Source organism: Ruegeria sp. CDSC081, assembly GCF_059610485.1.
In genome coordinates, this window is sequence record NZ_JBXWNS010000005.1 from 1 (window position 1) to 113,712 (window position 113,712).

Consider the following 113,712-nt stretch of genomic DNA (forward strand, 5'->3'; position numbering starts at 1 on the left):
GCGTCCGGCCGTCTCTCCAACCCGTCCCACCGTCTCTCCAGTGTGTCACAAGCGCCTCAGCAGCGCCGGTGAAGGGGGTTCTAAGCATTACAAACATACACCGCAAGCAGAAAATCACGCCCTGAGAAACTTTTTTGCACTTTCTTATTTTACTCAATAAATTCTGATAATTAAGGTGATAAATTCGACCGATGCACCCAGGAAAGCCCATTATCACGGCTAAGGTATCCACACTGCTTTCCGTACGAGCTATGCCCGATATCAACATATTGTTGAGCTCCCCACGTCTACTACAAGACTCGTGTGAGTTGCCGGGTATGAAACACACCCGCACCGAGTCGGAATTTGCCTGCACGCGGTCTGAAACAGGGATGCACCGGCAAATACTTTGCACCCTCTCTTGCGAAACGCTCTGGATTGCGTTCAGGTCACCTGACTAGTTACATACTGGCACGCAGCGAGATGACACGAACACACGCCGCCATCTTCCCACGCATATGCACCGTCGGCTTTGACGGTCTGCTGGTCTCTTTCGCCGAAACCATGGCCGAGCCATCGAACAGGGCAGCATTGGCGTTTCGAGCTGCGGTGGATTCTGAACGGTGGGAAGGTGTCATTGAAACCTCAGCGACGCTGGCGTCGACTTATATCCGATTTGAACCATCCCAGTTTGCCCACGCAAACCTTCGCGACCGGGTCGAGCAGCTGCTGCGGCGGCAGGATTGGTACAAAGCGCCCCTCCCCCAGGGGCGCAGGTTATGGAGTGTCCCCACGGTTTATGGCGGCGCGCTTGCCCCTCAATTAGATGAGGCAGCGGCTGCGGCCAGGCTGTCCCCCGATGAAGCCGTTCATCGATTGAGCGCCACAACCGTCCGCGTCCTGACGATCGGATTTGCTCCCGGTCAGCCATATCTTGGCCCGCTCGGCCCCGAGTTCAACATACCGCGCCTCAATAAGTTGACCCCGATGGTGCCCGAGGGCGCTTTGGTATTGGCGATTTCGCAATTTGTCCTTTTCTCGGGGCCCTCACCAACCGGGTGGCGACATATCGGCCAAACCGCTTTTCGCTGTTTTCGTCCTGAAGCACATAACAGCTTTGCCCTGAAACCCGGCGACGAAATGCAGTTCATGTCAGTCACGCGTGAGGAACTAGAGGCGATTCGCGCCAATGACGTTGATGGATCAGGCGGCGCAACCTGTCAGGAGATCGCGGTTTGAGCCTGTCTGTCCTGCGCATAGGGCCTGCTTGTACAATACAGGATCAAGGCCGCCACGGGTATCTGGATCAAGGGCTTTCCCGATCTGGCGCAGCAGATTTACTGGCCCTGCACGAAGGCGCCGCATTGCTGGGACAAAGCCCAAAACTTGCCGCGCTTGAAATGGCCGGAATGGGCGGTGAATTTGAGGCCACTCATCCCATACAGATTGCACTGACGGGCGCGCCGATGCGGGCCAGTATTGATGGCACTGCCATTTCGTGGAATGCCTCTTACCGCCTTGAAACCGGACAGCGGGTGATGATCGGGGCCGCCACACGGGGAACCTATGGATATTTGCACCTGGGCGGCGGTATTGAGATGCAGGAGTTTCTGGGATCCCGCTCAACTCACCTTACTGCCAAAATCGGGCGCGCCCTACAGGCCGGAGACAGCTTATCCGCCGGGGCAGCGTCACAGCTGGCAGGACAGAAGTTGCGGGCTGAAGATCGGTTCTCGGGCGGTTCGCTGCGGGTTGTGGCCAGCTTTCAGACCGAGCTGTTCGACCGGCAAACGCTGGACCGCTTTTTGCGCACCACGTTCACACGCGGGGCCCGCGCAAATCGCATGGGAATGCAGCTGGAAAGCGACGGAGAGGGTTTCGCCGCGAAGGGCCAGCTGAACATATTGTCCGAGGTCATCACCCCCGGCGACATTCAGATGACCGGCACTGGAAATCCCTTCATTCTGCTGCCCGAGTGTCAGACAACCGGCGGATACCCCAGGATTGCAACCGTCCTTCCCTGTGACATGCCACAGGCAGCGCAGACCCCGGCAGGCGCGCAGCTTCAGTTCAGGCTGGTCGAATCGGACGAGGCCATTACCCTGCAGGCGGCCTTTGAAAAGGAACTCGCCAACCTGCCATCCAAGGTCGAGCCCCTGATCCGTGATCCTCATGACATTGCGGACCTGCTATCTTATCAACTGATCAGCGGAATGATCTATGCCAAAGACTAAGGAGAATGCCGATGCCCAGCGTCGATCTTAATGCCGATATGGGGGAAAGCTTTGGGCCTTGGAGCATGGGCGATGACGAAAGCCTGCTGCGGATTATCACCTCGGCCAACATAGCCTGCGGCTTTCACGCTGGCGATCCGGACGTCATGGCGCATACGATGAGTCTGGCGGCGGAAAACGGGGTCGGCATTGGCGCGCATCCGGGCTTTCCTGACCTGCAGGGCTTTGGCCGTCGCAATATGAAAATACCCCATGACAGCCTGCGCAACCTTGTTCGGTATCAGTTGGGATCAGCGATCGGCATGGCAACCGCTGTTGGAACGCAAGTCCGGCACCTGAAACTGCACGGAGCGCTGGCCAACATGTGCTCGGTCGATATCGATATGGCGCGGGCCTGTTATCAGGGCGCGCTGGACGTGAACCCGGACATCATCATAATGGTGCTGGCCGTCACCAAACAGGAAGAGGCCGTGCGGGATCTGGGCTGCAAGTGGGTCGGTGAGATCTTTGCCGACCGCGCCTATAACGACGATGGCACTCTGGTCGACCGGAGCCTGCCCGGCGCCGTCATCCACGACCCCGAAATCGCCGGGCCTCGGATGCTGGAAATGGTCCGCGAGGGGGCCATCATTACCGAAACCGGCAAAAGGCTTGAAACGGCGATCGACACGATCTGTCTGCATGGGGATGGACCAACCGCCGTTCAGATTGCGCATTCGGTCCGCGAAAACCTGATCGCGGGCGGGGTCGAGGTGACAAAGTTCCTGCGGTAATCCCGCGGGTGCAATGCGTCCGCCCGTACTCAGACTGTTGCCGAGGTTGAATTCCCTCCCTAGCATGTCAGCAAGCATATGTTCTGAATACCACAATCCCGGCAACGAACCGCACCTGGTTTGCCTAGTCTGGGCAAGGAGTAACTTTATGTCTTTTGATTTAGCGTCTTACGAACCACGCGGCGACAAGAAGAATTCGGACTTCTTCAACGAGTATTTGCCAAAAATTTACGAACGCCGTGCCAGCTCTGGTGTCGCCCAGCAGGTTGGGTCCATGCGCGCTGTCGTGCTTCAGGTCGAAACTGACGTTCTTTTCGACACTCTGGTCGAGCTATATGTGATGTCGCCATACCGTCACACGGCCAGCTATCTTGGACGGACGCATAAATACTCGGTCCTGCATTCACACCTGGACTACCCGGCGCTCATCGTGATGGCTCCGCTTAGCCCGACATTCGAAGACTTCATCCCGCGCATCAACCGCATGTACCCGTTGGCACGAAACACGCCGCAAACGCGCTATGTTGGCGAAGTGTTTGCCGCCACCGACCTGAACACGCTGACCAAAACGCTGGAGGATCAGAATATCCGGTTCGAATATTCCGGCGACACCGAGAACCCGTTTTACACGCTAAAGGGCCTTCGGTTCACCACCCCTTCTGATTTCACCTGCAACCGGGTCGGTTATTCAACGCTGGATTTCAACGATACCGACAGTTTGGGTCTGGGCGACAGGGTATTGCTCAGCAGCGCAGAACAAGCGCGACTGGATGAGGCAGCTGCCTTTGGTGCCGATAGCAATATCTCTTCACTGATGTTGGGCATCGACCATCTGGCGACACGCGTTCTGGCTGGTGAGCGCGAGGATGCGATCCTCGAATTTCTGACGATGGTGCCCTACTATTTCTGGGGGGCGTACAACATTTTCGACATGAATTCGTCGACCAATGTGAACCGCAATGCCGGTGTGGATGATGACAAGAAATCCCCGGCCAAGGTATTTACAGCCAATAATACGCCTTCGTTTGTAAACTCTTTTGCCAAACGGCCCATGCCAACCGAGGATTTCGTCCGCAATTTCGGACGTCGGCTGCATCACATGGCGATCGAGATTCTGGACGGCGATCACGGTGCGGGCGAAAAGAATGTGGATTTCGTTGTGAACACTCTGAAAGACCAAGGGGTGCCATTCCTGGCCCATGTGGTTGGAGAGTGCAAAGACGATCCGAACCTCAAGCAGATCTTCTCAAAACACTCGAAGAACACTCTGCTGATCACCGAGTATATCGAGCGCTGTCATAAGTATGATGGGTTCTTTACCAAAGATAACGTCGCGGCCCTGACTGCGGCCGCCGGTCAGGATGAGCAATATCAGCACGGCCACGTATTCGACTGACCTGATCCCTGCCGCCTACTACGGCACGCTCGCTCAGCAAAAAAAGGCCACGGAATTCCGTGGCCAGACCCATCCAGGAGAGTATATGTCGGGTCTTATGACGGCCCGATCATGAAACAGGTGACATTGCGGGCCTGAAGTCTGCGGCAGGCCAGATCGGCTTGCTCTCGGGTCATGCCCTGGAACGTCGCATCGAACCCGCGTGAGTTTTGATTGACCTTGCGCAGCGTGCCTTCCAATGTGGTCATTTCCGACAGGGCCGTTTTCAGTAGAACCTTTTCAGCCTCGTACCGGGTCGTATAGCGCCCCACATTCACGCCCCACAAATGACCGCCAGAGGTCGACAAGCGTGTGACGATTTCCTGCTCTGGCTCGGGCTGTTCTGCCGAGGCCAGCACCAGATCATCCGTGCGGACCGTCGGGCGCGTCGTTCCTTCGGTCGGCGTCTCTACACCGGCCGAGGCGATGGCTGCGGCGATACCGTCCTGAATCCGCGCGTCGTTCTTGGCTGCGGTTGCGGCGACATTGTTCGCCACTAGAACGGTACTCCCCCGCTGGGGTCGAAGAACAGGTCGCAGGCTTCTGGTGGGCGCGCCGCTTACGCTGGCGACTTTCGCATTCAAACCTGCATTACCGGCATAGGCCGGCCGGGCTAGTTTGCGGATCGGCGCGCGCGACGGGGCGCGGCGGAAACCCATGTCCAACAGCTCGGCTACTTTGGCATTGCGCGATGCGCCGGATTTGCCACCAAAGACAGTCGCGATGATCCGTTCGTCCTTGCGCTTGGCCGAGGCAACCAGATTGAACCCAGCTGCACGGGTATAGCCCGTCTTGATCCCATCCGCACCGCGATAGGCCGCTAGCAGGCGACGGTTCGTATTGGGAACGGTTTTGATCCCCGCATTCGTGGATTGGCGCGAAAACAGGTTGTAATATTGCGGGTAATCATACAGCAAATGCCGCCCCAGCGTGGTCATGTCCCGTGCGGTCGACAGATGTCCGGCCTCGGTCAGACCATGTGCGTTCTTAAAGGTTGTACGGCTCATTCCCATCGCCTTGGCGGTACGTGTCATGCGGCGCGCAAATGCGGCCTCGGACCCGCTGAGGGCAACACCAATGGCAGTGGCAGCGTCATTGGCCGACTTCACCGCCGCCGCACGGATCAGATAGCGGAACGCAATCTTTTGCCCAGAACGCAAACCCAGCTTTGAAGGCGGTTCAGAGGAAGCCTTTTTGGTGATGGTCACCTGCGTATCGAGAGTGATCTCACCGTTCCGAACCGCTTCAAATGCGATGTACAGTGTCATCATTTTGGTTAACGAGGCCGGATGGAGGCGTGTATCGGCGTTTCGGGAATGCAGCACTTCGCCTGTTCGCGCGTCGATCACCATCGCCGCATATGGGGCAGCGATGCCCTGCGCCGGAGCGAAGGAAAACAACAACAGGAATGCTGCAAGGAATACGCCCATAGGGGCCGGAACTGTCCGCCGTACCTGCACGATTTTTGCCTCTGTCTACCTCAGGCCGCCGGGTTTTCCCGGTCAGCTACTATTTATTTTATTACCAATCAGCGTAGCACAGCACCCCCGCGAAAGAAACCGAAAGCTCATATCTTTAACGCTTTCAGCGTATGTCAAAGTCCCACTAGATGTGGCGGTGCAAACGGCGGCGCACCGCTAAACCTGCCATTTCGTCAAGACTGTGTCGTCGGCCGGCCCCTATTTTCGGAAACTGCGACCAAATGGCAACATCAACTCAAAGAGCGAACCAGCGCCGTCAATCCACTAAGATCGGGCAATTCGTGGTATCTGGAACTGTCGGCCGGCACGTCGGCCTGCTCGATCTCCCAGACCAGCCCATGCGGCACGTATACGCCCCAGCATCCGGCCTGAATCGGTGCAACGACATCGGACCGCATCGAGTTTCCGACCATCATGGCCGCTGCGGGCCCCTCGCCGTGCTGCGCGAAGATCTGGCGATAGATTTCCGGTGTCTTCTCGGACACGATTTCTACCCCGTAGAACAGATCGCCTAAACCGGACTGCGCAAGTTTGCGTTCCTGGTCTATCAGATCGCCCTTGGTGATAAGAATTACGCGGTGGGTGTCGGCAGCGCTTTCGATGGCCTGCCGGGCATAGGGCAACAGCTCGATCGGATGGGCCAACATCTCTTGCCCCGCTTCGATCAGTTGGCGAATGACCCCTGCAGGAACACGGTCTTCGGTCACTTCGATCGCCGTTTCGATCATGGAGAGGGTGAAGCCTTTGATTCCATACCCATAATGCCGGATATTGCGTTTTTCGGCAGCCAGCAATCGGTCCATCAAGTGAACCGATTCGGCATGATCTGATAGCAGGTCGACAAAATGTGCCTGCGTCAGCCGGAAGAACCGTTCGTTGTGCCACAGCGTGTCATCGGCATCGAACCCGATTGTGGTTAGTTTTTCGCCCATTTGGATAACGTCCTGCTGGCTCTTTTATCTGACGCATTGGACGTTATATAAGCGCACAGATAAACCGAAGCCTGAATCGGACGTTTGCGCCTAATGTTTGAGAACCAATGGATGATGTCTGACAAACCGGACGACGATGCAGATTCGTCGATCCTGGTACAGACGCGCCCCAAGACCAAACGCCCGCCGCTGTACAAAGTGCTGCTTTTGAATGACGACTACACCCCGATGGAGTTTGTCGTTCACGTATTGGAACGATTTTTCGGCATGACCCACGCAGAGGCGTTCGAGATCATGCTAACCGTCCACAAGAAGGGCGTCGCCGTTGTTGGTGTCTTCAGTCATGAGATTGCCGAGACCAAGGTCGGGCAAGTCATGGATTTTGCTCGCCGCCATCAACACCCCCTGCAGTGCACTATGGAACGCGAAGAGTAAGGCGACGCCTGACCTCTTTTCGGAATTGCCAATGTCCCCTCGCCTAGATCTTGCCTTGCAAAGCGGCCTTGAAATCGCGCGACCCCTGTCCGTGATTGGGCCAACGCCCGAGGAAGACCTCGCTGGGCTAGCTTCAGATACGCAGGTAGTCCAGCCATTCAAGCCGTTTCACGACCATTTTGCGGATCACGGGTTCAGGGCCACGCCCGAGGCCGATGACCTGTGCCAGGACGCCATCGTTTTCCTGCCGCGTGCCAAGGCTTTGGCCCGCAGCCTCGTGTATCAGGCTTGCAAGCGTTCGGCCGGATTGGTTGTGGTCGACGGCGCTAAGACAAATGGCGTCGACAGCCTGTTGAAGGATATTCGCAAACGCGTAACCGTGCAGGGGCCCATCGCAAAAGCACATGGCAAGATCTTTTGGTTCCAGTCCGACGTAAACGCGTTCGAGGACTGGGCCGCACCCGCCACCCAATCCGCCAACGGATTTCAGACAGCGCCCGGAGTATTTTCTGCAGACGGGGTCGACCCGGCCTCAGTAATGCTGCTTGCTGCCCTGCCTGAAAAACTGGGCGATCGGGTCGCCGATCTGGGGGCCGGCTGGGGATACCTGTCCGCAGGGCTAATGGGTGCAAGGGGGCTGCAGGAATTGCATCTGGTCGAGGCCGATCACATCGCCCTGCAATGTGCTCGTGCAAATGTAAAAGACGACCGTGCACAGTTCCACTGGGCCGACGCGGTCACCTGGCGCGCGCCTGAGCCGCTGGATACGGTCATTATGAACCCGCCGTTTCACACATCGCGCAGTGCTGATCCCACGTTGGGTCAGGGATTTATCAAATCTGCTGCGCGCAGTCTGACACGGGGCGGTTCCCTTTGGATGGTCGCCAATCGACACCTACCCTATGAAATTACGCTGAACGAGGCCTTCGCCCAGGTGAAGGAAGTGACCGGGGACAATCGTTTCAAGGTCTTCCACGCCTCTCGCCCTCGGCGGTGATACCCGCTAACCTGCACCGCACATCAGGAGAACACGCATGTCCTTTTCCATAGCCGGCAAGACCGCGATCGTCACAGGTGGTGCAAATGGTGTCGGATTGGCCATCGGACGTCACTTCGCGGATGCCGGGGCCAATGTCATGTTCGCCGACATGGATGAAAAACGACTGGCCAATGAACTGGGCGAGCAGGCAGATGACAGCAACATCCGTTTCTTCGCCGGGGATCTGCGTGAAAAGCTGACGATTGCGAACCTGCTTTCGGCCACGATTGACGCTTTCGAACAGGTCGACATCCTGATAAATGGCTCGCGACAGGTTATTCCGTCTGATCCATTGGACATGGAAGACGACTCGGTCCGCACCTTGTTGAACCAGAACCTGATGCCTGCCTTGCGACTGAGCCAACTTGTTGCCAAACGGATGATCAAGCAATCCGGTGATGATGAAAACGAAAACCCTGCGGGATCCATCATCAATTTATCTTCGATTGCTGCCCGTCGCACCCATCCCGATCTGATGGCCTATTCGGTGTCTACAGCAGCGCTTGATCAGTTGACCCGGTCCCTGGCCGTTGCCCTTGCCCCAAACCGCATCCGCGTGAACTCGATCGCGCTGGGATCGGTGATGAGCGCTTCGCTGCAATCCACGCTCAAGGAAAATCGCACATTTCGGGATGATATCGAAAAGCACACACCCCTTTCCCGGATTGCCGCGCCAAACGAACTGGCCGAAACCGCACAGTACCTTGCCTCGGACGCCGCAGGTTTCATCACTGGACAAATCCTAACCATTGACGGTGGACGCACTTTGCTGGACCCCGTCGCAGCCCCGGCCCATTAAACAGATGTTCGATACTGAAAAAGCCACCGCCGCAGCCTGGTTTCGTGACTTGCGCAATGAAATCGTAAACGCTTTTGAGCAGCTTGAGGATTCCCACGACACCGGACCTTTTTCCGATGCTCAACCCGGTCGTTTCGAAGTCAAAGAGACCAAACGGCATTCCGATGACGGGGCGGACGCCGGTGGCGGTTTGATGTCCGTGATGCGCGGCGGCCGCGTGTTCGAGAAAGTCGGCGTCAATGTCTCGACCGTATTCGGCCAGCTCGGGGAACGGGCGCAACAGGCAATGGCTGCCCGAAAAGGCATTCCCGGAATGACCGAGGACCCGCGGTTCTGGGCCTCGGGTATCAGCCTGGTTGCCCATATGCAGAACCCGCACGCTCCTGCTGTTCACATGAATACGCGCATGTTCTGGACACCTCACGCCTGGTGGTTCGGCGGCGGATCAGACCTGAATCCCTGTATCGAATATGACGAAGACACTGCCCATTTCCACGCAACCCAGAAGGCCCATCTGGACCCCCACGGACCGGGCCACTATCCGCGTTTGAAAGAGTGGGCCGACGAGTATTTCTTTATCCCGCACCGCAAGCGCGCCCGCGGTGTCGGCGGTATCTTTCTGGATGACTATTGCACCGGAGACTGGTCATCGGACTTTGCCCTGACACAGGATATCGGGCGGGCCTTCTTGCCAGCCTTTCTGCCTTTGGTTGAAAAGCGCAGGCAACAGAGCTTTGACGCCGCCGATAAGGATACCCAACTGATTCATCGCGGGCTCTATGCCGAATACAACCTTGTCTATGACCGCGGAACCAAATTCGGGCTAGAGACCGGGCACGACCCGGACGCAGTGCTTATGAGCCTGCCGCCCTTGGCCAAATGGGTCTAACGCCTGACCTGCCTCTGCGGTGCTTTCTACTTCCGGGGTTTCAGAACCCGAAATCCATGAAATTGTCAGAGCAATAGCGCTGCGCCGATGCCGCTGACATGTTCTCGCCAACGCGTTTGACAGTAACCGAATAGCCCGGCGTCGTATCAACCCCTTCGGGCGCAGTCAGCGAGAATTGCACCGTCCGTGTCTGTTTGTCATAGGCCCGGGTTATGTAAATACGCTGGTTCGATTTGGTTCTAAGCGTGCGTATCGCAAAATCCCCGATCCCGCACCAATAGGCCACAGGCGCAGAGCTGCCGCTGGTTGCGACCTCGTAAACGCCATTGTCACGTGGTGTCACTGTCGTTCGGAATGCGGGGTTTATACCGACCCCGAACCCAACAGCCTGGGCCATGGCAGGCACCATCATCAGCGTTAGAGCACATGTTGATATTAAGTATTTCATGATGCTTGACCCCGGGCAAAAAAGATTTCCTTGGGAAATCATAGAACAGATACTCTTTCCGTAAAGCGCAGTTTCAATTCTCAAAGTGCAGCCGCCCACCGACATCCTGCGGCGCAAGCGCCACGGTTTTTATCACCGCAAAGCAAGGTTTACCCGCAGCAAGCCCAAGGGCTTCAACCGAACGTCGGGTGATCCGAGCCAGAATAGTCCCTGCAGGTGTAATGACAGAGACGATCGCACCGGGGCCTTCCCCGGCTCGGATCGTATCAACCCTGCCCTCCAGTACATTCAGCGCTGACAGGCCCTCGGGCCGCTTACTGGCAAGGATCACCTCTTGTGCGGGGATGCGAATACGCAGGCTTTCACCGACCCTATGGGGAATACGCGGCAGAAATAGGCGCGCCTCTTCGGCTGCCAACTCGGTCAACCCATCTGCATGGTGAGCTGATACCTGCACCTGAAGCACCGCACCAACGGCTCTGACACCGAGCGGGGCCACAGAAGGATCAGCCATCACTTCGGAAGCCGGGCCTTGCCGAACCACCTTGCCGTCCTGCAGGGCAACGACAGAAGTTGCCAGCCGGGCAACTTCGGCTGCCGAGTGGGTCACATAAAGGATCGGCACCGAAATCTCATCCCGAAGCCGTTCGAAATAGGGCAGTATCTCGGCCTTCCGTGCATCATCCAATGCGGCCAGAGGCTCATCCGCGAGGATCAGACGCGGGCTGGCCAATAAGGCGCGGCCTATGGCAACACGCTGCTTCTCGCCACCTGACAAGCTCAGTGGACGACGGTCCAGAAGATGCCCGATCCCCAACATCTCAATTACCTTATCGGGGTCTTCGCGCGGCACGCTTTTGGGCGCAAACCAGCGCCCATAGGACAGGTTCTGGCGCACTGTCAGATGCGGGAACAGCCGTCCTTCCTGAAAAATATACCCCAAGCGGCGTTTATGCGGAGGCAGCCAAAGGCGCTTTTCCGTATCGAACAACGTCCACCCGTCCACGGATACGCGACCAGCTTTGGGCTCCAGCAATCCCGCAACAGCGTTAACGATTGTCGTCTTACCGGCGCCGGACCTTCCATACAGAACCGTCACCCCGGCAGGCGCATCAAATTTGGCATCCAACTGAATACCTGGCAGATCATGTTGCAGATTGACGGAAAGGCTCATGTCCCCGACACTCTTGCCGCGGCGCGACGACCGACAAACTCTGACAACAGAAGCGCCCCCATCGCGATGATGACCGATATCACCACTAGCCGCATCGCCGCCGCCTCACCACCCGGAACCTGCAGAAACGCATAAACGGCCGATGGCAACGTCTGTGTCTGTCCAGGTATGTTCGAAACAAAGGTGATCGTCGCGCCAAACTCACCCATGGCTTTTGCAAAAGCAAGGATGGTTCCGGCGATCACCCCGGGCAGAATCATTGGCAAGGTTACGGTGACAAAAACCCAAAGACGCGAGGCACCCAGCGTGGCTCCGGCCTGTTCGAGCTTAGGGTCGACGGCTTCGATCGAAAGGCGAATAGCACGGACCATCAGCGGAAACGCCATGATCCCAGCGGCCAGCGCCGCGCCGGTCCAGCGAAACGCAAAGACAATTCCAAGCCCCGCCAGAGGTCCACCAATCGGGCCCTGAATACCAAAGGTCAATAGCAGCAGATATCCCGTAACAACGGGCGGCAGGATCAATGGCAAATGCACCAACCCATTCAACACTTGTCGCCCGGGAAAGCGCCAGCGTGCCAGTGCATAGGCAACGAATACACCAAAGGGCAAAGTAACCAGCGTTGCCCAGAAAGAGACACGCAGCGACAATTTCAGCGCCTCAAGTTCTTCCGGTCCCAGCCAACCCATCGGCTAGTCGCCCGGCAGGGCAAATCCCTGCTCTGCAAAGACTGCCATCGCTGCGTCGGTCTGTAGGTAGCTTAGGAAAGCATATGCCTCGGCTGAGGCTTGCGTTGTTACAGCGGCCGGGTAGACAATTTCCGGGTGAAGATTTGCAGGGAAAGAGGCCACAACCCGCACCCGATCCTCGGCCTGGGCATCCGATCGGTAGACAACACCCAAGGGGGCAGCCCCCGCGGCAACCAAAGCCAGAGCCGCGCGTACATTGTCGGTCTGCGCCACCTGCTGCTGAACACTATCCCAAAGACCTAGGTTTTGCAGCGCCGCTTTGCCGTAAATTCCCGCAGGCACGGCATCGACCAGGGCCATCGCAAGATGCCCACCTGACAAAGCGGCTGAGATGTCCGTCTGCGGGGAAAGCCCCTCAATTTCAACGGCCGTCGGCCCACCGATCAGGACAAGCCCATTTCCCAAAAGGTTAACCCGCGATCCAGCATCAATCAGCCGATTCTCCTGAAGGACATCCATCCAGTCACTGTTGGCTGAAATATACACATCCGCCGGGGCGCCCTGTTGAATTTGACGTGCCAGTATAGAAGACGCCGCATACGATATGACAACCTCCTGACCGCTTTGCCGTTCAAAACCCGGTACAAGTGAATCCAGAGCATTTTTCAGACTGGCAGCAGCAAAAACCAAAACATCGTCGGCCTCTGCACGCTGCGGAGTCGATATCAAACTACCCAAAACAATAGCAGCAGCCAGAAAACGGCTTGCGGATGACAGGGTCATATTGTTCCCGTCTCGTAGGTTAAGGTTCCATCAGGGGATATCTGAGGCGGCGGGGGGCGCGCAAGCATCGATAGGACGCATCGTGAATAAGAACCTTTGAAACGGGCAATTCATAGCCGCTACAACACCCAAGATATTTTGAAGGTGCCTGGTCCGAAACGACCGGTTCAGATTTCGTGATCCCTCAGAAAGTCTGATAAATCAGAGCCCGGTTGGCGGAGATATCACCCCAGATGCCCGCCTTGTCTAAATTCAGTGAAAGAAATTGTGCCAGACCCTCTTGCGCCCGCGCGCCGGCTTGGCTAAATGCAGCCTCACGGGTGATTAGCTCAGTTGGTAGAGCGCTTCGTTTACACCGAAGATGTCGGGAGTTCGAGTCTCTCATCACCCACCATTTCCCGCTAGTTTCTAATATCCTTTCTGTGGCCAAATCGACACTGAATGCCCAGTGTTTTGGATGTTTGTATGCTCTGTTTTACGAAACCGATGCTGTTGTAAGCCGGCCCTTGGGAAAACGAATTCAGGCAGGATTCCGGCAGTTACATCTTCATTTCCTCTGGCTCTGAGATGCGCCAAAAATCTAGCGCTCTTTGAATGCCCCCTCGATAGTCTGTTGAACCGGCTTCAATAGGTATGACAAAAGAGTCTGCTCTCCGGTTGTCATTTCGGCCACCACGGTCATGCCTGCACTCAAAGGACGTTGGAACGATCCCGATCCGACTTTGTCTTGGGACAGGGCAAAGGCTGCGCGGAAATAGGTCTCTCCGGTCTGCTCATCTGTCAACGGCAACGGATAGACCGATTGCAGACGCGCCGGGACTTTCCCAAATCGACGCACATCAAAAGTATCAATGCTGACGGCGACCGGCTGATCAGTGCTTACATGCCCAACTTCGGAATTGGGTATCCTCGCCTCGACAACCAGTTCCTGTCGTGTCGGCAATAGTTCAAATATCGCCTCTCCGGGGGCGATGACCTCGCCGGGGCTAGGGTGTGTGACCGCCTGGATGATGCCACGAGCCGGAGCAGAAATGCGCAGGGCGTCCAGCTTGGAGGTTACCACGCCAACCGATACACGCAGGCGCGCATCTTCCTGTTCCAATTCGGAAAGCCGAATAAGCGTTTCTTCGCGTAACGAAAGGGTTTCCCGGGCCAGAGATGCCTTTGCCAAAGTCAGGGCGTTCCTGAGTTCCGCAACCCGGACCCGCGCGTCAGAGACGGCAGCGCGCAATGCATCAACCTCGTCCTCTTCCTCCAGAAAATCGCTTAGGGATTTGAGGCCTTGTGACTGCAGCTGCGCGTATCGCTGCAAGGCAATCTCTTTCTTGTCCACCCGTTCCTGAGCGACCGTGGCCGCCTTGGCTAGGATAGAAAGTGTCCCCTCCTGCTGGGCGATGGACAGGCGCTGGATACGCTGACTTTCGGCATACAGCTCCAGCGCCGCCGAAGCGCTTGTTAAACCGCTCAGGGCAAGAACCTCGATTTCCGACTGGGCCAACGGTTCTGAACTGCCCAGTTTTGTCAGCACGGCGCGCGCGTTTGCCAATTCCTGTCCGACCGCTGACATCTGCCCCGCAAGTACATCGCGCTCATGAAACAGGTCTGGGTGTTGAAGCTGAATCAGGACATCGCCCTCTTCGACAATCTGACCGTCATGGACATGCACAGACTGAACGACACCGCCCTGCAATGTCTCGATCTGTAAATAGTCTCCGAAAGGGATGATTGTACCCGGTGCGCGCGTGATTTGCGGGATCGCCGTTTGCGCTGACAGAGCAATCAGGCCAGCGATCATCCCCAAAGAGGTCAATGCCAAAAAGGCTGCCAGGCGCGGTTTCTGCCAGCTGCGATTTCGGCTGTTCACTTCCGACGCCTCTTGCGGGATTGGGCTATTCAAGAATATGGCCATGGCTATCCTCCGAGCGCTTTCAACACAGCTTGCAGCTTCTTCCGGCCAGCCTCTCCGGTGGCATTCACAGCAACCTTGTCGCCATTGAGAAATATGAAACGGTCGGCGATCTGCATGAATGAGCGGTCGGCGGTTGCGATGACTACAGTGCATTTCCCCCGCTTGTCACCAACCCAGTGCTTAAACAGGTGACGCCGACGATCCGAAAGACCATTGGTCGGTTCGGAAAACAGAAAGAGCGAAGAAGGCCGCGCCATACAGCGAGCCAGAGTCAGCGCTTTGACCGCCTCTTCAGGCAACTGCGACAGCACTGTGTCGGTCAGTCGCGTTTCCTGGCCTTCTGGTAAAAGTTCGAGATCATGCAGCAGGTCCATCCTGTCCAGAGCCTCGGCAACCTGGTCCGGAGAAAGGCTGGGCACCGCCAGGCGGAAATTTTGCGCGACCGTGCCGTAAAACAAGGATTTCTCATAGGTTGCGTATGTGACAGATTTCCGTAATTCGTCACGGGCGATCTGGCGAATATCTATCCCATCATGCTCGATGGTGCCGCTCAGGGGGCTATACAGCCCGTCTATCAGGTCGAGAATGGCAGTGCGACTTGCCGTATCACTCCCCATGACCAGCACGACCTCACCCGGATTGCACTGGAAACTGACCTGCGAAAGGATCGGAGGATTCAACGGATCGGGACGGTACGTCACCCCCGAAAAACAGACCCAACCGCTAAGCGTCTTCTGATGCGATTGCTTGAGCCCCATTTCCAACTCTTCGGGCAGTCCAAGAACTCGATCGGCTTGTGTGCTGCTGGACCGAAACGACAGAATTTGAGGGAAGCTGGTGTACAGAGATTGAATCGGAGCCAGCACTTTGGACACCAACGCGATGGAGGCGATCATTGCGCCAAAGCTCAATGAGCCATTCAGGGCCCCAAGTGCGCTTAAAACGACTGCCCCGACCGTCGCCAATCCACAGATTGACTGTACAAGCGACTGGGTAAATGACTGAAACAAACGCGCACGTGCTGTCGCGCGTTCGCCGGCTTCAGCAAGGGGCAGACTGCGTGCCAGCCATTGTTTCTGCATTCCCAGATTGACCATCACCTGTTGATGCAGCACCGCGTCATGAATGGCGGCTTGACTGGCCGCATTAGCCTCGGCAACCGACTTGTCCAATCGTTTTTGAAAGGCAGTGGTAAAGATACCAAGGCCGACAAGGAACAGGATCGAACCCAATGTCAAAAGACCGACAGATGGCGCCAGATAACACAAAACCGCAAAGAAAATCAGAACGAAGGGCAGGTCAAGAAAAGCTCCCATTACCGGACCGGTAAACATGTCGCGCAGGGATTCGAATTGTCTGAACCGGGACAGTTGCTGATTTATGTCAGACTTCTGAAGCTGGCTCAGTGGAAGGGACATCAACTTGCGAAACAATGCCTCCATCATCTGTCGTTCGCCATTCCAGCCAATGTAAGCAAGCGCTCGGGTACGAGCGTGACGAAAACACAGGTCGGAGAGGCCGATTATGGCCACGCCGAAAGCCAATGAAATTAAAAGATCGACTGATCCAGACGGGATCACGCGATCGTAAATGGCCATGACCAACAGGGGCGCGGTCAGCCCCAGCAGGTTAGTTAGAAACGACGAAATGATCAGCCATGGCATCATCGCCCGCAGGCCACCAAATGCTGCTCCTACAGTTATCGGGCGGTCGTCTTCGTGTTGATGATCAAACCGGTCGATCCTGATAACCCTGCAAGAACGATGTGTTGGCTGTAATAGACGCAGATCGGGATTGAGGTTGTCGCTGACCTGGATGCCGCCCCCTGCTCGTCCTATCGCAAGATAGCAGCCTCCCTGATCTGGAAAGACCATGGCCGGGCATTGCCAATCAGATATCTCGTTTTCGCGGCACCTCAACTGCGTATGGGGAATACCAAGGTTGCGGAGCGTCTGAAGAATATCCTCTACCCGAAACCATTCGGACATGTGTGGCCTAGCTTCGATGATCGCATCCGGACGGTTTCGCCATCCGCCCTGAACCAGAAGCTGCTGTAACAACTGCCCTGCAATTTGCGCGTTCAAAGCAATCATGCCGCCCCCCTTCTGATCAGCTTTGCCGCTGTTTGCTCTAAAGTCGTGTCGAGTTCCCATTCCGCATACACACCCTCGGCAGAGGACCTGAGGCGAACTGTCTCTTGTGTGAGATTCTTCATTCGGGGATCGGGGCTGGCAATAATCAGGGTCAGTCGCGGCGAAACAGACATCAGATAGTCAGCCAGCGCTTGCCTTTCGGCGGTGTCCAAAACTGCCGTTGGCTCATTCATAAGCAGGATGCGCGGCTGCAAGGCCAGAGCCCGTGTCAGGGCGATCATCTGCCTGTTCACCGGGTCTTTTTCAAATGCTGTCCCGGTGTTCAGCGGAGTGTTATAGCCCAGAGGAAGACGATGAATGCGTTTCTCCAGCCCTAATGTTGCAGCTACTGTTTTTGCTCGCTCGACCATCGCGGCATCACCAAAAGCACTGAGGTTTTGCAACAGCGTGCCGGACAGGATCGCTGGCTGAGCCTCGAGCATGACCATGGCGTTCTGCCCACGCTGTGCCGCACGTTGGACTGCGGGCCGTTCGTCGATCCAAACTTCTCCTTGATCGGGCATTCGTTGCCCGGACAGGGCGTCGAAAAGCTCGTCCACCATCCAGCTTTTCTCGGCTTCGATCAAAATCCCAGCAGAAGGCGCGCCGTGAAAGCTGATGGGGCCGAAACTGTGGCCACAGCCATTCAACCGTTTCATCAAGACTTCATTGACCTCGATTCTGCCGGTCAAGGCTGGCTGATCAGAGACCGCATTGGGAACCGTCTGCAGACTGTCCATTTCGCCAAGCCTGCTGCGCGAGATCGCCACATTCTCGGATTGCACCCAAAGCGCCATCAGTTTGGTCAACGGCTGCACAATTCGGCCGTTCAGCAACATGCAGGCGGCCATTTCGGCGATGCCAATCAGGTTGTTAATCACCAGATAGGCCCCAAGCAGACCCATCGCCGCCACGGTCATTTGCGAAAAGATAGCGCCGAAGTTCTGTGCGAACCCGGAAAACTGGATCAACTTCCGGCTCATATCCACCGTCTGGCTTTCGAGCATCTCGAACCGACGGGTCATTTGCGGCTCCATCCGGTTGACCTTGACCGTCTGCATGTTGGTCAAAATCTCGGACAAAAACGCATAGCGGCGCGTATCGACCGTTTTGCGGCGGCGGAACAAATGCCATTGCGCGCGCTTCATGATTGCCGCGAAAATGGTAACCGTGCAAAATGCCCCAATCGGGACCAGCACCAGCCACCCTCCGATCAACCCGATCAGCACCGCAAACAAAAGGGTGAATGGCAAATCAATCAACAGAGTTTGCCCCTGCCCGGCCTGATGATCCCTGAGATGGCCGATCGCCCCGTAACGCTCGGCATAGGTGCTTGGCGGAACCTTGGAAAAGCTCAGCGTATTCGCGGTGACGACCGTGGCCATAAACTTTTGAAAATTCGAGACTGCGGAATCTTCGGCAGCGGCGGACAGCAAAATCGCGCGGCATTGACGCAAAATCAGCTCAACAACCGCGCTGACCAAAAGCACAACTGTCAGAACACGCAGCGTGTCAATCGACTGAAACGGAATGATCCGATCAAAGATCAGCAGGATCGAAATCGGCATCAGCAGTGAGAGCACATTCAGCGAAATGGATGCGGCCCAAACTGGGATATTGCTTTGTCCTGCCGTCATTCGCCCGGCAAACCTACGCGGTTTCATCGTTCTCTTCACCCAGTTGGTTGGCCTTCAGATTTGGGGGCCTAAAATTGAAGAACGGTAAATCCGTGCACCTTGAGAATGAAAATTTTCGCTTAAAATTTAACGGTTTAATTGACCTTCGCTGAACACCTGCATGGTAAAAGATGACGTGAATCAACACGTTTCCTGAGGTGTCATGCGATGGGCGATATGAAAGACAATCCGGAGTTTCGGGCGAAAACACTGCAGGCCGAACACGATGAAACGCATGAAATCGCCGCTCATCTATCGCGCAACACCGTCAACACCTCTGACGACCCCAGCCGCAGCACATTGCATACTGGCGAACAACAATCCGGCACTCTGGAAGACCGCGCGCATTTTGAAGAGTCGATTGAAACGCTGAACGTCACCGCGCCAACCGCGGTTGAAAGTTTCGAGGCACCAACCGACCAGAGCCTATCCAATTTCAGCACAACTGGATTCTCAGGTGCCGCGCAGCCTTTGCAGTCTGAGGACACAGCGGACACACCCGCGGTGCATACCCCGCCTCTCGAAGGGAACATGCCCGCCCAAACTCCTTTCAAGCTGCAACAGGCCATTGAAATTGACCCACTGGCTCTGCAAACGGCGGAAGGAAGTAAGCCGATTTCATTCCAGAAAACTGCCGGACAGTCTCCAGATTTTTCGGAGCCGGACGTGAACGACGCCCCCGAAGAAATCTTGTTGGACGGCACGACTATAGCCGAAAATGCAGTGGGCGGCGTGGTCGGTACCCTTTCGGTTGTGGGCCCGGATGACGGGGACACACATACATTCGAAGTCTCGGATGCCCGCTTCGAAGTTGTCGACTGTCAGCTACAGCTAAAACCCGGCCTCTCGCTGGATCATGAGGAGGCGGCGCAGGTCGAGGTGGATGTCACAGTCACCGATGCCGGCGGGTTGAGCCTGACGGAAAGATTCACGGTTGATGTTCTCGACGTGAATGAAGGACCAGTAGGTATCGCGCTGGACGATACCACAATATCGGAAAACGTCGCCGGTGCGATTGTTGGCCGAATCGAGGCGATCGACCCGGACGCGGAAGATGCCCACGTATTCGAAGTGTCAGATGACCGGTTCGAGCTCTTCAATGGAGAGCTTCGCGTGAAACCCGGGATGCAGTTTGATCACGAAGAGACCGCTCAGATCGACCTGCAGGTCACCGCCACCGATTCTGAAGGGCTGAGCGTGACCGAGTCTTTTGTCATCAACATCAAAGACATCAACGAAGGACCCACAGATCTTAGCCTTGGCCATGACACTGAAAACCTGATCCGCAACGGTAGTTTCGAAGAGTTTGACCTTGATGAAGGTCGCTGGCGGGGATTTGACGGCGACGATAGCGGCGCCTGGACCGACGCAAATGGAATCGAAATCTGGGACCGTCTTGGCGGCACTCAGGCCTCTGAAGGGGACCAACTGATGGAAATGGACCATGCGCGCGGCGTAGACAGCATCTCTCAGGTCGTCGAAACCGAGGCAGGCCAGCTTTATGATCTTGGCATCGACCTGCGCGAACGCCTTGCAGGTGGAACGGACACGGTTGAGGTCTACTGGAATGGCAATTTGGTCGCGGAGCTTGATCCTCAATCCGCCGAATGGCAAACATTCGACCTTCAGGTGGTTGGAACCGGTCAGGACAACCTGGAGCTGAGGGAAGCTGAAAACCAAAATGACAGCTATGGCGCGCTTGTCGACAACATTACTCTGACTGCGGCCGAGCTAACGGTGGCCGAGAATGTTGAAGGTGCCGTTGTTGGAAAAATCTCTATTGACGACCCTGACCTTGGCGACTCGCATCGGTTTGAAGTCTCTGATGACCGGTTCGAGGTTGTCGACAACCAGTTGCGGCTAAAACCTGATGTGGCGCTTGATCACGAAGAGGCCTCATCTGTAACGGTGGATGTAACTGTCATTGACGAGGGCGGTCTTACTCTGACCGAAAGCTTTATCGTCAATGTCGCGGACATGGTCGATCCCCGCATTTCCGCCGGCACAGATGGGGACCAGCCCCAAGTCACCGAGAGCGAGCCTGACGAGCCTGAACCAGATGCAAAACTCTCTGATGGGAATGATGCCCAAGACCCCATTTCGGAAAAGGCAGAGTTTCAGCCAGATGGTCTCGGTCCGGTTCGGCCTGAATCGCCTGCTGATCCAAACCAACCTTCGGCACCATATGAGAGCGGAGAACAGCCCCCTGCCCCAAGCGCCGAGATGCAAACTGGTTTTCGTGCAAGTTACTACGATGTGGACCACAGACTGACCCGATTGGATCAAATCGACTGGAACTCAGCCCCGACTCATCAGGAAGTTGTTTCCGAAATCGACTACAAACTTGGAAAAGACTCATTCTGGGAAGGCGGATCCTCGGACACATTCGGTACCAGGTTGGAAGGGTCATTCACTGTCGAGGAAGGGGGCAACTATACTTTCTTTGCCGGGGCAGATGATGGGATTGCTGTTTTCATCGATGGAACAAAGATCATCGAGTACGATAAGCCACATGGGTTTCGCACGTATTCAGAAGAGGTCAACCTTGAGCCCGGGACTTATGGCATCGAAGTCCGATATGTCGAGAACCACGGCCATGCGGGGCTGAAGCTGGAATGGGACGGTCCGGATACCGATGGCCGTGAGGTGATGCAGGCCGATCCCGGTTTGTCGGTTCCCAAGGACGACGCGATCCAAGTTGGCATCCAAGTTTCGCATGCGTCTGATCAGGCGAAGGTTACACTGGAGGGGTTGCCGGCAAATACCCTGATAATCAGTGGTGAGCATTCGGTGATCACCAATGGTGATCCGGTGGATTTGTCGGGTTGTAATCTGAACCACCTGGAGCTTTCCCCGCCAGTAGGTTTCGAGGGCGTAATTCATGGTCAGATCGTTGTATCAGACATAGACAGCGCCGGCACTCTCATCACTTCGGAAAACCCATTTGCCCTGACCGTCGGTGACGACCCTGTCAGCGCAGGGAATTCTTTGGACGAAGAACTGGCTTACGAAGCGCTGTACTCGAGCACTCCTGGAACCCTGCCTTGGGATGCTATCCATCCGACCGACAATGCCCCAGAGGTGGAAGTTCTGGACGAGCCGATCTCAACCTTCGGAGATGCAAATATTACTTGTATTGAAACAGATACTTATGAGAGATTTGATTGGTAGTGAATGCAATGCTCAGTGGAGCCGACCTGCATTCTGTTCTGGGATGCAATCTTTGCCACAGGCTTCTTGCCGAGACACTAGAATTTTGATTTTGCAGACGGTCCAACACCTATATTTTCTTTGGTTGTGCCCAAGGCACAGTCTGGCCAAAATTTCAGCAAATTTATGACAGAAATCACACCTAGCTGCGGCGTTCGAAACGAATCTGCTCTAGGTGAGATCAAATGAAAAAGTTGGCCATTCTTCTTATATTTATGCCCTTCACGGCGCTTGCAGAAGAGCGGGTGTTTGAATGTCAGTCACCAGACGAACAGCATCCCGAAATGGCTGCGAAACTGATCAAATACGAAGATCAAAACAAAGGTCGTATCAAGATCGGTGACATCGACAAAGAGGTCGATGTTTTCCCGGGGCTCGATACCTTGACCTACCTGTATATCGGCGAGGATCACACGTTGAGTTATAACGTCCACCCCCAGAAAGGCACGTTCGATTTCTCTGCCTCTGGTAGTAGAACCGGTTGGGGCAAAGGAACTTGCACGGAAATCACAGGGCAATAACCCGCATCTCCTCCTAACAATGCACCGGCCTGTTCCATGGGCGTGTGCTTGCGGCAAACAGTTGCTGCACCCGCAGTAGCGCCACATATCTATCGGCGGACCAACCAGCACTGTGCCTTTTTCAAGTATACGCATCGCGCCGCTTCCGTCCCGAAACGGCGCGATGACATTTCAGTTAATGCGCGCCACTGCGCTTGGCGTTGACGACCGTCTGCTCCAGGGGGTTATAGCCTTCGGGAACAGGCACAAGATTTACCCTTTTTGCATAGTCCTCAAAATAGGCCTGCATCGCCGCGACACGCTCGGGCATCTGGTCCGCCAGATTGTGTAATTCCGACGGATCAGCTTCGATATCAAACAGCTCCCATTCGCCTGTGCCTTTAGGGGCCAGATTCTGCATCAGTTTAAATTTTCCCTGGAATACTGCCGAAGACCCTGCAAGCTCATATCCGACCGGGTTGTTATCGTCGCGCACGGTTTCCGTCTCACCCTTCAGGACCGGCATCATACTGATACCGTCTGGCGTATAAATTTCGCGACCGTCATAGACCGGTCCGGGAACGTCTACGCCGGCAACGTCAAGAAGTGTTGGAACGATATCGCGAACAAAGGCAAATTTATCGACTTGCGATCCGGGCTCAACAACGCCCGGGAATTTCACGATCAAAGGGACACGCAAACCACCCTCGGTCGAGAATGTCTTAAAGTAGCTGCCCGGAACCGCTGCGGCTGCCGCCCAGCCAGGGCCGTAATCAGCATAGACACCCTGCTGCCCCATATCCGAATAATCGCCGTCAAAATCCTCGATATAGACCTTGTCGTAATGGGCTTTGTACCAATCACGATAGGCTTCAGACAGCGGCAACTGGTTCGGATCCGGGCCGTTATCCGCAAGGAAAATGACGATGGTGTTGTCCGCAATACCTTTTTCATCCAGATAGCTCAGAATCCTGCCGATATTGACATCCATATTGTCCAGCATTCCGGCATAGGTCTGCATCCGTCGCGCGTTGAATGCTTTTTCTTCGTCGTTAAGCTTTTCCCAATCCGGCATCTGCCACGGTTCATAAGAGGTTTTCGCAAACTCCGGGTCCAATTCCACATCCGGAGAGATCAGCCCAAGTTCCTTCTGCTTTTCCAGACGCGAAACCCGCAGGGCCTCGAACCCTTCGTCATAAACGCCGTCATATTTGTCGATGAATTCTTTTGGCGCCTGATGAGGGTAATGGACGGCCTGATACCCGACCCAGGCCAAAAATGGTTTACCGTCATCCAGGTTGCTGTCGATGTAATCGATCATCGTTTGGGTATAAAAATCGGATGAGAAGTAGTCGTCCGTTGGCAGGCTGACAAGCTTGTCGTCCTCGTAATAGTGCACCCGCGTATAGAACGGGGCATAGGGCTGCTCGACCCAGTTATCCGCACCGCTTTCGCCCAGCATAAAGGATTTCTCAAATCCGCGGTCATAAGCGATCGTGCCAGGCTCATGACCCAGGTGCCATTTGCCGGTCATATAGGTGTGGTATCCTGCGTCGCGCAACAAACGCGGCAACGCAACAACCTTGTCGTTCAAATGACCTTCATAGCCAGGCTTGCCGAATTGGTTATCGGCCTGAATCTCTAACATATTGCCGAGGCCTGCGAGATGGTTGTCGACACCGCTGATCAGCATAGTCCGAGTGGGCGAGCAAGACGCTCCGACGTGGAAATTGGTGAACAGCATACCGTCATCTGCCAGCTGGTCGATCGAGGGCGTTTCGATTTCACTGCCAAATGCACCAACATCGGAAAACCCCATGTCATCTGCGATTAGAATAAGAACGTTTGGGCGTGTATCCTCAGAATCGGCAAGTGCTGCAGTCGTTGATAACGCCGAAGCGCCAAGCACAGCTAATATATTCCTTAAAGGAACCATTGAATCCTCCGTTATGTGGGAAGTCCGGGGCGTCGTGCCACGGTCGACAATAATGTCGCAGGAAACGACAATTCCGGCTACAGAAAGAGACGACCATTCCATCATTTGGTATGAGCGTTCTGAATATTGGAACGAGGGTGTAAATGATTGATTCCAAAGCCATAGATGCGGTGCGCTCATTGGCCAGACACGGCAACTTTCGCGTGGCAGCGGATGCAATCGGAACCTCTCCGGCAAGTTTCTCACGCTATATCGGCCAGGCAGAAACTTATGCCGGTCAGGCGCTATTTGAACGGACAGGCCGCGGCGCAACCATCAGACCGGCGGGGAAACGCTTTCTGCAACTTCTGGACGCGCTGCACAATGCGACCAGCCAATTTGAAGCAGGAGTCAAACGGCTGCGTTCGGTCGGTCCCGAGGTGCTGAATATCGGCTGCGGACCCCTGACGACCCGGACGATCATCACGCCGCTTCTGGCAGAGCTGCTTGATAACTGGCCAGATCTTCGCGTCCGCGTTGATGTGCGGGCCACCATGGAACCCCTCGAAGCATTGCGGATAGGGCGTCTGGACGTGGCGGTTTGCGATCTGACACACACGCCCAACCTAAGCGATCTGGACATTCAGGTCGTTCGAAAGGAACCCGTTTTCTTCTGCGCTCGCCCCGACCATCCCATTCATCAGGCTACTCCGGTCTTAATCGCTGAGGTGTTTCGGCATCCGTTTATAACCGCGCATATGCATCGCCACTGGCGCTCTGCCATTGCCGCCACTTTGGGGAATGACGAGAAAGCCTGGCATATTGTTGACCGATTGCCCCAGATCGAAAGTGACGATTTCTCTTTGGTTGCCGATATGGCCTGCAGTGCAGACCTGATTGCCGGAGGAATGAAGGAGGATTTTGATCAGCACCTGAAATTGGGGATGTTGAAAGAGATACGAACCACGCAACCTCTGACCTGGAACATATGCGCTGCCCGTCGCAGGGGCGTCAAATTTGCCGCGCTTGATATGTTCTGGAATCGATTGTGCCACCGGTACGGGGCGGAATAAGCCCGCCGCATGACCGGAATACCCGGCGGTTAGTCTACATCGCGGACAACGCGAAATCCGACATGATTGCTGCCCAACGACATCTCAACCGGCTGCCGCGCTGCAGGTCGGTAACGCAGACAGAAATTCGGCGCGCAAAGCCATGAGCCCCCTTTGACCAACCGCATTGCACCCATCGATGCGCTACCGAACTGGGCGGCAAAGGCCTTTTCCGGGCCGGTAGGATCAATTTGGTCGCCAGGAATGTGCCCCGGCACCCACCAGTCGGCCACGTGCTCCCAGACATTGCCCGCCATGTCATACAGGCCGTAGCCATTGGCCACATATGAAGCTACGGGTGCGGTTCCGACATGGCCATCGTCAGCGAGGTTTTTGCTTGGGAACTGTCCTTGCCAGGTGTTTGCCTTCCACCCATTGCTGGGATCATAGCTGTCACCCCAGGTGTAGTCGGCGCCTTCGATCCCGCCGCGAGCTGCAAATTCCCATTCGGCCTCGGTCGGCAGACGACCTCCGATCCACTCTGCAAATTCTGCGGCATCCTCGGGTGACACATGCACCACCGGATGGTCGCCCAGTTCCGCAATCGAACTGCCCGGTCCTGCCGGGTGTTGCCAGCTTGCACCTTTGACATAGCGCCACCATGCGTTGGGATTATTCAGCGACACCGCTTCCTTAGGCTGGGCGAAGACCATCGACCCAGGCTCAAGCAAATCTGCAGGCAGACCCGGGAAATCCTCCGCCGACAAGCCACGCTCTGCCGTTGTCTGATACCCGGTTTCTTCGACAAATTTCGCAAATTGGTCGTTGGTAATTTCTGTCCGCGTAATGTCAAAGGACCCGACATTCACTGGATGGACCGGAGTCTCTTCCGCTTGAAAGTTTTGCGAACCCATCAGGAATTCTCCACCATCCAGCCGGACAAACTCAGGACCTGGTTTGGAACTGATACTGGTATACCAAACGGCAAAGCATACAATCGCAACCACGGGAACCGAGCCATAGGATAGCAATCTTCTTGAAAGGGGCATGTAGCATTAACCTGTTGGATCTATCAGGGGTGAATGTAGTGATTTGGTACGGTTTTCAATCCCCTACTGTGAATGGGCAGCATTTCCCCCCTTCGACCTGAGCTTCAACGAAAGGCGCACCTGCCTGCTGCGAGGCAAATTCACCGACACTTGTAAACTCATGTCGAATTGGGACCGCTGTTCAATTCAAACGATCCACAGCCGCCAAAGCACCTGACAGAGCGACCTTGATCTCTGAGGGCATGCTTCTGCCCTGTTTATATTGATTGGCCGCGATCCAACCTGCCTTGTGCCCCCGTGCGCCGATCGCCTTCATCCGTGCATCAGCCGCAGAATCCGGCATTTTTTCAACCAGGTTTCTCGAATACTCGATCTCATCGCGGGACAAAATCATACCAACCGCACTGTAAACATCCATGCCTACTTGCATCGTCAAATGATCCAGCCGATGCGTTGCCCCAGACAACATGCGCGTGCAAAAGGCCGCCAGAAAATACCAGCGAAAGATCGCAAGTATGCGCTTCTGAGTATCAGTGACTGTATCCACCTCAAATAATGCCGTGGCGGATATCTTTTCAAATGCTGCACTGGCCGCCTGTGAGGCCTGAATAATCTGATCCTCGCGCACGTCTACGGGTATGACTGGCGGGACAGGTGTCACGACCGGCTGGTAAGTTTCGAAATTCATGCATGGCCTCCGGCTTTGGTTGCTGAAGGGAACATGGGGGTTCGAAAATGCATCCCGATGTGAATCTCTGCCATAGTTTGTAAGTATACCCGGTATTTTGGCTAAACTTAAAAGCCATTTTTCATATGTAACGCAAACTCAAGGACAAACTTGGCTATTTGAGCTATTAATTGTGTGGGATTTGGGCCGCATTTTTTGCAGAAATCTGGGCCTTTATATCGCCCTAAACCCCCTTACATCTGACACGATCTTGCAGAATTTGTGCCCTTTTTACCAAATACAAACAGTCAATCCTGCTGATCAGTTTACGAGTTTGAATTTAACGAGGGGGTACAAGCGGGACTAGGGGGTGAGCGCCTGCCGGGCCGGGCTCGCCCTAGGGCAGAGCAGCTCCCCCCGCCGCCTTCCGTCAGTCGATTTTGCTTTTTTGCGAATGCGGTGTGACACCAAAACTGGATCGATAAACCCGCGAGAAATGGCCGGGATTTTCAAAGCCACAAGCCAACGCGACCTCGGTGACGGATGCTTCGGTCTGAAGCAAAAGCTTTTGCGCGCGTTCCAGGCGCAATTCCATAAAGTATTTTTTGGGCGAAGTGTTGAGATACTTACCAAATAACCGCTCTAACTGGCGCGTGGATATGCCAAGATCATCCGCGATCTTTGACGGAGAAACCGGTGCTTCAAGGCATTCGCGCATGGTATGGATGGCCCGAGCCAGATGTGCGTTACGCATCCCGTTGCGCGATTGCAATGATACCCTTTGTTTGGCCGTTGCGTTGCGGGCAGCATTATACACCATCTGGTCTGCAACCGCGATCGCCAGCTCCTCGCCGTGGTCGCGTCCGATCAGATGCAGCATAAGATCGGCAGTTGCCGTCCCACCCGATGCCGTGATGTGTTTCGCGTCTGCCACGAAGACACTGCGCACAAGGTTCACCTCTGGGAACGCTTCCATAAACGCATCGTGATATTCCCAGTGGATCGCAGCCTGAGAGCCATCCAGAAATCCGGCCTCTGCTAGAAGCCAAGCACCAGAACACAATGCCCCGATCGGCGTGCCCTGCGCACGTTCGCGTCGCAACGTAGCCAGAAGGTCACGTGAGACATGGTTGCGCATGTGGATGCCCGACAAGACAAACAGCTGATCAGTCTTTGGAATATCGCCCAACCCGCCATGCACAAGTGTCACCACCTTATTGGAACATACTGCACGCTCTGCGTCCTCCGATATCAGCGTCCAATCATATAGCGTTTCCTCACTGACCAGATTGGCGATCCGCAGTGGTTCGACGGCGCAGGAAAAGGCGAGATGCGAGAACTCCTCGATCAGAACAATGGTGATGTGCCGCATCTGAGGCATAGGGCTTTCCACTTTGTTCGGCCGGATTGGCTGAGTCTTTGTCGTTGGATTATGCTGCACGAAATTTCTATGTATACAATATGTATTTTATTCGGATACAAAAAGGAGGCAATCGAACCCAATCGATTCTTGCTGGCTGGGCTGGAGGATCCGGATGAAGGACGTCGCAAAAACCCGCAAAACGCAGCTGGCCGAGCACTTGAAGGTCTCGATCCTGACTTTGCGCCTGCAACCCGGCACCGATCTGGACGAGGTGCATCTGTCCGATGCGTTTGGCCTGTCGAGAACGCCTTTACGCGAAGTGTTCCGACAACTCGCCGGAGAAGGATATCTGGACCTGCGCACAAACCGCAGCGCGCGCGTGTCCGAAATGTCGTATACCACCTTGCGCGATTTCTTTCTGGCCGCGCCGATGATCTATGGTGCAATCCTGCGACTGGCAGCGGCGAACGCAAAGCCTGTGCAGATTGAAGCCCTGAAAACCGCTCAGCAGGCATTCAAGGCCGCGCTGCGGGATGGGGCAGCCGAAGAGCGCGCCCTGGCCAATAACCGCTTTCACGAAGTGACCGGCGAAATGTCGGGCAATGTCTATCTATTGCCCTCTTTCAACCGTTTGCTGATTGACCATGCCCGTATCGGCATGACCTTCTACCGGCCACAGTCGGGCAGGATGGTCGAAAACCTGTCCGAGGCAAGCCAGCAACACGACGCCATCATCGACGCCATCGAGGCACGCGATGAAACGGCTGCTGCGCAGCTGGCCGAAGATCACTGGAACCTGTCACGCGATCAGATCGAACTGTTCGTGATGCCCGATGCGCTGGATGTCCCAATGGGCCTCCCACCGCTTTCGAAACCAGCATGAGGACGGAATGAACCCAATTTTCCGATTTGAGGGGGTCTTTACCCCGGTGGTTACGCCCTACCAGGCCGATGACAGCGTGAACTGGGACGCGCTGGCGCAGGTGATCGAGCTTCTGATCAAGAATGGCGTGCATGGTCTGATCTCGGGCGGGTCGACCGGAGAGAATTATGCGCAGACCGTGGAGGAACGGCTGGAATTGGCGCGGTTCACCCATGTGCGTCTGAAAGGCCGTTTGCCTCTGGTTGTTGGCACGGGCGCGATGTTGACGTCGGACTCGGTTGCGCTGGCGTCGGGTGCAAAGGAAATCGGGGCGGATGCGATCCTGTTAGCCAGCCCGCCCTATTCGGTGCCCACCGACCGCGAAAATGCGCTGAATGCGCTGGCCATCGACAAGGCCGCCGACCTGCCGGTAATGCTGTACAATTATCCTCACCGCACAGGCACGATGATGGGCGAAGAATTCCTGGACCGCGTCGGACGCAGCAGGAATTTCTGCGGCATCAAGGAAAGCTCGGGCGATATCAACCGGGTGCATCTTCTGGCGCGGGACTATCCGCATATCCAACTGGGATGCGGTATGGACGATCAGGCGCTGGAATTCTTTGCCTGGGGCGCGCCGTTCTGGGTCTGTGGCGGCTCGAACTTTCTGCCTGCCGAGCATGTGGCGCTATACCAGGCCTGTGTAATCGAGGGCGATTATGCCAAGGGCCGCCGGATCATGTCGGCGCTGATGCCCTTGATGCGGGTATTAGAACAGGGTGGCAAATTCATCCAGACCATCAAGCATGGTGTCACAATGAATGGGATTGACGCGGGCACCGTTCGACCGCCGCTGAAATCTTTGAACAAAGATGACAAACGCGCGCTAGAGCAAGTGACGCGCGTGCTGAAACAGAAAATCGCTGACATCATGGCAGAGGGGTAAGGTATGACATTGCTGACGCAGGACGAATACGACTCCATCGCCGCGGGTCTGACCTTGCCAACCGGCGCCTTTATTGATGGCGCGTACCGCCCGGCGATTTCCGGGCAGTCCTTCACAACGGTTAACCCGGCGACCAACAAGAAATTGGCCAACATTGCCGCCTGCGGTGTAGCGGACGTGGATTTTGCCGTCGAGAAGGCGCGCGAAGCGTTCGAAGATGGCCGCTGGTCGAGGCTGCACCCATCCGAGCGCAAAAATGTGCTGATCCGGTTGACCAAACTGATCACACGCAATTCACGTGAACTGGCGGTGATGGAAAGTATCGACAGTGGCAAGACCATCTTTGACTGTGAGACCGTCGACCTGCCCGAGACCATTCATTGCCTGAAATGGCACGCTGAGGCGATCGACAAGATCTATGATCAGGTCTCGCCCGCCAGTGACGACCACATCGCTTTGGTTGTGCGCGAGCCGATTGGCGTTGTCGGGCTAGTCCTGCCCTGGAATTTCCCATTGCTGATGCTGGCATGGAAGATCGGGCCCGCTCTGGCTGCGGGCTGCTCGGTGGTGGTGAAACCGGCCGAGGAGACTTCACTGACGGCATTGCGGCTGGCCGAACTGGCGATGGAAGCCGGTCTGCCACGCGGCGTGCTAAACATCGTCCCCGGCGCAGGTGCCGAGGTGGGCGAACCTATCGGACGGCACATGGATATCGATATGGTGTCCTTCACCGGTTCAACCGTGACTGGCAAACGGTTTCTGAGCTATTCGGCGGAAAGCAACGCCAAAGAGGTGGTGCTTGAAATGGGCGGCAAGAATCCGGCCATTGTGATGGAAGATGCGGAAAATCTGGACCGCGTGGCGGCACATATCGTCAACGGTGCGTTCTGGAATATGGGTGAGAACTGCTCGGCCACGTCCCGCCTGATTGTCCACAAGGACATAAAGGCCGAGTTGCTCGACCGCATCGCCCATCATGTAAAGCAATGGAATGTCGGCGAGCCTCTGAACCCGGAAACACGATTGGGCGCAATGGTCAGCGAAGCTCATTTCGATAAGGTCTGCGGATACCTGGATCAGGCCGAAAACGTGGTGATCGGAGGCAAAGCGGACAATGGCTTTGTCGAGGCCACCGTAGTCGAACTCCCTGGCAATGACGCCATCCTGGCACGTGACGAAATCTTTGGTCCTATTCTTTCGGTGATCACGGTTTCCAGCTTCGATGAGGCCATCAAGATCGCCAACGATACCGAGTATGGTTTGTGTGCATCGATCTTCACAGCCAATGCGAAACGCGCCATCCGCGGGGCGCGGATGATCCGGGCGGGAACGGTGACTGTAAACAGTTTTGGAGAGGGCGATATCACCACGCCCTTTGGCGGTTATAAACAGTCTGGCTTTGGTGGGCGCGACAACTCGATCCATGCGCATGACCAGTATACTCAGCTAAAAACCATCTGGGTCGACCTGTCCGACGATGCGGATGAGGCCGTGGATTGAGCAGCTATGCCGCCCGAACCCTGCCAGTCCATCGCGGACCTGCGGCCTGGTGCGTCATATTAGGCGATCCACCCCCAGCCCAAGAACTGGATGGTGATCTGACGGCGGATGTCGTGATTGTTGGTGCCGGTTTCGCAGGCCTGTCAGCGGCACAGCGTTTGAGGCAGCTGCAAAGCGACGCAAAGATCATCGTGCTTGAGGCTGGCCGCGTGGCTGAAGGGGCTGCGGGGCGCAATACGGGTTTTATGATCGATCTGCCACATGACCTGGCCTCGGACAATTATTCCGGGCCGGGGGATGATCGCACCATGATCACACTAAACCGACTTGCAATTGATTTTGCCCGATCGGCGGTCGAGCAATATCAGATCGACCCGAATTTCTTTGATCCGGCTGGCAAGGTTAACGGAGCGGTGAGCGCGGCGGGACATGCACATAATATCAGCTATGCGCATCATCTCAGCACTTTGGGTGAGACCAGTGAAATGCTCGACCAACAGCAGATGCACGCCCTGACAGGGTCGCGCCACTATCGGTCGGGGCTATACACACCCGGCACGGTTATGTTGCAACCAGCAGGCTATATTCGCGGTCTGGCTGCGGGACTGATCAAGGATGGCATTGCATTGTACGAGAGCTCTGGCGTGTCCGGATTTGAGAAGCAAGGCGGTGCGTGGCTGGTAAAAACCGCGCGCGGTACCGTCAGCTCTGGTGCAGTCATCCTGACGGTGAACGGGCATCTGGAAAGCTTTGGGATCGAGCGCGACCGACTGATGCAACTGTTCCTTTTTGCGGCAATGACCCCGGAGCTGGACGCCGAAGTGCTGTCGCGGCTTGGGGGGCAACCCCGCTGGAGTGTCACACCATCTGATCCGTTGGGTACAACGATGCGGCGCATTGATACGGCGCAGGGCGGCAATCGGATCATAACCCGTACCTGCGCGGCCCTGCGCCCGGGCATGACCTCAACTGCTGGTGATCTGGCGCGCGCCTCGCGGGTGATGCAGCGCAAATTCGACCAGCGATTTCCGCAGTTGGCGGGGCTGGACATGCAATATCACTGGGCCGGTCATCTCTGCCTCAGCCTGAACGGCGTTTCCGTCGCGCGAGAGGTCGAACAGGGCGTGATTTCCGGCTGCGTCCAGAATGGGCTAGGCACGGCGCGCGGCACCCTGACCGGTATCGCGGCAGCAGAACGCACCTGCGGCCACAGCTCGAATATCACCCGGTATTTCGACGCCCAGGATCAACCCAAACGCCTGCCCCCAAAGCCATTTCGAGAGATCGGTGCCAATGCAGTGCTGCGCTGGAAAGAATGGCGCGCGCGGGACGAGTGATCAGGGCAGGCTCAGCTTGGCCATGCGGCCTCCGTCGACTGTGTAGACCTGCCCGGTGATAAAGCTGGCATCATCCGACGCCAGGAAGGCGACCAGCGCCGCAACCTCTTGCGGGCTTCCGGTTCGGGCAACGGGGTGTATGCGCTTGATATCCTCGTGAAATGTCTCCGGGTCCGGCATTGAGGCGATGAAATCCAAGTTCAACTCGGTGTCGATCCAGCCAGGGGCCACGGCGTTGCAACGAATGCCCTCTGCCCCATGATCCACGGCCACCGCTCGTGTCAGGCCATGCAACCCGGCTTTGGATGCGCAATAGGCAGCATGGCCGGGATTGCTGCCCAGCCCCTCAATCGAGCCGATATTGACAATCGCCCCGCCCGCCCGCCGTAGATGGGGCAGCGCCGCCTTGATCAGCAGGAACGGGGCCGTGAGGTTGACTGTCAGCGTGCGCTGCCAGTCTGCAAGGCTCATCTGCTCGACGCCGGCTTCCTGCATCATGCCTGCATTATTGACCAGAATGTCCAATCGCCCGGACAGATCAACGACCTGATTGACCACCGTTTGCGGGCTGTGGGGATCTCTGAAATCGGCCTCGAACCCTTCGAATTCCGGATCGCTCCCACGTTGCGCGGTAAAGACCCGTGCACCTTCGTGTTGCAAACGTTCCGCGATGGCGCATCCGATACCGCTGCGCCCGCCCGTAACCAGTGCGGTTTTGCCGGTAAATCGCGTCATGAAACCGGTTTTCCTCCGTTCACTTCCAGCAATGCCCCGCACACATAGCGCGCGGCGTCCGAGGCAAGAAACATCACCACATCAGCAATATCTTCGGGCTCGGCGATACGCCCCAAGGGCACCGTCCGGCCCAGCTCTGCCACGGCAGTATCCGGATCGAAGCCGCGTTTTTCAAACCCCGACCGCAGCATCGGCGTGTTTACTTCATTCGGGCAGACGGCGTTAATGCGGATGCCCTGATGCGCGTGGTCCATACCCATGCATTGTGTCAACGACGCAATAGCTGCCTTGGTCATGCAATAGACCGCGTGGTTCGGCCCAGGGCGCAGCCCCCAGCATGACGCGGTGTTCACGATCGCGCCACCACCACGCGCCGCCATGATCGGGATTGCGGCGCGACAGATGCGAAAGGGCGCCTCGACATTTACGCCCAGCGACAATGCCCAGTCGGTATCCAAAGTCTCGGTCACCGCTCCGCGGGTGATGACCCCCGCATTGTTGACGACGATATCCAGCCCGCCCAGCGCATCCGCCGCATGTTGCGGCAATGCATCTGCATAAGCGCTCTCGCGCAAATCGCCGGGCAAATGGGCGTCGGCCTCGATACCCTCAACCGAAATGTCCGCAACCGCAACCCGTGCCCCTGCCTGCCGCATCCGCTGTGCAATAGCAGATCCGATGCCGCCCGCAGCCCCTGTGATGAGCGCTGTTTTGCCCGTCAGCTCCATTTTCCCTCCGAGTGCTAAATGGAAACCCACCCGACAATGCAGTCGGGATAGGTCCAAGGCGAAATCTTTAATAGGTTTGGTTCAGCTCGTCAGCGGCGGGAATTTCCCGTTCTCGCCGGGCAATATAGTCCAGCAGGGCCTCGTTTTTGGCCACGTCCAGTGTCGGTTCCTGGTATTCGGCCAGCAGCTTGCGCGCGTGCTTCAACGCGCGCTCAGTGATCTCAACCCCGCCTTCTGCCACCCACTGCTCAATCGAGTTATTGTCGAACATCTCGGGCATGAAAAACGCCGTTTGAAAATTGTCCTGCGTGTGCGGATGACCCAGATAGTGCCCGCCTGGACCGACCTCTGGAATGGCGGCAAGAGCTTGGTCAAAATCATCCCATTGCGGGCCTTCTGCCATGCGATAAGCCATCGCACATTGCTCAGCATCGACAATGAACTTGGCGGTGGAACAATGCATCCCAGCCTCATTCCAGCCAGCCGAATGCCAAATATAGTTCGCACCGGAATGAAGAACCGCCTGCAGCGTCGTGGCGGATTCGTACCCGGCCTGCGCATCAAATGTCTTGGCCCCACCCAGCGTGTTCGAGGTGCGCCATGGAACGTCGTAGAACCGGGCCATCTGCCCGATCATAAAGTTCATCAGGCTGATCTCGGGCGTGCCGGCCATCGGGGCACCTGATTTCATCGACACCGTCGACAGGTAGTGCCCGTAAATCGCCGGAGCACCTTTGCGAATGACTTGGGTATAGGCCAGCGCGCTCAGTGCTTCGGCGTTCAATTGCGCCACGGTGGCGGGAACCGATGCGGGCGTATTGGCCCCGCCCAAAACAAAGGGCGAGCACAACACAGGCTGATTGCGGCGAGAAAAGGCCCGCATCGCGCCCAGCATCGTTTCGTCCCAGACCAGCGGAGAGTTTCCGTTGCAGTTGCCCGTGGTGACCGGATGATCTTCAATGAAATCTTCCCCGAACAGGATCGCACACATCTCAATGACGTCTTCGGCGTTTCTGGGCGAGGTGGTCATACCCATGAACGTCTTGTCCGAATGTTTCATCGACGAATAGGTAATCCGCAGATGTCGCTGACTGATCGGGTGGTCGTAAGGTTCGACAATGTGATGCGCCGAGGAATGCATCGCCGGCAGCATGTGGCTTAGTTTGTGGAACATTGCTAGATCATCGAGCGTCGGATTGCGCCTCACGTCATCGAGATCGCGCAGAAAGGGCGCGCCGGTCATCGGCACAAAGATCGAGTGCCGTCCGCCCAGTCGCACGTTCTTGTTCGGATCGCGAGCATGATAAGTGAAGGTGCTGGGAATGGTGGCGATCAGCTCTCGGACCAGGCCCCGGTCCAGATAGACCAGTTCGCCCTCGACCTTTGCACCAGCTTTTTTCCAATCCTCCAGTGCGATTGCATCGCGAAACTGAACACCGACATTCTCGAGAATATCCATTGAGGCGCTGTCGATCCGGTCGATCTGGCTGCCATCCATCACCTCGCATAGGGGGATGCCTCGGGTCAGGCCGGGCAACATCTCGAAATTCGGAGCAGAGCGCAGCGCGCGCCGGGCCGCACGGCCACCGGTTCGGGTCATGGTACGCATATTCACAGGGCGATCCTCCAATCCTCCCCAAAAGATTGCGGTATTTGGTCAAAGCAAGCCTCACTAATTGCGATACATGTTTGCAGGAAGCGACCCGCACCCGAAACCGCCGAAATGATCTACAGACCCATGATGACGACCAGACCTGCTATCAGTTCTGCCATGCTTAGCGCGGGATCATCTCCGCCCATATCCATGATCCACTCCATGTCGGTGATGGCATAAGAACCGTCAATGAACTGGCTGACACCAAACCCGGTCGTCACAGAAACATTGCCTGATCTTTACCGCACGTATCGGAAACACGGCACTCAACATCATCGTTTTGGAAAATTTCTTCTGGCGCACAATCTTAAAAAGTCCAATATTTGAGTGAGAAGAATTAACCTGAAGACCACCAACGGCTACACCTGTCATGTCCAGACGCCACTATAATCTGCCGCCACTCACCACGCTGTCGGCCTTCGAAGCCGCTGCGCGCCATCTAAGCTTTAAGAATGCGGCTGAAGAACTGTCGGTAACGCCGGGCGCGGTCAGTCATCAGATCAAAGCGTTGGAAGGTGATCTTGGCACCGCCTTGTTCCAGCGCAAACACCGAGGGGTCGAACTGACGGAAGACGGCAAAGCGCTGTATGACGCGCTGGCTTCTTCGTTTACCCGCATCTCAAAAACACTGGCAACAATCCGCGACCGTGCCACCGTCGAAAAGGTAACCGTAGGATCAACCACTGCAGTGGCTGCTCTTTGGTTGTCGCCATCGGTAATCCGGTTCTGGCGCGAAATGCCTGAAGTAAATGTTGACCAGCTTTCACAGGATCGACCATTTCGGGATCGGCCGGATATCGATTTCTTTATTCGCTACGGCCGGGACGGCAACGGTGACCTTTCGCACACTCCTCTGTTTCGGGATTGTCTGGTCCCCGTCGCCTGCCCAGAGGTGGCGGATCGGTTGGCCGGTGCAAGCCTTGAAGATCTCGCCGCTGAACGACTGATACATCTAGACTCTGAAGACCGCAGCTGGACCACTTGGCCCGAATGGTTTCAACAACTCGGGTACACGGGGACCATTCCGATTGATTCTCGTGTGAACAGCTATTCGGTAGCCCTCCAGCGGGCGCGTAAGGGGGCCGGGCTGGTTCTTGGATGGCAACGCTTGATCCAACCCATGCTGCAATCGGGAAAGCTGGTGGCAATCGGGCCCCACCTCCAGATCGCTCCAAACCAGTTTTATCTGGTTGGCCGCTCGGATGAAGACTTGTCCGAAAGTGCCCGGGCGCTGAAAGATTGGATCATTCAAGAGGTTCAGGACGGTTCGGTTTAGGTGAAATCACCCTGTGATGAGGTTTTCTGATATTGAGTGGATGCCAGCGTATCCGCCAATAGAGACCAAGCAACACCTGCAGGAGAGCCCGATGAACAAGCATACTGCGCTGTCTTCCGTTCTGGTCGATGTGAATGTCGCAAACGGCCTGCCAAACGAACACTATATCGACCCGGCACTTTTCGCCGAAGAGCGTAGATCGGTTTTGTACGCCAACTGGTCCGGGATCGGCTTTGGCAAAGACGTGCCCGAGGAAGGCGATGCCATGCCGGTCGATTTCCTAGGCATGCCTTTACTAATCGTGCGGGATCGGGATGGTGAGGTTGGCGTATTTCAAAATACCTGCCGTCACCGCGGGATGATCCTTGTCGATACCCCTCGCAAGATAAGTGGCGCGATCCGTTGCCCCTATCACAGCTGGTGCTACAGCCTGAAGGGAGAGCTGCGTGCGACGCCACATGTTGGCGGCGCCGGTCACAACACCCATGAGGACGTGGATCGCAAATCTCTGGGCCTTATCCGTATTCGCTCTTATGTCTGGCGGGACGTGGTCTTTGTTAATGTGGACGGCAATGCACCCGAATTCGAAGAGGCGCACGCCGCCTTATTGGAACGCTGGAAAGAGTTTGATCAACCAGTACATCACGGCGGTGAGGCCTCTTCGTTCAAGTTGGAGGTCAAGACCAACTGGAAGCTGGCGGTTGAGAACTATTGCGAAAGCTATCACCTGCCCTGGGTGCATCCCGGCCTGAACAGCTATTCGCGACTTGAGGATCACTATAACATCGAAGTGCGCGGGCACTATTCCGGTCAAGGCACGCTGGTCTATCGACAACTCACTGACCATGACGGCACCACATTCGCCGATTTCGACGGGCTCAGCGATCAATGGAATGAGGGCGCAGAGTATGTGGCCGTGTATCCGAATGTTCTTTTGGGTGTGCAGCGTGACCATGCCTTTGCCATTGTCCTGGAACCGGTTGATCACGAAAATACCGTTGAGCATATCGAGCTTTATTATGCCAAAAGCATCGAAGACACACCTGAACATGATGGCCTGAGGGCGGCAAACGCCCAGCAATGGAAAACTGTGTTTGAAGAGGATGTGTTCGTTGTTGAAGGGATGCAAAAGGGTCGGCACGGAATGTTGTTTGACGGCGGTCGGTTCTCTCCGGTGATGGATGGTCCGACGCATAATTTCCATCACTGGGTTGCGACACAGATTGAAAGCGGTCGCGCCGACTGAACCAGCTGTCTGGCCACGCTCGACTGGCCAGACGCGACGGAGACCCGATGGACAGAACAGAACTGGATCGCTTGCTACTTGAGGCGCATGATCATGATGATCCTGCCGCGTTGGTCCGCTATTACACTATTGCAGCAGATGAATGCGAAGCGGTGCAAGATATCGACGCGGCCTGTTTTTACCTGACCCACGCCTTTATATTCGCCCTGGAAGCCGGGGCCTCTGAAACAGATGAATTGAACCACAGACTGGTCGAGTATGGACGTGCATAGTGGTGGGCATCGGAGACTAACCTTGGTTTATATCTGTTCAATCCCACGTGAAATTTAAACCCGTTGTCTTGGGTTCAGTACTGGTAACACATGACGACAAGACCAAAATTTTGGATGACAGACTCATGAAGACAAATGCACAGGCAGTGGTAATCGGCGGGGGTGTGATTGGGTGCTCGATCCTGTATCACCTGACCAAATCGGGGTGGTCAGACGTGGTGCTGTTGGAACGGGATGAACTGACATCCGGCTCGACCTGGCACGCGGCGGCGAACATCCACGGACTGCATGACAGCACCAATATCAGCCGCATCCAACACTATACGATGACGCTGTACAAAGAACTTGAGGCTGAAACCGGCCAAAGCTGCGGCGTGTTCCAGCCCGGCTCGTTATATCTGGCCCAAACCGAAGAGCGCGAACACCAGCTGAGGATACAGGCCGCCAAGGCCAAGCTGTACGGGATGAATTTCTATGAGATCAGCATCGAAGAGGCGCAGCGTCTGAACCCGCTGGTCAATTACGATGGCATCCGATGTGTCATGTACGAACCTGATGGCGGTAATGTTGATCCCTCGGGGGTCACCAACGCCTACGCTGTCGGCGCGCGCCAGCGTGGGGCCGAAATCCACCGCTTTACGCCGGTCACTGCGACAGATCAGCAAGAAGACGGCACCTGGATCGTACGCACCCCTAAGGGGGACATCCAAACGCCGTGGGTTGTGAATGCCGCCGGTCTGTGGGGCCGCGAAGTTGCCATGTTGGCCGGGATCGAGCTACCCCTGCAACCGACCGAGCATCAGTATTTTGTCACCGAAACCATGGCTGACGTCGCGGCGCATGATACCCGCCTGCCCTCGGTCAGTGACCGCGATGGCGAGTACTATTTGCGGCAGGAAGGTCAGGGCCTTTTGGTGGGGGCCTATGAAAAGGATATGAAATTCTGGGCCGAGGACGGCACACCCCTGGATTTTGCCCATGATCTGTTTCCCGACGATCTGGAGCGGATCGAAGAGAATATGATGAACGCCATCGAACGCGTACCTGCCGTGGGCGACACCGGGATCAAACGGGTCATCAACGGACCGATGATCTGGTCACCCGATGCCAACGTTCTGATGGGACCAGTGCCCGAGGTCGACGGCTATTTCTGCTGCAACGGCATCATCCCGGGATTCTCGCAATCGGGTGGCATGGGCCTGATGGCGGCGCAGTGGATCATCGAAGGCGAAACCCAATACGACATGTTCGCCTGGGACGTGGCGCGGTTCGACACATGGGCTACGAAAGATTTCACCAAGGCCCGCGTGCAGGATCAGTACGCACACCGCTTTGCCATCCACTTCCCAAATGAAGAACGCAGCGCAGGACGCCCTGCCCGGACCCGCCCGATTTATGACAGGCAAAAGGACATGGGTGCCGTCTTTGGCCTGAATGTCGGATGGGAACACCCGCTGTGGTTCGCAGAGGCGCCCGGCGCCACGGACACCAACGGATTCACCCGCCAGAACTGGTGGGAACCGGTGGGCGCGGAATGCCGGATGCTGCGCGATCGGGCCGGGATCATCGACATCTCAAACTTTGCCAAATATGTTTGCAATGGTCCGGGAGCCGAGGGTTGGCTTAATGCCGTATTCGCAAATTCCATGCCGAGATCGGTTGGTCGATCCTGCCTGACCCCGCTGATCTCAAAACGGGGAGGTATTGCCGGCGATTTCACCGTGACCCGCGTGGCCGACGACGAATTCTGGATCATCGGCTCGGGCATGGCCGAGCGCTATCACAAACGGTTCTTCAAACAGGTTCCTCTGCCCGATGGCACCCGTTTCGAAAGCCGCACCGAAGAGACTTGCGGCTTTAACGTGGCTGGCCCGAAATCGCGCGAAATCCTGCAACGGCTTACGAATACCTCGCTCAGCCCCGAGGATTTCCCCTTCATGCGCTCGCAACAGATCGAAATCGCCGGAATTGCGGTCCTGGCGCTGCGTGTCTCCTTCACCGGCGATCTGGGCTGGGAGGTGCATTGCGCCACGAAAGATCAGCTCCGCCTGTATGAGGCGCTGATCGAGACCGGAAAAGAGTACGGCGCAGGTCCAGTTGGCAGCCGTGCACTGATGTCGCTGAGGATCGAAAAGGGCTATGGGTCTTGGGGGCGCGAATACAGCCCCGAATACTGGCCACACGAGGTCGGGTTGGACCGGTTGTGCAAATTCGACAAATCGTTCCTGAACAAAGATGCCGCCAATACTGCCACGACCTCTCCAGCCAGAGAGCAGCTTGTCCTGCTGCATCTGGACGAAGCCGACACCGCAGCTTCGAACGCTGACGCGACCGGAGGCGAACCCATTTTCATGGACGGGCGCGGAATTGGTCGGGTGACATCGGGTGCTTATGGCTATTCCGTGGGTATGTCGCTGGCCTTGGGCTATGTTTCGGGTGCCGAGGCAGGCGATAGGGTCGAGGTCATGGTATTAGGGCGCCCGCATAGGGCAACGATCCTGAAAGAACCGCCCTTTGATCCAACTGGGACGATCTTGCGCGGCTAACCCAGTCCGCATTAGATCCTTAAAGCGAGCTGTGGACATTGCCTTCGGGTTGTGGCGCTATCCGGCCAGTAATCTGATCTGCTCCATCCAGAGGATAGGCTGATGACAATCTTACTGACTATTGCGCTGTTCATTGCACTGTTTCTTGTTGCGATGAACCTTTGGACACGCAAGCTGACCCGTGACGGCCGGATGCGTGTTCCGCAACCGGGGGAGATCATTCCCGTGCGTGGCGGCGATATTCACTATGTGGAAAAGGGCGACCCTTCCAATCAGACGGTTGTGCTCATTCATGGGCTGGCCGGGCAATTGCAACATTTCACCTACGCCTTGATGGATAAACTGGCCGAGGATTTTCACGTCATTGCCGTGGATCGCCCCGGTTGCGGATACTCAACTCGTGAGACGGCAGAGCTTGGGCGGTTGCCCGAACAGGGCCGCATGATACATGAATTTCTAGAGGCAAAGGGGGTCAGCAACCCAATTCTGGTCGGCCATTCGCTGGGTGGCGCGGTTTCTCTGGCGATGGCGCTGGATTACCCGGACAAGATCAAGGCCCTGGCCCTGCTGGCTCCGCTCACACAGGCGATGCCCGGGCCGCCCGCCGTGTTCAAACCGCTTGAAATCCGGACAGAATGGCTGCGCAGTCTGATCGGCAACACGATTGCCGTCCCGCTGGCTGCAAAAACCGCACCACACACCCTTAGCGCGGTTTTTGCGCCAGAACCCGCGCCCCAAGACTTTCTGGACCGCGCCGGCGGCGCTTTGGGGATGCGTCCATCCGCGTTTATCAGCGCCTCGCAGGATGTGATCGGGATTGAACAGAGCATGCCGACGCAGGTCGCCCGTTATGGCGACCTGAAAGTGCCTGGCGCCATATTGTTTGGAGCACAGGATGCGCTCCTGTCAGCCAAGCAACACGGTGAATCAATGCAGGCGTTTGGTCTGAGTTTTGAACAGATCGACGGGCAGGGCCATATGATCCCCCTGACAGTCCCGGACATCTGCAACAACTTCATTCGCGGCGTGGTACAAAATACAGAACTCAGGGCGACGGTTGTGCCAAATTCGGATTAGTCCCAGCTAAAATATTCCCAACAAAGGCGCCATTTCCCTCTTGACCCTCCCCAACCCCTCCCTTAAATCGCCATTCACTCATGGCGGAGTAGCTCAGTTGGTTAGAGCAGCGGAATCATAATCCGCGTGTCGGGGGTTCAAGTCCCTCCTCCGCTACCAAATTCCCATAACATATCAGTTAGAAACGTGAACTCAGCGTTGCTCTCTCGTACCGCAAACATGGTTTGGGTGGCATTTTGGGTAACAGCAGACGAATTTTGTGTTCAAAAAGAACTGGGAATCGTCACGAAAAAGCGGGAAACGCCACACGCCGAAACCAGTCCCATTTCGCTCCAAGAGTTGAGATGCAGGCTCTCAGGGGCACCGGTGTAATCGCTGACTTACCCGCCGGTACCGAAGAAGTTGAGTAGACTTCTTAGTGATCAAGACGAAAGCAACTTTGCACACACAGCCTTTCTTTCTCCATTTACAAATAATAACATTCATTTTATTGATTGTGTATGGATGGAAATGCATTTTCTCGCCGCACTTTCTTGTACAGCGCCGCTTGCCTTGGGATGCTTGGTACTCAATCCAGGATCGTGAGGGCCGAGTTGCAACTCGGCTCTTCAGCTCGGATTTCAACCGTATCAGACGGGTACCTGTCGTTGCCACCGGAAATGGTCTTTGGGTCCATGCCGAAAGAAGAACTCGAGCAGCTTCTGAATCGCAATCGAGTGGACGCGACCAAGTACGAGCCAGAGTGCAACGTGGCGCTCTATCGTGATGGTAAAAACACTGTGCTATTCGATGTCGGTGCTGGGCCGGATTTCATGCCCACGTCTGGCAAACTTATGGAAACTGTTGAAACAATCGGCCTGTCGCCCGAAGACGTTTCGCACGTGATTTTCACCCATGCGCACCCGGATCACATCTGGGGCATTTTGGATGACTTCGACGACCTGCTTTTCCCCAACGCGACGCATCACTTTGGCCGTAAAGAGTGGGATTATTGGTGGAACCCTTCAACGGTAGATTCAATAGGAGAAGATCGCGCTGCGTTCGCTGTAGGCGCGAAGCGCCGGATGGCAGAAATTGAGGATCAGGTGGCGTTCTTTGACGACGGACAAGAGATCCTTCCAGGCATTGCCGCCCGTGCAAGCTTTGGGCACACACCCGGCCACATGGCGTTTGAAATCCGCAGCGGCAGTGAATCCGTGATGATTGTCGGCGACGCGTTGGGAAATCCACACGTGGCTTTTGAACGGCCTGATTGGCACAGTGGCACGGATCAGGATCCACAGACAGCTGCAGCAACTCGTAGTTTGCTGCTAGATCAGATTTCTCGCGAGCAAATGAAGATAATTGGCTTCCACCTGCCGAATGGTGGAATCGGCCGGGTCGAAAAAACTGGCTCTGCGTATAAGTTCATCGGAGAACCAACATGATACGAACGCTTGCGATTGCCTTGGCCCTAGCCGCACCAGCTTGGGCAAGCGAGGAAATTGCAGACCAATATCCGCAAAGCGTGCTGTATTCCAAACCGGTCGAGTATTTCCCTGGCGTCTATTCCGCCATTGGCGCAACCGCCCCACCGACCTATGAAAACTCTGGTCACAACAACAATCTCAGTTTCATTGTAACCGGTGAAGGTGTGGTCGTCATAAACGGCGGTGCAGCCTATGTCCTTGCCGAAGCGCTTCACAAGGAAATTCAGGCCATCACGGATCAGCCGGTCAGACTTGTCTTCAACGAGAATGGCCAGGGGCACGCGATGCTCGGCAACGCTTACTGGTCAGAACTCGGCATTCCGATCATCGCACATTCAGAAGCAGCGGCTGAATTCGAGGAATATGGCCCGCAAATTCTGCAGGGAATGCAGCGATACAATCAGGACAAGGCAGACGGAACATTCCTGGCTGGCCCAACCGAGACTTTCGATGATGAGTACGTGGTTGAGATGGGTGAATTCCGGATTGAGGCAAAGTATCTCGGCCCTGCCCATAGTCCCGGCGATATCTCGATCTGGTTGCCGAACCAAAGCCTTGTCATTGCGGGCGACATGGCGTTTCACGAACGCATGCTGCCAATCTTTCAAGACACCTATACAGCGGATTGGCTTGAAACTTGGGACACCGAATTCGAGGCTTTAGATGCCACTTATGTTATACCGGGACACGGCCATCCTACGAACATGGGTCAGGTGCGCCGCTATACACGCGACTATCTGGTATATCTGCGTGGCAAAATTCAAGAGCATATGGATGCAGGAGGTGATCTGGCTGAGGCTTACTACGTCGATCAGTCACCTTATGCCAACCTGGACACGTTTGAAGAACTGGCCACGAAAAATGCAGGGCGCGTTTTCGAACAGATGGAATTCGAGTAGCTCAGGAATGTTGCGGAACAGGGATTAGCATCAATAGTCTATGCGTGCTGACCGCCCCGACCCACATGAAAAATACGGCAACCCATGCGGTCAATGACAGAGCGGACCCTCCTGAAAGCCCGGCACCCACCGCGCAACCTCCCGCCAGCATGGCCCCAAACCCCATGAGAACAGCCCCTACGAGGTAGCGCTCCATCGGAGTATCCGAGCCAAATCGTTCGATCCTCCACTCCCCTGCAGTCAAGGCTGAGCCTGCCGCGCCAATTACTACGCCTGGGACAAGGCCGATACCGAAGGACAACACAACGTTTCGACTTGCAACCAACGCCATTAGTGTGTCCGTGGCCGGTCCGGTAAACGTGACTGAAGACACAGGCACGACTTCAAAAGATGTTTGTGCGATGGCAAATGTTATCAACCAGCCGAGCGCCACAGCCAGACCAACTCCTGCGGCCGCTATGATCCTTATAGGCGCGACTTTCCGGTGGGACGCAAAGACAATGGCCGACACCAATCCCAATGCTGCAACGGCTGTATAAACCGTTGGCGAGAACCCAAGTATTTCTGAAAGATCACGCGGCGCGCCTCCTGGGACAGCCCAGATACCAGACAGCAACTCGCGGGCGGGACTAAGAACACCGGTATAGGCGGCTTGAGCCACTAAGGTCAAAACCAATCCCGTAACCAGGGCGCGCAGATTACCGCAGGAGGCTAATACCAAAAGGCGAGATGCACATCCACGCGCCAGAACCATGCCTGCGCCGAACATCGCTCCACCGATTACCGCGCCGCTCAGGCTACCTGTCGACGCGATTGCACGGGTCTCGGAAAGGTCTAGCCACTCAAACGCGATAAGCGCCTGTACCAGGGCTAGCGCAGCGGTGAAGGCGATCAGCCAAACCGCCAAGCGGGGACCTAGCTCGCCTTCGGCGACTTCGACTGCCGACGCTCTTAAACAAAAGTGAGACTTCTGAGCCGTCACGCCGAACAAGATACCGACGAGCACTCCGGCAAATGCCAAGGCACCAGAGTCTCCCAACAGATCGATGAGTCTCTCCATCAGCAGAAACTCTCACTTCGTAGCGTGTGCATCCTTGTCTTCGGTCAAGTTGTCATTGTGCGACCATTGGCCTGCGCGCCAACTGGCATTGCGTCCACAACTCACCCAATGCAGATACCAGTCGATCCACGTCTTCAGTAGAATGCACCGGCGACGGTGTAATCCGTAGACGCTCCGTTCCCTTGGGAACGGTTGGATAGTTGATCGGCTGGATGTAAATTCCATAGTCACGCATCAGTACATCAGAGATGAAGCGACACTTAACCGGATCGCCGACCATGACCGGAATGATGTGACTTGGGTTCGGAGTATGGGGAATACTCAGTTCGTCCAGCCTGTCTCGAACTTCGCGCACTCGCTGCTGGTGCAGATATCGTTCCGCATTGCTTTGCTTCAGGTGCCGAACCGAGGCTGCCGCACCTGCGGCTACGGCCGGAGGCAATGCAGTGGTAAAGATAAACCCGCTGGCAAAGGACCGGACGAAATCCACAAGCTCTTTCGACGCCGCGATGTATCCACCGACGACACCGAAGGCTTTGCCTAATGTCCCCTCGATAACGGTTAGGCGATCCATCAGGCCTTCACGTTCGGCGATGCCACCGCCGCGCGGTCCATAAAGCCCTACGGCGTGAACCTCATCCAAATAGGTCATCGCGCCATAGCGATCCGCCAGATCACAGATCTCGGCAACTGGCGCTATATCACCATCCATGGAATAGACGCTTTCGAACGCGATGAGCTTTGGTGCGTTGGCTGGTATGTCAGCAAGCTGCCTTTCAAGGTCTGCAATATCATTGTGCTTCCAGATCCGCTTTTGACAACGGCTGTGGCGAATTCCCTCAATCATCGAGGCATGGTTCAACTCGTCTGACAGTACGGTGATACCAGGAATGCGGGAGGCCAAAGTTCCCAAAGCCGCCCAGTTTGAAACGTAGCCGGACGTAAATAGCAATGCCGCCTCTTTGCAGTGCAAGTCGGCTAGTTCCTGTTCCAGCGAAACGTGCTCGTGAGTGGTTCCAGAGATATTCCGCGTACCACCCGCCCCGGCACCACACTCATCAATCGCTTGGTGCATTGCTGCAAGAATGCAGGGGTGTTGACCCATGCCAAGATAATCATTTGAGCACCAGACAGTGATTTTTTCGGGACCGTCTTCTGCGTAATTGCGCGCGGTCGGGAATGCACCGCACTGCCTTCCGAGATCCGCAAAGACCCTATAGTTCCCTTCCTCTCGAAGCTGGTCCAGTTGATCACGAAAAAACTGCTGATAGTTCATTTCAATTCCCTACGGCCTCTTCGACGATCTCGGATAACAGGGTCTGAACCTTTTGCATTGGCCCGTCAGGGTAGCCTCGATATCCCACCATCACGCCACTGTCGTCCTCGGCTACAAAAATCCCGTAGGGGCAGAATCCGATATTCATAGGGTCGGCTTCCATCACCTCGCGCGATATTTTTGCCGAGCAGAAAATGAAGATGTCTGCGGCCGCAAATATCTGCTTGTCACTGCCGACATCAGCTCCCGTGCGATTCAACATGTCGCCTACGTGGCTTACATGGTCGATGACCAGTCCCTGTCCGACAATCGCGGACTCGACGGCGAAGGTTGCATCATCAAAACTGCCGTCAAATGGCGCAGTGATGATCTCTTCCGCAAACGCATGGCTCGCCAGAACAGTGGAAAACGCGGCTACTGCGATAAAGTGTTTCATGATTTTAATCCTCCTCTTGAGCCGCATCTTCTCAGATTGCTCATCAAGGTCTTTGACACCAGTCAAAGCCCCTGAATGCCTTAACCGAACATGTCTGAAGTGATACCAGCGTACCAACCCAGCGACTCTTCATAAGTTGCTCTTCTCAAGTCCGCATCTTCGCCGGTCTGGCTGATAAAGCCGTCCACTTTGGCAATCTTTTCGGGAGTCGCTTCGTAAGTTGCGCCAACCTTGACACCATCATCGGTGTCGATGAGCGACCAGCACGTGTTGGAGAACTTGGCCGGAAAAACTTTGGACCCGGTCAACGCACCTCGCACGGCATTCGCACAGACTTTCGCCTGACTGTTGGCCGAGAAGCCGGATTTGGGCATGTCACCCTGTTGGCTGGCGTCACCAAGAACGTAGATATCCAGGTCGGCTTTGGAGGACATATCCGCGGCGTTCACGGGTGCCCAGTTGCCATCGGTCACCCCTGCCATTTCCGCAATGCGTCCGGCTTTCATCGCTGGGATCACGTTGCAGACATCGACCTTGGTTTCTTCGCCGTCGATAGTAACGGTCATTGCATCCGGGTTTACGGCGACATTGCCGCCGCCGAAATCTTCGCCGATCCAGTCAACCATTCCTTCGTAGTGGTTGGCCCAACCCTCTTGGAACAATGACATCTTGGAAAACTTCGGTTTCGGGTCAGCAACGATGATCTTTGCTGTCGGGTTGTTCGCCTTCAGAACATGCGCAACCATTGAAACCCGCTCATACGGTCCGGGTGGGCAACGGTACGGATTCGGTGGCGCGACCATTGCAAATGTACCGCCTTCGGGCATTGCCATGATCTGCGCCTTGAGAAGCTCGGTCTGAGATCCAGCCTTGTACGCATGCGGCATTTTATTTTGCGCCGAGACGTCCCAGCCCTCGACCGCACCATCAACAAAGTCGATACCCGGGCTCAGGATCAGCTTGTCATATGGAACAGACCCGCCACCTGCCAAGGACACCGTCTTGGCATCGCGATCCACCCCTGTGGCCCAATCATGCACCACGTTGATGCCGTAGTTCGCGGCAAGCGTGCCATAGCTGTGGGCAATGTCCGAAAGCTCCTGAAACCCTCCCAGATACAGGTTTGAGAAGAAACAGGTGTAATAGGTCCGCGACGGCTCGATCAACGTTACGTCGATCTCACCCCTGCTGTCTTTTGCGATGTAGCGCGCAGCAGTTGCACCGCCTGCACCGCCGCCGACAATTACCACACGTGGTTTGCCTTGCGCCAACACCATCGGTGCCGATAAACCGGCTGCTACCACCCCGGCGGCTCCAAGAAATACTCGTCTATTTAGCGTCATCGCGTTTCCTCCTCTTGGACACAGTCACTATGGATTATTGAAGTAGGCAGCCAATGCCGCGATCTCGTCATTGCTCAGCCGTCCGGCAATCATTCGCATGACCGGGTGTGGCCGCTGTTTGTCTTTATATGCGTGCATGGCGACCACGAAGTCTTCGTCAGGCCAGTACACGATCGAGGGAATGCCCTCATCGCCTCCGTCGATCTGATGGCACGTTGTACATTCGCTGCTGAGATATGCGCCGTACTCCGGATCTCCTTGAATCGCCAAGATCGCGGGGTCGATAGAATGATCCGTGCCCTTCGCCGTCGGGTCCGCTTCTGGGATGTCCTGAGGATTGTCGGAAAAATCCCGCAAATAGGCGATCACGTTGGCGCGGTCTTCCGGGTCTTTCAGGCCACCAAAACTCATCCTGGTGCCTGACGCGAATGCACGTGGGTTTTCGATGTACGCAGACAGTGTGTCAGCGTGCCACTCCAGACCCGAGCTACCTGCGCGCGCAAGGCTTTTGGAATAGCTAAAGCCGTCCAGACCAGCTGCCCTGCGCCCAAAAATCCCATTCAGATGCGGACCGATTTTGTTTTCGGCCCCCTTTCCAACCTGATGACAGCCTTTGCATTTGGCGAACACGGCTTTCCCTGCCTCAGCATCGCCAAGGTCTTCTGCAGCGTAGGTCGATGAAGCAGTAGCCCCAAAGAACGCGGCACAGACAAGCGCGTTCGACCAACGCATCGTCAACTTCCAAACGTCTTAAGATAGATGATCAAAGCTTCGATATCGTCCTGTTTTCTAAGACCTGCAAAAGACATCCTTGTGCCTTTCATGTATTCCTTTGGCTTCGTAAGAAAGGCAGTCATTTCTTCATCGGTCCAGACTAGTCCTGCCTCCGCAGACGCCTGCATCGCTTTGGAGTATTTGAAGCCCTCGACCGATCCAGCATTAGCTCCGATTACCCCGTTCAGAGCAGGCCCAGTGCTGTGCTTTGCACCTTCACCAATTTGATGGCAGGATTTACACTTCTTAAAGACTTTCTCTCCGGCAGCAGCCAGTTCTGTAACCTCGTCTGTCACTTCGGTTTCTTGAGCGGCCGGTATGGCTGCGGCCTCTTCATCAGGCTTTGGCGCTGCAGTTGGAATGAACGAGGGGCCTTCTGCCGAAAACGTCGGCAACTCATCCGGGCTGGCATTATTCATGACCGAGTTCGAACCACCCTCCGCGGGAGTCTCAACCAGAAAAACAGAACGCATCGTGACGGCGGTCTCTGCCTTGCAGTTCTCCATGCAAGGCTCTTCGCGCCATTCAGTGTATTCGGTCTCGGGTCGTACATCGACTACGAAACCGTCCATATTGTACATTTTGAACTCGGCGAAGTTTTCGTTGTTTAGCTCGAAATCGTCATCCACCAAATCATTGGAGTAGAGGATGTATGCGACAATTGCGTAGGTCTCATCCGCTGTCAGCGTGCCCGCTTCACCAAAGGGCATTGAGCGGGAAATGTAATCCCAGGCAGTCGACAAATGTGGCCAATATGACCCAACGGTTTTTACAGGATCTTCGTCTGCAAGCGTGTCAAACCCACCGGCCAGAACAGGCCAGTTATCTGCACCTTCGGCAAATTCACCGTGGCACGACGCACATCGGGCCACATACACCTCTTCTCCGGTCCAGACGTCGCCTGAACCTACGGGTAGGCCACGCCCATCAGGCAAGACATCAACGTCCCAGGCCGCGATCTCTTCCTTCAGTGCCGACCGCCCAAGCCCAAGGCTACTCTCACGGATGGGCGCGGATGCGGTCAAGTTCGCACCATTGGCGACCCGTTCTGCCGCCGCTGCCTGGATTTCTTCGACTTTGATCTCCAGTTCGGCTGCTCGTTTGGATTCTGCTTCCGCATTCTCCTGGGCAACTGCTGCATGCGCCTCAACCTGCCCTATCCGGGTCTCCAATGTCTCAATCTTCGAGTGGCCGTAGTTCCGGTTCGCGAAAGACACAGCTACCGCAAGCACCAACGCCGTACCGCCAAATACGGGCAGGAAAACATGACTAAGAGACTTCAACATTCTCGGCGATCCCTTCTGCGCTCACGTACCAAGTCTGGATACAGTTGTTGTGGTAGACCGAGTTTTCTCCGCGCTTTTCACGCAACTGGTCTTTGGTTGGTTGCACATAACCGGTCTCGTCTATTGCCCGGGCCTGCAAGAGCATTGGCGCCCCGTCCCAGTTCGTATCGAGATAGAAACGTGTAAGAGCCTTGGTGTCGCCCTGCTTACCAAGACGCGCTGTCTCCCATGTGATCCCACCGTCCTTTGACACATCGACCCGTGTAATTTGTCCGTGGCCTGACCAGGCAAGCCCGGAAATGACCAGCGGACCCGGTCCGTGTTTGATCGGCATTTGCGGGCTGGGTGAGGTGATGACAGATTTTGCATCCATCACCCAAGTCCATTTCTGGGCCGTGCCATCGACGTAAACATCGGTGTATTTTGATGTTTCTTCGCGGCTTTCGACTGCCATATCGACAACCTCGATCCGGCGCAGCCACTTGACCCACATGTTACCTTCCCAACCCGGCACCACGAGACGCACAGGGTACCCATGCTCCATCCGCAGCGCTTCGCCATTCGCCTTGAATGCAACCAACACGTCATCCAGCGCTTTTTCCATCGGGATAGAGCGGCCATTGGACGACGCATCTGCGCCCTCAACATAGACCCATTTGTCAGGTGAGATGTCGGCACCTGCTTCCTGCAACAGCGCGCGCAGCGGAACACCGGTGTATTCCATGTTGTGAATCATGCCATGAGTAAATTGGACGCCGTTGAGTTGCGCACCAGCCCACTCCATACCCGTGTTCGCCGCACATTCGCAGAAATACACGTGGTTTTCGCGCGGGAACCGCTCAATGTCTTCGTATGTAAAGACAAGCGGGCGATCAACCAGCCCGTTGATCATCAGGCGGTAGTCCTCCTTGCGCAGCTCGATCGCACCTGAATGGTGACGCTCAAAGGCGCATCCCTGCGGAGTGATCGTGCCATCGAGCGCGTGGATCGGCGTGAAGTTGATCGACGAAATCGGAGAGGCGGTCAGCCATTCCACATTGCGGCGCACGACATGGGATTCAAAGCTGATCGGCATGCCATAAGGCGTCTCATCAACACCTGCCCCCGTATAAGATGCCCAATCCTGAAGCTCTGTTATCAGTGGGTCGGGTGTTTCTGCCGCTGCCGCACCTGCAACGGATCCTGCGGCAACCGCGGCACTGCCTTTCAGGAAGGCCCGGCGGGACGGTTTGAACGCGTCATCCATATCTCTTAGGTCTCCATCGGTTTCTTAAGCGCCGATTACTTCGACACTGGTGTTCTCTTGCACCGTTACGGTGCCAAGGTTGCGAACATGGTTTTCGACGACATCCCAAATCGGCGGACCCTCGGTGCCTTCGTTGACGCTGGCCCAACCGGCCACGACATAGGACTTGGCCGGGTCGATCGCCTCACCGGTTTTCAACAGCGTCATGTCGCTGATCCTCTGCCCCTGCGGCTTGGTTACGTCGATCCGATAGCCCAGCCCGCCAACGCGGACCATGTCGCCACCCTGCTGGTAATAGGGGTCGGGATTGAACAGATTGTCGCCGACATCTTCCAGGATGACATGGATGAACTCCCCGGTCATTTCTGTGCGATAGGCGTTCGGATAGGACATCGAGGTGACGTTCCAAATATCCTCGCGCGTTATTTCCTGTCCCGGCAGGATTGACGGCCCCCAACGGACGCCGGGCGACATTGCGATATCTGCCTCACGCTCATTGATCAGAGCATCGCAGATCAGGTCATCCCAAGTGCCGTTGAAGTTGCCGCGGCGGTACAGCAACGAGTCCGTTTTGCCGATCACCTCACTCAGCGCCGCCTCATAAGGCGCGCGCTGATCATTTATCAGAGCAGTGATCGCAGGATCTGGTGCAATAACATCAGAGAAAATCGGGATAAGCTTGTGCTTTAGCCCCATCATCTGCCCATCGCGCACGTCGAGATCCACACGGCTGACGAATTTGCCGTTCGATCCAGAGGCGATGATATGCGTTTTACCCACCAGAACCGGCTCGGGCAGCGCGTCATGGGTGTGGCCACTGAGGATAACGTCTATCCCCTGAACACGACCCGCCATCTTCTTATCCACATCAAAGCCGTTATGGCTTAGGACAACAACGACATCGGCGCCGGCATCGCGAACTTCGTCCACCATTGCCTGCATGTTCTCATCCCGGATCCCAAACGAGTATTCGGGGAACATCCATCCCGGATTTGCAATCGGCATGTAAGGGAAGGCCTGTCCGATCACCGCAATCTTGGAACCGCCCCGATCAAAGAACTTGTAGGGTTTGAACATCTCTGCGGGTTCATCCCATTCCGCATCAAAAATGTTCTGCCCCAAGGCGGCAAAAGGCAAACCTTCGACAATCTCATTGACCCGATCACTGCCCAACGTGAACTCCCAATGGAAAGTCATCGCATCGGGTTTCAGCGCATTCATGACGTTAACCATGTCCTGACCGGCCGTCTGATAGCAGGTGTAAGAACCGTGCCAAGTATCACCCCCGTCAAGAAGCAACGCATCAGGACGGTCCGCTCGAATGGCGTTGATGACAGTTGAGACCCGATCCAAGCCACCCACCCGACCATAGGTCTTGGCCAGTGACGCAAAATCAGTATAGGTCAGCGCATAGGCCGACGGGCTTCCATCTTCTATCCCGTATGCCTTGCGGAACGCGGCGCCAGTAACATGCGGCATCTGTCCTCTTGCATTGCCAATACCAAGATTGACTTCGGGTTCACGGAAATAAATTGGTTTGAGTTGCGCGTGAATGTCGGTGACATGAATCAGGCTGATATTGCCAAAGGTCTCGAACTCTAGCAGTTGATCCTGCGTTAGACTTTGCTGCGCAGCAAGCCTGGCCCAGTTGCCAAACCCGGACGCCCCGAACAGAGCCGAGGCCGCCATTGAAACCTGCAAGAAGTCACGTCGAGAAATCATCTATCAGCTTTCCTATTACACATATAAATGTGTGAATGTTATATAGGTGAAAAACCCGCTCCGGGCATTGCCCAGGCGGGTCATTCGTTATTGACGTACTGCAGGGGTTTCGACTGAAAGCCCGTTGCCACGCGAAGCGACATAGAGCTCCAGTGCCCGGAACTCGTCCGACCCTTCGGCAAAGGTTTCCGCACGCGTATCGCGAATACAACCGCGGAACCGATTGTGGCGCGAGATCAGTTTAGCCTGCTTCAAACGATAGGTAGGGAATCCATTTATCATACCCTGGCTCAGGTGATCCGCTCGGATCATATTGCCCCAGTTTTCTTCATGACAGTTGGCACAGCTCAGTTCCAACTGACCGTAGCGGGTATAATAGATTTCCTTGCCCTCTTCCCAGAATGGCGCGGCATCACCATCAATAGCAACGTTCATGGGCATCCCGCGTGACTGCAGACCGATCAATGCGACCATACCCTGCATGTCACCACCAGACCATTTCCAGGCATCGGCCTCCATGCGATCGGTACGGCACTTGTTGATCAGATCTTCCATAACCACCAGCTCGCCGCTTTCAGCATCGACCTTGGGCATGGACGCCTGCAATCCTTTGAAGCTTTCCACTCCATCATGGCACGAGGCACAACTTTCACCTGCAGCACCATCAACTGCCTCATAGAGGTCGGCTGCCTGATCGACGAAGATCATTGCCGGATTGTCAAAATCATCAATCTGCAGTGCCTGAGTTTCATCTGTGCGGAAATGCCAACCCGAATAGATCGTGTCCAAATTCTCCAGATGCGCCGAGGCCTCGGTGACCGAGGTCATATTCAGCTCGTCATTGATCACAAGATTATCTTCGTCCGGTCCAGCCATTGCTGCCATTGGGAAAGCCAGAACAGCCGCGATCGCCGTAAGTGCCTTGGTATTCATTACGTTCCTCCCTTGGTGGGCCAGCGCCAGAAATCACAACCAGCGCTAACCTTCCTTAGTGGTCGAGCCGTCAGGCGATCTCGATCGTTTTCTTCTCGTCGTAAACTGAGCCATCATCATCGTACCAGGTGAAGACAAACTCACCGGCCTCGGGCACGGTTGCTTCGAACTGGAAGTACGGATTTGTCGAAATCGCAGGCTCCATAGTCACATCAATCACCATTTCTCCGTTAAACTCGCAGGTGAAACGGTTGATGATCGAGCGCGGGATGACGTTGCCTTCTTTATCCTTGCGCTGGCCGCTTTCCATCTTGTGGCTGATCAGTGTCTTGATCGTAACAGCTTCGCCAGCAGCGGCTGTCTTTGGAACCTTGACGCGGGGCTTTACACCGGATGCCATTGGTTAATCTCCTGTTCTTCAGGGCGCGTGGCGATTAACCGCCGCAACCGCCGATTGTCACTTTTACGGTCGCGGACGCTTTGGCAAAACTGCCATCTGCCATCTTCGCCACGGCAATGACATCCTGCGTTCCGGCAAGACGGATGCGGGTTGAAGCGGCTTGTTCAGCAGCCAGTGGGCCGAAATTGAACGTTGCCACGCCCGGTTCGGGGTTGCCTGCGGCCACGATCAGAATTGCAGCTGCGCCCGGAGCACTGACTTCGATTGGTACGGTGTTTCCGTTTTCCGCGATTTCTGGTGCCGTCAGTGTAACACCGCCATTAGCCACATCTGCCCCGCCTGAAAATGCGGTGATCGCATCTTCAGCAGCTGCATTCGCTCGTAGCGGCATAATTGTCAGGAACGCGGCGCCCAGCCCAAGGGCCAGAGTCTCGCGGCGAGAGAGTTCCATTTTCAATCTCCTTTGAATCTTCGAAAAGTCACGCCAGAAGGCGAGATTATTCCTCTTTCAGTGTCGCTAGAAACGCGACCACGTCCTCGATTTCCTGTGCAGTCAGGATCGTCGTTAAAGGCGCCGTTGGCGCTTTGCCCGTATAGGCATCGCCTGGCCGGATATAACCGTCATCCTTGTAGAACGCCGGCATTACCGTGCCTTCGAACGTCATTTTTGCGTTTGCGACTAAACCGCGAAGCTCTGCTTCGGTCCAACGATCACCGGCGCCATCCAGCATCGGGCCAACCTCACCATGAAACGGAATGTCCGCCAAAGCTGAGACCGCGTGGCATGCCACGCAATTACCTTTGGACTTGTCGCCAACGATGAGTGCACCGTTTGCCGCGTCCCCATTTACATCGGTCAGAGAGACCTCGATTGCACCATAGTCGTCATAGGGTACGTCTTTCGGACTTGTCTCTTCGGCAAATGCGGCAACGCCCATCATAGCGGATGCCAGTGTTAAGAGTCTCAGCTTCATGATCCCTCCCATTTGCTACCGCGCCTGTGGCGCTTTGCGACCCAAAGACTTTGTGCACCGTAGTCGACGAACATGGTTTATCGCAACATCAAATTCATCATAATGAATTTTTTTATCTGTAACGCCCAATCTCACTCCTGCGAAATATTGTTTCGCTCCTGAATGCGCCGCGCGTGATACCTTTGGAAATCTTCGCCATTATCAAGTTCATATCGCTTCTGATCGACCCAGATGAAAAGGTCTAAGGTTGTTCCCTTGGAGAATGCTCCCGGCATTACAGCAACGGCAGCATCGATGGCTGAGGCATCCTCGGGCACCTCTTCCGGCAGAAAAAGAAGCGTTGGGGTAAACAGAATCCCCCATTTGCGCATCAGCGCTCTTTGCTCACTCTCTTCTCCGTCAAAATCAGTGGCAGTGGTGCTTCCATGCAAATCTAGCTGGACGACAAAAAAGTTCTCTTCGATAAACGCCGCCATGTCGGGCTGTGGGAAAACCTCTTCGTGCATCTTTTTACAGTAAATGCAGCCCCGTTGTTCAATGAACAAAACCAACCGCTTACCTTCACCTGACGCTTCTTCAAGATCCTCGCGAAGATCTTTGAACGTGTCACGCATCCACGGTGTTTTATGCAATCCATCGTCGCCCAAATCAGCAGCAGAGACTGCAGCCCCTATCATGCATGCGATCAAAACTGACAAAGTGCGTTTCATGTCTTCCTCCTGGATTAACCAATGGCCGCAAGCCAGGGCATATAGTCCAGCATCCATTGTGCGATGTGATTGATCGAGTTGGTTGCGATCAGGACCCCGAACAGGATCAATAGCCCCCCCATTGCCATTTCGATCTGCGGCAAGTGCTTCCTGAACCGCACCATCCATTGCATGAAGGGGCGAACCAAAAAGGCTGCCAGAACAAACGGTGCTGTCATTCCAACCCCGTAAACGAACAGAAGCCCCGCGCCCCGCCAAGCCGTTTCAGTTCCGGCCGCTGTAAACAGAATTGCAGCGAGCACTGGCCCAACACAGGGCGTCCAGCCGAAAGCAAATGCCAATCCAAGTACATATGCCCCAGTGAGGCTCACGTTTGATGTCTCGCCAATATCTGCACGAAACTGCCGATACAGGAACCCGATGCGAATTAACCCCAGGAAATGCAGGCCCATCGCTATGATGATGGCTGCAGCAATCCAACGCAGAATATCGAAGTATTCTCGTACCAGCTGACCAAATATCGAAGCCGTGGCCCCGAGAGCCATAAAGATGGTTATGATTCCAGCCGCAAATGCGATTGCAGCAAGCGTTGCCCGGCGGCGAACCTCGCCGGAAATGGCGGATGTCGCAGAAATCTGCTCCATCCCGACACCCGCCAGATAACTGAGGTAGAACGGCACAATTGGCAGGATGCAAGGCGACAGAAAGGACAAAAGTCCGGCGACCAAAGCTCCTGCAAATGTAATGTCGAGCATGGTCAAACCTGTCCTGGCGCGCTATCATTCACACATTCAAAATTATAAAGATATGTCACTGCGGTCAATCGGAGCTTTGGATGCGCCACCTAATCCTACGTTTGTTTGCGATCACGTTGCTTGTTTTTCCCGTGGCTTTACGGGCCGAAATGACGCTTCTGATGGCAGAAGAAGATGGGTGCATGTGGTGCGCCCGCTGGGACTCCGAAATTTCAGAAATCTACCCTAAGACACCTGAAGGAAATGCCGCACCGCTTCGGCGTGTCGATATCCGCGCAGCCATGCCTGACGACATCACATTGGAACGGCCTCTCTACTACACACCAACCTTTGTTCTGTTGGACAACGGCCGAGAGGTCGGACGAATCGAAGGCTATCCAGGAGAAGATTTTTTCTGGGGCGTGTTGGGCGTTTTACTGCGCGACGCTGGGATACTAATTGAGACCTCTGGATAAACTGCGGTATATTACATAAACTGTTTTGAATGCGTGAAGCCATGAAAGCGAGGCGATCTTGTTGGACAAATCTTCGAACCTGCCTGTGTTCTCCAAGGACATGTGCGCCGAAGACATGGACAGAATGATGGAGAATGCTCAGACCGCGTCAAATTTCCTCAAGGCAATCAGCCATGAGGGGCGCCTGATGATTTTGTGTTATCTGTCGTCAGGGGAAAAATCGGTCACGCAGATGGAGGAAATGCTCTCAGCGCGTCAAGCCGCGGTATCTCAACAACTCTCCCGCTTACGCTTCGAGGGCTTGGTGAAGACACGACGCGAGGGGAAAACGATCTACTACAGATTGGCTGATGATCGTTCGACCCAAATCCTGGAAGTCGTTTACGACCTTTTCTGCAGGGAGAAGTAGAAGCCGGTCAGAAAGCCGCCAGCTTTGGGAGGAGACTGGCAATGCTCGAAGCATTGGGAGACACAAATACCGTTGCTCTGATCGGTTTGATTGGTGGCATCGTATTGGGATTGGCCGCACGCATCGGCCGTTTTTGCACGTTGGGTGCAATCGAAGACTACCTTTACGCGGATGATGACCGGCGGCTTCGCATGTGGGCAATGGCAATCGGTGTTGCGATTGTCGGCAGCCACACAGCTATGGCATTGGGGGGACTTGACCCTGTCGGAACAAGGTATCTTGCGCAGACCTGGAACCCACTCGGTTCGATCGTGGGGGGCCTCATGTTCGGGTACGGAATGGCCATCTGCGGTAACTGCGGCTATGGCGCGCTGGCAAGGCTGGGAGGTGGTGACCTTCGATCATTCGTTATTGTTTTGATCATGGGTCTTTCCGCTTACGTCGTAATGTCCGGACCCCTCGCCTATCTGCGGGTATGGATATTTCCAGAGGAAATGGATCTCAATGGCCCCCAGAGCATTAGCTTTCTTGCCGAACGGTTGACCTCTATTCCAGCTTGGCTCATTGGCTCTGTTATCGGTGTTACTTTGGTGTTTTTTGCTTTGGCAAGCCATCGCTTCCGCCGCACTCCGGCACAGGTGTTTTGGGGGTCTGTAGTTGGACTGGCAATCGTTTCGGGCTGGCTTGGCACGAATTGGGTTGCGACACATGGTTTCGATGGTGAGCCGGTGCAAACCCATACCTTCGCGGCACCCCTGGGTGACACTATATTCTACCTTATGACTGCGTCCGGAAACACTTTGTCCTTTGCGGTCGGATCAGTCTCCGGTGTTCTCATTGGCGCGTTTCTGGGGTCGTGGTCTAAGGGCCATTTCCGATGGGAAGCATGCGAAGATCCACGTGAACTCAAGCGGCAAATGCTGGGCGCTGCGATTATGGGTCCAGGTGCGATCATCGCGGTTGGTTGCAGCGTCGGGCAAGGCATATCTGCATTCTCAATTTTGGCCTACAGCGCGCCCGTAACATTCGCTGCAATCTTTGCAGGTGCCGCAATTGGATTGAGACAGCTCGTGTCTGGATTGTCCTTCATAACTGAGCGTTGAGTTCACAGTTCAAATCAGCGGGAATCCGGGTTTGCACCGGTGCAGCTGATACGCTGTACCAAGACCTAAAGAAACCCAGTTAATTTGTGATGGTGCTGGCGACTCTGCCATCACAAAAGCAAGCCAAAACGCTCTCTTTCCGACTTCGTCCTCGATCTAGCTTCTAAGGACATACCAAGGCTTATCGAGCCCTTGCTTCAGCCTGTTCTCTGCGCCCTCAGAAGGTCGGGACAAACGCGCAAACGAAAAATGTGTTATGATGGCCCCTTAGAAAAGGGGGCTACTATGTACAATCCCGTATCATCTATCTCAAAATTTCGGATCGGCTTGTCGGCATTGAACATCGCCGAACAGAAGTCAATTTTTGACTGCCTTCCCGCCGCTGTTCAGGCGGCAGTGTGGCAAGACCGGCTTAGTGAAGGCATTGCGGCACTGTCTGACAAGTCTCAGTGCCGATTACTTTCCGAGCTTCAGGAGTTACTCAATCCTGACTGCTACTCGGAAGACAAAGCGAACCATACGGCCACTTCTCGTCTTGAGGAGTTGTCGCCTGTGATCGAGAAGGTTTTTCCAGATCACTCGGTGTTTCATAAATATACGCAGCAACTCGGCGACAATGCTTGCGATAGCTCGATTATCGAAATTGCCAAAGGCGCGCCGCCTACCTGCACATGTTCGTCTTCGAGATCCTGTATGTGGTGGCACAATGATTGTGGGGCAATGCAGGAATGCCTTGCCGGTGGGTGCAAGAAGACTAACGTTGGATGCGGGGTTCTCTGGCTTCAGACATGCGATGGCCTTTGCACTGGGAACTGGTGCTGAAGAACGCAAGAAAGCTCTACCTATTCCGGCAGCAAAGCCTTTGCATTCTTTGCCGAATTACAGGCCTGTGTTGAGGTCTAAATCAGGCGCGTCGCGCGTCACGGTGTGACGATCAACCTTCCCGGATTTGTCGATCTGAACAATCAGAGATTCAGCACGTTGAAAGCGGTCAAAATAAGGAAAGGTGACGTGGTCCAGATGCGTCATGTCCTGGCATTGCATCTGATAGTCTGCCCTGAATTCGGTATGCACATTTGATCCGTTGTCTACGACCGGTCCCAACCCTTCACCAGACAGGGTGACATTGGCCGAGACAGTGAAACACCCCGCCTCTTCAGGCAAACTGAACAGATCAAGCGGGTTGGACAATTCGGAAATGGCTCCGGCGACCGAGGCTTGATCGCCTTCGGTTTCCGCTGGGCCTTCGAACCCCAGGACGTCAAGACCAGGAACCACAAGGGAAATTGAAATCCCGGCTTCCGAAAAGGAAACCGCCAATCGTCCCTGCCCATGCTCGTGCTGATTTGCAACCTGAGACTGAGGCAACGCGTTTACCGGGAAAAGCGTTAAAACAAATACTAAGAACTTCATGACCATGGAACCATCTGAAAAGAATCAACTAAGCGACTCTAAACTGAAAAAACATTCGCGCAATCGCGTCACAATACACCAAAGCCCACTAGATTTGGGTAGGAATGAGCTATTTTCGCTCACAATTTACCTGCCTATAAAACTCAGGTTGACTTAGTTGACTATTTCTATCAGTTAATTGGCCGAACGTAGCATCGCGCGAACCCATTGTTATCTGACAAGAAAGACTACCCCCCAATGAATACCCCCCTGATCCTGACAAGCGCCGTGGCTCTGATGACCGCCACCTCTGCTTTTGCAAACGAGACCCCCTCGAAAGCAGATGTTCTGAATACCTACGCCAATATCGCCGAGGCGAAGTACGATGACAGCCTGATTGCAGCCAAATCGCTGCAGCGCGCCGTGACCGCGCTGATTTCCGAACCAAACGACGCAACACTGAATGCCGCCCGTTCCGCTTGGATTGCGGCCCGCGTCCCTTATCAGCAGACCGAGGTTTATCGGTTCGGAAATGCGATCGTTGATGATTGGGAAGGTAAAGTGAACGCATGGCCCCTGGATGAGGGCTTGATCGACTATGTAGACACCACCTACGGCGGCCCGAGCGACGAGAATGAGTTCGCCGCATTGAACGTCATCGCCAACCCAAGCTTTGAACTTTCAGGCGAACCAATCGATGCCAACGACATCACCCCGGAACTATTGTCGGGCACTTTGCACGAGGCAGACGGGATCGAGGCCAACGTCGCCACTGGTTACCACGCGATTGAGTTCCTGTTGTGGGGCCAGGACCTTAACGGCCACGGTGAAGGCGCGGGTAGCCGTCCATGGACGGACTATGCCCAAGGTGATGCCTGCACCGGCGGTAACTGTGACCGCCGCGCCCAGTACCTTGAGGCCGTGACTGAACTGCTGGTCACCGATTTGGAATGGATGGCGACCCAGTGGCAGGACGGAGGCGCGGCACGAACCGCCCTGACCGAAAATGAGAGCGCAGGAATAAGCGCGATCCTCACCGGAATGGGCTCGCTGTCCTATGGTGAGCAGGCCGGTGAGCGGATGCGTCTTGGCTTGATGTTGAACGATCCCGAGGAAGAGCATGACTGCTTCTCGGACAACACACATAACAGCCACTACTATGATGGTCTTGGCATTCAGAACGTCTATTTAGGCAGCTATGCCCGCATCGACGGAACTCCTGTCAGCGGCGCATCGCTTTCGGACTTGGTGATTGCCTCCGACCCATCTCTGGACGCCGAGATGAAGCTGAAGCTGGCCAACACAATGCAGGCGCTGGGTCGGATCAAATCCACAGCCGAGGCCGGGTTCGCCTATGACCAGATGCTGGAACGCGGCAACGAAGGTGGCGAAGTTTTGATCATGGGCGGTGTGAACGGGCTGGTGGACCAGACCAAGACAATCGAGCGGATCGTCACCATTCTGGACGTCGATCAGATTGAGTTCGAAGGATCAGAAAGCCTGGACAACCCGACGGCTGTTTTCCAGTAAACCTAGCGGTTCGGGGGCGGAGGACTATCCCGCCCCCAACTTATTTTCGGCTAACTGACAGTATGCCGCAGGACACGCAGTTAATAACTGACTAATATAGTCAGAATACAATCCAGAGCGCCACCTCCATGATCGTCTGCCATTGCACCAAGATCACAGACACCGAGATTCATGCCGCCATCGACTGGATGCGCGTTTCCGACCCTAGGGCAGTCATAACCCCTGGCAAGATCTATCATGCCCTTGGAAAATCAGCGGATTGTGGCGGATGCATGCCGCTTTTCCTAGACACCATGCGCGCCAGCGATAATCTGGAAGTCCCCATGCAGCTTTGTGCATTACGCACCAAGGCATCACAGGAGAGTGTAGATGAAGGGCGATCCCAAAGTCATAGAATACCTCAACAAATCTCTGCGGCATGAATTGACGGCAGTCAGCCAGTATTGGCTGCATTACCGTCTGCAAGAGGATTGGGGCCTGACCCACATGGCAAAGAAAAGCCGTGAGGAAAGCATCGAAGAGATGGGTCATGCCGACAAGCTGATCGAGCGCATAATCTTTCTGGAAGGTCACCCCAACCTGCAGAAACTGGACCCGCTTCGGATTGGACAGACCCCGAAGGAAACTCTGGAATGTGATTTGGCTGCCGAGAATGATGCGCGTGCCCTGTACGTTGAGGCCCGTGAATATTGTCGAGAGGCGGGCGACTACGTCACTATGTCTCTGTTCGAGAACCTGATCAGTGACGAAGAAGGCCATATCGACTTCCTCGAAACACAGCTTGATTTGTACGAAAGGATTGGCGAAGCCAATTATGCGCAACTTAACGCATCGAAAATGGACGAAGGCGAGTAAGCTCTCGCTTGTAGCGGTGGCTGCGATTGCAGCCACCCCGATCCTGTCCGCTGAACTGCAGGATCTGCATCTCAACTTCCAACCCAAAACCGAAGATGAAAAGGCCCGGATCGCGGATGTGATCGCCGCGCCCACGGATTTCGACGCCGCGCAACGGTTCGAGGACCTGCCCGCCGGTGCCGCAACCGTAAGGGCACGTCAGGACGCAGATGCATTTTCGCAACCTTCGGGCAATCTGAAATTCGAACAGGAACTGGATTTCAAGGTCGGCAACGGGCTGTTCAAGAAAATCTGGGTGTCCTCGCCATCCTCGACCCTGGCCTCGGACGGGTTGGGGCCGCTGTACAATGCGCGGTCATGCCAACGATGTCACATCAAGGACGGGCGCGGCCACACACCAAATGGGCCCGATGACGGGGCTGTTTCGATGTTCCTTCGGGTCTCAATCCCCGGTGGCGGCACAATCGATGAAATCGCGGACTACATCGCCACTCAGCCCGAACCCAATTACGGCGGGCAGCTGCAGGATCTGGCCCTTGCGGGCCACCCTGCCGAGTACCGGCTGGACATCACCTATGAAGACCTTCCTGTCGCGCTATCAGACGGCGAAACGGTCATTCTCCGCAGCCCGACCTATACCGCGGCGGATCTTGGATATGGCCCGCTGCACCCCGAGGCGATGCTGAGCCCGCGCGTGGCTCCGCAGATGATCGGTCTGGGATTGCTTGAGGCAATTCCCGTGCAGGACCTGCTGGCCCAAGCCGACCCGGATGACGCGGATGGCGATGGTATTTCCGGCCGCCCCAACATCGTTTGGTCAACCGAATACGGTGAACCGATGATGGGCCGGTTCGGCCACAAAGCCGGGATGCCTACGATAATGGAGCAGTCTGCTGCAGCTTTTGCAGGGGATATCGGCATCTCAAGCCCGCTTTACCCTGCTGGCCATGGGGAGTGTACGGAATTGCAGGTGGATTGCGTCGGCGCGCCCCATGGGGACAACGATGACCGCGTGTTTGAAATCGACCAACTGGGCATGAACCTCGTTGCGTTTTACAGCCGCAATCTGGGCGTACCCGCGCGGCGCGATATCGGTGACCCGCAGGTCCTGCACGGCAAGCAGGTGTTCTTCGATACCGGCTGCGCCTCGTGCCACACGCCATCCTATGTCACCCACCGGATGGACGACCGGCCCGAGCACAGTTTTCAGCTGATCTGGCCCTATACGGATCTTCTGCTGCATGACATGGGCGATGGTCTGGCCGACAACCGACCCGAAGCACGCGCAACAGGCCGGGAATGGCGCACACCCCCGCTTTGGGGGGTCGGCCTGACGGGGCAGGTCTCTGGCCACACACAATTTCTGCATGACGGGCGGGCGCAGTCGCTGTTGGAAGCTATTTTGTGGCACGGCGGAGAGGCACAACCGGCGCGCGACACCGTTGTGTCTATGCCAAAACCCGACCGCGACGCTTTGATCCGCTTTCTGGAGAGCCTCTGATGCGTGCCCTCGGCCTGGCCATTGCCCTTATTCTGCCCCTGTCAGCCTTGGCGCAAAATCCCAGCCAGATCCTGACAGATGTTGTTGAAGGGCACATTCTTCCCGGATACGTACAGCTATCTGACGCAACAGCTGCGCTGGATGCGGCAGCGCAGGCGGATTGCACAGCCGCTTCACCGAACCTTCGTGCAGCCTATCACCTGGCATTCGACCGCTGGGTCACGGTAAGCCACTTGCGCTTTGGCCCCTCCGAAGTCGATGACCGCGCATTTGCGATGGCATTCTGGCCAGACACAAAAGGATTTACGCCTAAAACCCTATCCGGCCTGATTGCCACCCAAGACGCGGTGGTTGACACCCCCGAGTCTTATGCCGAAGCTTCGATCGCGGGACGCGGGTTTCTTGCACTTGAAATGATGCTATTCGACCCAGCCCTCGCGGATCAGGGCGACAGGGCCTATCGATGCGCTTTGATCCAGGCGATTGCTGCAGATATAAACCGCAATGCCAAGGCGATGGATCACGACTGGCAACCTTTCTCTGCCAACCTGACCATGCCCGGCGGAGACAGTCCTTACCGGTCTGCTGATGAGGCCATGCAGGAACTTTATAAAGCTCTGATCACCGGATTGGAATTCACTGCCGAAACACGCCTTGGACGCCCCATGGGCACCCTAATGCGCCCCCGCCCCAATCGGGCCGAAGCGCGCAGGTCTGAACGGTCACTACGCCAGGTCGAACTGTCATTGATCACGCTGCGCGATCTGGCCACCCGGCTGTCCGCAGATCATCCGCAGATTGCCGCTGATTTGGATAATGCGTTCGACAAGGCTATCATCCGCACGCGTGAGTTAGACGACCCTACACTGGCCGGTGTCTCGACACCTTCGGGTCGGATACGGGTCGAAGCCTTGCAGCAGATGATCAACGACATCCGCACGATTGCAGCAACCGAGCTGGGCCCGACCTTGGGTATCAGCGCCGGGTTCAATTCGTTGGACGGGGACTAAGCCATGACAAGCCGCCGTCAATTCCTTGCGGGCCTGGCTGCAGCCAGCCTTGCCCCGACACAAGGCTGGTCGACTGTCGGCGCGCCGGATTTCCTGGCGGCGGCGCTGTTTCCGGACGGCACCTATCGGCTGGCGGGCCTGAGTTCTGACGGCGGTATCTTATTCTCTCTCCCCCTGCCGGCGCGCGGCCATGCCGCTGCGGCGCATCCCTCACGCGCGCAAGCCGTGGCTTTCGCCCGCCGCCCTGGCACCTTTGGCGTGGTGATCGATTGCAAGAGCGGAACCCAAACCGCACGGATGGATGCTCCCAAAGGCCGCCATTTCTATGGCCATGGCGTGTTTTCCCGAGATGGAACCCATCTGTTCACCACCGAGAACGACTATGAGGCCGGTGAGGGTGTGATTGGCGTCTGGGACTCGGAGGACTACACGCGGTTGGGCGAGTTTTCTTCGGGCGGGGTCGGGCCGCATGATATGCGGCTCATGCCGGATGGGGAAACTCTGATCATCGCAAATGGCGGCATTGAAACACATCCTGAAATGGGCCGAACCAAGCTGAATCTGCCCATCATGCAACCGCGCCTAAGTTATCTGAGTCTGTCAGGCTCGGTCCTGGAACAGATCGAGCTGCCCCGGACACTGCATAAAAATTCGATCCGGCACCTTGCCGTTCGATCCGACGGTCTGGTCGGGTTTGCAATGCAATGGCAGGGCAACAAGTCAAACCACCCGCCTTTGCTGGGACTGCACAAAAGAGGCGAGGCTCCGCGCCTGCTCGCAGCCCCGGAATCGGTGCAAAGTGCCTTGCAGGGTTACGCTGGCAGCATTGCTTTTGCCGGGGACGGCAAAACCATCGCCATCACCTGCCCTCGCGGCAACAGTTTGCTCCGGTTCGACAGCTTGACCGGTCAACTTAACGACACGACCCCGCTTGAGGATGTCTGCGGCCTGGGTGCCGGGCCTTCCGGTTTTGTCTTCACCACAGGCACCGGACTGGTCGGAGCGCTTACTGCCAAGGCCCGCATTTCAGCCCGGCCGGATTGTCAGTGGGATAACCATCTGGTTCCCGTTGGTCTGCCTGTATAAATTCGGAAAAACCCGTCACATAGATTACACTTGGACGAATCGAATTGCTGCCGTATTGGCGGGCGCGAAGCAGGCACCCTAGGTTAAGGACAGACTTGATTGAAACAGACGCCCGACGCACCGCATTCCATCTACGGGGTTGAGAAATGGGGCAAAGACCTCATCGAGGTGACGGAAGACGGCGAAATCGGTCTGCGCAATCCCCTTGCGCCCGAGGCCGAGGCGATCAGCCTGCCCGGCATCCTGCGTGATCTGGACGATCGCGGCATCAAGGCCCCGATGATCCTGCGCGTCAGCTCCTATCTGGAGCACGAGATTGTCCATATTAACGAATGCTTTGCAGAGGCGATTGCCCGGGTTGGGTACAAAAGCAGCTATCGCGGTGTCTTTCCGATCAAGGTCAACCAACAGGCTCAGGTGGTCGACCGGATCGTCGAGTTTGGGAAGAAGTACAATTATGGCCTTGAGGCTGGCTCAAAACCGGAACTTGTGGTCGCGCTTGCCCATCGTCTGGCCAATGAGGCGCTGATCGTCTGCAACGGCGTCAAGGATGCCGAGTTTATCCAGCTGGCCATCCTCAGCCGTAAAATCGGGTTCAATACGGTGATCGTGCTGGAAAGCCCGAAAGAGGCCGACACGGTGATCGAAGTCTATAACCAACTGGGCATCGAACCGCTGATCGGCGTACGGGTTAAACTGACCAACCAGATCAGCGGGAAATGGGAAGAAAGCTCGGGCGACCGTTCCGCCTTTGGTATGAACACCGATCAACTGGTCGCCACGGTGGACAAGCTGAAGGCCGCCGGATTGCTGCACTGCCTGAAGCTGCAGCACTCGCATCTTGGATCGCAGGTGCAGGACGTCAACGACGTGCGCCGCGCCGTGGGTGAGGCCTGCCGATACTATACCGAACTGACCCGCGAAGGCGTACCGCTGACCCATCTGGACTTGGGTGGCGGCATGGGCGTGGATTACACGGGCGAAAAGAAAGCCGCCGAAAACTCGATCAACTACACGGTAGAAGAATACTGCGCCAACGTGGTCGAAACCGTGGCCTATGCCATGGATGAAGCCGAGGTTGAGCACCCCACATTGGTCACCGAAAGCGGGCGCGCTATCGTTGCGACCTCATCCATGCTAGTTTTCAACGTGCTGGAAAGCACGCTTTATGACGCGCCAGACGGCCCTGAGGTCGAGGCGGATGATCATCACTTAGTCTCGGACCTTGCCGCCGTGCACGGATACCTCTCAAGCGACCGTCTTCAGGAATGCTGGAACGACGCCACTTTTTATCGCAACGAGCTGCGCGCCCTGTTCCGCCGCGGATATATCGACCTGCGCCAGATGGCGCGCGCCGAACGCATTTATCTGTCATTGATGGCCCGCCTCAAGGCGTTGGCTGCCAGTGATGAACTCGACACGGATGTCGACGAACAGTTGGAAAAAGTGGCTGATATCTATCACTGCAACTTCTCACTGTTCCAATCGCTGCCCGACGTCTGGGCCATTGACCAGCTACACCCGATCGTGCCGCTGCAGGGTCTGAACGAAACGCCCGACCGCCGCGCGGTGCTGTCCGATATCACTTGCGACAGCGACGGCAAGATTGACCGGTTTATTCTGGCCGACGGTGTCTCGCCCAGCCTGCCGGTACATTCCCTGCCCGAGAATGACGAATACTTCATGGGCGTCTTCTTTGTTGGTGCTTATCAGGAAACGCTAGGCGATCTGCACAACCTGTTCGGCGACACCAACGTGGTTACCATCGACCTGCGCTCCGATGGCGGTTTCGATCTGCTGCACGAGCAAGAGGGCGACACCATTGGTCAGGTCCTGTCCTATGTCGAGTTTGATCCGGCCGACTGTGTCGCCGCCTTCCGCAAAATGGTGGACGAGGCGATCTCGACCGGTACTCTGCTGGCCAAAGACCGCAAAACCCTGATGAGCGCATATCGCGACTCGATCAATGGCTACACCTATTACGAATAACCCCCGAGAGGAGATGACCCCATGGGAACTTTGAGTGGCAAAACGCTGGTTGTCGGCGCGGGCGGCGTCTCTCACGCTGCGGTGCACAAGATGGCGATGAATTCGGACATCTTCACTGAAATCACGCTGGCCAGCCGCACCAAGTCGAAATGCGACGCCATTGCCAAGGCCGTGAAAGAGCGTGTGGGCGTTGATATCGCTACTGCGGAGCTGGACGCTTATAAGGTCGCGGACACGGTCAAACTGATCAAGGACACCGGTGCCGAGGTCCTCGTGAACCTGGCCCTGCCCTATCAGGACCTCGTGCTGATGGACGCGTGCCTTGAGGCGGGCATCCACTACATCGACACCGCGAATTACGAGCCCGAGGACGAAGCCAAGTTCGAGTATCACTGGCAATGGGCCTATCACGATCGGTTCAAACAGGCAGGACTGACCGCCATCCTCGGTTCGGGCTTTGATCCGGGCGTGACGTCTGTCTTTGCGACGTGGTTGAGAAAACACAAGCTGGATACGATCCGCCAGATCGACGTTCTGGACGCCAATGGCGGCAGCAACGATCAGGAATTCGCCACCAACTTCAACCCCGAGATCAACCTGCGTGAGGTTCTCGCCGAGGTGCGCCACTGGGAAGGCGGCGAATGGAAACACTCCCCCGCCATGACCCATAAGGTCGAGTTTGACTTCCCCGCCATCGGCCCCAAAAACATGTACCTGATGTATCACGAGGAGCTGGAGAGCCTCTCCACCCACTTCCCCGAGATTGAGCGTGCCCGCTTCTGGATGACCTTCGGCGACGCCTACATCACCCACGCCAAGGTGTTGGAGAATGTCGGCATGACCCGCATCGACCCGGTGATGCACGACGGTAAAGAGATCATCCCGATCCAGTTCCTGAAAACCCTACTGCCCGATCCCGGCGATCTGGGTGCGGAAACGAAGGGCAAGGCCTGTATCGGCGATATCGCCACGGGTCAGGCCAAGGATGGCTCGGGCGAGAAAACCTATTACATCTATAACATCTGCGACCACGAGGAATGCTACGCCGAGGTCGGCAGCCAAGCGGTCAGCTATACCACTGGTGTTCCGGCCATGATCGGTGCCGCGCAGGTTCTCAAAGGCAACTGGGTGCAACCCGGCGTTTGGAACATGGAACAGCTCGACCCCGATGATTTCATGGACATGCTGAACGAACATGGCCTGCCGTGGCAGGTCCACGAACTGGACGGCCCGGTCGAGTTCTGATCCGCCAAGTTTCATCTGGCCCTAAATACCTCGGGGGGTCCGGGGGGCAGCGCCCCCGCCCTCTCCAAATTCGGAGACGCCTGATATGTCCGACATGATGACCACCCAAGCAGGCGATGCCGGTGCTTTCCGCAATTTCGACCTTAGCCGCGTGCCAACGCCTTGCTTTGTGGTCGACGAAAAAGCAGTTGAGCAAAATCTGGCTATCTTGTCCGACGTCGGCAGTCAGTCAGGTGCGCAAGTGCTGAGTGCGCTCAAAGCGTTTTCGATGTTCTCGCTTGCGCCGCTGGTCCGCCAACATCTTGACGGCACCTGCGCCAGCGGTATCTATGAGGCGCGTTTAGGCCGCGAAGAATATGGCGGCGAAGTCGCCACCTTCTGCGCGGGCTACAAGGAAGCGGACATGGATGAAATTCTGTCGCTGTCCAACCATGTGATCTTCAACTCGCCCGCGCAAAAGGACCGGTTCCTAGCCAAGGCACAGGCCTCCAAAGTACAGGTCGGCCTGCGCATCAATCCCGAACATTCCGAAGGCGAGATACCCAAATATGACCCCTGCGCGCCCTGTTCGCGTCTGGGCACACCGGTCAGCCAACTAAGCCATGAAATCATGGTTGGTGTGGACGGCCTTCATATGCATACACTTTGCGAACAAGGGTTCGAGCCCTTGATGCGCACATGGGAAGCCGTTGCACCAAAACTCGCCCCGTTCCTGGGTCATCTCAAATGGCTGAACTTCGGCGGTGGCCACCATATCACCCGTGACGACTATGATCGTGATGGGTTGATCGCGTTCATCAAGGAGATCCGCGAGACCCATGACGTCGACGTCTATCTTGAACCCGGCGAGGCTGTGGCACTGGATGCGGGGATTCTGGTCGGTGAAATCCTTGACCTGCCGACCAATGGCATGACCCTTGCGATCACCGACATTTCGGCCACCTGCCACATGCCGGACGTGATCGAAGCCCCCTATCGCCCGGCCCTGATGGACGAGGCCGAGGCAGGCCATACCTACCGTCTGGGCGGCCCGTCCTGTCTGGCGGGGGATGTGATCGGCGACTATACGTGGGATAAACCGCTTGAGATCGGCCAACGCTTTGCCTTCCTAGATCAGGCGCATTATTCGATGGTCAAGACCAACACCTTCAACGGTGTCCCCCTGCCCACAATCGCCCTGTGGAACAGCGAAACCGGCGCGTTGAAAATTATCAAACAGTTCGGCTATGACGACTTTAAAGAGAGGCTCTCATGAGCGTTTTCTTCGACAGTGAATTGACCACATCGGAACGGACCGAAAACGCCCGGTTTCGTGTAATCCCAGTACCGCTGGAGCGCACGGTATCCTACGGCTCGGGTACAGCCGGTGGCCCGGCGGCGATCATCGAGGCCAGCAACGAGCTGGAGCGCATTACCGGCCTTGCCGAGCCTTGCATAGCGGGCATTTTTACTGAGGAACCTTTGAACTGTGACGGCCCTATGCCTGCAGTGATGGAACGCCTTGCCCTGCGCACCGAAGCCGCCATTCGCGCTGGTAAAGTGCCGGTCACTCTGGGCGGTGAGCATTCGCTGAGCTACGGTGCGGTGATGGGTGTGGCCCGCGCGTTGAACCAACCGATCGGGATCGTCCAGATTGATGCGCATGCGGACCTGCGCGACACGTATCAGGGTGAAAAGCACAGCCATGCCTCGGTCATGCACCTGCTGGCCCAAGAAGGCGTCCGACTGGCCCAATTCGGCGTCCGGGCCTTTTCGACCGAAGAGGCGCAGAGCCGGGTGAAGAACAGCGTGTTCCACATTGATGCCGAGGAGCTGGTCACCGGTAACATCAACGCGGTCGATCTGCCCAAGGATTTCCCCGAACTGGTCTATGTCAGCTTTGATGTCGACGGGCTGGACCCTTCGCAAATGCCGGCCACAGGAACACCCGTGCCCGGCGGCTTGGGCTATTATCAGGCGCTACAACTGGTCGAGCATGCCCTTCGGGGGCGCAAATGCGTGGGGTTCGACGTGGTCGAGCTCGCCCCGGACGGCAATGCCGCCTGGGACTTTACCGCCGCACAGATCGTCTACCGTCTGATGGCCGCCTGCTAACCTTCGGCGGTTTCGTTCAACTCCATATGCCCCTCGCCGCGGCTTAGGACACGGCGCAGCATCGGCTCGAAGAACTCCAACGGTTTGGTCGGGTAATCCGGATCGAACGCCTTTTGGTCGTATTCATGGCAGAAATAGCGGCAGTCCTCCCAATAAGGACTGTCGCGGTACTTGTCTCGGGCGTTGCGGTCTCCGCCCAGGTGGTGATTGTAGTAATAGCCCTGGAACACGCAGTGATGTTTGAGGATCCAATGGGTTTTCTGGCTGACATAGGGCTTCATCATCGCCGCTGACAGCTCTCCATGGTTATAGGGAGACAGGATATCGCCGGTGTCGTGGATCAGCGCTGCGACGACCAGCTCTTCTTCCGCCCCATCCTCATAGGCGCGCGTCGCGGCCTGCAGGCTGTGCTGATAGCGGTTCACGGGATAGGGCGTCCAATCCTCGTCCAGCGAACGGATCGCATCCAGAATCCTGTTCGGCAACGCGGCGTTATAGGCCTCTTCGTATTCCATGACGGCGTCCCAATCGGCCTTGGTCGCCTCTTCAAAGCTGGTCCAGGTGGGTTTGTGGGTTTTGTCCAGCATGGTCCGGTCCTTTTGACTGATCATTCAACCGCAGCCTAACGCAGAAAACCTGAGCGAAAAAACGAATTAGCTTGGCCGAAGAACATTACGCCGAAATGCGCCGTAACTTCAGGCTTGGGACAATGCCCGCGAGTGTTTTCTTGCGCGCACGCGCAGAAGCGGACGACCTGCAATCAAAAGAAACAGGCACGAGATCAATATGCCCATGACGGCAGGCAAATAGAGCAATAGCCACAATTTCGGGTCTTCGATCACCAACGGAGACACAAAGCCGCGCATACCTTCCAAAAGGACCAGAATTATGAATGCTCCAAAAATCTGTGGCCACAGGCCAAATCTGGAAAAGCTGCCCAACATAAGGGTTGCATAGCCCGCCATTGCGACCGCGATACAAATGGTAATCCACGAAAATCGCTGATGCAGCTCGTCGATCAACGCCCCCTCAGTGAACCCTTCTGCTGCCGCAATCGCAGCCCGGTCGCGCAACAGCTCTGCGGTGGGAATGGCCTCGAGGCTTCGCTCGGCCGCGTTGTCGGTACTCGTCAATTCTGAGATGTCATAGGACGCGTCCTGAAACAGTGTAGACGACAGGGTACGTCCCTGCCGGTCCTGGCGCAGGGCAACCCCGTCAACCATCACCAGATGAATGCCCGAGCCGTTATTGACCAGATAAGCTGTTTGGCTGGAATAGCTGACCGGGCTGGTTTTATCCCGCCGGTCCGAAACAAAAACTTCGCGCAAAGTCCCGTCCAGATCAATCCCCCCAATATAGACGGTCACGTCACTTGCAGGATGCAGGAATTCGCCTTCATTCAATAACTGCGCTGTGACGTCACCCGCCACTTCGGCCTGCCGTTTTTCCAGTAGATCGACCGAGGCTGGGCGCAGGAAAACACTGATCGAGGCCATCATCAGACCAGCAACAAGACCGAACAGAACCACAGCGCGAGCCAGCCGCCACGGGCTGGAACCTGTGGCCAGCATCACCGTAAGCTCGCTTTCACGGCTCAGGCGGTTGGTGGCATAGACGGCCGCTGCGAATACGGCCATGGGCATCACCGTACGGATCAGCGTCGGCAAAGTAAGAGCGGTAAATTCAAGAAACACCATGGCCGATTGACCACCGCTGATGACACGGTCAAACAGGCTGACCGAGCGGGTGATCCAGAAAACCCCCACCAGAATCAGAGTGAAAAAGCCGAACAGAATCAGCAGTTGCCGCAGGAAGTATCCATCGAAGCGCGACATGTATCCTCATCCGGCTACCTGAAATTCGTTTGAACAATATGCCAATCCCCTGACCGAGGAAACCGCATAGCCCAAGAATTATAGAAATTGAGCCGTGCGCACTAAAACGGCTTATGCCATATCGGAATTGGCACCCCGGTCCAGCATGCTTACCAGCCCGGATCAGTCCAGCGTTTCAGACAACGATCTGAGCAGGTGATTGAGCTGATCGCGCTGTTGCAGGGACAAACCCTGAACCAGGCGCTGCTGAGTCTCTACATGATCCGAAACGGCGGCCTCAATCGCTTTGAATCCGTTTTGGGTAAGACGGATCAGGAAGCCCCGGCCATCCTCAGGGTTTTGCACTCTTTCGACCATCCCCGCCTTAACCAGTTGATCGACGCGATTCGTCATTGTGCCGGACGTCACCATTGTAAGCTCCAAAAGCTCGCCAGGTGAAAGACCCTCTGGCTTGCCAGACCTTCGCAACGTGGCAAGGACATCAAAGCTGGCAGCGTTCATGTCATGAAGAGCCCAAGTATGCTCCATCGCCCTTCGCAACTGAACCGCCAACCGCGTCAGTCGACCAACGGTTTCCATCGGCCCCACATCCAGGTCGGGCCGGGCACTGTTCCACTGCGCGATAATTCGCTCCACATGATCCATGAATTCTGGCTAGCCCAACTTTATCTTGACGTCAAGATTTTACAATATATCTTGACGTCAAGATAAAGGGATTCGCCATGAGACACCAAACCGACATCGCCCTAACTGCTGTTGCCCCTTTGATCTGGGGTAGCACCTATTATGTTACGACCGAATTTTTGCCCGCCGGATATCCGATCACGATGGCCGCGCTGCGTGCGCTGCCTGCCGGACTGCTGCTGCTAGTTTTGTCCCGTCAACTTCCAAGGGGTCATTGGTGGGGCCGCATATTCATTCTGGGCGCGCTCAATTTCACCGTGTTCTGGACCCTGCTTTTCGTCGCGGCTTACAGGCTCCCCGGTGGGGTCGCAGCCACTGTCGGCGCGGTACAACCTCTTATTGTAGTCTTCCTGTCGGCATTTCTGCTGAACACCCCGGTTGGGCTGAGATCGGTCGGCGCAGCGCTGCTGGGGGTGATCGGCGTCGGGTGCCTTGTCCTCGGAACAGCTATCAATCTTGATACGGTTGGCCTGATCGCTGGACTGGGTGGCGCCCTTTCGATGGGGGCAGGAACTGTCCTGACGCGCAAATGGCAACCGCCGGTGCCGCTGCTGACATTTACCGCTTGGCAACTAACCGCCGGCGGGCTGTTGCTGGTGCCGCTTGCACTGATATTTGAGCCCGCCTTACCAGCGCTTGAAACAAACAGCCTTCTCGGAATTGGATATCTGAGCGTCATCGGGGCTGCCCTGACCTATATCCTGTGGTTCCGAGGCCTCGCCCGGATCGAACCCTCTGCGGTCTCGGCACTTGGCTTTCTCAGCCCGTTATCCGCCGTAATGATTGGTTGGGTCATGCTTGGGCAAAACCTGACCTTTGTGCAGATCGCCGGTGTCTGTATCGTACTTTTGGCGGTCTGGCTGGGGCAAATGGGCAAGCGTACCGGCCGTTCGATTGTCACCATCAGAAAGCCCGCCTGAAACTCCAGGCATCGATGTACGAGTTTTGTGCTAAACTGTGTGCTGTGCAACGCCCGGGCAAGAAAGGTATCACGTGTCAAAAAGCCGAGTAAAACCGCGCTATTTTGCCATCGCCCTGCTGCCGGTATGTGTTTTCGCAATCCATAAACTGATCCAGAACCAAATGATCGCCAATGAACTGGACGTCCCAGTGAACTTTGTGTTGAGCGGTAGCTCTTGGCGGGAAGCCGTTGGTCGATTTCGATTTCTTGCCGCGTCCTGGTTCTTTTTATCGCTGGCCTTGTTGCCCGTGGCAGTCTTGTTCCGGACCCTGTCACGCCCGATCGAAAAAAGCACCCGGATCGCGGCAATCGCGATTGTAGTCGCCATCGTGTTTCTGGCTCTCGTGCCAACCATTCAAAAGCATATGACCGACCAAAGCCCGCAGATTTACCACCAGATCGGCAAAGCCGTTTTTGAAACAGCATTGTCGCAAGGCACCTTACCGGCATGTTCCGGTTCGGAAGATAGCTGGATGTTTGGGAAATGCGGGCAGGCCCCTGTTCTTTCACTGTTCAACCGTATTCTGGACCTGGTAAATGCAATGGCCGGCCTTGCGATCGGGTCGCTGATTGTCGGAATGATATTGTGTCTTGGACGGCATGAATCTCAGGACATCGAAGCAACCGCAGCTGAGCTGGCGCAAAACCTGCGGCAGATGCGGCAGCAGCTCTACCTGTCCAGTCTGGTGCTGACCTTCGGCATGTTCTTTGCCGCAAGCTGGATGTACTGGCCCTTGCCCATGATCGCTGAATCAGAAAGGGCCGCCTATAGCGCATTGCTCAACGCATCGGCCTTGTTCACCGGCACATATTTTTGCTTGCTAATGCTCAGCTACTTTCTTCCCGTGGCAGTCCTTCTGGACGGAAGAATTTCTAACCTCGCTTTGGCTGCACGAAATCAGGGCGGCAAAGACCAGGCATTCGACATTGATGACTGGAGATCGTCGCATAAGCTGACAGAAGGCACAGGTGACATCATCGGCGCCGGCTTCGCCCTGACGGCCCCAATCTTGGCCGCTTTTGCCGGTGGCATATCACCGATTTTGGGTTAGACCGTGATTTGTTGAGCAACCAGAACGCGGTTTATCGCATCGGTCGAATGCTCTGCTGGTCCAAGTTGTAACAGCTAGGCTGCGCAAAGGGTCACGCGAGTCCCATTCCGCCCAAGCGGCACAAACTTCTGGAAATGGAGAGAATGGCAGGGGCAGCAGGGTTCGAACCCGCGACCTACGGTTTTGGAGACCGTCGCTCTACCAACTGAGCTATACCCCTAAGGTGCGCCTCAAATATGCCAGCCGCGCGGCGGACTCAAGAGGCTTTTTCAGATTCCTCCTCAGTTATGCGCACGACAAACAAGTTGCGTATAGCGTTGAGTTCTATAAGACACGGTTTGATCAATATGAGGGTCACCATTCGTGAGTATCCGCAAGAAAATCGCCGATAGCGAGGCCGTCCTGAATTGGACCGCCCGCCGCATCGCGAGCTATATTCGGATGGTCAACCGCAACACCCAATGGCAACGCATCGGCTATGAAGAGCTGGACCAACTGGCCGATCAGGGCGAGCCGGTCATCGTTGTCCTTTGGCATCAGCGACTGGCACAATCGCCCTATTTCTTTCCGTTGGATAAGGGGCGTATCTGCTCGATCACATCCTCGGCGCGCGCTGGCAGCATGGTTGGTCGGGTGCAGAAACTGTTCGGCATGGACACCATCGCCATGACCAGCAAAAACGCCAACAACATCGCGGTGTCACGCGAAGTGATCGGCAAGATCAAGCGGGGCATTTCCATCGGTATCGCCGCTGACGGCCCGCGCGGTCCGGAACGGGTGCTGTCGACCGTGCCTCTGGTTTGGGCACGCACCTCGGGCAAGCGGGTCTTCGGTATCACCTATTCCGCCCGCCACGGCAGCGAGGCCGGAACCTGGGATCGCCTGCTGATGCCGCGCCCCTGGCGCAACAAAGGCGTGTTTCTGTGCCGGGAATGGACCGAAAACGTTCCCCGCAAGACCAGTGAAGAAGAACTCGAGACCCTGCGGTTAAGCCTTGAGGCGCATATGAACGACATCACTGCCGAAGCAGACAGGATGGTCGGGCGCGAACCCTGGTTACCCAAGGGCTAACCGCCGCGCAGCCTTTGCATCAGATACACTTCGCTGCCTTCGGGGATCGGTTCGGTCAACCCGCTGGCGATCACGCGCCCATTGATTGAGATGGATACACCGGCATCTATCGGCGCCTGAAGCTGCGGATGTACCCGCGCGAGCGCCTGCAACAACTCGCCGGTGGTTTTAGCCTCGACCTCGACCACCTGCTGACCCCCGGTCAAAGACCGGAGGCCGGACCACAGGTGAACCTCAACCATTGTCCTTGAGCGCCGCCAGAATGCGCGGCGGTGACATTGGAAGTTGTTTCATCCGCACACCCGCCGCGTTCGAAACTGCGTTGGCGATGGCTGCCAGCGGCGGCACGATGCCGGTCTCGCCCACGCCGCGCACACCAAACGGGTGGCCGGGATTGGGCACTTCGACGATCACCGTGTCGATCATCGGCAGGTCGCTGGCGACCGGGATGCGATAGTCGAGGAAGATCGAGTTCTGCAGACGACCATCCTCGCCATAGACATATTCCTCGTTCAACGCCCAGCCGATACCTTGCGCCGCGCCGCCCTGATATTGGCCTTCGACATAGGTCGGGTGGATGGCCTTACCGGCGTCCTGGATGACCGTATAGCGAGTGATGCTGGTCTTGCCGGTTTCCGGGTCGACCTCGGCATCGACGATATGGGTGCCGAAGGACACGCCTGCGCCCTCGGGCGTCGCTTCGAAATGGCCCGAGATCGGACCGCCGGTCGCGCCCATATCAGCGGTGATATCAGCCAGCGGCATCGGGTCGAAATCACCTGCATTGGGGCCCGAGGGCACCGCGCAGCCGTTTTCCCATTTCACCGCATCCACCGGGATGCCCCACTTGGCCGCCGCCCGTTCGCTGAGCTTTTCGACCGCGTGCCGGGCCGCCTTGATCGTGGCCAGACCCGAGGCATAGGTCACGCGCGATCCGTGGCTAACGTCATTGTATCCCAGCGTCGCCGTGTCCGCGATGGTGACGCGGATATTCTCGTAGGGAATGCCCAGAACCTCGGCTGCCATCAGCGCCATCGACGCGCGCGAGCCGCCGATATCGGGCGTGCCGACCATCAGCTGGGCCGAGCCGTCCTCGGACAGGGCAAGCGACACCGATGTCTCGCCGCCGTGGTTGAACCAGAATCCACAGGATATCCCACGCCCCTGCCCTGGTTTCAGTGGCGCAGAATAGTGCGGATGCGCCTTGGCGGCCTCAAGCGTTTCGACCAGACCGATGCGTTCGTAGCGCGGGCCATAGCTGGCCTTCGTACCTTCGTAGGCGGCGTTTTTCAGACGCACGTCCACGGGGTCCAGACCCAGTTTCTTGCACAGCTCGTCAATCACCGACTCAACAGCAAAGGCTCCCATCGGTGCACCGGGCGCCCGGTAGGCCGCTTGTTTCGGGCGGTTGGCCATGACGTCATAGCCCACCTGCTTGACGTTAGTCAGGTTATAAGGAGCAAAGGCACACATGGCCGTCATATCACCCGGCGCGCCGGGGAAGGCCCCACCCTGCAGGCGGAACACGCCTTGCGCTGCGGTGATCGTGCCGTCTTTCTTCATCCCGATCTTGATATCCATCGACGCGGAGGCCGTCGGACCGGTGGCCCGGAATACCTCGGATCGGGTCATCACCAGCTTGACCGGGCGGTTGGCCTTGCGGCTCAGCGCCAGCGCGACCGGCTCGATGAATACGGTTGTCTTGCCACCAAAGCCGCCGCCAATCTCGGACGCCGTCACCCGCAGTTGCGATGTTTCGATCCCCAGCAAAGCCGCACAGGTTTTCTGCGCGATCCAGTGCCCTTGGGTGGTGCACCACAGCTCACCCTTGCCGTCATTTCCCAGCGTCGCCAAACAGGCATGAGGTTCGATATAGCCCTGATGGGTTGCCTCGGTGACGAAGCTGTCTTCAACGACCAGATCCGCCTCGGCAAAACCGGCTTCGACATTGCCATGCCCGCTTTCGTGATAGCGCACGACGTTCGGGTGCATCCCTTCGGGCACGGAATAATCCGCCGCCCCCTCGCGTATAACCGGAGCGTCCGGAGCCATCGCTTTGTCGACATCGGTCACATGGGGCAGCACCTCATATTCGACCTCAATCAGTTTGAGTGCGTCACGCGCCGACAGCGCCGAAGTTGCCGCAATAGCTGCCACCGCGTGGCCGTCATACAGGGCCTTCTCGCCTGCCATAACGTTTTCCAGCACGTTCCAGAACTCACCTTCAAGACCGGGCTTAAACGGCACCTCAGCGAAATCGTCACGGGTCACAACGGCTTTGAAGTCTTTATGCGCTTGGGCCTTGGAGGTATCGATCTTTACGATCCGCGCATGGGCATGGGGCGAGCGCAGAATAGCCCCGTGCAACATGCCCGGCGCGGTGGCGTCAGCGCCAAATTTCGCGCGCCCCGTGACCTTGTCCAGCCCGTCAGGGCGGTTCGGTCGGGTACCAACGAAAGTGAATTCAGATTTGCGATCGTCGAGTGCCATTACGAAGCCTCCCGCAGGTCTGCCGCTGTATCCATCACGGCGCGAATGATCTTGTCATACCCGGTACAGCGACACAGGTTACCGGCCAACCAATACCGTGTCTCTTCCTCGGTCGGGTTCAGGTTCTTTTCCAGCAACGATTTGGCCGCGACCAGAATACCGGGGGTACAGATACCGCATTGAAGAGCGGCATATTCAATCATCTTCTTCTGCAGCGGATGCAGAACGTCCCCGTCTGCAAGACCTTCGACGGTCTCGATCTGTTTACCCTCTGCTTCGATCCCAAGCATCAGGCAGGAACAAACCAAACGGCCATCGACAGTTACGGAGCAGGCACCGCAATCGCCGGTGCCGCAGCCTTCTTTCGCACCGGTCAGGTTCAGCTTGTCGCGCAGACAGTCCAGCAGGGTCTCGCGTGGGTCACACAGGTATTCGACCGTGTCACCATTGACGGTGGTGGATACGTGGAACTTGCTCATGCTTGCTCTCCCTTGGCGCGGGCATAGGCGATTTTCGCGGCGCGTTTGGCCAGAACCCCGGCCACTTCGGTACGGAATGCGATTGTGCCGCGCTTGTCGTCGATCGGGTTACAGGCAGTAGATGCGGCAGCGGCAAGCGCGTCCAATGCAGCATCGTCAAGGGTGCTGCCCATGATCGCCTTGGCGCAGTCTTCGACAAGCAGAACAGTCGGAGCCACGGCACCCAGAGACACGCGGGCCTCGGTGATGGTATCCCCGTCCAGACGGAGATTCACACCAACGCCAACCACCGCAATATCCATCTCGGTCCTTGGGATGAACCGCAGATAGGCATCACCTCCGTTTTCGCCGCGTGCAGGAATATTGACCGCCGAGATCAGTTCACCCTTGGCCAAGGACGTTCTGCCCGGGCCGGTCGGAATATCTTCGACGGCAACCTCACGGGTGCCACTTGGTCCGGTGACTGTCACGGTCACGCCCGCTGCCACCATGGCTGGCACCGAATCCGCCGCAGGCGAGCCATTGCACAGGTTGCCAGTCAGCGTCGCCCGCCCCTGCACCTGAGTCGATCCGATCAAATCCATCGCTTCGACCACGCCGGGCCAGTCAAGGCCCAACCCAGGATGTTCGCTCATTTCCGCACCCGTCGCCGCCACGCCCAGCGTCCAGCTGCCGTCAGCATTGCGGGTGATATCGCTTACGCCATTGATTTTCTTGATGTCTATCAATGTATCAGGCGTCACCAATTCCGAGCGCAACTGCACCAGAACATCGGTGCCACCGGCAAGAAACCGTGTAACGCCTTTTGCATTTTCTGCCAGAGCCGACGCCTCGGCAAAGCTGGCAGGGCTGTGATAATCCATGATTTTACCTCGCGCCTGTTGGTCAGGATCCACTGGGGTTCGCAGGGACGTTAGTGCAGCAACACACTGGCGTCCATGGCAAGAACGACCTATTTTTCGATCCCGAAATGTCGTTTCCAGACCTCGGATCAGAGGTCGATCTCGACCACCCCGTTCGGGTCCGCAGCACGGCTCTGGCACAGGATGATTGCGCCTTCGCGCTGCTTGTTCGACAGCACGAAATCCCTGTGCTCGATTTCACCCGAAATCACACCGCATTTACAGACGCCGCAAATTCCGTCCGAACATTTCACGTCGACCTGAATTCCGGCTTCGTTCAGCACCTGCGCCGCGTGTTTGTCGGCGGGAACCTGCAGCTCTCGCCCCGATCTGGCCAGTTTCAGCGTGAAAGAATGGTTCTCATATTCGGGCTGCTCGGGGACCGAGAAATACTCCAGATGCCGCGCCTCATCGGGGAAGCCTTGCTGTTCCGCTGCCTGTATCACGCCTTCCATGTACCGATCCGGGCCGCAGGTATAGACATGCCAACCTACCTGATATCCCGACAGGATTGACTGTAAATCAGCGCGCGTGCCTTCGTCCGAGAAATGATAGTGCACGTGATCGGCCCAGGGCATTGCAGCCAGATCGTCCAGATACCCCGCCCCAGCGCGGGTACTGGCCGAGTAATGCAGCGCAAAGGGTTTGCCCAGACTGTGCAGGCGGTGGGCAAAGGCGATCATCGGCGTGATGCCGATCCCGCCGCCCATCAGGAATGTCCTGGTGGCGGTCTCATCCAGTTCGAAATGGTTGATCGGCTTCGAGATGAAAACCTTGCGCCCTTCGGTAAAAATCCGATGCAACAGGGCCGAGCCGCCCCGCCCCTCATCCTCGCGCAAGACACCGATCTGATAGGTCGCTGCGTTCGCCGGATTGCCGGACATTGAATATTGCCGCAGGAACTCTGGCGCGACCAGCACGTCCAGATGGGCGCCTGCGGTCCACTGAGGCAGCGGCGCGCCATCCAGCGTCGCGAACTCATATTTGGTCACATCATCTGTCATCCGGTCGACCATGCTCAGCTCGACCCGCATGACAGGGGCATCACCTGCGATCGAATAGTTGTGAACAACAGACATGTCCCCGGCGGCCTTGCCTGCCTTGTACTCCTCTGCCGTGACCATCGCTTCATAAGCTGCAATCCCGGCTTCGCGGTCCATGGCAAAAGGATAGGGCCAAGGATGCGGGGCCAGATAGGCGGGATAGACCGCCAGCGTCTGATCCTCATATTTCAGGGCAAGGTCCGTCTGCAGGTTGCGCCGGTTCAGCGGATGCTGGGTCGGGCGATACGCGCCGTCGGGCTGCAATTCGATATCCCACCACCATTTCTTGGTGTCGTTCAAGCCACCATTGCCCACCGCATCGTCCAGTTTCGCCAGCGCTGGCGCGGCTTGGGGGAAGTTCATCGCGGCCCAACGGAAGGGACGTTCCTTGAAGATGCCTTCCAGATTCCATGGGCAGGTTTTCATGCACCGCCCGCACATCGCACCACCCGATGTTGTCACCCGATAAGTGGCGCATTTCTGGCTGTCGGATTTCCAGATTTCATAGCCATTGAACATCAGTTTTGGCCCGGCGGTGATCGCCCCCGAGGGGCATTCTCGCGCGCATTTGTTGCAGCTTTCACAAAAACTCTGCAGTCCGAAATCTATCGGCTTGTCATGAGCCAGAGGCATATCTGTTGTGACCGCACCGGATTTCAGACGCGGGCCCAAATAGGGGTTCAGGATGACCTCGCCAATCCGGCTGACCTCTCCCAGTCCCGACAACAGCAAAAGCGGAGGCTGCAGCACCTCGCCATCCATCACCGTATGGGCCTTTGCCTTATACCCAAGGTTGCGGATCTGCTGTGCAACGACCCCACCCAAAAGCGAGAACCGCAGATAGGCGCGCATGGATTGGGCCACTGCAATCCAGTCGTCGCCACTGGACCCTTCCATGGTCTCGTAACCCTGATCAATGATCATGCTGATGGCTTGATCATGCGGCGGCGTGATCTCTTCTCCGGCAGCATCATGTGAATACCACGCCCAATCGGGGCACCGGCTGAGACCGACGGCATCCGCACCCAGAAAATAGGTCGCGGCCTTGATATTGGCGGCGTTCCGGGCGGCATCTGTCGGTGGCGTGGTCTGGGCACTGTCGCCATCCTGCAGTAGAACAAACGCGCCCAGCGCGCGCCGTTGCGCGAAACTGGGGGCCGCCTTGCGCACATAATGCCCACCCTTGGCGGCGTCCTGCAGAGTCTTACCCATGTCGCCGAATTGCGCCCGGGCAAACATGTCAGCCCGTTTGGGGACGCGTGCAACGTTTTCCTCGTCAATATAAGTTGTCGGCGTTTCGACACGCTTAAGCTTTTCGAAGGGATGCGCGCCGTCGACATAGCGCCGTTTGGCATAGGAGTCTCGGTTCAACGCATTCTTGGCAAAACCCGCCCCCAACCACCATGCCGGTCCTTGTGTGCGAAACCACGGTTGCTGAGCCATCGGGCACAGCGGGCGGTCATGAGCGATCTCCAACTCGGTCGTCACCACGGCCAGCCCGAACCGGGTCCCAAGCCAGGGGGCGACAAGCTGTCCACCTTCGACCGAGGCCAATCCTGCGGCGACCGCCAATTTGCCCAGATCAACATCCGACGACATCGCCGAATGCGCCCGCGCATCAAAGCCAAGCAGGCGGATGTAGTTGGCAATAACCACCGCATTTTCGGTCGCCAACAAACAGGCGCGGTGGTCCTGCGCATCCGTGATCCAATCGGCGCCCGGTTCAGAAGGGTCCGGGTCGCGGTTGTGCTCGTAGAGAAACACGATTGCATGGCGGTGGCTGTCGATTGGCTTGGGCGCAGCCTCGATACTGTCCTTCAAATCCGCCATGATGACATCAATGCCCGATGCCAGCGTCTTGGTCTGCCGTGTCCGCAAGGCATCGGACAGCCGGTCGATATCGGGGTTACGGCGCGGCTGCGGCAGCAGCGCTTCGGTTGGCAGTGGCCCGCATCCGATCATCGACGCATCATTGAAATAGCCAAAGGCCTTCAGATGGTTGGCGCGCGCATTCGGATCTGACGGGATATCGCCCATTGCCGGGTTCACCAACCCGTCGCGGATCGCATCCATCATCGCCTGAAACTCACCCATCGCATTGACGATGCTGTGGGGCTGATCGGGGCGGCGAAAACTAAGATCGCCCATAGGCGGCACCTGTGACAGGTCCGGCATTGTGTCTTGCCGCGCCAACCGCTCTAGCGGGTAGCCGCCCTTATGAACTGGCCTGTTCCGGTCTGAAAAGAAACGGATTCCCATAGCGTGCCTCCCCTTGCCCGTCTGACCCTTAATGCCCGGTAGACAGCAATACCATTCATACTTAATCATAAATAATATGAATAAAAATGATTTCACTGATTTGGACGGCAAAGTCCTGCGGGTCTTTCTGACAATACTCGAGGAAAGCTCGGTCTCGAAAGCAGCCGATCGGCTGGGGGTCACGCAATCGGCAATCAGCCACACGCTGTCCAAACTGCGGCAGGTGCTGGGCGATCCGTTGTTTGTACGTTCAGGTCAGGGCCTGACCCCGACCGAACGTGCCTTGTCCCTGAAGGACCCTATTCAAACGGTGCTGGACGGGATGCGTGCCTTGACCGACGGTCGCCCCTTTGACCCGTTATCCGAACAGATTGACATTCGCATCGCCACAAATGACATGCCACGCGAAGTGATATTCCCAAGGCTGTTGCGCGACACACGCGCCGAGGGTGCACGGCTACGGTTGGAGTTCATCCCATCCGGAGTTCCCGACCCGGACCTGTTGCGCAGCGACCGGTGTCAGTTGATGGTCACCCCGCTACCGCCCGATGGGCCGGACATCTACCAGAAACGGCTGTTCGAAAGCCCGCTGATGATGTTCTTCGACGCCGCCCATTGCACCCCGCCAGACAGCTGGCAGACCTATTGCGACAGCGACCATATCGAGGTGCGCTTTGCCGATGGCCGCAATGCCCGTGCCGTCATGCGGGGTGTTGATCAAAGCCAGATCAGAGCGCCGATTGTTACCCTGCCCCATTTCAACGCGATACCAGCCTTTGTGCGGGGCAGCTCGTTGATCTCGACCGATACCGCCTTGATGAGACAAGGTCCTCTGGCCGGGTTGGACTGTGCGCATTTGCCCTTCGAATGCACCCCGGTTCCGCTTTACATGGTCTGGCACCAAAGGTCGGCCAATGACCCAGCGCATCGTTGGCTGCGCAGAAGGATCGAAGCCATAGCAGCTGACATCAGCGCGCCTTGATCAAATGGGTCAGTGCAGCACCGGTTTCAAAGTAGGCGTGACGCAGGCGGGTCCAGCGTTCAGTATGTTCCGCCACAGCGGGAACTGGCAGCAACGCCGGATCCCCTGCCAAAAGGCTCTCAGCCGCCATACGGCCAAACACCGTGCCCGGCCCGATACCCCGGCCTGAATAGCCATGGATCGAAACCGCATCCGGTCCGATCCGGGTGATCTTGGGAATGTGGTCCGAGGTCATCGCAATGCGGCCGTGCCATCCCTGCTGCAAGGGTTGATCCGCAAGCTGAGGATAAAGCTCTGACAGTTTGCGCTTGATCCATCCGGTATGAGCGGCGCTGCCCGCATGTTCTAGATTGCCCATTGCGCCGAGGATAAAGCGCCCGTCGTGATCCATTCGGAAAGAGGTCATGATCAGGCCGGTATCCCAACATCCTTCGGCTCCGGGAAGAATACTCGCGCGCAGATTGTCGGACAACGGCGCAGTAGTGAATTGAAAATACGAGACAGGAACATAGGCCGGTGCCGTATCGGGCAGGTTCCGATGATACGCGTTGGTGGCCTGGATCACTGATTTGGCGCGCACCGTGGCCTGCGGGGTTTCCAACAGCCACTGGCCATCGACATGGCGCATCGTCATCACTGGGCTGTGCGTGTGAACGCGTGCCCCGGTTGCGGCAGCCGCACGGACCAGACCACGCACATATGCCATCGGCTGGATCGTTCCGGCGCGCGGGTCGAACAGAGCTCCACGAAAGGTGGCGCTGCCCGTGCGCTGGTACGTCTTGTCCGACGACAGCAACTCGACCGGAGCGCCTGCCTGACGCAACTGTGCATGGCGTATTTTCAAATCAGCAAGACCAGAGCCAGAATGCGCACAATGCAACGTGCCCTTGCGCATCGGCTCGCACTCGATCCCATGTGTCTGGATCACGCTGAATACTTCACTTGGGGCCGCCGCAAGGATTTCGATCAGACGCGTTCCGTCCGCATCCCCCAGATGGGCGCAAATGTCAGCAGGGCGCACCCAGAGTCCGGCATTAACCAGCCCCACATTGCGCCCGGATCCCCCATGCCCGATCTCCTGTGCCTCCAAGACACAGACCGAGGCTCCGGCCCGTGCGGCCGTCAAAGCCGCGGAACAGCCAGTATAACCGCCGCCGATCACCGCAAGGTCCACAGACAAATCGCTGGTCAGCGGGGCGCTCTCCACATGCTCGCGGCAGGTGTGTAGCCAAAGGGATTGATCGTAGTCGCTCAATGCGGACTCCTTGCGGTGTCAAAAACCATTAGGACGCGGGATCAGGTCGTCGCAAGAGCCCTTTGATCCTCACGCCCCATCGCGATCAGGAAAGGCCGCGCCTCTTGCTGCGACTGAAACGCTGCCCGATCGCACATCCCCTGCCACCCGGCCAGAACCAGCGATTGCGCAACGGCACCGCCCAAAGTCGCTCCGGGGCCTGTCACGATGAACAGGTCAGGCGCGAATTCGCGCGCGGCGGTCTGGATTGCGTGGGTGAAGTCATAGGCCGCGGTCACCTGATGCCCCAGGGTGTAATCCCACAGTGCCTGCGTGTCCGTCGCACCCGGCCACCAGATTTTGCCACGCCCGTCGATCAGAGGCCGGTCAGGCTGTTTGAACAGCTCCGCACCAAGTTGCGTGCGCCCTTCCGCAGCCACCGGAGCTTGAAGGTGGGTGTGAAATGCGGCGTGATTTGCCAACCTCATGGGGAACCTGTCTTGCACACTCGGCCACGATGCCTCGAACGCTCGCAAGCCCTCTTCGTTGCCCGCCAGAACCAGCATTCCACCCAGATCAATCGACAATGCCAGAACCTGACCGTCCTGCGCGTTGATCCGCGCCACATCGGCCAGCAATTCAGCCTTACGCTGTGGGTCATCCGCCCAGCTATTGTCTGTGAATGGGTATACGAGCTGCCCACCAATTAGGTGGTCCTGCATCAGCGTCCCCATTGTATTCACCACACGAAAGCCATCCTCGGGCGACACCGCGCCTCCGGCGGCCAAGGCGATGTACCAGCCCATCGAGTTGCCGGTGACGGCGACCACCTCAATGTCATCAGCAAGCGCCTGAGCATCGGCCAAAGAGGCCGCATAAATCAGGGGTGAGGCCACATCACCGCGCGAGTACTTACTGACCGTGAACCGATCGGCACCGTCCAGCGCCGTGACTGCCGCTTGCCCCGCATTGGCGCGGATGGCGTCAAACCCGCCAATCATCTGCATCCGGTTTGCGTGATGACGGTGCAAATACCCCAGCTCGGCCTCGTTATAGGTGCCCCGACCCGGGCAGATCACGACGGCAGTGCGGGTCATGAGCGGTTTCCAGTCAGATTGAGCGCGGCGGCGACAATATTATCCTTTGACGGCAATGGCGCAGCATATGCAGGCCCGGTCGCGATAAAGCTGTCTTCTGCCACTACGCGGGCGATTGGTGTGTCGGGGCTTTCTTCGACGAAGAAAGTTGTCAGCGCCTCTGACTGGCTTCCGGTCCGGCGGCATTCGTCAACGACCAGAATATGCGCACAGGTTTTGGTGGCCTCGCGCAACGCTTCTGCAGGTAATGGAGCCAACCATCGCATGTCGATAATCCGGGTTCGGATCCCTGCGGCCTCAAGTTCGGGCAAGGCTTGCTGCGACAGGTAGTGGCCGTTGCCATAGGTCACAATCGCCAGATCGGTGCCGTCCCCCTGTACCCCGACCTCGCCCAGGCGGATGCTGCGATCCGGCGAAGGATAGGTCGTCATCCATCCGGCATCTTGTGCCTGATGGAGGTCGCGCATCGGATAAAGCGCAATGGGTTCCAGGAATACCACGACGCGCTGCTCTTCGCGGGCCAGCCTTACGCATTCTCGAAGCATCTGCACCGCGTCCGAACCGGTCGAGGGGCAGGCAATGATCACACCCGGAATATCGCGCAGAACGGCCAGAGAGTTGTCGTTGTGGAAATGCCCCCCGAAACCCTTCTGATATCCCAGCCCGGCGATCCGCAGGACCATCGGATTGGTAAATTGCCCGTTCGAGAAAAAGGGCAAGGTCGCGGCCTCACCCCGGATCTGGTCCTCGGCATTGTGCAAATAGGCAAGAAACTGAATTTCAGGGATCGGGACAAAGCCGTTATGCCCCATACCGATGGCCAGTCCCAGAATGGACTGTTCGTCCAACAGCGTGTCGATCACCCGATCCGGGCCGAACCGCTGTTGCAGCTTTTGGGTCACGCCATAGACGCCACCCTTGCGTCCCACATCTTCGCCCATGCACACGATCTCGGCGTGTTCCAGCATCAGATCAGTCAGCGCCCAGTTGATCAGACGACTCATCGGCTGGGGATCGTCCATCGCGCGCATGTCGCCGCCAAAAGCGGCTGCACGGGCCTCGGCCCCCGGACCATTGGTGGGTTTGCAGGTGCGTTTTGGCGGGATCAGACTGGCCATGACTTCGGACGCGGTGGTCAGATGCGAGCGGGTCACGGCCTCTGCCGCGATCCTGTCGGTGCGAGCGCAAGTATCCTGATATATCTTCAGCGCCTGATCCGACGATAGCGCCCCGGCCTGATCCAACAGCCGCACCGAATGCAGCAGCGGATCATTTGCCTCATCAGCTTCGACTTCGGATTTCGCCATATAGGTCGTCGGGACGTCCGCCCCCGCATGGCCATAAAGCCGAACGGTTCTTAGATGCAGAAAAGCCGGTTTGCGCCGAGTGCGCACGTATTCCGCCGCCTCTTTCGCAACCGCATAGGTTTCGAAAATATCCAAACCGTTGGCCTGGAAATATTTGATCCCCGGCCGGTGCTGCATCGACGCTTGAATCCATCCCTTTGGCGTTCTGACCGAGATACCGATCCCATTATCCTCACAGACGAACAACAGGGGCAAAGGGGTCGACTGTACGCTGGTCCACCCCGCCGTATTGATCGCCCCCTGCGCCGTGGAATGATTGGCCGATGCATCCCCGAAGGAACACATGGCGATCCCGTCGGCAGGCAGTTCGCGATGTTCGGGCGGGTGCCGCCGTGCCGCGCCAAGCGAATAGGCCGCACCCACAGCTTTGGGCAGATGACTGGCGATGGTCGAGGTCTGCGGCGGGATCATCAGCGCCTTTGAGCCCAGCACCTTATGTCGACCACCCGAGATCGGGTCCTCTTTCGAGCAGGCGAAACTCAGCAACATATCCCAGGCGATTTGCTGGCCCGGCACTTGTTCGGAACGTGCGATCTGAAAGGCGGCATCCCGGTAGTGCAGAAACGCGATGTCCGTGGGCCGCAGCGCGTGGGCGACAGCCGCCATGCCCTCATGCCCGGACGAGCCGATGGTATAGAACCCCTGCCCCGCCTTCTGCATTGCGCGGCTGGTACGGTCCAGTGCCCGGCTGAGAACCTGAGACCGGTACAGCGACACCGCATCGGCGTTGCTTAATCCCGGTCGCGGTGCGGCGCCGTCAGGCAGGTGGTGCTGCGTCACACGTGTCAGGAAATTCTCATGAACGATCTGAGCGCGATCCATGGCGGCCCCTCTACTTCAATCTGGCGGTCGCAACAGAAATGCGCCGCAACCCTTCTTGCAGGCTTTCGGTGGCGTAAGCAAAAGAAAGCCGCAGATGGCCCGGCAAACCAAAGGCACGCCCCGGCACCAGTGCCACCCCGACTTCGTCCAGCAGATACCGGCAGAATTCGTGATCGACCGGCATTTCAGCCGGTGTTTTGGGAAAGACATAGAACGCGCCATCCGGAACGGCACACTCCAGACCCGCGGCATTCAACCCAGTAACCACAAGATCACGGCGCGCCCGCATCGCCTGCAGGCGTTCGCCCAATAGCGTTTGCGGCCCGGTAATCGCAGCCAATGCTGCCGCCTGTGCGATGGAACATGCGCCTGATGTAATCTGCCCCTGAACAGCGGTCATCGCCTTGATCAAGGGTGATGGCCCGATTCCCCAACCGATCCGCCACCCGGTCATCGAATAGGCCTTGGAAACTCCATTTACGGTCAGCACTCTATCCGCCAGATGCGGCACGGCCTGAACAAATGGCGTGAAGGGAACATAGGTCAGGTGTTGGTAAATCTCATCCGAGATCACCCAAACACTGGGATGCCTGTCCAAAACGCGACCCAGGGCCTGCATTTCCGATTCAGTATAGACCGCGCCGGTCGGGTTTGAGGGCGTGTTCAGCAAAAGCCAGCGAGTGCGCGGCGTAATTGCGGCCTCAAGCTGTGCTGGGGTCAGCTTGAACCCCTGAGAAACCGGACAGTCCAGGACAACCGGAATACCGCCGGACAGCCTGACAATATCCGCATAGCTGGTCCAGAACGGCGCCGCGGTAATAACTTCATCCCCGGGATCGAGCGTGGCCATCAGCGCCCCGGACAAAACCTGTTTAGCACCGGTCGAGACGATCACGTTTTCCGGCTGGACACTGGCCCCGACGGCGATAGCCGCCCGAACGTCCGGCGCCCCTGCCGTCGCAGGATACCGTGTTTGCCCGGCCAGCGCCGCTTGATGGGCCGCTTCGACCACATGTTCAGGGGTCGGAAAATCAGGCTCACCGGTGCTGAGCGCGACCACATCGACACCCTGTGCCTTAAGGCCCGCAGCCCGCTCAGAGATCTGAACAATCTCTGACAACTCAATCCCGCGCAGCCTGTCTGCACGCCTAATACTATCTGCTGCGATTTGCCTGGACACTGCCAACGTCTCTCTTGACCAAAATATTCATTTGGTATCGGGCTGGCGGGCCCCAAAAGCCAGTGATATTCCATCCGAAAGGTATGAGGAATTATCATATGATCGCCCCCCGTCGTTTTCTGCCGTCTATCCCCTCTCTGCTGGCACTCGAGGCCGTTGACCGCCTTGGCAGTGCTTCGGCGGCAGCGGAAGAGCTTTCGCTGACCCAAAGCGCCATCAGCCGACAGCTCAAGTCGATGGAGGAACAGCTGGGCATCGAACTGATCCAGCGAACCCAGATGCGGCTGCAGCTTACCCCGGCGGCAAAAGAATACGTTCAGGTCGCGCGCAAAAGCTTGCACCAACTGGCGCAGGCCTCCCTAAAACTCAGAGCCAATCCGACCGGAGGATCGCTGAACCTGTCGATCCTGCCGGCGTTTGGGATGCATTGGCTGGCGCCGCGTCTTCAGGACTTTGCCCGCCGACATCCCGAGGTGACCGTCAATCTAAACACCCGGCTTCGCCCCTTCGATTTCGAAACGGAACATTTCGACGCCGCGATTCATTTCGGACGTCGAGATTGGCACGGCGTCAACTACCTGCCGATTATGCGTGAAAACGTTGTACCGGTTTGCGCCCCGGAAATTCTGCCAAAAAACCCGGAACAGATTGACTGGCTAATGAATGCCCCACTGCTGCACCTGGAAACGCGCCCTGACGCCTGGGAGCAATGGTTTGCCGCACAAGGGCTTGTGGCATCAGGGCTTGGCGGCATGTTGTTCGACCAATTCTCGACTATGGGACAAGCCACAATTCATGGGCTTGGGGTGGCGCTGCTGCCCAGCTATCTGGTCGAAGACGACTTGAAAACCGGGCGACTCGTTCCCGCCTGGAAAGGCCCAGGCGTCAGTCTGGGCGATTTCTTTCTGGTCTGGCCGCAATCCCGGGTGGCATCCGAGCCGCTGAAGTCGTTCTGTTCTTGGCTGCAAGGCCAAGTCGACCAAATCTCGTGACCGGGCCATTCCGACCACCCTAGAAAACTGCGGGGAGGGAGCGTTCCGAACAGGATTATGTGTCCAACGACCGAGCAATGAGTTCCTTCATGATCTCATTTGTCCCACCATAGATCATCTGAACCCGCGCATCCGCGTAAAGCCGAGCAATCGGATATTCCATCATGAACCCATAGCCACCAAACAGCTGCAGACATTCGTGCATGATCTCATTCTGCACCTCAGACCCCCAGTATTTGGCCATCGACGCGGTCGATGCATCCAAAGTTCCAGCCTCAAGCCTGGCAATACAGTCGTTGACAAAACTGCGCAGCACTTCGGCCTTGGTTTTACACTCGGCAAGCTTGAAGCGGGTATTCTGGAAATCCATCACGCGCTGACCGAAGGCTTTGCGCTCCTGCGTGTATTTCACTGTTTCGGCAATCGCGAAATCAATCGCACCCAGGGCACCGATTGCAATCGTCAGGCGTTCCCAGGGAAGTTGCCGCATCATCTGGTAAAAACCCTGCCCCTCTTCCGCACCAATCAGGTTTGTCATCGGGACCTTGACGTCCTCAAAGAACAGCTCGGCCGTGTCATTGGACTTCATGCCCAGTTTCTTGAGGTTCCGCCCCTTGCGGAACCCATCTGCGCCCTGCGTTTCGACCGCGACCAACGATACCCCCTTCGACCCTTGGGACTTGTCGGTCTTTGCAGCCACAAGGATCAAGTCCGCAGATTGCCCATTGGTGATAAAGATCTTGGACCCGTTCAGACAGTAGGAGTTACCGTTCTTTTCCGCAGTTGTGCGAATCGACTGCACATCCGAACCGGTTCCGGGCTCTGTCATGGCCAGCGCGCCGACCATCTCGCCCGAGGCGAGTTTCGGCAGCCAATTCAACTTTTGATCTTCGTTGCCATAAGCGGTGATATAGTGGATGACAATCGACTGGATCGCATAGCCCCAACCGGAATCTCCGTGCGAGGTCTGGGCGTACATGGTCAGAGCATCAAATCCCATGCCACCACCGACACCGCCGTGTTCTTCGGTGATCGCGCCAGCCATCAGTCCCATGTCACCGGCCTTGCGCCAGAACGCACGATCAACAACCCCGTTTTCGGTCCAGCGCTCGATATTGGGCACCAGTTCGTCCTGCATGAAACGGTTCGCCATTTCGGCAAACATCTGGTGCTCTTCGGACACCCAGCTGGATGTAGGGGTAATAAGAGACATTGCGCATCCTCCAAGATCAACTTGCTGCCAGCGTAATTTGGACCGCCAAGTAATCCAATGCGTTGGATGAAACGCTACGCAACGTCTTTTGGAAGATTTCGCCGGGTCACGGGATCGGTGCGGCCAACGCGTTTTCCAGCAAGACCCGCGCTGCAGCTTTGGCATCTTGCGCGGGATCACAGCTTTTCAACAGAACCGCCGTCACGATTGCCCCTTCTTTCAGCAGAAGAATCTGACATCCCAGGCTTTCAGGGTCGAAGGCACCGGCTTTGCGGGCCAGATCCGTGAAATATTCCAACAACAACCGCTTGTGCTCCGCCGCCTGCACGTGGATCGGGTGCTCTTTCTCCTGGAACTCGGCGCCAGCCTTGATGAACATGCAGCCGCGAAACCCGTCTTCGGCGAACCACTCGCCCAGTGCATCAAAGCTTGAAATCAACTGGTCCGCAGGGGTGTGGGCCAATTCCTCGACACGACGCATGAACCAGTTGCGGAAATTCTCGTCCCGCAGACGCAAAGCCGCCAGAATCAGATCTTCCTTGGTGCGGAAATGTTTGTACATCGAAGTCTTCGACACACCCGTCTCAGCCACCAGCTTGTCCATGCCGGTCGCATGAAAACCGTCACGATAAAAGACCTTCAGGGCCTTGCGGACCAGCTCATCCCTTTTGTTTGGGCGCATGATTCGCCTCCTATACGTACCGATCTGTACATAATTGTACCCTCCATAATCCGCAAGGGCCACCAATGTTCAGGAAATTCTCTTTATTTTCCACCTGGATAGAGAAAAATTTTAGATATTTTACAGGCGCCCCTTGCAAAGAGGTACCGATCAGTACACCTTAACGACACGATGTACCGATCAGTTAACTATGGAGCCGTCATGAAACGCCGTACCAGCCCCTTCAACCGCCAGTACATCCCATTTCTGTTGACCCTTGCGCTGCTCGCTGCATCGCTAACCTGAAGGATCATGACATGAACCGCCCCCCTCTGCCGCCATTCACTGCTGAGACCGCTACACAAAAGGTCCGCATGGCTGAAAATGCTTGGAACAGCCGCGATCCGGATATCGTGACGCCCGCCTACACCGAGGACAGCCAATGGCGGAATCGGGCTGAGTTTGTCGCGGGCCATGCTGAAATTCACGCGCTTTTGACCCGCAAGTGGAGAAATGAGCAGGAGTACCGGCTGATCAAAGAACTCTGGGCCTATTCGGAAAACCGTATTGCCGTGCGCTATGCCTATGAATGGCGGAACGACAGCGGCCAGTGGTTCCGCTCATATGGTAACGAGAACTGGGAATTCGATAGGGATGGTCGGATGGCCAAACGTCATGCCTCGCTGAACGACCTTCCGATCAGGCAACAGGATCGGGTTTTCCTTTGGCCTCTTGGTCCACGCCCTGACGACCATCCCGGCCTGTCTGATCTGGGCCTGTAGAAAGGACCTATTATGCCACGTGCTTTTTCCAAACTAACCTTCACGTCTGCTGTTCTCACCCATCAAGAAAGGATGGGATCGGCGAAAACCTATGCGAAATTCCTGGAAAGCGGCCCTGTGCAGGGTCACGAAATCAGAGCCGCCGAAAAAGTGTTCATCGAGGCCCGCGACGGGTTCTACCAATCAACCGTGTCCGAGACCGGCTGGCCATATGTGCAGTATCGTGGCGGACCCGCGGGGTTTTTACGAGTACTTGATGCGCAGACCATCGGGTATGCTGATCTTTCGGGCAACAAACAGTATATCTCGCGCGGGAATTTGGATGGCAATGACCGGGTTGCGCTGATCCTGATGGATTATGCCAACCAGCGACGCCTGAAAATACTTGGGCGTGTCAAAATTGCCGAAGGCGCTGCGGCGGCTGCCAGCCTCTCCCCTGAAGGCACCCAGACCCCGGCCGAGCGCGCCGTCATTATCAAGGTCGAAGGTCTGGACTGGAATTGCCCAAGTCACATTACCCCACGATTCACCGAGGCCGAGCTGCGCCCCCACCTGAACGAATTGGGCCAGCAGCTGGCCCAACTTCAGGCGGAAAATGACCGGCTGAAACGGGAACTGGAAAATAAGAAATAAACCCCAGTGCCAAGCATTCCCCAACTTGTGATTCAAGGACTGACACCATGATAACGTTAACGCTGCACCGAGCCTTCATAGTCCTGTTTGGTTTCGCTCTGTCGATTGCCTTTCTTATGCTGGGATTTTTCGCATCTCCCGAAGCTGTTCGGACATCCCCGCCCGCGCTTTATAATTCGCTGCTGCTGGAAAAACTGACCCAAGACTAAGAACCGTACGGCCCTCGAAACAAGAGATTGTGCCTGAATCATGATCTCTGCCCTTGACCTTCCTGTGACTGGAACCCCCATCTAGGGTTGGAAACAGGACAGGATGAGTCGATTGGCCACCCCACATGCTATCAGACTGAAGGTCACCGGAATGAACTGCGCATCCTGCGTAGGCCGCGTGGAATCTGCGTTGCGCAATGTTCCCGGGGTTACCGAGGCTTCGGTCAACTTCCCAACCGAGACTGCACAGGTCACTTATGACGGGCCGATCAGCGACCTGACCGGCGCGCTGGACAAAGCTGGTTATCCGGTGTCAGTGGCAGAAGCTGTTCTGCAGATTGACAGAATGAGTTGTGCTTCTTGCGTCGCAAGGATTGAACGAGCACTCTGCGCAGATCCGGCCGTCATAAGTGCTCGGGTCAACCTGGCCACTGAAACCGCGACCATTCGTTTTGCCGACGGGGCAACTGATCCTGTGAAGCTGGCGCAGCAAAGCACTAAAGCGGGCTATCCGGCGCACCCTTCCAGGATGGCCGAAAGCAACGATGACAAACCGGGCGAAGCCTCTGCGCTGATTCGTACGACCCTGATCGCTGCAACGCTGGCTTTGCCCGTGTTCATACTCGAGATGGGCGGGCACATGATCCCAGCCTTTCATCACTGGGTTCAGGCGATAATCGGGATTCAGACCAGCCATATCATCCAGTTTGTCCTGACGTCAGTTCTGCTGATCGGCCCCGGAAGGGTGTTCTATGCCAAGGGTATCCCGGCCTTGCTGCGCGGGACACCTGATATGAATGCGCTGGTCGCGATGGGAACCGGTGCCGCCTATCTGTATTCCGTCCTGGCCACCTTTGCGCCTCAGGTTCTGCCGCAAGGCAGTGCAAATGTGTATTACGAGGCCGCCTCGGTCATCGTGGTCCTTATCCTGCTGGGTCGCGCGATGGAGGCGCGGGCAAAAGGCCGGACCGGGGCCGCCATTCGCAAACTGGTCGGGCTTCAACCGAAAACAGCCCGGCTAGAACAGGACGGGGGCACGGTCGATCGACCCATATCCGAAATACTGGTTGGCGATGTGCTGCAGATCCGACCCGGAGAGCGCGTCCCAGTCGATGCTCAGGTGTTGGACGGCACCTCATACGTGGATGAAAGCATGATTACCGGCGAACCCGTTCCTATAGGGAAATCGGCCGAAGATCAGGTGATAGGGGGCACGGTCAACGGCACGGGCGCGCTGCGCGTGCGCGCCACGCGGGTTGGGTCCGAAACGGTGCTGGCGCAGGTGATCCAGATGGTTCAGCAAGCTCAGGGTGCCAAGTTGCCGATACAGGGGCTAGTCGACCGGATCACGGCGTGGTTTGTTCCCGTTGTGATTGGCGTTGCCCTACTGACCATTGCGATCTGGCTGATCTTTGGCCCTGCGCCTGCCTTGCCGATGGCGCTGGTCGCAGGGGTTTCGGTTTTGATCATTGCTTGCCCCTGCGCCATGGGGCTGGCGACTCCGACGTCGATCATGGTGGGCACGGGGCGCGCGGCTGAACTGGGCGTGCTGTTCCGCAAAGGCGATGCTTTGCAGCAGTTGCAACAGGCCAAGATCATTGCTTTGGACAAAACCGGGACTCTGACACTGGGGCGCCCCGAACTGGCGAATGTCACGACCACGAACGGGTTTGAGCGCGATACTGTTCTGCGGCTGGCCGCTGCGGTTGAGGCGCGGTCCGAGCATCCGATTGCCACGGCGATCACGCGGGCCGGACCGGCGGACCTGCCCCCTATCTCCGGCTTTGAATCGCTGACTGGGCTGGGCGCCCGCGCGTCCGTTGATGGGCACGATCTGTTGATCGGCTCACCCAGATTAATGGCGCAGAACGGCATTGATCTATCCGCGTTGAGCCAACAGGCCGACCAGCATGCCGCCGAAGGGGCAACCCCCGTATTCGTCGCGATCAACGGTCAGGCTGCGGCACTTCTTACGGTCTCGGATCCGGTCAAACCGGGCACGATCGAAGCTTTGCACAGGCTGCACACGATGGGCCTGACATTGGCGATGGTCACCGGGGACAACGCCCTGACTGCGCAGGCCTTGGCAAACAAGCTGGGCATCGATCATGTCACAGCCGAGGTCCTGCCGGACGGAAAGCTCGCCACAATCAACGCCCTGCGCGACCAGTTCGGAGAGCTGGCCTTTGTCGGAGACGGGATCAACGACGCCCCGGCATTGGCTGCGGCGGATGTCGGCATTGCTATCGGAACTGGCACGGATGTGGCGATTGAAACGGCGGATGTGGTGCTGATGTCGGGCGATCTTCGCGCGGTTGCCAATTCAGTTGAAATCAGTCGCCGGACCATGAACAATATCCAACAGAATCTGGGCTGGGCGTTTGGATATAATGTTTTGCTGATCCCTGTCGCCGCCGGGATTCTGTATCCTTTTGGCGGCCCGCTTCTTTCCCCGGTTCTGGCGGCTGGAGCCATGGCTTTGTCCAGCGTCTTTGTCGTCACCAACGCGTTGCGACTTCGCAGGGTTCGCGCCAGCCTGCCCGAGGGGTCACATACGGCGGCTCAACAAATGGTGACGTCATGAATATCGGCGACGTTTCCAACCAAACCGGTCTCCCGGCCAAGACCATCCGCTATTACGAAGATATCGGACTGATCAAACCGCTGCGCGATGATAATGGCTATCGCCGGTTCCGCAGTCAGGATGTGCACAAACTGAACTTTTTGGGCCGGGCCCGCGCATTGGGATTTACGATCGAAGATTGCCGGACCCTGATGGCCTTGTATGAGGATGAAACCCGCGCAAGTGCAGATGTGAAGAAGGTTGCCCGCGCGCATATGGTCCAGATCGAAGCGAAGATCGCCGACCTTAATGCGATGCGCGATACGTTGGGTCATTTAATTGACGCCTGCGCCGGCGACGACAGGCCTGATTGTCCGATCCTGAAGGATTTGGGCGGACAACCCTGACACGGGGTTGCCCTTTGTCTTCAGCTTTGCTTTGTCTCTGCCAAACAATCCGGCTTGCGGCATCTGACCGGGCCTGGACAGCAGAGAGGTTCACCAAATGGCAAAAGTTGCGTTCCTTGGTTTGGGTGTCATGGGATATCCAATGGCCGGCCACCTGCAGGCTGCAGGTCATGAGGTCACGGTTTTCAACCGAACCACCGCTAAGGCCGAGGCTTGGGTCGCCCAATATGGCGGCTCAATGGCCGCTACCCCGCGCGAGGCGGCTGAGCGAGCCGAGTTTGTCATGGCTTGTGTGGGCAATGATGATGACCTTCGCATGGTCTGCGCCGGCGACGATGGTGCCTTCGGCGCAATGTCAAGCAGCGCGGTTTTCGTCGACCATACGACCGTCTCGGCAAAGGTAACCCGAGAGCTTTATGGCGCGGGCAAAGCCGCAGGGATTGCCTTTGTGGACGCGCCGATTTCGGGCGGTCAGGCCGGGGCTGAAAACGGAGTTCTGTCGATCATGTGCGGGGGGGATCAGGCTGCCTATGACGCGGCCGAGCCCATTATGCAGGTCTATTCCAAAATCTGTCGCCGCATTGGGGACAGTGGCGCCGGTCAGATGACCAAGATGTGCAACCAGATCGCCATTGCCGGACTGGTTCAGGGCCTCAGCGAGGCGCTGCATTTTGCCGAAAAAGCCGGGCTGGATGGCCGGGCGGTTGTGGAAGTGATCAGTCAGGGGGCCGCAGGCAGTTGGCAGATGGCGAACCGCTATGAAACCATGTTGGACGATCATTTTGAGCACGGTTTCGCGGTGGACTGGATGCGCAAGGATCTGGGAATTTGCTTGGATACCGCAGATGAAACAGGGGCATCCCTGCCGGTGACGGCTTTGGTTGATCAGTTCTATAAGGATGTGCAGAAAATGGGCGGGAATCGGTGGGATACGTCCTCGCTTATTAAACGGTTGCGCGCATTGGGGTAACGGGAAAAGGGGGCTGTCTGCCCCCTCTTGGCCCGCAGGGCCATTTCACTCCCGAAGATATTTTTAGCCAGATGAAAAGGACCCCGGTTTACTGGGACAGGGTTTCAAATGAACGACATCATCGCATTTTGGGCTGATGCTTTGCAGCAAAATTGGGGGCTGGACGCACGGCTGACCCGATTGGACGGCGAATACGATCTTAATTTTCTGGTCCGGGCAACCAACGGACAGGATTATGTTCTGAAAGTCATGCGCCCCGGATGCGAAGCAGAGCTTGTGGACCTGCAGGTCAAAGCCTTGGAACATATCGCCTCAGAAGCACCGGGGCTGCCATTTCCCACAGTGTTTCCCGATTTGCGGGGGGATTATCTGCCCCGAATCGAAGATCACGAGGGGGTACCGCGCCTTGTTTGGTTGCTGGAATGCCTACCTGGGCAATGCTACGCGAAATCGGCACCCAAATCCGAAGAGTTGATCCTAAAGCTGGGTCGCGTCCTGGGCGCTACAGACCGCGCATTAGAGCGGTTCACGCATGAGGGTTTGGCCCGGGGCGATTTCAAATGGAATCTGACGCAGGCAGGGTGGATCGAACAGCATCTGGACACCGTTAGTAGCCCCGCGCGACAGGCAGTGCTGGCCGAGATATGTTCCGAATTCAATGCGATATCAGACAAGTTGGCAGGCTTGCCCAGTCAGGCGATTCATAATGACGCCAATGACTATAACGTTCTGGTCGAAGCAGAGCTTGGCCAGCGCCCGGGCGTGTCGGGCTTGATTGACCTTGGCGATATGTGTGCCGCGCCACGCGTTTGCGATCTGGCGATTGCCGGGGCCTATATCGTATTGGATCATCCGCAACCCGAACGCGCATTGGCGGCACTGGTGCGCGGCTATCAGGCGGCAAACCCCCTGCGCGCGGACGAAGTCGATCTGATCTGGCCTCTCTTGCGGATGCGACTGGCTGTGTCGGTTGTGAACTCGACCCTGATGGCCCTTGAAAACCCGGATGATCCTTATGTCACCATCAGTCAGGCGCCGGCCTGGCGGTTTCTTGAGGACAACAGCGTCAATGGCGGATTGATGCCAGCGCGCCTGCGCGTCGCCTGTAGTCTGCCGGTCACCGATGGGGCCGAACGCATCCATGCCTATCTGTCCGCGCATCGTGGTCAATTCGCCGAGATGTTTGGACAGGGTCTAAAAGATGTGCCCATTGGCTCGCTATCGGTCGAAAACTCTGTGTGGCCGCAAAACCCATTCCACATGCCCCTGGCCGAGGCGGCACGTGTTGGCGAGGAAAATGTCACAGACTTCTGGTTGGGATATTACAATGAACCCCGCCTGATTTACGCAGAGCCGGAGTTCCGCAAAGGGCCATGGAAAGCTTCGGACCGACGCACCGTGCATCTGGCGGTGGATGTGTTCGCGCCTGCCGGCACTGTCCTGAATGCCCCGATCAGTGGCCGGGTCGAGGCGGTCGAGAACCGCGACAGTCACCTTGACTATGGCGGGGTGGTGATCCTGCATCACGAAACACCCCAAGGCGATCCGTTCTATACACTCTACGGACATTTGGACCCCGAGGTCTGCGACAGGCTGAATCCGGGCGATCCAGTCGCACAGGGAGCGGCGTTTGCACGGCTTGGGGATGTCACACAGAACGGGGGCTGGGCCCCACATGTACATTTCCAGCTGGCCCTGACTACGAACGGGATGCAGGCCAACTGGCCGGGTGTTGGCGACCCTGACGAGCTTGAACTGTGGCACGCCGTCTGCCCGAATCCGGCGGCTCTGCTGAACCTTCCCGATGACAAGGTGTTCTATCGGCCGACCGATAAACAGGCGATCCGGCAGGGACGGCAGGACCACTTCGGAGGCAACCTGTCCCTGACCTATGACGATCCAGTCATGCTGGTACGCGGTTGGAAGCATCACCTGTTTGACGAATGGGGTCGCCCTTATCTGGATGCTTACAACAATGTACCCCATGTGGGCCACGCCCACCCGCGCATTCAGGCTGTCGCAGCAGATCAGCTCAAGCGGATGAATTCCAACACTCGGTATCTGCATCCGGCCCAGACGGCTTTTGCCGATAAGGTTCTGTCCAAGCTGCCCGATCACCTCGAGGTCTGCTTCTTTGTGAATTCCGGCACCGAAGCCAATGAGCTCGCCCTGCGGCTGGCCCGCGCCCATACCGGCGCCAAAGGGATCGTGACGCCCGATCATGGGTATCACGGCAATACCAACGCCGCGGTGGCAATTTCGGCCTATAAGTTCAACAAACCGGGCGGAGTTGGTCAGGCGGATTGGGTGGAACTGGTTGAGGTCGCGGATGACTACCGAGGGTCTTTCCGGCGCGACGACCCCGATCGCGCCCAGAAGTTTGCAGATCTAGTGGACCCAGCGATTGCAGCCCTACAGGACAAAGGTCAGGGCGTTGCCGGTTTCATTGCCGAGACCTTCCCTTCAGTTGGCGGGCAGATCATACCACCCAAAGGCTATCTGCCCGCGGTTTATGATAAAATCCGCGCCGCTGGTGGTGTCTGCATCGCCGACGAGGTGCAGACAGGTTTGGGGCGTCTGGGCAAATATTATTTCGGCTTTGAGCATCAAGGCGCGCTGCCGGATATCGTGGCGATGGGCAAACCCATTGGCAACGGTCATCCATTAGGCGTTCTGGTTACTACCAAAGAGATCGCCCGCAGCTTTGACAACGGGATCGAGTTCTTTTCGACCTTTGGCGGATCGACCCTGTCCTGCCGCATCGGCAAAGAAGTTCTGGATATCGTCGATGATGAAGGCTTGCAGGACAATGCCCGCCTGATGGGCGACAGGTTGATGACAGGCCTGCGTCAGATCGAGACCGATTTCGGATCTGTCGGTGATGTGCGCGGCATGGGCCTGTTCGTTGGAGTCGAACTGATCAACCCCGATGGCTCTGAGGGCCGTGAGATCTGCAAATATGTCAAGAACCGGATGCGCGACCACCGGATTCTTATTGGCAGCGAAGGCCCAAAGGACAGCATCCTGAAAATTCGCCCGCCGCTGACGATCGAAGCGGAAGATGTGGACATGATCCTGTGGGCATTACGGGATGTGCTGGCAGAAGTTGGTGATTACAGCCCGCCACCCTCATGCGATCATGACCATCACCACGCAGGGTGCGGCTGCTGCTGAGGGCACGGAACCCCGGCGCGCATTCGCCGGGGTTCTGCACCTGCTCTGCTGCTTAGTGCAGCGTGGCAGTGGGGTTCTGATGTCTTGAGGTTGGCATCGGGATCGAGACCGTCATGCGTCGCAAAGCCAGCCCTAATTCCTCAGACAAAGCGGCCAATGCGGGGGCAAAATCGGGACGGACGATCAGGGACGCCATCATCATAGCGTCTTCGCGCGCGCCTTCTGATGCCGCCGCAATCATCTGGGCGAAACAGTTTTCATCCGCGCCAAGGCAGGCACAGCCCAACCCATGCCGGATCAGCGGGCGCCGTCCGTGATGGGCACAAAGCGAGCACAGCCGGTCCAGCGTCAACATCGCTGCCCGGCCCTGATCCGTGCCCAGGGCGATCTGAAAGTCCTGCGCCGCATCCATACGCGTTTGCATTCCGTCCCCCCAGAGGCGCAGGTACATGACCGCACCGGCCTCGACAGGGCTTAGGTCGGACAGACGACCAACGGTCGCGCCACCCCGGGCTGCAGGCGCGCTCATTTCGTCAGGATCAGTTTGCCCGCGCGCGTGATGCGCAGGGTGTACAGCTGATCGCCCAGCTCGATATGGGCCAGATTGCCCCCCTTGGTCAGATCTTCAGCCTTATGTGCAGGCAGCATTGATACGGCAAAAGACTGGCTGGGATTCGGGTTCTGAACATTCATCAGGATCACTCCGGAGGGTTTCGGGCAATGCGCCTTATCGGTTAACTTTTCGGGTATCTGGCTGGCCCGATTCCGGGGTTGCTGACGGCTTGAAATATAATCTGATTATTTTAGTCAGGTATGTCAAGCCTCAATATCCCACTCTCGCAACCGGGTTGAATTGCACTGCCTGAACACACCAGTTAGGACTTGCGGTGCAGCTTCAGAGGCAAGGATTTCAATGAGCGCTACAATTATGTTCGATTTGGACGGAACACTGGTCGACAGCCTTCCGGACATCACCGCCGCTGCGAATGCAATGCTGCGGGACACTGGTGTCCCGCCCCTGCCCCAGGACACGATCAAACAATTCGTCGGCAATGGCCTCCCGAAATTGGTAGAACGCATGATGTTTCATTGCGACCTGCCTATGGATCGCCATGCCGAGCTATCGGAACTGACGCTGACCCACTACAACGCAGCCTCCAGCGACAAAACCGTCGTTTACCCTGGCGTGGCCGAAGCGCTTGAACAGCTGCGCCAGATGGGTTGTGTTCTGGGTGTTTGTACAAACAAACCCAAAGCACCGGCTGACCATGTTCTGAAGTCGATGGGCCTGACCCATCATTTCGATGCCACCCTGGGTGGTGACAGCCTGGCCACGCGCAAACCAGACCCAGCCCATCTTGAGGCAAGTTTTAGCGCAGTGGCCGCTATAGGTCCGCGCCTGTTCGTGGGTGACAGTGAGGTCGATGCAGAAACCGCTGAACGGGCCCAGGTGCCCTTTTTGCTATTCACGGAAGGTTATCGGAAAAGCCCGGTTTCTGAACTGTATCATACCCGTAACTTCGCCGACTGGCACGAAGTGCCTGCGCTTGTAAGTGAGCTTTTGGGGGAATTGGGTTGATGTCCCCCAACTAGTGAGGGGCCGGCCGAGGGGGTAAGTAGCCAGCCCCTCAAGGGGGAAAAGTGGTAGGTCCTTGGAAACTCCTTGGATGATTTGAAGTTAACGAATCGCTCCAATCAAAGATATAGGGGGTTTCCCGTAGCCCTAGATAGGGTATTGAAATTACATAATAAATTATCCGTAAATTCTAGAAATTCGTTGAATATTGTCATTTTCCGTTGGTGACCCGGCCCCAGGACACCGCCAATCGAAAATTGAACAACGAAAAAGGGCGGGGATGAACACCCCGCCCGACGGTTCAGAAAAATTGCTGAATCCGCATGTTCAGATTGCCAGATATTCCTCGCGCAGCTGTGGATTCTCTAACACCTCGCTGGCGGCTCCATCAAACACGATGCTGCCCGTATCCAGAATGATCGCACGGTCCGCCAATTCCAGGGCGCGCACCGCGTTCTGCTCGACAATGATCGTGGTCATACCCTGCTGTTTGACGTGAAGCAGAGTCTTTTCGATCTCATCCACAATCACCGGGGCAAGCCCCTCATAGGGTTCATCCAGAAGCAACACCTTGATGTCCCGTGCCAAAGCCCGCGCAATCGACAGCATCTGCTGCTCTCCGCCAGACAGGGTAATTCCTTCTTGCTTGCGGCGCTCACCCAGCCTTGGGAACAGCTCATAAAGCCGTTCCAGCGACCAGCCGACAGGTGGAGCGATCTGGGCGAGTTGCAGGTTCTCTTCGACCGTCAGACCGGGGATGATACGGCGATCCTCGGGCACAAGGCCAAGGCCTGCGGCGGCGGCCTCATAGCTGGTCATTTTGTGCAGCGGCTTGTGATCCAGCCAGATTTCACCATGACGCACCTCGGGGTCACTGACCCGCGCGATGGATCTGAGCGTCGAGGTTTTGCCAGCACCATTCCGGCCCAGCAGGGCCAGAATTTCACCTTCGTGCACGTTAAAGCTGACGCCCTGCACGATATAGCTTTCGCCATAGTATGAATGCATGTCCCATACGGACAAAAACGCAGGGGCGGTGCTGGCCATATTGGCGTTTTTCGAAAAGTCAGGTTTCTCGTTCATTGCTTTTCCTTACGCGGCCTCACCCAGATAAGCTTCGCGAACCTTGGGATGCCCGCGGATGTTTTCTGGCGTATCTTCGACCAGAGGTGTTCCCTGCGCCAGAACGGTGATGCGCTCGGCCAGGCTGAACACCACATGCATGTCATGTTCAATGATGGCGATGGTAATGTCACGCTCGCCCTTGATCTGTTTGAGCAGGTCGATCGTGTTGTTGGTATCTGCCCGGGCCATCCCGGCGGTGGGTTCGTCCAGCAAAAGCAGGCGCGGGTTCTGGCTGAGGCACATGCCGATCTCAAGTCGTCGCTTGTCCCCACGTGACAGCGATGCCGCGTGCATCTCGCGTTTGTCAGCCATGTTCATCTCTAACAGCATCGCCTCGGCCTGCTCGACAATCGCCTTTTCACTGGAGATGGTTTCATAGGCGTGCATCCGAAAAGCGCCGTCCCGCATCGCAAAGATCGGGATCAACATGTTCTCCATCACAGTCAAATCGCCGAAAATCTCGGGCGTCTGGAACACACGGCTGATACCCATCTGGTTGATCTGATAGGGTTCCAACCCCAGAACAGAATTGTTGTCGAACAAAACAGAACCGGTATCCGGCATCAGCTTTCCCACCAAACAGTTCAGCAAGGTTGACTTGCCCGCACCGTTCGGGCCGATGATCGCGTGGACCGAGTTTTCTTCGACGTTGAGGTTCACATCCGACAGCGCCTTGAGGCCACCGAAGCGTTTGCTGACGTCTTTGACTCGTAGAATTGCCATGGTGCCCCCTTATTCCGCTGGCTCGGTTTTGCCCTTCGGGGCATCATCGGCGCCCGGTTTCTTACGCTTGAACCAGCCCATCAGCCGCTGACCACCTTCAACCAGCCCACCCGGCAGATAGATCACCACCAGCATGAACAGGATACCCAGCGTCAGATGCCAACCCTTGCCGATGAACGGATGGATCAGGAACACAACCGCGTCCTCAAGCCCATCGGGCAGGAAAGCGAACCAGCTGTGCAGAACATTGTCGTTGATCTTCGAGAAGATGTTTTCGAAATACTTGATAAAGCCTGCTCCCAGTACCGGCCCGATCAGGGTCCCTGTACCGCCCAGAATTGTCATCAGCACCACCTCGCCCGAGGCAGTCCACTGCATCCGTTCGGCCCCGGCCAGCGGGTCCATGGCGGCCATCAGCCCCCCCGCCAGACCGGCATACATGCCCGAAATCACAAAGGCTGCCAGTGTGTAGGGTTTCGAATTTAGACCGGTATAATTCATCCGCTGCTGGTTGGATTTCACCGCCCGCAGCATCATGCCAAAGGGCGAGCGGAATATGCGGATAGAGAGATAGAACACCGCCATCATGATCACCGCACACAGGTAATAGCCCGCGTTAAAGTCAAAGCTCCAGGCACCCACATCCAACGTATAGGTCGCGCGCATGGGAATGCCGAACAGATGCGGTAGGTTCGGCGCGCTGGCCGATTGCAGGATCTGCGGATCGTCCGCATAGACCTGCAAGCCGGTCTCACCATTTGTCAGGTTGAATTTTGGGTTCGAAAGCACCGAATAGGCCAGAGCAAAGCTCATCTGTGCAAAAGCCAGCGTCAGGATCGAGAAATAGATGCCCGACCGACGCAGGCTGACAAATCCGATCAGCAGCGAAAACACCCCGGCGACAAGAACGCTGAGCGCGATGGCCGGAACGACGTTATAGCTGAGCAGTTTGAACATCCACACTGCGGAATACGACCCCACCCCAAGAAAGGCCGCATGGCCAAAGGACAGGTATCCGGTCAATCCAAACAGAATGTTGAAGCCGATCGCAAAAATCCCAAAGATCACGAACCGCTGCATCAAATCGGGATAGCCCGCGTTGAACTGCGCCATGGCGCTGCCTTCGGGGAACGGGTTCAGGATAAAGGGCGCCAACAGGGTCAGTATGGCGACGATGATCAGCAGGCTGGTATCTCTCTTGTTCAGTCCCAACATGGCTTATTCCTCCATCACGCCTTTGCGCCCCATCAACCCGCGTGGACGGGTCAAAAGCACGATGATGGCGACAAGGTAGATGATGATCTGGTTGATGCCGGGGATCGTGGTCGTGGCCCAGGTGGTCGACGCAAAGCTTTCGAGCACGCCCAGCAGGAACCCGGCCAGAACCGCGCCAGGCAATGAGCCCATCCCCCCCACAACCACAACCACAAAGCTGAGAACCAGAAAGTCCATGCCCATGTGATAATTCGGGGGGTTGAGCGGCCCGTACATCACGCCTGCGAGGCCCGCGACTGCGGCCGCAATCCCGAACATGATGGTAAACCGCCTGTCGATATTTATCCCCAGCAGGCCCACCGTTTCACGATCTGCCATGCCAGCCCGCACGACCATGCCAAAGGTTGTGAATTGCAGGAACGAGAACACCGCTCCGATAATGCCAACGGCAAACCCGAAATAGACCAGCCGCCAGATCGGATAGATGATGGCGTTGGGATCGAATCCAACCATGATGCCAAGATCAACAGACCCACTCAGCATATCGGGGGGCGGGGTCTGGATCGGATTGGCACCGAAGAAATATTTGATGATCTCCTGCAGCACGATCGCCAGGCCAAAAGTCACAAGGATCTGATCCGCATGAGGGCGCTTGTAAAAATGTTTGATCAGCCCGCGCTCCATCACATAGCCGACAAACAACATGATCGGGATCGCGAACAGGACAGCCAGAGGAACGGACCAATCTATGATTGACGCGCCAATCTCGGGGCCGAACCAGGCCTCAATATACGGGGTTTCAACCTTCAGCGGGTTGCCCAGAAAATCTTTCTGACTTTCATCAAGGGTCACGTAGCTCAAGTTAAAGAGTTTTTGCAAAGACACCGCGCAGAACGCGCCAATCATGAACAGCGCCCCATGGGCAAAGTTCACAACTCCAAGCGTTCCGAAAATCAGCGTCAGGCCAAGCGCGATAAGCGCATAAGCCGACCCCTTGTCCAACCCGTTCAGAATTTGCAGAAGAATGGCGTCCATAGTCCCCACCTTTGGCCTGTCCAGTGGACTCCCCCATAGGCGGGAGAGCCCGTTTTCTAGGTCAGAGAATTTTCGTCGAAAATTCTCGCGCTTGTGTTAGGCGCCCGGATTGCATTTACCCAGTTCGCCACCGGCAAACATCGGGTGCTCGGGATCGTATTCGACCTGCGCGCGTGGGGTGATCTCGACGATCTCCAGCGTGTCATAGGCGTTGGTCGGGTTCTCGTTGCCCCGCACCACCAGCACATCCTTGAAGCACTGATGATCCGCGCCACGATACCATGTCGGTCCGTTGCCCAGACCGTCGAACTCAAAGTCTTCCAGCGCTTCGGCGACACCACAGGGGTTGAAGGTACCCGCCCGTTCACACGCATCCGCATAGAGCAGAACCTGCGCATAGCAGGTCTGAGCCGAATTGGACGGCGGCTTGCCGTATTTCTCACCAAAGGATTTCACAAAGGCCTTGGTGCCTTCGTCTTGCAGCTGCCAGTTCCAGTTCATCGAACCCAGCACGCCCTTGATGTTCTCGCCAGCACCAGCAGCCATCAATTCGGAATACAGCGGCACGACAATCTTAAAGTCTTTGCCGTTGGCCACCTTGTCGAGTAGACCGAACTGAATCGCATTGGTCAGCGAGTTCACCATGTTACCGCCATAGTGGTTCAGAACCAGCACATCCGCGCCCGAGTTCAGAACCGGCGCGATATAGGACGAGAAGTCCGTCGACGCGAGCGGTGTTTTGACCGTGTTGACCGTTTCCCATCCCAGGGCTTCGGTCGAGGCCACAATCGACTCTTCCTGAGTCCAGCCCCAGTTGTAGTCAGCGGTCAGATGATAGGCCCGGCGTTCACTGCCCATTTCGGCAGCAAGAACCGGCGCCAGAGCAGCGCCCGACATGTAAGCATTGAAGAAATGGCGGAAACCGTTCGCCTTCTTGTCCTTACCGGTCGTGTCGTTGGCATGGGTCAGGCCAGCCATGAAGATCACGCCCGCTTCCTGACACAGACCCTGAACTGCGACAGCCACGCCCGAAGACGAGCCGCCGTTGATCATGATCGCACCGTCTTTTTCGATCATCGACTTGGCCGATGCGCGTGCGGCGTCCGATTTGGTCTGGGTGTCGCCGGTTACGAACCCGACCTTTTTACCAAGAATCCCGTTCCCTTTCAGGGCCTTGGACGTAAAGGTGTTCAGGCAACCGCCATCGCCCTCACCGTTCAGATGCTCGACTGCAAGCTGCTGTGCCAGCAGTTCATCATTACCCTCTTCTGCATAAGGCCCGGTCTGCGGAACATTGAAACCCAATGTGACAGACGACCCAGAAGGTTCGTTAGTATATGCAGCAGCCGACGATGCAGTAAAAATCGTAGGTAGGGCCAGACCGGTACCGGCAACAGCACCAGACTTCAGCACGCCGCGGCGTGTGACAGATTTATTAGTCATTCATTCCTCCCAGTTCCCTGTTTTACGTCTGTTGGCTCCTCTTCCAGCAAACGATTGCGCAGGTTTACGCACCGCGAGTATGGCGGGGGTTCTGAAAATTTCTCAATAACCTATTCAAAAAGCAGCTATGTTATGTAAACAAATGAACACCTAGGTGCGGATTTTTGTAAATTCTTAAACATCTTATGCTTCTTAAGAATTGAAATTAAAAGGTATTATTTGAAAACATGCGGGTGATCGCCATGCAGGCAGTGCCGCTCTGCTCGGCAAGCAAGAAGTTGTTGCTAAATCTAAAGGAGAGCCCGGGCCGCATGATACAGCTCAGATGGTCACCGGGACGAGCTGACTTCCCCTGCAGATCAAGCCGTTTGAACCTGGATTCTCAAACCCGAAGCATCGTGCAAATCAAGAATTGTGACAAATTGAAAAACGGTTAATCCCTCCACGGCTGCATCGGTGAATACAGGCAACCGCCCGACCAACCGACGACCAAACAAGCGCAATAACCTTACAAAAAAGGCATAAACCACTACGCTTCGCCCCGTATTCCGCGAATAGGTCAAAGAAATAGTCCGCGAATTTTGTGCAGTTTGTTTACTGAAACGCGACGAATTGATCGTACATAATTAGGTTAATGATTTTTTAGATGAGTTTTAGACGATTATATAGAACTATAGGAATGTAAAGAATCGGTAGGAGGTTGCGCACTCTTATATTGCAAATGCGCGTTTATGTTTGTTCGAGTACAGGTTGTTATCTATGGTCCGGGGGAATGCTCAGAGCGCTGCGTGGTTGCCAAACGCGCTTCATGCCAGAGCCATCATTAATTTCATTCATTGGAGCCAGGCAGGCGTCGTTCTTGATGCCGCGCTTGAAGGTATCGTCAAAGCATTTGGCGCCGATTGTGCTGTCATCAGCCGTGTGTGGCTGAACAAGGGGGCCCATCGTGTTGCCGCACGGGCTGACACACGGGATCCAAAATTCCAAAGACCATTGTTTCATTCTTTCGCCAACGACGCCCTCGGCCCGTTTCGGAACAAACCAAAACGCGCCTCGGTGTTTAGTCTGCGAGATGACGGGGCAGACCCCAGTGATATCTCCGCAGTTTTGTTAGATTGGATGTCGCACCGCAAGCTGGATGACATTCTGTTCATATGCCTGGACCATAACGGCGGCGAAATCGACTTTCTGGAACTTCATTTCGGGCAGAGTTCCGAACCCGGTTACCGCGAAGCTATTGAACAGGTGGCTCCGCAACTATCCGAGACCTATCAGGCCCGCCGAGCCGGACTGATCACTGAATCATTGTCTCGGCAATCAGTCACCGCACTCAGAAAATCATACAGTGAAGCACCTATTCTCAGCACCGAGAACCCAACGGGCCTGACCCGTGCCGAATGGCGTGTTTGCGTTCTTGTTTCACGCGGGTTGTCGCCTCAGTCCATTGGTGCCGAACTTGAGATCGGACCAGCGACAGTTCGCACGCATCTCAAGCATATCTATTCAAAAACGGCGCTGGACACCTTCCACATGCTGGCCCGGCGCTTGGTATCGGTAGAAGAGCGCGAGGCCCTTTTTGGGAAACCTGGCCAGGCACGTGCCTGATGCCTGAACTGGACTGGCAGTCCTGGCTGACATTGTGGGTATTCACACCGCTGTTCGTAATGATCGCCTGGACGGATTTCACCCAAATGCGCATCCCTAACCTGTACTGCCTTCTGGGCGGTGCAGTCGTGCTTGTGAGCGCGCCGTTTCCGGATTGGAACCAACTGTTGCTGCGCCTTCTTGTGGCCGCAGCGTGTTTTGCGATTTGTTTCGGTCTGTTTGCTGCGGGTTGGCTGGGCGGCGGCGACGCCAAGATATTGCCAATCGTATTTGCCGCAATTCCGGTCCCGGTCGTATCGACCTATCTGCTAATACTGGCAGGCTGCATGGCAGCGGGGCTGATCGGAATGTCGCTGTTTCGACGCTTCGCCCGACAAACTTCCCCGCCTATCAAGTCGACCGCCCAGTCGCGCGAATTTCCTCTTGGAATCGCTATCGGATCATCCGGGGTGATCCTTGCAATCTGGTCGGCTACTGCGCTTTGGTTCTGACCATGTCAGCGTCTTAGGGGCCAAACGCATCCATATAACGGATCACGATCGGGGCCAGGATCAGCCCGGCGATTGCAGGCAGCATAAAACTGGCCATAACCGCCGACATTTGGACAGGCAACTTGTTGGCCTTTTCCTGTGCCCGCACCTCGCGCAGTTCACGCATTTCTTCGGCATAAGTGTTCAAAGCCGCAGCCAGGGGAACGCCAAACCGGGTCGATTGCAGCACAACGCTTACGAATGAGCTCATTTCCTCGATACCTGTTCGACGCGCCATACGCATCAGCGCGGTATCTCGGTCACGCCCTGCCTGAATCTCGGAAAGCGCAATCAGCATCTCTTCGGACATTTCCGGCGCGACTAGCTGCATTTCGACCGCCACTTTCAGCAAGGCCTGATCAAAACCGAGGCCAGCCTCGATACCGATCTGAAGCAGATCCAGCATGTTCGGAAACGCATTTTCCATCAGACGCTTGCGCTCTTTGATCCGGGCGCCCATCCATAACTGCGGTATGAGATACCCGATCCCGCACAATACGCCGACATTCCGGATAATCTCGAACGCGTTCAGGCTGGACGTATATTCCGCGATCCGCGCACCCAAGTTGTTTGCCGGTTGCCAGGACATCAGGAAGAGGAAGGCCAGCGGCAGGAACGTCGCCAGCCCCAAACGGATAAGATAGAAATTCACGATTGCGTTTTTGCTGCGAAATCCGGAACGCGCCAACACCTGCCCAACTTCG

Annotated in this window: 104 protein-coding genes, 3 tRNA genes and 1 pseudogene (1 of these 108 only partly in view); 53 read left to right on the forward strand and 55 right to left on the reverse strand. The window is 56.6% G+C overall.

Translation table 11 applies throughout. The features are described 5' to 3' along the window. Window positions 1-462: 462 nt before the first annotated feature. The 4 genes from AC2FH9_RS09900 (at window position 463) to AC2FH9_RS09915 (ending at window position 4,382) form a co-directional block, all read left to right on the forward strand. On the forward strand, window positions 463-1,218 hold the full coding sequence (locus tag AC2FH9_RS09900; RefSeq protein WP_496691645.1) for a 5-oxoprolinase subunit B family protein: 756 nt from the start codon (window positions 463-465) through the stop codon (window positions 1,216-1,218). Next, complete coding sequence (locus tag AC2FH9_RS09905; RefSeq protein ID WP_496706402.1) at window positions 1,215-2,213, forward strand: 5-oxoprolinase subunit C family protein; 999 nt, start codon at window positions 1,215-1,217, stop codon at window positions 2,211-2,213. The genes AC2FH9_RS09900 and AC2FH9_RS09905 overlap by 4 nt, the downstream gene beginning before the upstream one ends. 11 nt (window positions 2,214-2,224) lie before the next feature. Further along, entirely contained in the window at window positions 2,225-2,986 is a 762-nt protein-coding gene (locus tag AC2FH9_RS09910; RefSeq protein ID WP_496706401.1) for a LamB/YcsF family protein, read from the forward strand. Between the two features lie 148 nt (window positions 2,987-3,134). After that, entirely contained in the window at window positions 3,135-4,382 is a 1,248-nt protein-coding gene (locus tag AC2FH9_RS09915) for a hypothetical protein (protein WP_496871389.1), read from the forward strand. Between the two features lie 95 nt (window positions 4,383-4,477). Here AC2FH9_RS09915 and AC2FH9_RS09920 read toward each other — a convergent pair whose 3' ends face one another. Together AC2FH9_RS09920 and AC2FH9_RS09925 are read right to left on the reverse strand one after the other, a co-directional pair. Next, the gene (locus AC2FH9_RS09920; RefSeq protein ID WP_496871391.1) at window positions 4,478-5,851 is read right to left on the reverse strand and encodes a D-alanyl-D-alanine carboxypeptidase family protein; all 1,374 of its coding nucleotides are present in this window, start codon (window positions 5,849-5,851) and stop codon (window positions 4,478-4,480) included. Between the two features lie 281 nt (window positions 5,852-6,132). Then, a complete protein-coding gene (locus tag AC2FH9_RS09925) occupies window positions 6,133-6,834 on the reverse strand; it encodes an HAD family hydrolase (RefSeq protein ID WP_496871393.1) in 702 nt (233 codons plus the stop codon). 93 nt (window positions 6,835-6,927) lie between these two features. Here AC2FH9_RS09925 and clpS point away from each other — a divergent pair, with 93 nt between their 5' ends. From clpS to hemF, 4 genes are read left to right on the forward strand one after another with little or no spacing between them, the layout of a single operon-like run. Further along, window positions 6,928-7,269: an ATP-dependent Clp protease adapter ClpS gene (clpS, locus tag AC2FH9_RS09930; RefSeq protein ID WP_142635917.1), complete on the forward strand. Its 342-nt coding sequence runs from the start codon at window positions 6,928-6,930 to the stop codon at window positions 7,267-7,269. 31 nt (window positions 7,270-7,300) lie between these two features. Then, entirely contained in the window at window positions 7,301-8,266 is a 966-nt protein-coding gene (locus tag AC2FH9_RS09935; RefSeq protein WP_496871394.1) for a class I SAM-dependent methyltransferase, read from the forward strand. 37 nt (window positions 8,267-8,303) lie between these two features. Then, the gene (locus AC2FH9_RS09940; protein WP_142635913.1) at window positions 8,304-9,107 is read left to right on the forward strand and encodes an SDR family NAD(P)-dependent oxidoreductase; all 804 of its coding nucleotides are present in this window, start codon (window positions 8,304-8,306) and stop codon (window positions 9,105-9,107) included. Window positions 9,108-9,111: 4 nt separating this feature from the next. Further along, window positions 9,112-9,996, forward strand: a complete 885-nt coding sequence (gene hemF, locus AC2FH9_RS09945) for an oxygen-dependent coproporphyrinogen oxidase (RefSeq protein WP_281995301.1) — start codon at window positions 9,112-9,114, stop codon at window positions 9,994-9,996. 40 nt (window positions 9,997-10,036) lie between these two features. Here hemF and AC2FH9_RS09950 read toward each other — a convergent pair whose 3' ends face one another. The 4 genes from AC2FH9_RS09950 to modA form a co-directional block, all read right to left on the reverse strand. Then, window positions 10,037-10,408, reverse strand: coding sequence for a hypothetical protein (locus tag AC2FH9_RS09950; RefSeq protein ID WP_246097195.1), 372 nt, complete (start codon window positions 10,406-10,408; stop codon window positions 10,037-10,039). Between the two features lie 109 nt (window positions 10,409-10,517). Continuing rightward, a complete protein-coding gene (gene modC / locus AC2FH9_RS09955; RefSeq protein ID WP_281972417.1) occupies window positions 10,518-11,618 on the reverse strand; it encodes a molybdenum ABC transporter ATP-binding protein in 1,101 nt (366 codons plus the stop codon). After that, window positions 11,615-12,307 carry a molybdate ABC transporter permease subunit gene (gene modB / locus AC2FH9_RS09960; RefSeq protein WP_142635905.1) on the reverse strand — a complete coding sequence of 231 codons (693 nt, stop codon included), beginning with the start codon at window positions 12,305-12,307 and terminating at the stop codon, window positions 11,615-11,617. Before modB ends, modC begins: the two co-directional genes overlap by 4 nt. A gap of 3 nt (window positions 12,308-12,310) precedes the next feature. Beyond that, window positions 12,311-13,090, reverse strand: coding sequence for a molybdate ABC transporter substrate-binding protein (gene modA, locus AC2FH9_RS09965; RefSeq protein ID WP_281995303.1), 780 nt, complete (start codon window positions 13,088-13,090; stop codon window positions 12,311-12,313). A gap of 318 nt (window positions 13,091-13,408) precedes the next feature. Here modA and AC2FH9_RS09970 point away from each other — a divergent pair. Continuing rightward, window positions 13,409-13,484, forward strand: a tRNA-Val gene (locus AC2FH9_RS09970). A gap of 186 nt (window positions 13,485-13,670) precedes the next feature. Here AC2FH9_RS09970 and AC2FH9_RS09975 read toward each other — a convergent pair. The 3 genes from AC2FH9_RS09975 to AC2FH9_RS09985 are packed head-to-tail and all read right to left on the reverse strand — an operon-like array spanning window position 13,671 to window position 18,768. After that, window positions 13,671-14,999, reverse strand: coding sequence for an HlyD family type I secretion periplasmic adaptor subunit (locus AC2FH9_RS09975; protein ID WP_496786127.1), 1,329 nt, complete (start codon window positions 14,997-14,999; stop codon window positions 13,671-13,673). 2 nt (window positions 15,000-15,001) lie between these two features. Continuing rightward, on the reverse strand, window positions 15,002-17,092 hold the full coding sequence (locus tag AC2FH9_RS09980; RefSeq protein WP_496871398.1) for an ABC transporter transmembrane domain-containing protein: 2,091 nt from the start codon (window positions 17,090-17,092) through the stop codon (window positions 15,002-15,004). Further along, a complete protein-coding gene (locus AC2FH9_RS09985) occupies window positions 17,089-18,768 on the reverse strand; it encodes an ABC transporter transmembrane domain-containing protein (protein WP_496871399.1) in 1,680 nt (559 codons plus the stop codon). Before AC2FH9_RS09985 ends, AC2FH9_RS09980 begins: the two co-directional genes overlap by 4 nt. 207 nt (window positions 18,769-18,975) lie before the next feature. On the opposite strand from AC2FH9_RS09985, the gene AC2FH9_RS09990 reads away from it, so the two are divergent. Both AC2FH9_RS09990 and AC2FH9_RS09995 read left to right on the forward strand, forming a co-directional pair. Continuing rightward, window positions 18,976-21,978 carry a PA14 domain-containing protein gene (locus AC2FH9_RS09990; RefSeq protein WP_496871401.1) on the forward strand — a complete coding sequence of 1,001 codons (3,003 nt, stop codon included), beginning with the start codon at window positions 18,976-18,978 and terminating at the stop codon, window positions 21,976-21,978. Window positions 21,979-22,202: 224 nt separating this feature from the next. Continuing rightward, a complete protein-coding gene (locus AC2FH9_RS09995) occupies window positions 22,203-22,538 on the forward strand; it encodes a hypothetical protein (RefSeq protein WP_142635900.1) in 336 nt (111 codons plus the stop codon). Window positions 22,539-22,713: 175 nt separating this feature from the next. Here AC2FH9_RS09995 and AC2FH9_RS10000 read toward each other — a convergent pair whose 3' ends face one another. Beyond that, window positions 22,714-24,453 (reverse strand): arylsulfatase, encoded by a 1,740-nt coding sequence (locus AC2FH9_RS10000; RefSeq protein ID WP_496696146.1) that lies wholly within the window; start codon window positions 24,451-24,453, stop codon window positions 22,714-22,716. Window positions 24,454-24,596: 143 nt separating this feature from the next. Here AC2FH9_RS10000 and AC2FH9_RS10005 point away from each other — a divergent pair, with 143 nt between their 5' ends. Beyond that, window positions 24,597-25,505 carry a LysR family transcriptional regulator gene (locus AC2FH9_RS10005; RefSeq protein WP_496871402.1) on the forward strand — a complete coding sequence of 303 codons (909 nt, stop codon included), beginning with the start codon at window positions 24,597-24,599 and terminating at the stop codon, window positions 25,503-25,505. Between the two features lie 29 nt (window positions 25,506-25,534). On the opposite strand, the gene AC2FH9_RS10010 is transcribed toward AC2FH9_RS10005, so the two are convergent. The 3 genes from AC2FH9_RS10010 to AC2FH9_RS10020 form a co-directional block, all read right to left on the reverse strand. Then, the gene (locus AC2FH9_RS10010; RefSeq protein WP_496871661.1) at window positions 25,535-26,491 is read right to left on the reverse strand and encodes a formylglycine-generating enzyme family protein; all 957 of its coding nucleotides are present in this window, start codon (window positions 26,489-26,491) and stop codon (window positions 25,535-25,537) included. Between the two features lie 223 nt (window positions 26,492-26,714). Next, on the reverse strand, window positions 26,715-27,221 hold the full coding sequence (locus AC2FH9_RS10015) for a hypothetical protein (RefSeq protein WP_496701570.1): 507 nt from the start codon (window positions 27,219-27,221) through the stop codon (window positions 26,715-26,717). Between the two features lie 409 nt (window positions 27,222-27,630). Beyond that, a complete protein-coding gene (locus AC2FH9_RS10020; RefSeq protein WP_496871404.1) occupies window positions 27,631-28,581 on the reverse strand; it encodes a GlxA family transcriptional regulator in 951 nt (316 codons plus the stop codon). Window positions 28,582-28,735: 154 nt separating this feature from the next. Here AC2FH9_RS10020 and AC2FH9_RS10025 point away from each other — a divergent pair, with 154 nt between their 5' ends. From AC2FH9_RS10025 to AC2FH9_RS10040, 4 genes are read left to right on the forward strand one after another with little or no spacing between them, the layout of a single operon-like run. Beyond that, the gene (locus AC2FH9_RS10025) at window positions 28,736-29,446 is read left to right on the forward strand and encodes a GntR family transcriptional regulator (RefSeq protein ID WP_271948135.1); all 711 of its coding nucleotides are present in this window, start codon (window positions 28,736-28,738) and stop codon (window positions 29,444-29,446) included. Window positions 29,447-29,453: 7 nt separating this feature from the next. Further along, entirely contained in the window at window positions 29,454-30,371 is a 918-nt protein-coding gene (locus AC2FH9_RS10030; RefSeq protein ID WP_496696149.1) for a dihydrodipicolinate synthase family protein, read from the forward strand. A 3-nt stretch (window positions 30,372-30,374) separates the two neighbouring features. Beyond that, a complete protein-coding gene (locus tag AC2FH9_RS10035; RefSeq protein ID WP_496871405.1) occupies window positions 30,375-31,871 on the forward strand; it encodes an aldehyde dehydrogenase in 1,497 nt (498 codons plus the stop codon). Next, window positions 31,868-33,208, forward strand: a complete 1,341-nt coding sequence (locus tag AC2FH9_RS10040) for an NAD(P)/FAD-dependent oxidoreductase (protein WP_496871406.1) — start codon at window positions 31,868-31,870, stop codon at window positions 33,206-33,208. The genes AC2FH9_RS10035 and AC2FH9_RS10040 overlap by 4 nt, the downstream gene beginning before the upstream one ends. Here the strand turns inward: AC2FH9_RS10040 and AC2FH9_RS10045 are convergent, their stop codons facing one another. The 4 genes and pseudogenes from AC2FH9_RS10045 to AC2FH9_RS10060 form a co-directional block, all read right to left on the reverse strand. Continuing rightward, complete coding sequence (locus AC2FH9_RS10045; protein ID WP_496871407.1) at window positions 33,209-33,943, reverse strand: SDR family NAD(P)-dependent oxidoreductase; 735 nt, start codon at window positions 33,941-33,943, stop codon at window positions 33,209-33,211. It lies immediately after the preceding gene. Then, complete coding sequence (locus tag AC2FH9_RS10050) at window positions 33,940-34,671, reverse strand: SDR family NAD(P)-dependent oxidoreductase (RefSeq protein WP_496750108.1); 732 nt, start codon at window positions 34,669-34,671, stop codon at window positions 33,940-33,942. Before AC2FH9_RS10050 ends, AC2FH9_RS10045 begins: the two co-directional genes overlap by 4 nt. Window positions 34,672-34,738: 67 nt before the next feature. Continuing rightward, the gene (locus tag AC2FH9_RS10055) at window positions 34,739-36,280 is read right to left on the reverse strand and encodes a trimethylamine methyltransferase family protein (RefSeq protein ID WP_142635980.1); all 1,542 of its coding nucleotides are present in this window, start codon (window positions 36,278-36,280) and stop codon (window positions 34,739-34,741) included. 122 nt (window positions 36,281-36,402) lie between these two features. Then, window positions 36,403-36,552: pseudogene (locus AC2FH9_RS10060) on the reverse strand (BCCT family transporter); the annotation flags it as partial. Between the two features lie 143 nt (window positions 36,553-36,695). Between AC2FH9_RS10060 and AC2FH9_RS10065 the strand changes: the two are divergent. From AC2FH9_RS10065 to AC2FH9_RS10100, 8 genes are all read left to right on the forward strand, one after another. Then, window positions 36,696-37,601 carry a LysR substrate-binding domain-containing protein gene (locus tag AC2FH9_RS10065; RefSeq protein ID WP_282021563.1) on the forward strand — a complete coding sequence of 302 codons (906 nt, stop codon included), beginning with the start codon at window positions 36,696-36,698 and terminating at the stop codon, window positions 37,599-37,601. A gap of 91 nt (window positions 37,602-37,692) precedes the next feature. After that, a complete protein-coding gene (locus AC2FH9_RS10070; RefSeq protein ID WP_496871408.1) occupies window positions 37,693-38,847 on the forward strand; it encodes an aromatic ring-hydroxylating oxygenase subunit alpha in 1,155 nt (384 codons plus the stop codon). A gap of 47 nt (window positions 38,848-38,894) precedes the next feature. Continuing rightward, window positions 38,895-39,119, forward strand: a complete 225-nt coding sequence (locus AC2FH9_RS10075) for a hypothetical protein (RefSeq protein WP_142635874.1) — start codon at window positions 38,895-38,897, stop codon at window positions 39,117-39,119. 125 nt (window positions 39,120-39,244) lie between these two features. Further along, complete coding sequence (locus tag AC2FH9_RS10080; RefSeq protein ID WP_496871410.1) at window positions 39,245-41,665, forward strand: GcvT family protein; 2,421 nt, start codon at window positions 39,245-39,247, stop codon at window positions 41,663-41,665. Between the two features lie 102 nt (window positions 41,666-41,767). Then, window positions 41,768-42,742 (forward strand): alpha/beta fold hydrolase, encoded by a 975-nt coding sequence (locus AC2FH9_RS10085; protein WP_496871412.1) that lies wholly within the window; start codon window positions 41,768-41,770, stop codon window positions 42,740-42,742. Window positions 42,743-42,824: 82 nt separating this feature from the next. Further along, window positions 42,825-42,901, forward strand: a tRNA-Met gene (locus AC2FH9_RS10090). 398 nt (window positions 42,902-43,299) lie between these two features. After that, complete coding sequence (locus AC2FH9_RS10095) at window positions 43,300-44,169, forward strand: MBL fold metallo-hydrolase (protein ID WP_496750105.1); 870 nt, start codon at window positions 43,300-43,302, stop codon at window positions 44,167-44,169. Then, window positions 44,166-45,110: an MBL fold metallo-hydrolase gene (locus AC2FH9_RS10100; RefSeq protein WP_496750104.1), complete on the forward strand. Its 945-nt coding sequence runs from the start codon at window positions 44,166-44,168 to the stop codon at window positions 45,108-45,110. Before AC2FH9_RS10095 ends, AC2FH9_RS10100 begins: the two co-directional genes overlap by 4 nt. A gap of 1 nt (window position 45,111) precedes the next feature. Here the strand turns inward: AC2FH9_RS10100 and AC2FH9_RS10105 are convergent, their stop codons facing one another. The 14 genes from AC2FH9_RS10105 to AC2FH9_RS10170 all read right to left on the reverse strand — a co-directional run bounded on the left by AC2FH9_RS10105 (window position 45,112) and on the right by AC2FH9_RS10170 (window position 58,025). Then, a complete protein-coding gene (locus AC2FH9_RS10105) occupies window positions 45,112-46,170 on the reverse strand; it encodes a YeeE/YedE family protein (protein WP_496750103.1) in 1,059 nt (352 codons plus the stop codon). Window positions 46,171-46,222: 52 nt separating this feature from the next. Beyond that, complete coding sequence (gene hemA, locus AC2FH9_RS10110) at window positions 46,223-47,446, reverse strand: 5-aminolevulinate synthase (RefSeq protein ID WP_496750102.1); 1,224 nt, start codon at window positions 47,444-47,446, stop codon at window positions 46,223-46,225. A 1-nt stretch (window position 47,447) separates the two neighbouring features. Further along, on the reverse strand, window positions 47,448-47,882 hold the full coding sequence (locus tag AC2FH9_RS10115) for a DUF302 domain-containing protein (protein WP_496696169.1): 435 nt from the start codon (window positions 47,880-47,882) through the stop codon (window positions 47,448-47,450). 80 nt (window positions 47,883-47,962) lie between these two features. Then, on the reverse strand, window positions 47,963-49,225 hold the full coding sequence (locus AC2FH9_RS10120) for an FCSD flavin-binding domain-containing protein (RefSeq protein WP_496871417.1): 1,263 nt from the start codon (window positions 49,223-49,225) through the stop codon (window positions 47,963-47,965). Between the two features lie 27 nt (window positions 49,226-49,252). After that, window positions 49,253-49,957 carry a c-type cytochrome gene (locus AC2FH9_RS10125; RefSeq protein WP_142635858.1) on the reverse strand — a complete coding sequence of 235 codons (705 nt, stop codon included), beginning with the start codon at window positions 49,955-49,957 and terminating at the stop codon, window positions 49,253-49,255. A gap of 2 nt (window positions 49,958-49,959) precedes the next feature. Continuing rightward, window positions 49,960-51,285 carry a c-type cytochrome gene (locus tag AC2FH9_RS10130; protein ID WP_496871419.1) on the reverse strand — a complete coding sequence of 442 codons (1,326 nt, stop codon included), beginning with the start codon at window positions 51,283-51,285 and terminating at the stop codon, window positions 49,960-49,962. After that, a complete protein-coding gene (gene soxC / locus AC2FH9_RS10135) occupies window positions 51,269-52,531 on the reverse strand; it encodes a sulfite dehydrogenase (protein WP_271948170.1) in 1,263 nt (420 codons plus the stop codon). The genes AC2FH9_RS10130 and soxC overlap by 17 nt, the downstream gene beginning before the upstream one ends. A 24-nt stretch (window positions 52,532-52,555) precedes the next feature. Next, window positions 52,556-54,253 carry a thiosulfohydrolase SoxB gene (gene soxB, locus AC2FH9_RS10140; protein WP_496691679.1) on the reverse strand — a complete coding sequence of 566 codons (1,698 nt, stop codon included), beginning with the start codon at window positions 54,251-54,253 and terminating at the stop codon, window positions 52,556-52,558. Window positions 54,254-54,340: 87 nt separating this feature from the next. Next, window positions 54,341-55,186, reverse strand: a complete 846-nt coding sequence (gene soxA / locus AC2FH9_RS10145) for a sulfur oxidation c-type cytochrome SoxA (RefSeq protein WP_496706353.1) — start codon at window positions 55,184-55,186, stop codon at window positions 54,341-54,343. Window positions 55,187-55,256: 70 nt separating this feature from the next. Beyond that, window positions 55,257-55,586 (reverse strand): thiosulfate oxidation carrier complex protein SoxZ, encoded by a 330-nt coding sequence (gene soxZ, locus AC2FH9_RS10150; RefSeq protein WP_142635848.1) that lies wholly within the window; start codon window positions 55,584-55,586, stop codon window positions 55,257-55,259. Between the two features lie 34 nt (window positions 55,587-55,620). After that, window positions 55,621-56,037, reverse strand: a complete 417-nt coding sequence (gene soxY, locus AC2FH9_RS10155) for a thiosulfate oxidation carrier protein SoxY (protein ID WP_496696181.1) — start codon at window positions 56,035-56,037, stop codon at window positions 55,621-55,623. 46 nt (window positions 56,038-56,083) lie between these two features. Then, window positions 56,084-56,560 (reverse strand): sulfur oxidation c-type cytochrome SoxX, encoded by a 477-nt coding sequence (gene soxX / locus AC2FH9_RS10160; RefSeq protein WP_142635844.1) that lies wholly within the window; start codon window positions 56,558-56,560, stop codon window positions 56,084-56,086. A 131-nt stretch (window positions 56,561-56,691) separates the two neighbouring features. Further along, complete coding sequence (locus tag AC2FH9_RS10165) at window positions 56,692-57,270, reverse strand: thioredoxin family protein (RefSeq protein WP_496750099.1); 579 nt, start codon at window positions 57,268-57,270, stop codon at window positions 56,692-56,694. A 14-nt stretch (window positions 57,271-57,284) separates the two neighbouring features. After that, a complete protein-coding gene (locus AC2FH9_RS10170; protein ID WP_496709885.1) occupies window positions 57,285-58,025 on the reverse strand; it encodes a cytochrome c biogenesis CcdA family protein in 741 nt (246 codons plus the stop codon). Between the two features lie 80 nt (window positions 58,026-58,105). Between AC2FH9_RS10170 and AC2FH9_RS10175 the strand changes: the two genes are divergently transcribed. From AC2FH9_RS10175 to AC2FH9_RS10190, 4 genes are all read left to right on the forward strand, one after another. Continuing rightward, window positions 58,106-58,480 (forward strand): hypothetical protein, encoded by a 375-nt coding sequence (locus tag AC2FH9_RS10175; RefSeq protein WP_496696187.1) that lies wholly within the window; start codon window positions 58,106-58,108, stop codon window positions 58,478-58,480. Between the two features lie 100 nt (window positions 58,481-58,580). Further along, window positions 58,581-58,889, forward strand: a complete 309-nt coding sequence (locus tag AC2FH9_RS10180; RefSeq protein WP_142635976.1) for an ArsR/SmtB family transcription factor — start codon at window positions 58,581-58,583, stop codon at window positions 58,887-58,889. Between the two features lie 41 nt (window positions 58,890-58,930). Then, on the forward strand, window positions 58,931-59,992 hold the full coding sequence (locus tag AC2FH9_RS10185; RefSeq protein WP_496871422.1) for a YeeE/YedE family protein: 1,062 nt from the start codon (window positions 58,931-58,933) through the stop codon (window positions 59,990-59,992). Window positions 59,993-60,277: 285 nt separating this feature from the next. Continuing rightward, a complete protein-coding gene (locus tag AC2FH9_RS10190) occupies window positions 60,278-60,814 on the forward strand; it encodes a bacteriocin fulvocin C-related protein (RefSeq protein ID WP_496696190.1) in 537 nt (178 codons plus the stop codon). A gap of 57 nt (window positions 60,815-60,871) precedes the next feature. On the opposite strand, the gene AC2FH9_RS10195 is transcribed toward AC2FH9_RS10190, so the two are convergent. Next, window positions 60,872-61,405 carry a ZrgA family zinc uptake protein gene (locus AC2FH9_RS10195; RefSeq protein ID WP_496750096.1) on the reverse strand — a complete coding sequence of 178 codons (534 nt, stop codon included), beginning with the start codon at window positions 61,403-61,405 and terminating at the stop codon, window positions 60,872-60,874. 237 nt (window positions 61,406-61,642) lie between these two features. Here AC2FH9_RS10195 and AC2FH9_RS10200 point away from each other — a divergent pair, with 237 nt between their 5' ends. From AC2FH9_RS10200 to speB, 10 genes are all read left to right on the forward strand, one after another. Then, window positions 61,643-62,914: an imelysin family protein gene (locus AC2FH9_RS10200; protein WP_496871425.1), complete on the forward strand. Its 1,272-nt coding sequence runs from the start codon at window positions 61,643-61,645 to the stop codon at window positions 62,912-62,914. Window positions 62,915-63,042: 128 nt separating this feature from the next. Then, entirely contained in the window at window positions 63,043-63,336 is a 294-nt protein-coding gene (locus AC2FH9_RS10205; protein WP_142635828.1) for a (2Fe-2S)-binding protein, read from the forward strand. Next, window positions 63,284-63,769 (forward strand): bacterioferritin, encoded by a 486-nt coding sequence (gene bfr, locus AC2FH9_RS10210; RefSeq protein ID WP_142635826.1) that lies wholly within the window; start codon window positions 63,284-63,286, stop codon window positions 63,767-63,769. The genes AC2FH9_RS10205 and bfr overlap by 53 nt, the downstream gene beginning before the upstream one ends. Next, a complete protein-coding gene (locus AC2FH9_RS10215; RefSeq protein ID WP_496871426.1) occupies window positions 63,729-65,270 on the forward strand; it encodes a di-heme oxidoreductase family protein in 1,542 nt (513 codons plus the stop codon). Before bfr ends, AC2FH9_RS10215 begins: the two co-directional genes overlap by 41 nt. Further along, window positions 65,270-66,280: an imelysin family protein gene (locus AC2FH9_RS10220; protein ID WP_496871428.1), complete on the forward strand. Its 1,011-nt coding sequence runs from the start codon at window positions 65,270-65,272 to the stop codon at window positions 66,278-66,280. The genes AC2FH9_RS10215 and AC2FH9_RS10220 overlap by 1 nt, the downstream gene beginning before the upstream one ends. Window positions 66,281-66,283: 3 nt before the next feature. Continuing rightward, window positions 66,284-67,366, forward strand: coding sequence for a DUF1513 domain-containing protein (locus AC2FH9_RS10225; RefSeq protein ID WP_496871430.1), 1,083 nt, complete (start codon window positions 66,284-66,286; stop codon window positions 67,364-67,366). 99 nt (window positions 67,367-67,465) lie between these two features. After that, window positions 67,466-69,355 carry a biosynthetic arginine decarboxylase gene (gene speA / locus AC2FH9_RS10230; protein WP_496871431.1) on the forward strand — a complete coding sequence of 630 codons (1,890 nt, stop codon included), beginning with the start codon at window positions 67,466-67,468 and terminating at the stop codon, window positions 69,353-69,355. A gap of 21 nt (window positions 69,356-69,376) precedes the next feature. Then, entirely contained in the window at window positions 69,377-70,600 is a 1,224-nt protein-coding gene (locus tag AC2FH9_RS10235) for a saccharopine dehydrogenase family protein (RefSeq protein WP_496696201.1), read from the forward strand. Window positions 70,601-70,685: 85 nt separating this feature from the next. After that, window positions 70,686-71,855 (forward strand): carboxynorspermidine decarboxylase, encoded by a 1,170-nt coding sequence (gene nspC, locus AC2FH9_RS10240; protein ID WP_496750090.1) that lies wholly within the window; start codon window positions 70,686-70,688, stop codon window positions 71,853-71,855. Next, entirely contained in the window at window positions 71,852-72,694 is an 843-nt protein-coding gene (speB, locus tag AC2FH9_RS10245) for an agmatinase (protein WP_496696204.1), read from the forward strand. Before nspC ends, speB begins: the two co-directional genes overlap by 4 nt. Here the strand turns inward: speB and AC2FH9_RS10250 are convergent. The 3 genes from AC2FH9_RS10250 to AC2FH9_RS10260 all read right to left on the reverse strand — a co-directional run bounded on the left by AC2FH9_RS10250 (window position 72,691) and on the right by AC2FH9_RS10260 (window position 75,174). After that, window positions 72,691-73,281, reverse strand: a complete 591-nt coding sequence (locus tag AC2FH9_RS10250) for an HD domain-containing protein (protein WP_496871663.1) — start codon at window positions 73,279-73,281, stop codon at window positions 72,691-72,693. The two genes, speB and AC2FH9_RS10250, sit on opposite strands and share 4 nt — an antisense overlap. A gap of 108 nt (window positions 73,282-73,389) precedes the next feature. Then, entirely contained in the window at window positions 73,390-74,529 is a 1,140-nt protein-coding gene (lptF, locus tag AC2FH9_RS10255) for an LPS export ABC transporter permease LptF (protein WP_142635808.1), read from the reverse strand. A gap of 162 nt (window positions 74,530-74,691) precedes the next feature. Then, window positions 74,692-75,174 (reverse strand): MarR family winged helix-turn-helix transcriptional regulator, encoded by a 483-nt coding sequence (locus AC2FH9_RS10260; protein ID WP_496676356.1) that lies wholly within the window; start codon window positions 75,172-75,174, stop codon window positions 74,692-74,694. 77 nt (window positions 75,175-75,251) lie between these two features. On the opposite strand from AC2FH9_RS10260, the gene AC2FH9_RS10265 reads away from it, so the two are divergent. Together AC2FH9_RS10265 and AC2FH9_RS10270 are read left to right on the forward strand one after the other, a co-directional pair. After that, the gene (locus tag AC2FH9_RS10265) at window positions 75,252-76,133 is read left to right on the forward strand and encodes an EamA family transporter (RefSeq protein WP_496871432.1); all 882 of its coding nucleotides are present in this window, start codon (window positions 75,252-75,254) and stop codon (window positions 76,131-76,133) included. 73 nt (window positions 76,134-76,206) lie between these two features. Beyond that, window positions 76,207-77,226 (forward strand): hypothetical protein, encoded by a 1,020-nt coding sequence (locus AC2FH9_RS10270; RefSeq protein ID WP_496750087.1) that lies wholly within the window; start codon window positions 76,207-76,209, stop codon window positions 77,224-77,226. Between the two features lie 144 nt (window positions 77,227-77,370). Here AC2FH9_RS10270 and AC2FH9_RS10275 read toward each other — a convergent pair. Next, a tRNA-Trp gene (locus AC2FH9_RS10275) sits at window positions 77,371-77,446 on the reverse strand. A 143-nt stretch (window positions 77,447-77,589) separates the two neighbouring features. Here AC2FH9_RS10275 and AC2FH9_RS10280 point away from each other — a divergent pair. Next, window positions 77,590-78,297 carry a lysophospholipid acyltransferase family protein gene (locus AC2FH9_RS10280; RefSeq protein ID WP_496696211.1) on the forward strand — a complete coding sequence of 236 codons (708 nt, stop codon included), beginning with the start codon at window positions 77,590-77,592 and terminating at the stop codon, window positions 78,295-78,297. On the opposite strand, the gene AC2FH9_RS10285 is transcribed toward AC2FH9_RS10280, so the two are convergent. From AC2FH9_RS10285 to AC2FH9_RS10305, 5 genes are all read right to left on the reverse strand, one after another. Beyond that, window positions 78,294-78,539, reverse strand: a complete 246-nt coding sequence (locus tag AC2FH9_RS10285; protein ID WP_281972450.1) for a MoaD/ThiS family protein — start codon at window positions 78,537-78,539, stop codon at window positions 78,294-78,296. The two genes, AC2FH9_RS10280 and AC2FH9_RS10285, sit on opposite strands and share 4 nt — an antisense overlap. Further along, window positions 78,532-80,787, reverse strand: coding sequence for a xanthine dehydrogenase family protein molybdopterin-binding subunit (locus tag AC2FH9_RS10290; RefSeq protein ID WP_496871435.1), 2,256 nt, complete (start codon window positions 80,785-80,787; stop codon window positions 78,532-78,534). The genes AC2FH9_RS10285 and AC2FH9_RS10290 overlap by 8 nt, the downstream gene beginning before the upstream one ends. Further along, complete coding sequence (locus tag AC2FH9_RS10295) at window positions 80,787-81,266, reverse strand: (2Fe-2S)-binding protein (protein ID WP_496786062.1); 480 nt, start codon at window positions 81,264-81,266, stop codon at window positions 80,787-80,789. The genes AC2FH9_RS10290 and AC2FH9_RS10295 overlap by 1 nt, the downstream gene beginning before the upstream one ends. Next, window positions 81,263-82,129 (reverse strand): FAD binding domain-containing protein, encoded by an 867-nt coding sequence (locus AC2FH9_RS10300; RefSeq protein WP_496786060.1) that lies wholly within the window; start codon window positions 82,127-82,129, stop codon window positions 81,263-81,265. Before AC2FH9_RS10300 ends, AC2FH9_RS10295 begins: the two co-directional genes overlap by 4 nt. 128 nt (window positions 82,130-82,257) lie before the next feature. Further along, the gene (locus AC2FH9_RS10305) at window positions 82,258-85,470 is read right to left on the reverse strand and encodes a reductive dehalogenase (RefSeq protein ID WP_496871438.1); all 3,213 of its coding nucleotides are present in this window, start codon (window positions 85,468-85,470) and stop codon (window positions 82,258-82,260) included. Window positions 85,471-85,546: 76 nt separating this feature from the next. Here AC2FH9_RS10305 and AC2FH9_RS10310 point away from each other — a divergent pair, with 76 nt between their 5' ends. Then, entirely contained in the window at window positions 85,547-86,452 is a 906-nt protein-coding gene (locus AC2FH9_RS10310; protein ID WP_496691702.1) for a LysR family transcriptional regulator, read from the forward strand. Here AC2FH9_RS10310 and AC2FH9_RS10315 read toward each other — a convergent pair. From AC2FH9_RS10315 to AC2FH9_RS10330, 4 genes are read right to left on the reverse strand one after another with little or no spacing between them, the layout of a single operon-like run. Next, entirely contained in the window at window positions 86,439-87,707 is a 1,269-nt protein-coding gene (locus AC2FH9_RS10315; protein WP_496871439.1) for an NAD(P)/FAD-dependent oxidoreductase, read from the reverse strand. The genes AC2FH9_RS10310 and AC2FH9_RS10315 overlap by 14 nt on opposite strands. Window positions 87,708-87,748: 41 nt before the next feature. Beyond that, entirely contained in the window at window positions 87,749-88,783 is a 1,035-nt protein-coding gene (locus AC2FH9_RS10320; RefSeq protein ID WP_496871441.1) for an ACP S-malonyltransferase, read from the reverse strand. Further along, entirely contained in the window at window positions 88,780-90,972 is a 2,193-nt protein-coding gene (locus AC2FH9_RS10325) for a dehydrogenase E1 component subunit alpha/beta (RefSeq protein ID WP_496871442.1), read from the reverse strand. Before AC2FH9_RS10325 ends, AC2FH9_RS10320 begins: the two co-directional genes overlap by 4 nt. 10 nt (window positions 90,973-90,982) lie before the next feature. After that, window positions 90,983-92,092, reverse strand: coding sequence for a pyridoxal phosphate-dependent aminotransferase (locus tag AC2FH9_RS10330; RefSeq protein ID WP_496871444.1), 1,110 nt, complete (start codon window positions 92,090-92,092; stop codon window positions 90,983-90,985). 158 nt (window positions 92,093-92,250) lie between these two features. Here AC2FH9_RS10330 and AC2FH9_RS10335 point away from each other — a divergent pair, with 158 nt between their 5' ends. After that, window positions 92,251-93,144, forward strand: a complete 894-nt coding sequence (locus tag AC2FH9_RS10335; protein ID WP_142635780.1) for a LysR substrate-binding domain-containing protein — start codon at window positions 92,251-92,253, stop codon at window positions 93,142-93,144. Between the two features lie 55 nt (window positions 93,145-93,199). Here AC2FH9_RS10335 and AC2FH9_RS10340 read toward each other — a convergent pair whose 3' ends face one another. Continuing rightward, on the reverse strand, window positions 93,200-94,357 hold the full coding sequence (locus tag AC2FH9_RS10340) for an acyl-CoA dehydrogenase family protein (protein ID WP_496750082.1): 1,158 nt from the start codon (window positions 94,355-94,357) through the stop codon (window positions 93,200-93,202). Window positions 94,358-94,463: 106 nt separating this feature from the next. Next, complete coding sequence (locus tag AC2FH9_RS10345) at window positions 94,464-95,039, reverse strand: TetR/AcrR family transcriptional regulator (RefSeq protein WP_496696234.1); 576 nt, start codon at window positions 95,037-95,039, stop codon at window positions 94,464-94,466. Between the two features lie 296 nt (window positions 95,040-95,335). Between AC2FH9_RS10345 and AC2FH9_RS10350 the strand changes: the two genes are divergently transcribed. From AC2FH9_RS10350 to AC2FH9_RS10380, 7 genes are all read left to right on the forward strand, one after another. After that, window positions 95,336-95,800 (forward strand): nuclear transport factor 2 family protein, encoded by a 465-nt coding sequence (locus tag AC2FH9_RS10350; RefSeq protein ID WP_496696235.1) that lies wholly within the window; start codon window positions 95,336-95,338, stop codon window positions 95,798-95,800. 12 nt (window positions 95,801-95,812) lie between these two features. Next, window positions 95,813-96,433 carry a pyridoxamine 5'-phosphate oxidase family protein gene (locus AC2FH9_RS10355; protein WP_496696236.1) on the forward strand — a complete coding sequence of 207 codons (621 nt, stop codon included), beginning with the start codon at window positions 95,813-95,815 and terminating at the stop codon, window positions 96,431-96,433. Window positions 96,434-96,480: 47 nt separating this feature from the next. Continuing rightward, entirely contained in the window at window positions 96,481-96,642 is a 162-nt protein-coding gene (locus tag AC2FH9_RS10360; protein ID WP_496696238.1) for a hypothetical protein, read from the forward strand. A 103-nt stretch (window positions 96,643-96,745) separates the two neighbouring features. Next, window positions 96,746-99,226, forward strand: coding sequence for a heavy metal translocating P-type ATPase (locus AC2FH9_RS10365; RefSeq protein WP_496750081.1), 2,481 nt, complete (start codon window positions 96,746-96,748; stop codon window positions 99,224-99,226). Further along, window positions 99,223-99,612 (forward strand): Cu(I)-responsive transcriptional regulator, encoded by a 390-nt coding sequence (gene cueR, locus AC2FH9_RS10370; protein WP_142635768.1) that lies wholly within the window; start codon window positions 99,223-99,225, stop codon window positions 99,610-99,612. The genes AC2FH9_RS10365 and cueR overlap by 4 nt, the downstream gene beginning before the upstream one ends. Window positions 99,613-99,709: 97 nt before the next feature. After that, window positions 99,710-100,582, forward strand: coding sequence for an NAD(P)-dependent oxidoreductase (locus AC2FH9_RS10375; RefSeq protein WP_496696241.1), 873 nt, complete (start codon window positions 99,710-99,712; stop codon window positions 100,580-100,582). Between the two features lie 108 nt (window positions 100,583-100,690). Beyond that, a complete protein-coding gene (locus tag AC2FH9_RS10380) occupies window positions 100,691-103,756 on the forward strand; it encodes an aminotransferase class III-fold pyridoxal phosphate-dependent enzyme (protein ID WP_496871447.1) in 3,066 nt (1,021 codons plus the stop codon). A gap of 52 nt (window positions 103,757-103,808) precedes the next feature. Here the strand turns inward: AC2FH9_RS10380 and AC2FH9_RS10385 are convergent, their stop codons facing one another. Next, complete coding sequence (locus tag AC2FH9_RS10385; protein WP_496700761.1) at window positions 103,809-104,285, reverse strand: hypothetical protein; 477 nt, start codon at window positions 104,283-104,285, stop codon at window positions 103,809-103,811. Then, window positions 104,282-104,449, reverse strand: coding sequence for a hemin uptake protein HemP (gene hemP, locus AC2FH9_RS10390; RefSeq protein WP_142635762.1), 168 nt, complete (start codon window positions 104,447-104,449; stop codon window positions 104,282-104,284). Before hemP ends, AC2FH9_RS10385 begins: the two co-directional genes overlap by 4 nt. A gap of 220 nt (window positions 104,450-104,669) precedes the next feature. Here hemP and gph point away from each other — a divergent pair, with 220 nt between their 5' ends. Continuing rightward, on the forward strand, window positions 104,670-105,335 hold the full coding sequence (gene gph, locus AC2FH9_RS10395) for a phosphoglycolate phosphatase (protein WP_496700763.1): 666 nt from the start codon (window positions 104,670-104,672) through the stop codon (window positions 105,333-105,335). A gap of 324 nt (window positions 105,336-105,659) precedes the next feature. Here the strand turns inward: gph and AC2FH9_RS10400 are convergent, their stop codons facing one another. The 5 genes from AC2FH9_RS10400 to AC2FH9_RS10420 form a co-directional block, all read right to left on the reverse strand. Continuing rightward, a complete protein-coding gene (locus tag AC2FH9_RS10400) occupies window positions 105,660-106,415 on the reverse strand; it encodes an ABC transporter ATP-binding protein (protein WP_142635758.1) in 756 nt (251 codons plus the stop codon). A gap of 9 nt (window positions 106,416-106,424) precedes the next feature. Continuing rightward, the gene (locus tag AC2FH9_RS10405; protein ID WP_496871449.1) at window positions 106,425-107,180 is read right to left on the reverse strand and encodes an ABC transporter ATP-binding protein; all 756 of its coding nucleotides are present in this window, start codon (window positions 107,178-107,180) and stop codon (window positions 106,425-106,427) included. 9 nt (window positions 107,181-107,189) lie between these two features. Continuing rightward, a complete protein-coding gene (locus AC2FH9_RS10410) occupies window positions 107,190-108,395 on the reverse strand; it encodes a branched-chain amino acid ABC transporter permease (RefSeq protein WP_142635754.1) in 1,206 nt (401 codons plus the stop codon). Between the two features lie 3 nt (window positions 108,396-108,398). Next, on the reverse strand, window positions 108,399-109,430 hold the full coding sequence (locus AC2FH9_RS10415; protein WP_142635752.1) for a branched-chain amino acid ABC transporter permease: 1,032 nt from the start codon (window positions 109,428-109,430) through the stop codon (window positions 108,399-108,401). Between the two features lie 96 nt (window positions 109,431-109,526). Continuing rightward, window positions 109,527-110,873 (reverse strand): substrate-binding protein, encoded by a 1,347-nt coding sequence (locus tag AC2FH9_RS10420; RefSeq protein ID WP_142635750.1) that lies wholly within the window; start codon window positions 110,871-110,873, stop codon window positions 109,527-109,529. A 759-nt stretch (window positions 110,874-111,632) separates the two neighbouring features. Between AC2FH9_RS10420 and AC2FH9_RS10425 the strand changes: the two genes are divergently transcribed. Further along, on the forward strand, window positions 111,633-112,478 hold the full coding sequence (locus AC2FH9_RS10425) for a helix-turn-helix transcriptional regulator (RefSeq protein WP_246097200.1): 846 nt from the start codon (window positions 111,633-111,635) through the stop codon (window positions 112,476-112,478). Then, window positions 112,478-112,969: an A24 family peptidase gene (locus AC2FH9_RS10430; protein ID WP_496871452.1), complete on the forward strand. Its 492-nt coding sequence runs from the start codon at window positions 112,478-112,480 to the stop codon at window positions 112,967-112,969. The genes AC2FH9_RS10425 and AC2FH9_RS10430 overlap by 1 nt, the downstream gene beginning before the upstream one ends. 13 nt (window positions 112,970-112,982) lie before the next feature. Here the strand turns inward: AC2FH9_RS10430 and AC2FH9_RS10435 are convergent, their stop codons facing one another. Continuing rightward, a protein-coding gene (locus tag AC2FH9_RS10435) for a type II secretion system F family protein (protein WP_142635745.1) crosses the window boundary here: on the reverse strand, window positions 112,983-113,712 show its 3' portion. The gene runs 254 nt beyond the window's last position; 730 of the gene's 984 nt are visible here — the last part of the coding sequence; its start codon lies beyond the right edge, outside the window; the stop codon is at window positions 112,983-112,985.

What these genes read in the sequence shown, in the direction of transcription:
- AC2FH9_RS10070 (WP_496871408.1), top strand. Translation starts at nt 37,693, where the DNA reads ATGAACAAGCATACTGCGCTGTCTTCCGTTCTGGTCGATGTGAATGTC.
- AC2FH9_RS10175 (WP_496696187.1), top strand. Translation starts at nt 58,106, where the DNA reads ATGCGCCACCTAATCCTACGTTTGTTTGCGATCACGTTGCTTGTTTTT.
- AC2FH9_RS10035 (WP_496871405.1), top strand. Translation starts at nt 30,375, where the DNA reads ATGACATTGCTGACGCAGGACGAATACGACTCCATCGCCGCGGGTCTG.
- AC2FH9_RS10410 (WP_142635754.1), bottom strand. Translation starts at nt 108,395, where the DNA reads ATGTTGGGACTGAACAAGAGAGATACCAGCCTGCTGATCATCGTCGCC.
- AC2FH9_RS10220 (WP_496871428.1), top strand. Translation starts at nt 65,270, where the DNA reads ATGCGTGCCCTCGGCCTGGCCATTGCCCTTATTCTGCCCCTGTCAGCC.
- soxX (WP_142635844.1), bottom strand. Translation starts at nt 56,560, where the DNA reads ATGAAGCTGAGACTCTTAACACTGGCATCCGCTATGATGGGCGTTGCC.
- AC2FH9_RS10080 (WP_496871410.1), top strand. Translation starts at nt 39,245, where the DNA reads ATGAAGACAAATGCACAGGCAGTGGTAATCGGCGGGGGTGTGATTGGG.
- modC (WP_281972417.1), bottom strand. Translation starts at nt 11,618, where the DNA reads ATGAGCCTTTCCGTCAATCTGCAACATGATCTGCCAGGTATTCAGTTG.
- AC2FH9_RS10325 (WP_496871442.1), bottom strand. Translation starts at nt 90,972, where the DNA reads ATGGATCGCGCTCAGATCGTTCATGAGAATTTCCTGACACGTGTGACG.
- AC2FH9_RS10305 (WP_496871438.1), bottom strand. Translation starts at nt 85,470, where the DNA reads ATGGGAATCCGTTTCTTTTCAGACCGGAACAGGCCAGTTCATAAGGGC.
- AC2FH9_RS10075 (WP_142635874.1), top strand. Translation starts at nt 38,895, where the DNA reads ATGGACAGAACAGAACTGGATCGCTTGCTACTTGAGGCGCATGATCAT.
- AC2FH9_RS09985 (WP_496871399.1), bottom strand. Translation starts at nt 18,768, where the DNA reads ATGACGGCAGGACAAAGCAATATCCCAGTTTGGGCCGCATCCATTTCG.
- AC2FH9_RS10415 (WP_142635752.1), bottom strand. Translation starts at nt 109,430, where the DNA reads ATGGACGCCATTCTTCTGCAAATTCTGAACGGGTTGGACAAGGGGTCG.
- AC2FH9_RS10065 (WP_282021563.1), top strand. Translation starts at nt 36,696, where the DNA reads ATGTCCAGACGCCACTATAATCTGCCGCCACTCACCACGCTGTCGGCC.
- AC2FH9_RS09920 (WP_496871391.1), bottom strand. Translation starts at nt 5,851, where the DNA reads ATGGGCGTATTCCTTGCAGCATTCCTGTTGTTGTTTTCCTTCGCTCCG.
- AC2FH9_RS10310 (WP_496691702.1), top strand. Translation starts at nt 85,547, where the DNA reads ATGAATAAAAATGATTTCACTGATTTGGACGGCAAAGTCCTGCGGGTC.
- AC2FH9_RS10120 (WP_496871417.1), bottom strand. Translation starts at nt 49,225, where the DNA reads ATGACGCTAAATAGACGAGTATTTCTTGGAGCCGCCGGGGTGGTAGCA.
- soxY (WP_496696181.1), bottom strand. Translation starts at nt 56,037, where the DNA reads ATGGAACTCTCTCGCCGCGAGACTCTGGCCCTTGGGCTGGGCGCCGCG.
- AC2FH9_RS10430 (WP_496871452.1), top strand. Translation starts at nt 112,478, where the DNA reads ATGCCTGAACTGGACTGGCAGTCCTGGCTGACATTGTGGGTATTCACA.
- AC2FH9_RS10005 (WP_496871402.1), top strand. Translation starts at nt 24,597, where the DNA reads ATGATTGATTCCAAAGCCATAGATGCGGTGCGCTCATTGGCCAGACAC.
- hemA (WP_496750102.1), bottom strand. Translation starts at nt 47,446, where the DNA reads ATGAACTATCAGCAGTTTTTTCGTGATCAACTGGACCAGCTTCGAGAG.
- AC2FH9_RS10225 (WP_496871430.1), top strand. Translation starts at nt 66,284, where the DNA reads ATGACAAGCCGCCGTCAATTCCTTGCGGGCCTGGCTGCAGCCAGCCTT.
- clpS (WP_142635917.1), top strand. Translation starts at nt 6,928, where the DNA reads ATGTTTGAGAACCAATGGATGATGTCTGACAAACCGGACGACGATGCA.
- AC2FH9_RS09990 (WP_496871401.1), top strand. Translation starts at nt 18,976, where the DNA reads ATGGGCGATATGAAAGACAATCCGGAGTTTCGGGCGAAAACACTGCAG.
- soxZ (WP_142635848.1), bottom strand. Translation starts at nt 55,586, where the DNA reads ATGGCATCCGGTGTAAAGCCCCGCGTCAAGGTTCCAAAGACAGCCGCT.
- AC2FH9_RS10425 (WP_246097200.1), top strand. Translation starts at nt 111,633, where the DNA reads ATGGTCCGGGGGAATGCTCAGAGCGCTGCGTGGTTGCCAAACGCGCTT.
- AC2FH9_RS10205 (WP_142635828.1), top strand. Translation starts at nt 63,043, where the DNA reads ATGATCGTCTGCCATTGCACCAAGATCACAGACACCGAGATTCATGCC.
- AC2FH9_RS09940 (WP_142635913.1), top strand. Translation starts at nt 8,304, where the DNA reads ATGTCCTTTTCCATAGCCGGCAAGACCGCGATCGTCACAGGTGGTGCA.
- AC2FH9_RS10195 (WP_496750096.1), bottom strand. Translation starts at nt 61,405, where the DNA reads ATGAAGTTCTTAGTATTTGTTTTAACGCTTTTCCCGGTAAACGCGTTG.
- cueR (WP_142635768.1), top strand. Translation starts at nt 99,223, where the DNA reads ATGAATATCGGCGACGTTTCCAACCAAACCGGTCTCCCGGCCAAGACC.
- AC2FH9_RS10235 (WP_496696201.1), top strand. Translation starts at nt 69,377, where the DNA reads ATGGGAACTTTGAGTGGCAAAACGCTGGTTGTCGGCGCGGGCGGCGTC.
- AC2FH9_RS10020 (WP_496871404.1), bottom strand. Translation starts at nt 28,581, where the DNA reads ATGCCTCAGATGCGGCACATCACCATTGTTCTGATCGAGGAGTTCTCG.
- AC2FH9_RS10355 (WP_496696236.1), top strand. Translation starts at nt 95,813, where the DNA reads ATGCCACGTGCTTTTTCCAAACTAACCTTCACGTCTGCTGTTCTCACC.
- AC2FH9_RS09900 (WP_496691645.1), top strand. Translation starts at nt 463, where the DNA reads ATGACACGAACACACGCCGCCATCTTCCCACGCATATGCACCGTCGGC.
- AC2FH9_RS09995 (WP_142635900.1), top strand. Translation starts at nt 22,203, where the DNA reads ATGAAAAAGTTGGCCATTCTTCTTATATTTATGCCCTTCACGGCGCTT.
- gph (WP_496700763.1), top strand. Translation starts at nt 104,670, where the DNA reads ATGAGCGCTACAATTATGTTCGATTTGGACGGAACACTGGTCGACAGC.
- AC2FH9_RS10300 (WP_496786060.1), bottom strand. Translation starts at nt 82,129, where the DNA reads ATGGATTATCACAGCCCTGCCAGCTTTGCCGAGGCGTCGGCTCTGGCA.
- AC2FH9_RS10115 (WP_496696169.1), bottom strand. Translation starts at nt 47,882, where the DNA reads ATGAAACACTTTATCGCAGTAGCCGCGTTTTCCACTGTTCTGGCGAGC.
- soxC (WP_271948170.1), bottom strand. Translation starts at nt 52,531, where the DNA reads ATGGATGACGCGTTCAAACCGTCCCGCCGGGCCTTCCTGAAAGGCAGT.
- AC2FH9_RS10380 (WP_496871447.1), top strand. Translation starts at nt 100,691, where the DNA reads ATGAACGACATCATCGCATTTTGGGCTGATGCTTTGCAGCAAAATTGG.
- AC2FH9_RS10030 (WP_496696149.1), top strand. Translation starts at nt 29,454, where the DNA reads ATGAACCCAATTTTCCGATTTGAGGGGGTCTTTACCCCGGTGGTTACG.
- AC2FH9_RS09950 (WP_246097195.1), bottom strand. Translation starts at nt 10,408, where the DNA reads ATGATGGTGCCTGCCATGGCCCAGGCTGTTGGGTTCGGGGTCGGTATA.
- bfr (WP_142635826.1), top strand. Translation starts at nt 63,284, where the DNA reads ATGAAGGGCGATCCCAAAGTCATAGAATACCTCAACAAATCTCTGCGG.
- AC2FH9_RS10185 (WP_496871422.1), top strand. Translation starts at nt 58,931, where the DNA reads ATGCTCGAAGCATTGGGAGACACAAATACCGTTGCTCTGATCGGTTTG.
- AC2FH9_RS10365 (WP_496750081.1), top strand. Translation starts at nt 96,746, where the DNA reads ATGAGTCGATTGGCCACCCCACATGCTATCAGACTGAAGGTCACCGGA.
- hemP (WP_142635762.1), bottom strand. Translation starts at nt 104,449, where the DNA reads ATGAATGTTCAGAACCCGAATCCCAGCCAGTCTTTTGCCGTATCAATG.
- AC2FH9_RS10345 (WP_496696234.1), bottom strand. Translation starts at nt 95,039, where the DNA reads ATGCGCCCAAACAAAAGGGATGAGCTGGTCCGCAAGGCCCTGAAGGTC.
- AC2FH9_RS09910 (WP_496706401.1), top strand. Translation starts at nt 2,225, where the DNA reads ATGCCCAGCGTCGATCTTAATGCCGATATGGGGGAAAGCTTTGGGCCT.
- AC2FH9_RS10050 (WP_496750108.1), bottom strand. Translation starts at nt 34,671, where the DNA reads ATGGAGCTGACGGGCAAAACAGCGCTCATCACAGGGGCTGCGGGCGGC.
- AC2FH9_RS10295 (WP_496786062.1), bottom strand. Translation starts at nt 81,266, where the DNA reads ATGAGCAAGTTCCACGTATCCACCACCGTCAATGGTGACACGGTCGAA.
- speB (WP_496696204.1), top strand. Translation starts at nt 71,852, where the DNA reads ATGAGCGTTTTCTTCGACAGTGAATTGACCACATCGGAACGGACCGAA.
- AC2FH9_RS10170 (WP_496709885.1), bottom strand. Translation starts at nt 58,025, where the DNA reads ATGCTCGACATTACATTTGCAGGAGCTTTGGTCGCCGGACTTTTGTCC.
- AC2FH9_RS10085 (WP_496871412.1), top strand. Translation starts at nt 41,768, where the DNA reads ATGACAATCTTACTGACTATTGCGCTGTTCATTGCACTGTTTCTTGTT.
- AC2FH9_RS10260 (WP_496676356.1), bottom strand. Translation starts at nt 75,174, where the DNA reads ATGGATCATGTGGAGCGAATTATCGCGCAGTGGAACAGTGCCCGGCCC.
- AC2FH9_RS10320 (WP_496871441.1), bottom strand. Translation starts at nt 88,783, where the DNA reads ATGACCCGCACTGCCGTCGTGATCTGCCCGGGTCGGGGCACCTATAAC.
- AC2FH9_RS10190 (WP_496696190.1), top strand. Translation starts at nt 60,278, where the DNA reads ATGTACAATCCCGTATCATCTATCTCAAAATTTCGGATCGGCTTGTCG.
- AC2FH9_RS10335 (WP_142635780.1), top strand. Translation starts at nt 92,251, where the DNA reads ATGATCGCCCCCCGTCGTTTTCTGCCGTCTATCCCCTCTCTGCTGGCA.
- AC2FH9_RS10265 (WP_496871432.1), top strand. Translation starts at nt 75,252, where the DNA reads ATGAGACACCAAACCGACATCGCCCTAACTGCTGTTGCCCCTTTGATC.
- AC2FH9_RS09915 (WP_496871389.1), top strand. Translation starts at nt 3,135, where the DNA reads ATGTCTTTTGATTTAGCGTCTTACGAACCACGCGGCGACAAGAAGAAT.
- AC2FH9_RS10095 (WP_496750105.1), top strand. Translation starts at nt 43,300, where the DNA reads ATGCTTGGTACTCAATCCAGGATCGTGAGGGCCGAGTTGCAACTCGGC.
- AC2FH9_RS10420 (WP_142635750.1), bottom strand. Translation starts at nt 110,873, where the DNA reads ATGACTAATAAATCTGTCACACGCCGCGGCGTGCTGAAGTCTGGTGCT.
- AC2FH9_RS10100 (WP_496750104.1), top strand. Translation starts at nt 44,166, where the DNA reads ATGATACGAACGCTTGCGATTGCCTTGGCCCTAGCCGCACCAGCTTGG.
- modA (WP_281995303.1), bottom strand. Translation starts at nt 13,090, where the DNA reads ATGACCCTGTCATCCGCAAGCCGTTTTCTGGCTGCTGCTATTGTTTTG.
- AC2FH9_RS10340 (WP_496750082.1), bottom strand. Translation starts at nt 94,357, where the DNA reads ATGTCTCTTATTACCCCTACATCCAGCTGGGTGTCCGAAGAGCACCAG.
- AC2FH9_RS10025 (WP_271948135.1), top strand. Translation starts at nt 28,736, where the DNA reads ATGAAGGACGTCGCAAAAACCCGCAAAACGCAGCTGGCCGAGCACTTG.
- AC2FH9_RS10250 (WP_496871663.1), bottom strand. Translation starts at nt 73,281, where the DNA reads ATGCTGGACAAAACCCACAAACCCACCTGGACCAGCTTTGAAGAGGCG.
- AC2FH9_RS10165 (WP_496750099.1), bottom strand. Translation starts at nt 57,270, where the DNA reads ATGAAACGCACTTTGTCAGTTTTGATCGCATGCATGATAGGGGCTGCA.
- AC2FH9_RS10180 (WP_142635976.1), top strand. Translation starts at nt 58,581, where the DNA reads ATGTGCGCCGAAGACATGGACAGAATGATGGAGAATGCTCAGACCGCG.
- AC2FH9_RS09925 (WP_496871393.1), bottom strand. Translation starts at nt 6,834, where the DNA reads ATGGGCGAAAAACTAACCACAATCGGGTTCGATGCCGATGACACGCTG.
- AC2FH9_RS10130 (WP_496871419.1), bottom strand. Translation starts at nt 51,285, where the DNA reads ATGTTGAAGTCTCTTAGTCATGTTTTCCTGCCCGTATTTGGCGGTACG.
- AC2FH9_RS10000 (WP_496696146.1), bottom strand. Translation starts at nt 24,453, where the DNA reads ATGGTTCCTTTAAGGAATATATTAGCTGTGCTTGGCGCTTCGGCGTTA.
- AC2FH9_RS10055 (WP_142635980.1), bottom strand. Translation starts at nt 36,280, where the DNA reads ATGCGTACCATGACCCGAACCGGTGGCCGTGCGGCCCGGCGCGCGCTG.
- soxB (WP_496691679.1), bottom strand. Translation starts at nt 54,253, where the DNA reads ATGATTTCTCGACGTGACTTCTTGCAGGTTTCAATGGCGGCCTCGGCT.
- AC2FH9_RS10290 (WP_496871435.1), bottom strand. Translation starts at nt 80,787, where the DNA reads ATGGCACTCGACGATCGCAAATCTGAATTCACTTTCGTTGGTACCCGA.
- modB (WP_142635905.1), bottom strand. Translation starts at nt 12,307, where the DNA reads ATGGGTTGGCTGGGACCGGAAGAACTTGAGGCGCTGAAATTGTCGCTG.
- AC2FH9_RS09980 (WP_496871398.1), bottom strand. Translation starts at nt 17,092, where the DNA reads ATGATTGCTTTGAACGCGCAAATTGCAGGGCAGTTGTTACAGCAGCTT.
- AC2FH9_RS10375 (WP_496696241.1), top strand. Translation starts at nt 99,710, where the DNA reads ATGGCAAAAGTTGCGTTCCTTGGTTTGGGTGTCATGGGATATCCAATG.
- soxA (WP_496706353.1), bottom strand. Translation starts at nt 55,186, where the DNA reads ATGAATACCAAGGCACTTACGGCGATCGCGGCTGTTCTGGCTTTCCCA.
- nspC (WP_496750090.1), top strand. Translation starts at nt 70,686, where the DNA reads ATGTCCGACATGATGACCACCCAAGCAGGCGATGCCGGTGCTTTCCGC.
- AC2FH9_RS10015 (WP_496701570.1), bottom strand. Translation starts at nt 27,221, where the DNA reads ATGAATTTCGAAACTTACCAGCCGGTCGTGACACCTGTCCCGCCAGTC.
- AC2FH9_RS10385 (WP_496700761.1), bottom strand. Translation starts at nt 104,285, where the DNA reads ATGAGCGCGCCTGCAGCCCGGGGTGGCGCGACCGTTGGTCGTCTGTCC.
- AC2FH9_RS10405 (WP_496871449.1), bottom strand. Translation starts at nt 107,180, where the DNA reads ATGGCAATTCTACGAGTCAAAGACGTCAGCAAACGCTTCGGTGGCCTC.
- lptF (WP_142635808.1), bottom strand. Translation starts at nt 74,529, where the DNA reads ATGTCGCGCTTCGATGGATACTTCCTGCGGCAACTGCTGATTCTGTTC.
- AC2FH9_RS10125 (WP_142635858.1), bottom strand. Translation starts at nt 49,957, where the DNA reads ATGCGTTGGTCGAACGCGCTTGTCTGTGCCGCGTTCTTTGGGGCTACT.
- AC2FH9_RS10045 (WP_496871407.1), bottom strand. Translation starts at nt 33,943, where the DNA reads ATGACGCGATTTACCGGCAAAACCGCACTGGTTACGGGCGGGCGCAGC.
- AC2FH9_RS09935 (WP_496871394.1), top strand. Translation starts at nt 7,301, where the DNA reads ATGTCCCCTCGCCTAGATCTTGCCTTGCAAAGCGGCCTTGAAATCGCG.
- AC2FH9_RS10350 (WP_496696235.1), top strand. Translation starts at nt 95,336, where the DNA reads ATGAACCGCCCCCCTCTGCCGCCATTCACTGCTGAGACCGCTACACAA.
- hemF (WP_281995301.1), top strand. Translation starts at nt 9,112, where the DNA reads ATGTTCGATACTGAAAAAGCCACCGCCGCAGCCTGGTTTCGTGACTTG.
- AC2FH9_RS10200 (WP_496871425.1), top strand. Translation starts at nt 61,643, where the DNA reads ATGAATACCCCCCTGATCCTGACAAGCGCCGTGGCTCTGATGACCGCC.
- AC2FH9_RS10285 (WP_281972450.1), bottom strand. Translation starts at nt 78,539, where the DNA reads ATGGTTGAGGTTCACCTGTGGTCCGGCCTCCGGTCTTTGACCGGGGGT.
- AC2FH9_RS10400 (WP_142635758.1), bottom strand. Translation starts at nt 106,415, where the DNA reads ATGAACGAGAAACCTGACTTTTCGAAAAACGCCAATATGGCCAGCACC.
- AC2FH9_RS09975 (WP_496786127.1), bottom strand. Translation starts at nt 14,999, where the DNA reads ATGGCCATATTCTTGAATAGCCCAATCCCGCAAGAGGCGTCGGAAGTG.
- AC2FH9_RS10360 (WP_496696238.1), top strand. Translation starts at nt 96,481, where the DNA reads ATGATAACGTTAACGCTGCACCGAGCCTTCATAGTCCTGTTTGGTTTC.
- AC2FH9_RS10105 (WP_496750103.1), bottom strand. Translation starts at nt 46,170, where the DNA reads ATGGAGAGACTCATCGATCTGTTGGGAGACTCTGGTGCCTTGGCATTT.
- AC2FH9_RS10215 (WP_496871426.1), top strand. Translation starts at nt 63,729, where the DNA reads ATGCGCAACTTAACGCATCGAAAATGGACGAAGGCGAGTAAGCTCTCG.